Origin of the sequence: Streptomyces sp. NPDC050610, from assembly GCF_040654875.1 — a bacterium.
GTDB lineage: Bacteria > Actinomycetota > Actinomycetes > Streptomycetales > Streptomycetaceae > Streptomyces.
Genome location: NZ_JBFAIV010000010.1, coordinates 1 through 115343, shown reverse-complemented (window position 1 = coordinate 115343; position 115343 = coordinate 1). Strand labels below are relative to the sequence as shown.

The window sequence follows — 115343 nt, the reverse complement described above, 5'->3', positions numbered from 1 at the left end:
ACCGTGGAAGGCCGCGCCTACCGGGTGCACGACCTGGACGGCTTCGACTTCTCCGCCGTAGACGTGGCCTTCTTCTCCGCCGGCGGCTCCGTCTCCACCACCTGGGTGCCCAAGGCCGTCGCCCAGGGAGCGCTGGTCATCGACAACACCAGCGCCTTCCGGATGGACCCGGACACGCCCCTGGTCGTCCCCCAGGTCAACGCGCACGAACTGGAGCGGCGCCCGGTCAGCGGCATCATCGCCAACCCCAACTGCTCCACCATCCCGCTGGTCCGCCTGCTGCGCCCGGTGGAGGACCGCTGGGGCATCCGGCAGGCCGTCGTGTCCACGTACCAGGCCGCCTCCGGCGCCGGTTACTCCGGCATCGACGAACTCCGCGAGGGCGCCCGCGCCGTCCTGGCGGACGCCGACAGCCCGGGCGTCTCGAAGACCTTCAGCCCCTCGCTGGCCTTCGACGTCATCCCCAGCATCGACCGAAGACTGGACGACGGATTCACTTTCGAAGAACAGAAGATGCTCCAGGAATCCCGCAAGATCCTCGGCCTGCCGCATCTGGACGTCACCGCCACCTGCGTCCGCGTCCCCGTCGTCAACAGCCACTCGGAGGCCGCCTGGATCGAGTGCGACACCCCGGTCGACCGCGACGAGCTGATACGGGCCCTGGCCGCGCTCGACGAAGTCACCGTCCACGACCGGGAGGAGCTCGGCGCCTTCCCCACCCCGCGCACCGCGGGCGACCCCAACCGCGTCCACGTCGGACGCGTCCGCATCACCCCCAACAACCCCCGCGCCTTCTGGCTCTGGGCGGTGGCCGACAACGTGCGCATCGGGGCGGCGCTCAACGCCCTCCAGATCGCCGAGGCACTCGTCGAACGAGGTGTGCTGTGACCCGTGTGACCGCCGAAACCGCGGCGTCCGCTGAGACCGCTACAACTGCCGCAACCGCTACAACCGCCGAAACCGCCGCGCCCGCCACCCCCGTCGCCCTGAAGTTCGGCGGCTCCACCTTCGCCACCCACCGCTCGTACGCGGAGCTCGCCCAGGCGCTGGCCGCGCGCCAGGCGAGCGAGCGGCGGCCGCTGGCCGTCGTCGTCAGCGCCATGCCGGGCGAGACGGAGCGGCTGCGCGAACGGCTCCACCAGGTCGACGAGCACCCGCAGGACGCGAGCGTCGCCGGACTGCTGACCCTCGCCGACACCGTCAGCGCCCACCTCCTGACCACCGCGCTCCACCAGCAGGGCCTGAAAGCCACCGTGCTGGCGGGCCATCAGCTGGGCCTGACCACCGACAGCACCTACATGTGGGCGAAGGTCCGCGAGCTGGACCCGCGCCCCCTGCGGCGGGCGCTGGAGGACCACGACATCGTGGTCGTACCCGGCGGCCAGGCCGCCGACAGCGAGGGCCGGCCGACCTGGCTCGGCAAGAACAGCTCGGACCTCTCGGCGGTCCTCGTCGCCGCGGCCGTCGGCGCCGACCGGTGCGAGATCCACTCGGACGTGGACGGCGTCTACAGCGCCGACCCCAACCTGGTCACCGGCGTCCGGCTGCTGCGGCAGGTCGCCTACGACGCCGCCTCGCTGATGTCGCTGCACGGCGCCAAGGTGCTGCACCGCCGCGCGGTGCGGACCGCCAAGAAGCACGGCATCACGCTGGTCTGCCGGCGCAACCGGGCCCCCTTCGACGAGGGCACCGTCATCAGCTCGGACGGCGCGCCCGCCGCCGCGGTGATCCTCAACCGGCGCTCGCGCGTACTGGCCTACGCCGACGCGGCGGACGCCGACCGGGCGCACAGCGTCTTCCACGCCCAGGGTGTGGACACCGTACGGCTGGAGGACGGCCCGCACCTGGCCCTGATCGGCGGGTATCTCGACCTCGAACACTTCCAGCGGCGGCACGGCCTGCCCGAGTCGCGGCTCGTGGGCATCCCGGTGGCCGAGATCACCGGCAGCCGCGTGACCACGCACATCGCCGCCGACGACGTCGAGGCGCAGGAACTCGCCCAGAAGCTGCACGACTCCCTGCCCGTACAGCGCGACGGCATCCGGCCCCTCTGAGCACGTCCCACCGAGCGCTTCCCCTACCGCATCTCCCACACCGAACTCCCCGCACCTCCCACCCCGAAGGAGTACAGCCATGAGCACGCCCGTCGTCGACAACCGCCCGACCACCGAGAACAAGCGCGAGCCGAGCGGCCGGCCGGCCCCCGCCGCGCCGCAGCCGGTCCGGACCCTCGGGCACATGGTGCTGCCGGACGCGGTGCGCGATGCCATCGGCCGGCAGCTGGCGGCCGAACCCGATCCGAACGACCGCATCGATTACGCGATGGCCCGCTACCACCAGATCTCCGCCACCCTGCCGACCGACCTGCTCCAGGAGATCCTCGACTTCGGCCGGCACACCGACACCCCGGGCGTCGGCTATATCCGCAACCTCCCCGTCGACGAGTACCTCCCGAAGACGCCCGGCGACGGCGGCCCCTCCCGCGCCAAGCCGAGCTTCGTGGCCGAGGGCGTGCTGCTGGCGCTGTCGGGGCTGCTGGGGGAGCCGGTCGGCTTCCTCACCGAGAAGAACGGGCAGCTCGTCCACGACGTCATCCCCGTCCCCGGCGGCGCCATGACCCAGACCAACCAGGGCTCCACCGTCTTCCTCAACTTCCACAACGACATCGTTCACGACCTCATCGGCCGCTATGACGTCAGCAACCCCGATTTCCTCGTCCTCAGCTGCCTGCGCGCCGATCACGAGGGGATCGCCGCCACTCATTACGCGGACGCCCGCGACATTTCCCGGGTCCTGGACGACCGCACGCTCGAACTGCTGCGGAGTCCGCTGTTCCGGCTGAACGCGCCGGGCAGTTACGTACGCGACGTGGCCGGCGACGCCGAGGTGCTCTCCGATCCGGTGGCGATCATCAGCGGCCCCGAGGACGCCCCGGAGATCTCCTTGTCGGCCAACGGGGTGCGCGCCATGACCAGTGCGGCGCAGGCGGCGCTCGACCGGGTGCAGTCGGCCTGCCGCGAGGTGGCCCACGAGGTCTTCCTCCGGCCCGGCGAGGCGCTGCTGATCAACAACCGCAAGGGGCTGCACGCCCGTACCCAGTTCACCGCCCGCTACGACGGCGCGGACCGCTGGCTCCAGCGCACTTACGTCCGCCGCAACCAGTGGAGCATCCGCTACCGCCAGACCCCGGAGAACCGCCGCGTCCACTACTGATTCCCCCGCACGCTTCCTTGTCTCTCTTGCCCGCCTTGCCACCTTGCTGACAGCACTCGGCCGAGGGGCCCTGACACGGTCGGTCATGACCGGTCAGGGCCCCTCGCTCGTACGGGCGCCCGGCGTGCGCACGCCGGGCGTCGTCTCCCACGTCAGCAGGCCGTCGCGGAGGGTTCTTCCTTGATGAGGCGGGCCGTCTGGTCGATGAACAGCTTCATCTCGCGCGACAGCCGCTTCCCCCGCCGCCAGGCAAGCTGGGTGAAGACCTTGAACGGGGGCTGCCAGGGCAGCACCGTCATCTCCCCGCGCGCGAGTTCGCCGGCCACCGTGATCTTCGGGAGCAGGGAGACCCCGAGCCCGGCCATCACGCCGCGCTTGATCGCCTCGATGGTCCCGAACTCCAGGAACGAGGCCGTCTCGGCGCCCTTCAACTCCTGCTCGAACTGGTCGCGGTAGGCGCAGCCGGCCTCCGTCGCCACCACCGAGGCGCCTCGCAGGTCGTCCAGGGACAGTTCGCGCATCGCCGTCATCGGATGGCTGGGGGCGGCCACCAGCACCAGCGGCTCCTCCGCCAGCATCATCGTCTCCAGGCCCGGCCGTTCGGTCTCGGCCTCCATGAGGAAGCCGACGTCGAAGGTGCCCTGGCGCAGCGCGTGGCAGGTCTCCGCGCAGAGGCTGGGCCGCAGCGAGAGCTGGAGCCGGGGGTAGCGGTGGTGGAAGAGCTCCAGCAGCGGCGGCATGCGGTAGGAGGTGATGCTCTCCATCGTGCCGATCACCAGCGTGCCCGCCGGCCCGTCGCGGCCCGCGACGTCCGAGCGGGCCTCGTCGGCGAGGGCGAGGATCTGCTCCGCGTACTCCAGCAGCCGCTCACCCGCCTCCGTCAGCCTGATCCGGCCGCCCAGCCGGTCGAACAGCTCGACGTCCAACGACGTCTCCAGCGCGCGGATCTGGCTCGTCACGCTCGACTGGGCGTAGCTCAACTCCTCGGCAGCGCGCGTGAAGCTCATTAACGACGCCACTCGTTGAAACGTGATCAGCTGACGGAATTCCATCGCACCCCCTGGCCCGAAACCTTCACCGGGATCATGCACACGGCATGTCTTGAAGTGAACTACTGCAACCCCGACAATTCGCCCACGGGGTGGCGAGTTGCCTCGAAGCGATATGTGATACGCATCACTTTTTCGGGAAGCGGGGGTGTTCGGGCGGACGTACGACCCGACCGGGCCGTACCGGGCGCGGGCATCACGACCGGCCGTACCGGGCGCGGGAATCGCGGCCGGGCCGCGTCGGACGCGGGCATCACGGCCGGGCCGTACCAGGCGCGGGCGTCAACTGGCGTGCAGCATCAGCCCGATGCCCACCACCATCAGCCCCGCCGCCGCGATCCGGGGCGCGCCGAACCGCTCCTTGAAGAACAGCGCCCCGATGGCCGCGCCCACGATGATCGACGACTCCCGCAGCGCGGCGATCGGCGCCAGTTCGGCCCGCGTCTGGGCCCACAGCACCAGCCCGTACGCGAAGACCGACAGCAGCCCGCCGGCCAGCCCGCGCACCGCGTACGGACGCAGCTGCGCCCCCAGTCGGCCGCGCCGGGACGCGAGGGCGTACGCGGGGATGGCGATCCCCTCCAGGATCATCAGCCAGGCGATATAGCCGAGCGGGGTGCCCGAGGCCCGTACGCCGACGCCGTCGACGACCGTGTACGAGGCGATGGCCAGGCCCGTGGCGACGGCGGCGACGATCGCCGCCCAGTGCGGGCGCGAGCCGCGGATGCCCCACAGCGCGACGCCCACCAGGCCGGCCGAGGCCACCACGACCCCCGTCGTCTGCCAGCCGTCCGGCAGCTCGCCGACGAAGACCGCCGCGAGCACGGTGACCACCAGCGGTGCGGTGCCGCGCGCGATCGGATACATCTGGCCGAAGTCGCCGAGCGAGAACGAGCGCATCAGCAGAGCCTGGTAGACGACGTGCAGCACCGCGGAGCCGAGCAGATACGGCCAGGCCCCCGACGCGGGCAGCGACGTGAAGAAGGCCAGCGCGATGCCGATGACCGCCCCGCCGCCGCCCACCAGCGTGAAGGCGATCAGCTGGTCCTTGATGCCGTGGGCTATGGCATTCCAACTGGCGTGCGTGATGGCGGCGATGAGCACCGCCGTCGCGATCAGCGGCGTCACGCGGCGCGCTCGCGCACGTCCACGAGGTCGCCGCCCGCGTGCTCGCACAGCGACTCGGGGCCGAGCGGGAAGACGGTGTGCGGGGTGCCGGCCGCGGCCCACACCACCTCGTGCCCGAGCAGCCCGCGGTCGACGAGCACCCGGGTGCGGGTGCGGTGGCCGAAGGGGGGCACGCCGCCGATCGCGTACCCGGTGGTCTCCCGTACCAGCGCGGCACTGGCGCGCCGGACCCGCTCCGCGCCCAGCTCCGCCCGTACCAGCTCGACATCGACCCGCGAGGAGCCGTCCATGAGCACCAGCACCGGCTGCCCGTCCGCCTCGAAGACGAGGGACTTGACGATCTGGCCGAGCTCGCAGCCGACCGCGGCGGCGGCCTCGACGGCGGTGCGGGTGGCGTCGGGGAAGCGCCGGACCTCGACGTCGAGCCCCAGCTCACGCAGGGCCTCGGCGAACCGGGGATGGGCGGTGTCAGGTGTGCTCATGCCCCGACGCTAGCGCTGGTCGTACGGGCCACGCGAGGTCGTTTACGTCACCTGGAGGGCGCTCGGAGGACCGCCGCGGTTCATCTCCCGCGCGCCTTCGGAGCGCCCTCCCCGCGTCACTTGGCGCGCAGTACGGCCGCGACGATCGGCCCGGCCGAGTCCCCGCCGTGCCCGCCCTGGGGGACGACGGCGGCGGCCGCCACATCGCCCCGGTAGGCGGTGAACCACCCGTTGGACCGGGACTGGTTGTCGACCTCGGCGGAGCCGGTCTTGGCCCCGACGTCCGAGCCGAGCCCCGCCATCGCGCCCTGCCCCGTGCCCTGGGTGGCGGTCAGCTTCATCATCGCCCGCAGGTCCTTCGCGACCGGGCCGGGCAGCGACCGGGCGGCCTTGGCGAGCTCGCGGTCGTCGACCGAGGGCGCGACGACGTACGGCTGGTGGAAGGAGCCGGTACGGGCGGTGGCGGCGACGGAGGCCATGTTGAGCGGGTTCATCTGCACCCGGCCCTGGCCGATCATCGCGGCGGCCTTGCCCGCGCCGGTGTCGCTCGGCACGCTGCCGTCGAAGGTCGACAGCCCGGTCTTCCAGTCCAGCCCGATGCCGAAGACGTCCTTCGCGACGCCCGGCACCGCGCCGTCCGGGATGTCCTTGGCGAGCGAGATGAAGGCGGTGTTGCAGGAGGCGGCGAAGTCCTGGGCGAAGGTCGCGCCGGGGTTCGCGGCGCCCTCCACGTTGTGGAACTTCATCCCGTACGTCTCGAACTTCGGACAGGGCAGCGCCTTGCCCGGCGACGCCTTGCCCTGCTCCAGCAGGGCCGCCGCCGTGATGACCTTCATCGTCGAGCCGGGCGCGGTCTGGCCCATCAGCGCCGGGTTGAACGCGGTCTTCTTGGAGTTGGCGATCGCCAGGATTCCGCCGGTGCTCGGCTGCACCGCGACCACCGAGGCGTCCTTCTGCTTCTTCACCGCCTTCTCGGCGGCCCGCTGGGCGGCGGCGTCGAGGGTGGTCTGGAGCTTGCCGGGCTTGCCCTTGGAGACGGTGAAGAGGGTGGGCCCGGGGGTGTGCTGGCCGTCCGGCTCGATCGCCACCTCCACGCCGGCCTCGCCGCCCGCCTTGTCCCCGAACTTCTGGCGCAGCTGCGGCAGCACGGCGACGAGCGACGGGAAGTCCTTGTCGGTCAGCTCCTTGCCGTGCCGGTCGAGGGCGGTGATCTGCGGGTGGGAGCCGCCGGCCGTCAGGTGCTGGCCGAGCTGCAGCTTCGGGTGGAGCACGGCGGGCTTCCAGTCGACGAGCGCCCGCCCGCTGTTCTTCCCGCGGTGCACGGTGAGGGCGGAGTCGTACGTCCACGTGGCGTGGTGCTCCCCGGAGGAGACCTCGGCGGTCACCGCGAACGGCACCTTCGAGCCGACGGCCGTGCCCGGCTTGAAGGACACCTTCTTCACATGGGCGTCCTCGCGGTACCCGGTGAGCGCGGTCACGGCCGCCCCCGCGTTGTCCGTGAAGTCCGCCGCCTTCTCCGGGTCGCCGGCCGCCCACGCGTCGAGGAAGCCCTTGGCCGTCTCGTGGATCTCGTCCGCGCTGGGCGGCCCCGTACGGTCGGCCGCCGGCTCGCTGTGCGCGGCCGTCTGGCTGTCCGAAGCCCCCTCGATCAGGTTGTAGGCGCCGTACCCGGCCACCCCGACGACCGCGGCGATCGTCCCGCCGACCGCGATCTTGACGCCAGTGCGCATGTCCCAGCCCCCCTCAGGCCCCCAGCAGTTTTAATCATGTGATTAAAACCTGACGCGCGCACTCTACGCGACGCGAGAGGCGCGTGGGGTGAGCCGGTTCCACCGGCTTCGGGGCCTCAGATCCAGCTGTCGAACCACATCCGGTTCCGCCACGCGTCCAGCGGAAGCGCCTGCCCCGTATAGATCGGGAAGAAATAGGCGAAGTTCCACACGATCAGCAGGACCAGCGCCCCCGCGCCCACCGCGCCCGCCACCCGACGTCTCTCCGACGACCCCGCCGGCCCCAGCATCGCCCCGATCATCATCGCCAGCGCCAGACACAGGAAGGGCAGGAAGACCACCGCGTAGAACAGGAAGATGGTCCGTTCCTGGTAGTTGAACCACGGCAGGTAGCCCGCCGCGACCGCGCACAGGATCGCGCCCGCCCGCCAGTCCCGCTTGAAGGCCCAGCGGTAGAGCAGATACAGCAGCGCGAAGCACGCCGCCCACCACAGCAGCGGAGTGCCCAGGGCCAGCACCTCGCGGGCGCACTTGCCCACCGCGTCCTTGGGACAGCCGTCCTGGCCGGGCTTGGGGGACTCGTAGAAGTACGAGACCGGGCGGCCCTGGATCAGCCAGCTCCACGGATTCGACTGATACGTGTGGGGCGACGTGAGGCCCGTGTTGAACCGCCAGACCTCCACCTCGTAGTGCCACAGACTCCGCAGCGGGTTGAGCACCCCGGCCAGGAAGCCGTCCGCGCTGTAGCCGCCCTCCGTCTCCGCCCAGTGCCTGAAATAGCCGCTGTGCTGCCAGCCCGCCGCCTTGCTGTACGTACCGCTCTTCGCGAACCAGCCGGTCCACGACGCCAGGTAGACGCAGACCGAGACGACCACCGTGGACAGGAACGCCCACGGCACGTCCCGCCGGAGCACCGAGCGGTACGGGCGGTAGGCCCCCGCCAGCCGGCGCGAGCCCACGTCCCACACGACCACCATCAGGCCGAACGCCGCCAGATAGATCGCGCCGTTCCACTTCGTCGCGCACGCCAGGCCCAGGCAGAGCCCCGCCGCCAGCCGCCACGGCCGCCACCCCAGCTTCAGCCCGTCGCCGACCTCGGCGTCCGGACGGGTCAGCCCGTCCGGGCCGGCCGGCAGCGCCGCCGCGATCCGCGCGCGGGTCCGGTCCCGGTCGACCAGCACGCAGCCGAAGGCCGCCAGCACGAAGAAGACCAGCACCGAGTCGAGCAGCGACGTGCGGCTCATCACGAAGGCCAGCCCGTCCACCGCCATCAGCGTGCCCGCCAGGCATCCCAGGAACGTGGAGCGCAGCAGCCGCCGCCCGATCCGGCACAGCATCAGCACGCACGCCGTCCCCAGCAGCGCCACCATGCACCGCCAGCCGAACGGCGTCAGCCCGAAGAGCTGCTCGCCGAGGCCGATGACCCACTTGCCGACCGGCGGATGCACCACATACGCCGCCGCCTCGCTGACCGGGATGTGCTGCGGCGTGTGGAGAAGCTGGTCGTTGGCGTCCTTCGACCAGGACGCCTCGAACCCGTACTTCCACAGCGACCAGGCGTCCTTCGCGTAGTACGTCTCGTCGAATATCACCGCGCGCGGCGACCCCAGGTGCCAGAAGCGCAGCAGCCCCGCGAAGAGCGTGACGAGCAGCGGGCCGCCCCAGCCCGTGTACCGCGCCAGCCGCCGCGCGGCCCCGGGACCGGCGCCCAGCGCGGCCCACAGCCGCACCCCGGGCTCGGGGAACGGCGGTACGAGCCGCTCCCGCAGGTCCGTCCGCGGCCGGCCCGCGTAGCCGAACCGGCGCAGCCCCCGCCGCCAGTTCCGCTGCTGATCGTCGGCGGCCTGGCCCTGCTGGGCTCGCGTCGCGGTGTCACTGGTCACCGCGCCATCGTAGGGAACTCATCTGTGCGAGTCGCGGGGCGGCGCACGGCTCGGCGTGGGACGGGGCGCACGCACCGCGCCGAGCGGTCCGCACGGGCCCCGGGACGCACGCTCCGGGCGACCCGCCGGCCCCGAGACGCACGTTCCGCGAGACGCACGTTCCGCGAGACGCACGTTCCGCGATACGTACGGGCCCCGAGCCGTCCGCGCCCCGGGACGCACGGGCCCCGGGACGCACAGGCCCCGGCCGCCGCGCCGCGGGCCCACCGCCCCGCCCGCCGTACCGGGCCGGCCGGCCGCCCCTGCGAGGATGGGGCGGTGACTGCCGCATCTCCCGAAACCTCCGCCCCCGCCGTGCTCGTCCTCGCCGGCACCCCCATCGGCGACGTCGCCGACGCCCCGCCCCGCCTCGCCGCCGAACTGGCCGCCGCCGACGTGATCGCCGCCGAGGACACCCGGCGGCTGCGCCGCCTCACCCAGGCGCTCGGCGTGCACACCACCGGCCGCGTCGTCTCCTACTTCGAGGGCAACGAGTCGGCCCGTACGCCCGAACTCGTCGAGGCGCTGGCCGGCGGCGCGCGGGTGCTGCTGGTCACCGACGCGGGGATGCCGTCCGTCTCGGACCCCGGCTACCGCCTCGTCGCCGCCGCCGTCGAGCGCGGCGTCAAGGTCACCGCGGTCCCCGGCCCGTCCGCCGTGCTGACCGCGCTCGCCGTCTCCGGGCTGCCCGTCGACCGGTTCTGCTTCGAGGGGTTCCTGCCCCGCAAGGCGGGCGAGCGCCTCGGCCGGCTCCGCGAGGCCGCCGACGAGCGCCGCACCCTCGTCTACTTCGAGGCCCCGCACCGGCTCGACGACACCCTCGCCGCCATGGCCGAGGCCTTCGGCGCGGACCGCCGCGCCGCCGTCTGCCGCGAGCTGACCAAGACGTACGAGGAGGTCAGGCGCGGCCCGCTGGGAGAGCTGGCCGAGTGGGCCGCCGAGGGCGTGCGCGGCGAGATCACCGTCGTCGTGGAGGGCGCCCCGGCCGCCGGACCGAAGGACCTGGACCCCGCCGAACTGGTCGAGCGGGTGCGCGTACGGGAAGAGGCGGGGGAGCGGCGCAAGGAGGCCATCGCCGCCGTGGCGGCCGCGGCGGGGCTGCCGAAGCGGGAGGTGTTCGACGCGGTCGTCGCGGCGAAGAACGCCGCTCGGCAGGGACCACCGGCGGGCAAAGGACTATCGTGAAAACTTAAAGCTCAGGCATGGCAGCCCGGTGATTGCGATATCAAGTCGCCAAATTTCTCCCAATACGGCGAAGGGCTGTCGCGCCGGCGGCGGGAAAGGCGTTCTCTGGAGGTGGGACGTCCGTTCCCGGAGAGACTTGTCTACGGACAAGAGGAGCTGCCATGAGCGAGATCGCAGGAACCTCAAGTGGTGTCCACCCGATAGCCCACCCGAGGCACGCAGCCGATCAGAACGCACACGAGGCGTACGCCTTCGCGTGCATGCGGTGCGGGCACGGCTGGGAGCAGAGCTACGAGATAGAGCACCACGTGGACTCCCACGGGCGGGCCTTCGTCGTCTACTACGCCGACGGCACCCGGGTCCCGTCCCCGCTGACCACCCCGACCTGCGCGAACTGCGGCGCACACGTCGTGCGCATCATGCGTTCCGGCCGGGTCACCATGGTCGCCGAGGCCCTGCACAGCCCCCCGCACGCCGCACCGGCCGCCACCGTCCCCGCCGCCGCGGGCACCGAGCCGACGCCCCGCCGCGGAGCCGACGCGCTCGACGGGCGCCGCGAGCCGGCCGCCGAGCCGCCGCACACCGGGGACCACCACTGGCACCTCGCCGACCTGCTGAAGCCCTTCCACCACCGGAAGTGAGCCGCGCACCGGCCGGCCCGTGAGGGCTCATAGAATCGCGGCCATGGCGGCAACAGCATCGAAGAACGGCAAGCAGAGCGGCGACCGCAAGGATCAGGACGTCCCACCGCCGCTCCCGGCCCCGCTCGACGTGCCCGTCGCCGACTCGCACACCCATCTGGACATGCAGCGGGGCACCGTCGAGGAGGCCCTGGCCAAGGCCGCGTCCGTCGGCGTGCGGACCGTCGTCCAGGTGGGGTGCGACCTCGCCGGGTCCCGCTGGGCCGCCGAGACGGCCGCCGCCCACGAGAACGTCCACGCGACCGTGGCGCTGCACCCGAACGAAGCGCCCCGCATCGTCCTCGGCGACCCCGACGGCTGGTCCCGCCAGGGCGCCCGGGCGGCCGGCGGCGACGCGGCCCTGGACGACGCCCTCGCCGAGATCGACCGGCTGGCCGCCCTCCCGCACGTGCGCGGCGTCGGCGAGACCGGCCTCGACCACTTCCGCACCGGCCCCGACGGCATGGCGGCCCAGGAACGTTCCTTCCGCCGCCACATCGACATCGCCAAGCGCCACGGCAAGGCCCTCGTCATCCACGACCGCGACGCGCACGACGACGTCCTGCGCGTCCTCGAAGAAGAGGGCGCCCCCGAGACGGTCGTCTTCCACTGCTACTCCGGCGACGCCGAGATGGCCAAGGTCTGCGCCGACGCCGGGTACTACATGTCCTTCGCCGGGAACGTCACCTTCAAGAACGCCCAGCCGCTGCGCGACGCCCTCGCCGTCGCCCCGCGCGAGCTGATCCTGGTCGAGACGGACGCGCCGTTCCTCACCCCGATGCCCTACCGGGGCCGCCCGAACGCGCCCTACCTCATCCCCGTCACGCTCCGCGCCATGGCGGACGTCAAGGGCCTCGCCGAGGACGACCTGGCCGCCGCCGTCGCGGCGAACACCGCCCGCGCCTTCGGCTACCCGGAACCGCGCCACACTGTGTGACCGGCCGACTTTGGAGAGTGACGCGGTGCTCCGCTAGATTCCCGGCCAGAGCCGGGCCGCCGGGCCTGGAGCCGGACCAGCGGTCGGACCCAGTGGAGCGTCGCGTGAGTCAAGCACAGGGCAGCCACCGAGCCGCGTACCGCGGCGCCGAAGCCCCCGCCGGCCCGGCCGGGCCGTTCCTGCCCCGGCAGTCGGCGGGCCCGGCCGTATACGAATACGAGCCGGAGTGGCGCGACGGGGCGTACGGGTACGCCGACCCCGGCGCCCCCGCCGACCCGGGGGCGCACGAGGGGGCCGCGTGCCAGGCCCGCGCCCAGGGAGCGCAGGAAGGCCCGTACACCGGCGGCCCGTATGCCGACCCATGGGAAAGCCCGCACACCGCCCCGTACACGGCCCCGTACGCGAGCCCGCACACCGTCCCGTACGCGGGCCCGTACGAGCCGGCCGCCGCCGATCCCGCCCTCCCCGCGCCGGGCGGCGGCCGGGCCGCCAAGCGCCGCGCCGCCCGCCGCAAGCGCCCGGCCGAACGCCCCGAAGGGCTGCTGCGCCTCGTGCCCCGCGCCCTCGTCGTCGCCTTCCTCGCGGGCGGCACCTCCGCCTTCGTCGCCACCGACAAGGCCGTACGGCTCGACGTCGACGGCGCCCCCCGCACCCTGCACACCTTCGCCGACGACGTCGACGAACTCCTCGCCGAGGAAGGCGTGCCCCTCGGCGCCCACGACGTCGTCGCGCCCGGCCGCGGCCATGGACTCGCCACCGGCGACGAGGTCACCATCCGCTACGGCCGGCCGCTGACTCTCGACCTCGACGGCGAGCGCCGCCGCGTCTGGACCACCGCCCGCACCGTCGCCGGGGCGCTGCGCCAGCTCGGCGTGCGCGCCGAGGGCGCCCACCTCTCCGTCGCCGGTTCGCGGCCCATCGCCCGCGGCGGCCTCGACCTGGCCGTACGCACCGAACGCACCGTCACCTTCATGGCCGACGGCCGCGAGCACACCGTCGCCACCAACGCGGCGACCGTCCGCGAGGCCCTCGCCGCCGCCGGCCTCACCCTGCACGGCCAGGACTCCACCTCCGTGGCCCCCGACAGCTTCCCGCGCGAGGGCCAGACCATCTCCGTCATGCGCATCACCGGCGGCGAGGAGGCACGCGAGGAGCCGATCCCCTTCCACACCGTGCGCCTGGACGACCCGGCGCTCTTCAAGGGCACCGAGGCCGTCGAGGCGGCCGGGCTCCAGGGCGTCCGGCGCGTCACGTACGAACTGCGGACCGTCAACGGCGTCAAGCGGAAGCCGAAGAAGCTCCGCACGGAGACCGTCCGGGCGCCCCGCGCCCAGATCCTGCGCGTCGGCACCAGGCCCAAGCCCACCGGCGCCGACGGCCTCGACTGGGCGGGGCTCGCCCAGTGCGAGGCGGGCGGGCGGCCCGACGCCGTGGACGCCTCCGGCACGTACGGCGGGCTCTACCAGTTCGACACCCGGACCTGGCACTCGCTCGGCGGCAGCGGCCGGCCCCAGGACGCACCGGCCGCGGAGCAGACCTCCCGGGCCAAGAAGCTGTACATCAGCCGGGGGGCGAGTCCGTGGCCCGTCTGCGGCCGTAAACTCCAGGGGTGAGCTCCAGCCCCACCACAGACGACCCCGGCCCCCTCCTGGGCCCCGCCGACATCCGCGAACTAGCTGCCGCACTGGGAGTACGCCCGACGAAGCAGCGCGGACAGAACTTCGTCATCGACGCCAACACCGTCCGCCGGATCGTCCGGACCGCCGGCGTCCGGCCCGACGACGTCGTCGTCGAGGTCGGCCCCGGGCTCGGGTCGCTGACCCTGGCCCTGCTGGAGGCCGCCGACCGGGTCACCGCCGTCGAGATCGACGACGTGCTGGCCGAGGCCCTGCCCGCCACCGTCGCCGCCCGGCTGCCCGAGCGCGCCGACCGCTTCGAGCTGGTCCACTCCGACGCGATGCGCGTCGCCGAACTGCCCGGACCCGCGCCGACCGCGCTGGTCGCCAACCTCCCGTACAACGTCGCCGTACCGGTGCTGCTGCACATGCTCGCGGCGTTCCCGACCATCGAGCGGTCCCTCGTCATGGTCCAGGCCGAGGTCGCCGACCGGCTCGCCGCGCAGCCCGGCTCCAAGGTGTACGGCGTGCCGTCCGTGAAGGCCGCCTGGTACGCCGACGTCAAGCGCGCCGGCTCCATCGGCCGCAACGTCTTCTGGCCCGCCCCCAACGTCGACTCCGGCCTCGTCTCCCTGGTCCGCCGTGCCGAGCCGATCAGGACCACCGCCGCCAAGCGCGACGTCTTCGCCGTCGTCGACGCCGCCTTCGCCCAGCGCCGCAAGACCCTGCGCGCCGCCCTCTCCGGCTGGGCCGGCTCCGCCGCCGCGGCCGAGGCGGCCCTGCGCGCCGCGGGCGTCTCCCCGCAGGCCCGCGGCGAGTCCCTCACCATCGAGGAATTCATCGCCATCGCCGAACACAAGGCCCCCGGCGGGGGCGGCGACGGGTGGACGGGCAGCCGGACGTACGAACCCGCGCCCGACGCCGACCCGGAGGGCGACCGATGAGCACCCCCGATCTCCCCGGCCTCCCTGACCTCCCCGCCGTCGGAGTCGGCACCGGCGGCGTCACCGTCCGCGTCCCCGCCAAGGTCAACGTGCAGCTCGCCGTCGGCGGGCGCAGGCCCGACGGGTTCCACGGGCTGGCCAACGTCTTCCTGGCCGTCGGCCTCTACGACGAGATCACCGTGACGCCCGCCGACGCCCTGCGCGTCACCTGCTCCGGCCCCGACACCCACCACGTGCCCCTGGACGCCACCAACCTCGCCGCGCGCGCCGCGATCGCCCTCGCCCAGAGGTACGGGCGCGAGCCCGACGTCCACATCCACATCGCCAAGGACATCCCCGTCGCCGGCGGCATGGCCGGCGGCAGCGCCGACGCCGCGGGGGCCCTCGCCGCCTGCGACGCCCTATGGGGCACGGGCGCCAGTCGCACCGAACTCCTCGACATCTGTGCCGAGTTGGGCAGCGACGTGCCGTTCAGCCTCGTCGGCGGCGCGGCCCTCGGCCGGGGCCGGGGCGAGCTCCTCACCCCCCTCGACGTCGGCGGCGCCTTCCACTGGGTCTTCGCCGTCGCGGACGGCGGCCTCTCCACCCCGGCCGTCTACGGCGAGTGCGACCGGCTCCGTGAAGCCGCCGGTACGGGCGCCACCACGGCGGACGTCCCCGCCGACCCCGAGCCGTCCCCCGCCCTCCTCGAAGCCCTCCGCGACGGCGACCCCGCAGCCCTCGCGGCGGCCGTGAGCAACGACCTCCAGCCCGCCGCCGTCTCCCTGCGCCCCTCCCTCGCCGCCGCCCTCGCGGCGGGCACGGCCGCCGGCGCCCTGGCCGCGCTGGTCTCCGGCTCCGGGCCGACCACCGCGTTCCTGACCGAGGACGCGGCCTCGGCCCGTACCGTCGCCGACGCCCTCCTCGCCTCCGGCACCTGCCGCACGGCGCGCATCGCCACCGGCCCGGCGCCGGGCGCGACCGTGCTGCCCACCGGGTGACCCGCGGCGCGCGATGAGTACCGGTACTCACAATCTCCTAGGGGGATTTGAGTACCGGCGCTGAACCGTACGGGCCGCCCGCCGGGCGATCGTGCCCGTATGAGACCACGACGACCGGCATCGGAAACGGAACGTACGGGCGTACGCGAACTCGCCGAGGCCACGCCCAGCGGCCGCGACCGCTACATCGACCTGCTGCGCGTCGCCTCGCTCGGCACGGTCGTGCTCGGCCACTGGCTGATGGCCGCCGTCACCGCCGACCAGCACGGCGAGGCGAGCGTGGGCAACCTCCTCGCCGTCGAACCGGCCCTCCAGCCCCTGACCTGGCTCCTCCAGATCATGCCCGTCTTCTTCTTCGTCGGCGGCTTCTCGCACGCCCTGTCCTACCGCTCCCAGGCCCGCCGCGGTGAACCCGGCGCCTCCCTCTACGCCGCCTTCCTACGGGCCCGGCTCCAGCGGCTGCTGCGCCCCACCATGGTCTTCATCGGCGTCTGGGGAGCGGGCGCGCTGAGCGTCCAACTCCTGGGCGCGGACGGCTCGCTGACGGGCGTGGCCGCCCGGCTCGTCGCGCAGCCCCTCTGGTTCATCGGCATCTACCTGGCGATGGTCGCCTTCACCCCGCCCCTGCTGCGCCTGCACGAACGCTACGGCTGGGGCGCGTTCGCCGCCCTCGTCGCGGCGGCCGCCGCCGTCGACGTGCTGCGCTTCGCCCTCGGCGTGCCGTACGTGGAGTTCCTCAACTTCGCCTTCGTCTGGCTCGCCGTCCACCAGCTCGGCTTCCTGCGCGCCGACGGCCGCCTCGCGGCGGGCGGGCTGCGCGTACCGGCGGCGCTGGCCGTCACCGGCCTCGCGGGCGCCGTCGCGCTCGTCACCGCCGGCCCGTACCCCCTGTCCATGGTCGGAATGCCCGGCGAGAAGATCAGCAACATGTCCCCGCCGACGCTGGCGCTCCTCTGCCACGGACTGTGGCTCGTCGGCGCGGTCGAGCTGCTGCGCGCCCCGGCCGCGCGGCTGCTGGCCCGCCCCCGCGTATGGCGCGGCGTGGTCGCCGCCAACGGCGTCGCGATGACCGCGTTCCTGTGGCACCTCACCGCGATGCTCGGCGTGTACGGGGCCATGCTCGCCCTGCGCGTACCGCTGCCGGAGCCCGCGAGCGGGACGTGGTGGGCGCAGGTCCCGCTGCGGATCGCGGCGGCCGCCGCCGTCACCGCGCTGCTCGTCGCGGCCTTCCGGCGCTTCGAACGGCCGGCCGCCGCCCGCGGCCCCGCCGAGCCCCGCACCGCGTCCGGCCCGGTGGCGGCCCTCGGCGTCACACTGTGCCTGTTCGGCGTCCTGGGCCTGTCCACGGTCGGCTTCGGCGGACTCCTGGAAGGCCGCACCGCCATGCTCGTCGCCGTCCGCGTCTCCGCGCCGGTGGCGGTCCTCGCGGCCGTCGTGGGCTGGTTCCTGGTCGAGGCGGTCAGCGGCCCGGCGCGCACGCGACGCCGCTGACGGGCGACCGGCGGGCGCGGTCCGCACCAAGGGCGGTCGGGGACCGCCGGCGCGGGCGATTACGCTGGAAGACCGGTCGATTCGAGCAGCAGGAGTGAGATGGCAGTGGCAGCCAACCTGGTCAATCTGGAAGCCGTCGGCAAGGTGTACGGCACGCGTGCGCTGCTCGACGGCGTCTCCCTCGGCGTCAGCGAGGGCGACCGGATCGGCGTGGTCGGCCGCAACGGCGACGGCAAGACCACCCTCATCCGCATCCTCGCCAAGCTGGAGACCCCCGACACCGGCCGCGTCACGCAGACCGGCGACCTGCGTCTCGGCGTGCTCACCCAGCACGACTCCCTCGACCCGGCCGCCACGGTCCGGCACGAGGTGATCGGCGACCTCGCCGACCACGAGTGGGCCGGCAACGCCAAGATCCGCGACGTGCTCACCGGCCTGTTCGGCGGGCTGGACCTGCCCGGCTTCGGCCAGGGCCTGGACACCGTCATCGGTCCGCTGTCCGGCGGCGAGCGCCGCCGCATCGCGCTCGCCAAGCTGCTCATCGCCGAACAGGACCTCATCGTCCTGGACGAGCCCACCAACCACCTCGACGTCGAGGGCATCTCCTGGCTGGCGGACCACCTGCGGACGCGGCGCTCCGCGCTCGTCGTCGTCACCCACGACCGCTGGTTCCTCGACCAGGTCGCCACCCGGATGTGGGACGTGCAGCGCGGCGACGTGTACGAGTACGAAGGCGGCTACTCCGACTACGTCTTCGCCCGCGCCGAGCGCGAGCGGATCGCCGCGACGGAGGAGGTCAAGCGGCAGAACCTGATGCGCAAGGAGCTGGCCTGGCTGCGCCGCGGCGCCCCCGCCCGCACCAGCAAGCCGCGCTTCCGCATCGAGGCGGCCAACGAACTGATCGCCGACGTGCCGCCGCCGCGCGACAACGCCGAGCTGATGAAGTTCGCGGGCACCCGGCTCGGCAAGACCGTCTTCGACCTGGAGGACGTGACCGTACAGGCCGGGCCCAAGATGCTGATCAAGCACCTCACCTGGCAGCTCGGCCCCGGCGACCGGGTCGGCCTGGTCGGCGTCAACGGCGCCGGCAAGACCTCCCTGCTCCGCGCCCTCGAACAGGCCGCCCGCACGGACGGCGATGCCCAGCCCGCCGCCGGCAAGATCGTGGTCGGCAAGACGGTGAAACTCGCCTACCTCTCCCAGGAAGTCGCGGAACTCGACCCCGCGAAGCGGGTGCTGGAAGCCGTGCAGCAGGTACGCGACCGCGTCGACCTCGGCAAGGGCCGGGAGATGACGGCGGGCCAGCTGTGCGAGAAGTTCGGCTTCACGAAGGAGAAGCAGTGGACGCCCGTCGGCGACCTCTCCGGCGGTGAACGCCGCCGCCTCCAGATCCTGCGGCTCCTGATGGACGAGCCCAACGTCCTCTTCCTCGACGAGCCGACCAACGACCTCGACATCGAGACCCTCACCCAGCTGGAGGACCTCCTCGACGGCTGGCCCGGCTCGATGATCGTCATCAGCCACGACCGGTACTTCATCGAGCGCACCACCGACCGCGTCTTCGCCCTCCTCGGCGACGCCACGCTGCGCATGCTGCCGCGCGGCCTCGACGAATACCTGGAGCGGCGCCGCCGCGTCATCGAAGCCACGGCCCCCGCCGTCGCCCCGGCCCCCGCCAAGCAGAAGCCCGCCGGCGACGCCCGCGCCGCCAAGAAGGAACTCCAGAAGATCGAACGCCGCCTCGACCGCATCAGCGACTCCGAGGCCAAACTGCACACCCAGATCGCCGACAACGCCACCGACTTCGAGAAGGTCGCCAAACTCGACGCCGAACTGCGCGAACTCGCCGCGGAACGCGACGACCTGGAAATGCGCTGGCTGGAGCTGGCCGAGGACGCGTAGCGGGGAGCGCGGCCCTTACGGGCCGTCGCGCCGCCTTGTCGCAAAACAATCGGTGGGAACCGGCCGAGGGATGGGCCCCCGGGGGCCGGGCGGTGGCGCAACGGTCCTGTCACGGGCCGGTCTCAGGTGGTGGAGGGGGCCTTTGCCGGGCGGTGGGATGTCGGTGACGGGTGGTAGAAAGAATGTCCGCTTGTCTGTCATCGACTGGCGGGTTTCGCGCCCGATTCGCTCCTTCCCGGTGGATATTCAGTCGATATCCGGCCACCGGGAGTGCGGGGGAGACGGATCGGTGCTGCGGGCCCGCGTAAAGAGGAACGCTGATGTCCCAGCCGCCCCAGCCGCCGAACGAGCCGCCGAAGGGCGGCTTCGGCGCGCCGCAGGACCCCTCGTACGGCTATCCGCCCGCCCAGCCGCCGCAGCCGCCGCAGGGGCAGCCCGGCTACGGCTACCCGCAGGCGCCGCCGCCTCCGCCGCCCCCGCCGGGCAACCCGCCCGGGGCTCCGCGGACGCCGCCTCCGCCGCCCCCGCCGCCGGGCAATCCGCCCGGCGCCCCCCAGTCGCCGCCGCCCCCGCCGCCCGGCGGTTACGGCTACCCGGCGCAGCCGGGGCCGCAGGACTTCCCGACCCAGCCGTTCGGCGCGGCGCCGCCGCAGGGGCAGCCCGGACCGTACGGGCAGCCGGGGCCGTACGGACAGCAGCAGTACGGCGCGTACCCGCCGCCCGCCCAGTTCCCCGGCGGGACGCCCGGCGGCGGCGGTAAGTCCAAGCAGCGCATGACCGTCATCGTCAGCGCGGTCGTGGTGCTCGCCCTCGCCGTCGGCGGCGGAGTCTGGTTCGCCACGAAGGGCGACGACGGCAAGAAGGACGAGAAGAGCCTGGCCAAGTCCGGTGACAAGGGCGGCGGCAAGGAAGGCGACAAGGACGGCGGCGCGAAGCCCGCGGCCGTCGACGGCAAGCTGCTCTTCGGCAAGGAGCAGGAGCACGTCCCCGACCTCGTCACGACCAAGGGCCTCTGGGCGACCGACAAGTACGTCGTCAAGTCCGACGTCTACAAGCTGGTCGGGTACGGGCTCTCGGGCGGCCAGAAGTGGGAGGTCGCGCTCGACGGGGAGATCTGCTGGGCGTCCCAGCGGACCACCGCCGACGGCAAGACCGCGGTGCTCTTCAAGAACGCCAAGCCGACCGCCGGGAACAAGTACCCCAGCTGCAACCAGGTCGCCGCGATCGACCTCAACGCCGGCAAGAAGCTCTGGCAGCACACCGCCAAGCTGGGCGACGAGGACATCCGCTTCGACGAGGTCACCGTCGGCGGCGGCACCGTCGCCGCGGGCGGCACGGCCGGCGGCGCCGCCTGGGCGCTGGACGGCGGCAAGGAGCTGTGGAAGCCCAAGGGCGGCGACTCCTGCAAGGACAGCGGTTACGCGGGCGGCGGCAAGCTGGTCGCGGTGCGGCGCTGCGGCGCGTACAACCGGCCGTCCCTGGAGATCCAGACGCTGAACCCGGCGACGGGCGCGGTGAAGTCGGTCTTCAAGGTGCCCGCCGGCATCAGCTGGGCGCACATCGCCTCCACCGACCCGCTGGTCGTCGGCCTCGACGCGGCCGGCTCCGCGGGCAACGGCGTCTCCGACTTCATGGCCGTCGACGACAGCGCCAAGACCGGCCGGCTGCGCAGCAAGATCTCGACGCAGGGCGGTGTGTACACGCCGAAGTGCGACGCGACGAACGTCGAGGGCTGCGTCAAGCTCGCGGTCTCCAAGGACACCCTGTACCTGCCGACCAAGGAGCACCAGAGCGGCAAGTCCACCGTCTCGGGCGAGGTCAACGAGGTCGTCGGCTTCGACCTGGCCAGCGGGCGGTCCACCGGCAAGGCCGAGGGCACGGCCGGCTCCGTGCTGCTGCCGCTGTCGATGGACAAGGACGGCTACGTCATCGCCTACCAGCTCCCGACGTACAAGGCGGGCGGCACGGTGGTGCGCGTCGACCCCAAGACGTACAAGAAGGACGTGCTCCTGCGGAACCCGGTCTCCTCGCACGAGGCGGAGAACGCGCTCTCGCCGGACTACCAGGAAGGTCTGTACGCTCAGGGGCGGCTCTTCCTCGGCAATCACTATGCCGACAAGCCCCGTTCCTCGCTCGGCGGCAAGAAGTACACGCTGCTGATCTTCGGCGGCAGCTGAACCGGCGGCCGGAGACCGGCCGTTCCTGCCCCTCCCGGCCCCGCTCGTACGCCCGTACGGTCGGGGTCGCGGACGTGCTGGAACGTTTCGCGCCGAGCGCGAACTACGCGTGATTAGGCGGGATTTCGGCATTCCGGGGGACTTCTCGCCGGTAAGGGGCGCGCGATGGCGGACGAGCGTGTAGCTTCCGGGGGCAAGGGGCTCAGGGAGACGTACGCAAACGACCAGGGGAGGGAGCCGGGCAGGCCGTTAGGGCCGGTACGTAGGTCTCTGGGGGGACAGGGGGGTAGGTCATGGGCGTGCGGCTCATGGTGGTCGACGACCACCGTCTGCTGGCCGAGGCGCTCGCTTCGGCGTTGAAATTGCGCGGGCACAGGGTGCTGGCCGCGGCGGCTCCGAGCGCCGGGGCGGCCGAGCTGGTGGTGAGCAGGGCGCCGGAGGTATGTCTGCTGGGCACGGCGACGCCTGCCGAGCCAGGGGTGTTCGAGCCGATCGTACGGATCAAGCGCGAGCGGCCGCAGGTCGCGGTGGTGGTGCTCGGTCCGGTGCCCAGCCCGCACGGGATCGCGGCGGCCTTCGCGGCCGGCGCCTCCGGCTATGTGCGGCACAACGAGCGCATCGAGGGCGTCGAGCGGGCCATGGTGAAGGCGCGTGCCGGGGAGGCGGCGATCGATCCGCAGCTGCTCCAGAACGCCTTCGCCGAGCTGCTCAATCCGGCGGCGCAGCCGGACGACGAGGGCGCGCGGCTGCTGCACATGCTGACGCCGCGCGAGGTGGAGGTGCTGATGCGGGTGGCGGAGGGGGAGGACACCCGGCTGATCGCGGCGGGGATGGGCATCGCCCCGAGCACGGCCCGTACGCACGTACAGCGGGTGCTGATGAAGCTGGGCGTGACGTCCCGGCTGGAGGCGGCGGCGCTGGCGGCCCGTACGGGGCTGCTGGACCGCGCCGCCGTCAGCGCGTCGAACCACGCGGCGGAGCCGGGCGCGGTGCGGCCGTCCTGACTCCGCTCTCCGGGCGGCGGCCCCGGGCCCCGGCCGGCTGTCGTCGCGAGAGGCTCCGGGCCCCGGCCGGCCGTCGTCGCGCGAGGCCCCGGGCCCCGGTCAGCTGTCGCCGTCCGCGGGCTCGTCCGGCGTGGGCGGCACGGGCGGCACGGTCGGCCGCAGCTTGAGCCAGAGGAGGAAGAGGAGGCCGAGGACGAGCATGCCCAGGCCCGTCCAGAGGTTGATGTTGATGTCCTGGGCCTTCTTGATGTCGGCGTCGGAGGCGGTGATCCCGGCGATGGTGACGATGACGCCGTAGACCACGAAGAGGCCGCCGATGATGCGCCGTACGTCGAAGAGGCGCGCGGCGGTGGTGGACTCGCGCTCCAGTTCTTCGACTTCGCGCTGGTAGTCGCTCATGGTGCGTGCTTCTTTCCCTCGGTTCGTCGGGGTTGACGGTAGTTGCCGGCGCCGCGGCTAGAAGGAGAACGGGATGTAGCAGGCGGCCGCGAGCACGACCGCGCCCCAGCCGAGCAGCGCGGGCTTGCGGTACCACGCGTCGTCGCCCTCGGCGGGCAGCTCCGTCATGCCGGGGGACCGGGTGCCGTAGACCAGGCCGGCCAGCGACTCGGCGGACTTGGACTTGGTGAACAGTGTGACGACCACCATCACCGCGGAGCCGACGACGAACGCGACGATCGAGGAGACGAAGTTGGCGCCCTGGTCGGACGGGATCGTGATGACGCCCTGCTTGTAGAACCAGAAGTAGTTGACCATCGCGGCCACGGTGCCCGACAGCAGCCCCCAGAACCCGGCCGCCGCCGTGGTGCGCTTCCAGAACATGCCGATGATGAAGACGACGAACAGCGGCACGTTGAAGAAGGAGAACAGGGTCTGGAGGTAGTTCATGATGTTGCTGAAGGACGAGGCGATGAACGCGGTGCCCATGCCGATCAGCACGCCGACGGCCGTGACCCAGCGGCCGGTCTTGAGGTAGTACGCGTCCTCGCGGCCCTTCTTCAGGTACGCGCCCCAGATGTCGTTGGTGAAGACCGTGTTGAAGGACGACACGTTGGCGGCCATGCCCGCCATGAACGCGGCGAGCAGTCCGGTGACCGCGATGCCGAGCACGCCGTTGGGCAGCAGGTCGCGCATCAGGACCGGGATGGCGTCGTTGTACTGGAGCCCGTCCTTGCCCGCCTTGCCCAGTGAGGGCTCCATGACCAGGGCGATCAGGCCGGGGATGACGACGACCAGCGGGATGAAGATCTTGGGGAAGGCGGCGATGAGCGGGGTGCGCTTGGCCGCGCTGAGGTTCTTCGCGGACAGCGCGCGCTGCACCTCGGCGAAGTTGGTGGTCCAGTAGCCGAAGCTCATGACGAAGCCGAGGCCCAGGACGATGGTCAGCCAGTTGGCGCCCAGCGGGTTGGACTCGCCGATGCCGGTGCCCTTCCACGCGGTCAGGAACGCGTCGCCGTGCGAGCCGGAGAGCGAGTCGGTGAGCCCGTGCCAGCCGCCGACCCGCTTGAGGCCCACGATGGTCAGCGGGATCAGGGCGGCGAGGATCACGAAGAACTGGAGCACCTCGTTGTAGATCGCCGAGGAGAGCCCGCCGAGGGTGATGTAGGCGAGGACGAAGAACCCGGCGACGACGATGGCGACCCACTGCGGCCAGCCGAGCAGCGCCTGGAGCACGATCGCCATCGCGTACAGGTTGACGCCCGCGATCAGCACGGACGACACGGCGAAGATGATCGAGGAGAGCAGGTGCGAGGACGGTCCGAAGCGGTGCAGCAGGAATTCCGGTACGGAGCGCACCTTCGAGCCGTAGTAGAACGGCATCATCACCAGGCCCAGGAAGACCATGGCGGGGATCGCGCCGATCCAGTACCAGTGCACGGTGTACGCGCCGTACTGCGCGCCGTTGGCCGCCATGCCCAGGATCTCGGTGGCGCCGAGGTTGGCGGCGACGAAGGCGAGGCCGGTGACCCAGGCGGGCAGCGAGCGGCCCGAGAGGAAGAAGTCGAGGCTGGTCTTCACGGAGCGCCGGGCCGCGAATCCGATGCCGAGGACGACGGCGAAGTAGATCCCGAGGATGGCGTAGTCGAGCCCGTTGGTGGGGAGCCGAAGCCCTTCGGCCAGATTCTGCATGGGGTGCTCTTTTCGGATGGCACGGGGGTTGGGGTGACACGGCGGTGGGCTGCGCTGATGGCACAGCAACGTACGCGCAGCCGGTCCGAAAATGAACACTTCTGTTGGGAGTCTTTGTTGGATTGTGATGTTGACGATGGTGTTGACCCGTGGTTCATTATGTTTGGTTATGTTTGGTAGGCCGCGGGCAGCGGCCGACGCGCACGGACAGGGCGAGGAGCAGCCAGGTGAAGAAGACGGCGACCCGACTCGCGGACGGCAGGGAACTCATCTACTACGACGCGCGTGACGACGCGGTCCGCGACGCCGTCGACCAGCGGCCGCTCGACGCGATCTCCACCACCTCCGAGATCCGCCGCGACCGGCTCCTCGGCGACGCCGTCGCCGTCGCCTCCCACCGCCAGGGCCGCACCTACCACCCGCCGGCCGACGACTGCCCGCTCTGCCCCTCCCGCGACGGGCGGCACACCGAGATCCCCGCCGCCGACTACGACGTCGCCGTCTTCGAGAACCGCTTCCCCTCCCTGGCCGGCGACTCCGGCCGCTGCGAGGTCGTCTGCTTCACCTCCGACCACGGCGCGTCCTTCGCCGACCTCACCGAGGAACAGGCCGCCCTCGTCCTCGACGCCTGGACCGACCGCACCGCCGAACTCTCCCAACTCCCCGGCGTAGAGCAGGTCTTCTGCTTCGAGAACCGCGGCGCGGAGATCGGCGTCACCCTCGGTCACCCGCACGGCCAGATCTACGCCTACCCCTTCACCACCCCCCGCACCGAGCGGATGCTCGCCTCCCTCGCCGAACACCGCGAGCGCACCGGCGGCCGCAACCTCTTCGACGACGTCCTCGCCGACGAACGCGCCGACGGCCGCCGCGTCGTCCTGGACGCCGAGCACTGGACCGCCTTCGTCCCGTACGCCGCCCACTGGCCGTACGAGGTCCACCTCTACCCCAAGCGGCGCGTACCCGACCTGCTCGCCCTCGACGACGACGCGCGCACAGAGTTCCCACAGGTCTATCTGGAAGTCTTGCGGCGCTTCGACCGGATCTTCGGCGAGGCGGAGCCGCCCACGCCGTACATCGCGGCCTGGCACCAAGCTCCCCTCACCGCGCCCGCGCGCGGCGACTTCGCCCTCCACCTAGAGCTTTTCACCATCCGCCGCACTTCCGGCAAGCTGAAGTTCCTCGCGGGTTCCGAATCCGGCATGAATGTGTTCATCAACGATGTGCCGCCGGAACGCGCGGCCGAGCGACTGCGGGAGGTAGCGGGTAAGTGAGCAGCAAATACCTGGTCACAGGCGGTGCGGGCTATGTCGGGAGCGTCGTCGCGGCCCATCTGCTGGAGGCCGGGCACCGGGTGACCGTACTCGACGACCTCTCCACCGGACACCGCGAAGGCGTCCCCCAAGGCGCCGAGTTCATTGAGGGCCGCATCCAGGACGCCGCCCGATGGCTGGACGCCTCCTACGACGCGGTCCTGCACTTCGCGGCGTTCTCCCAGGTCGGCGAGTCCGTCACCGACCCCGACAAGTACTGGCGCAACAACGTCGGCGGCACCACGGAACTCCTCGCCGCCATGCGCGACGCGGGCGTCCGGACCCTCGTCTTCTCCTCCACCGCCGCCACCTACGGCGAACCCGCCGCCGTCCCCATCACCGAGGACGCCCCCACCGCCCCCACCAACCCCTACGGCGCCACCAAACTCGCCGTCGACCACATGATCAGCGGCGAATGCGCCGCCCACGGACTCGCCGCCGTCTCCCTGCGCTACTTCAACGTCGCCGGCGCCTACGGAGCCCAGGGCGAACGCCACGACCCCGAATCGCACCTCATCCCCCTCGTACTCCAAGTCGCCCAGGGCAGGCGCGAGTCGATCTCCGTATACGGCGACGACTACCCCACCCCCGACGGCACCTGCGTCCGCGACTACATCCACGTCGCCGACCTCGCCGACGCCCACCTCCTGGCCCTCGACGCGGCCAGGAACGGCGAACACCTCGTGTGCAACCTCGGCAACGGCAACGGCTTCTCCGTCCACGACGTCATCGAGACCGTCCGCGAGGTCACCGGCCACCCCATCCCGCAGCACACCGCCCCGCGGCGCGCGGGCGACCCCGCCGTCCTGGTCGCCTCCGCCGAACGCGCCAAGCAGCGCCTCGGCTGGCGCCCCGCCCGTGCCGCCCTCGAAGACATCGTCGCGGACGCCTGGGACTTCGCCCAGCGGACCGCCCCACAGCAGGAGGAACGAGCGTAGATGAGTGCCGAGCGCGCGGCCGAGGCTTTCGCCGAGGTGTACGGAAAGCGGCCCACCGGCGTCTGGGCCGCCCCCGGCCGGGTCAACCTGATCGGCGAGTACACCGACTTCAACGACGGCTTCGTGATGCCGCTCGCGCTCCCGCACACCACCCACGCGGCCGCCTCCGCCCGCACCGACGGCGTACTGCGCCTGCACTCCGCCGACGGCGGCGGAAAAGTCGTCGAACTGCGCACCGACGACCTCGCACCGGCCCGCACCCGCGGCGGGGACGGCGGCGGCTGGGCCGCCTACCCCGCCGGCGTCGTCTGGGCCCTGCGCGAGGCGGGCCACCCCCTCCCCGGCGCGGACCTGCACTACGAGTCCACCGTGCCGACCGGCGCCGGCCTCTCCTCCTCCGCCGCCCTCGAAGTCGCCACCGCACTCGCCCTGAACGACCTGTACGGACTGGACCTGCCCCCGCAGCGGCTCGCCCGCATCGCCCAGCACGCCGAGAACGACTTCGTCGGCGTCCCCTGCGGAATCATGGACCAGATGGCCGCCGCCTGCTGCGCCGACGGCCACGCCCTGTACCTCGACACCCGCGACCTCTCCCAGCGCCACGTGCCGTTCGATTTGGCGGCCCACGGACTGGCCCTCCTCGTCGTGGACACCCGTGTGAAACACGAACTGGGAGACGGCGCGTACGCCGAGCGGCGCGCCGGCTGCGAGGCGGGCGCGCGGGCGCTCGGCGTACGCGCGCTGCGCGATGTGCCCTACGAGCAACTATCCGAGGCACTCGACCAGTTGGACGACGACAAGGTGCGCCGGTACGTACGCCACGTCGTCACCGAGGACCACCGCGTCGAGCAGGTCATCGCCCTCCTGGACGCCGGGTACGCCCGCGCCGTCGGCCCCGTCCTGAGCGCCGGCCACGCCTCGCTCCGCGACGATCTCCGCGTCTCCTGCGCCGAGTTGGACCAGGTCGTCGAGGCGGCCAACGCGGCGGGCGCGCTCGGCGCCCGGATGACCGGCGGCGGCTTCGGCGGCTCGGCCGTCGTGCTGGTGGCGGAGGACGACGCGGACCCGGTCACGGAGGCGGTGCGCGACGCGTTCGCGGCGGCTGGCCGCCGCGCGCCGCGCGTCTTCCCCGCGGTGCCGAGCGGCGGCGCGCGGCGGATCGTGTGACAGCGCGCCCGCTGTACGGGTGAAGGCTCAACTGGCCCTGACCGAGCACCTTTTGGTCTCGGCTACGGATCAATTCCCGTCGTTCTGTGTCGCAGACCGCCCCAAGACCGAACATTGAACACACCCTGAACACGAGGAGCGGCCAGTTTTGTGAATCGCCTTCCGTTGTCGTACCCCAGCCGTACTCTGAAGCACAGCGTCGGTGGGGGCCGACGCCGATCAGGGGGCGAGACAGGCAGGTACGACGCCCGGGGGCGGGTAGACGTCACAGCACGGCGGCGGCCGTGCGGCAGTGGCGACCCCTGAACCGGGCGCCGTACCCGCACTGGTTTCTCCGCGATCCACCGACATCTGACATGGGGGTGGCTGTGGCACGTATTCGGGTACTGGTGGTCGACGACCACCGCATCTTCGCCGAGTCCCTCGCCGCAGCACTCGCGGCGGAGCAGGACGTGGAGGTCGCGGCCGCGGGCAGCGGACCGGCGGCGCTGCGCTCACTGGAGCGCGCCGCCGCTGAGGGCCGCCGCTTCGACGTACTGCTGGTCGACGCCGACCTCGGCGCCGCGACCAGCGACGTCGCGCGCGTACCGGGCCCCGCGCACCTCCAGGGCCGGGAGGCCGCGGACAGCGCGGTGGACGGCATCTCGCTGGTGGCGGGCGTACGGTCCGGGCAGCCGAGCGTACGGACCGTGGTGCTCGCCGAGCGCGACGACGCGCGCCGGGCGGCGGCGGCGCTCCAGGCCGGGGCCTCCGGCTGGGTCGCCAAGGACTGCTCCCTGTCCCGGCTGCTCGCCGTCATCCGCGGCGTGCTGCGGGACGAGACGCATCTGCCGCCCGCGCTGCTGACGGGCGTGCTGCGGGAGCTGACGGCGGCCCGCAAGCACCGCACGGAGAGCGAGCGGCTCGTCGAGTCGCTGACCCCGCGCGAGCGCGAGGTGCTGCGCTGCATGGTCGCGGGGCTGGGCCGCAAGGCGGTGGCCGAGCGGCTCTACCTCTCGCCGCACACGGTCCGCACGCACATGCAGAACGTGCTGGGCAAGCTCGGCGTGCACTCCACGCTCGCCGCCGTGGCGCTGGCCCGCCGCGCCGGGGTGGGCCCGGTGGACCTAGCCGGGGATATTGTCGAACGGGGCGGTCAGCTGGCGTAGCAGGTCGGCCAGTTCACGGCGCTGCGGCCGGGACAGCTCGACGAGGATCGCGCGCTCCTGCGCGAGCAGCCCGGCGAGCGCCTGGTCGGCGCGGTCGCGCCCCTCGGGGGTGAGCCGGACCAGCACGCCGCGCCGGTCGCTGGGGTCGGGCAGCCGCTCGACGAGGCCCTTCTTGGCGAGCCGGTCGATGCGGTTGGTCATCGTGCCCGAGGTGACCAGCGTCTGGGTCAGCAGCTGCCCGGGCGAGAGCTGGTACGGGGCCCCGGCGCGCCGCAGCGAGGTCAGGACGTCGAACTCCCAGGGCTCCAGCTGATGCTCGGCGAAGGCGATCCTGCGGGCCCGGTCGAGGTGGCGTGCGAGTCTGGAGACGCGGCTCAGCACCTCCAGCGGTTCCACGTCGAGGTCCGGGCGCTCGCGGCGCCATGCTGCGACCAGTCGATCGACCTCGTCCTCCATGGCGATCAGTGTAAAGGGTCTGTCGACATGAAGTCTCTTGACGTCAAGATATATTTGCGGGGATGCTGGGCATCGTTCGCGGGAAGCGCCGTCCCGCTTCGGAAAGTCCGTACCTGCAAGGGGGCTCGAACATGCACCGCGCACCAACCTGGGATCCGCAGCAGTACCTCCGCCACGCAAGCCACCGGACCCGCCCCTTCCACGATCTCCTCGCCCGCATACCCGACCTGCCCGCCGCGGGCCGCCCCGCCCGCATCGCCGACCTCGGCTGCGGCCCCGGCAACGTCACCGCCCTGATCGCCGACCGCTGGCCCGACGCCCACATCACCGGCCTCGACAGCTCCGCCGAAATGCTCGCCGAAGCCGCCTCCCGCGAAGGCCCCACCGCCGGCGGCGGACACCTCGACTTCGCCCCCGCCGACGCCCACGACTGGACCCCCGACGAGCCCTACGACCTGATCGTCTCCAACGCCGCCCTCCAATGGGTGCCCAACCACCCCGACTCCTTCGAGACCTGGGTGGACGCCCTGCACCCCGGCGGCACCCTCGCCTTCCAGGTCCCCGGCAACTTCACCTCGCCCAGCCACGCCATACTCGGCGAACTCTGCGACGCCCCCCAATGGCGCGAACGCCTCGACGGCCACGGCCGCCGCTTCGTCCACATCCTCGACCCCGCCGACTACCTGGAACGGCTCACCGGCCTCGGCTGCGACGTCGACGCCTGGGAGACCAGCTACGTCCAGCTCCTGGCCGGCGCCGACCCCGTACTCGACTGGGTCAAGGGCACCGCGCTGCGGCCCGTACTGACCGCTCTCGAAGGCGACGACGAAGCCACCGAGGAATTCCTCGCCGAATACCGCGACCTGCTCCGCAAGGCCTACCCGACAGGCCCGCACGGCACCGTCTTCCCCTTCCGGCGCATCTTCGTCGTCGCCCGCACCCGGCCCGGGAACCCGAGGTGATCACCGCACTCGACCACATCCAGCTCGCCGCGCCGCCCGGCCGCGAGGACCGGCTCCGCGCGTTCTACGTGGACACCCTGGGCATGACGGAGATCCCCAAACCGCCGGAACTCGCACCGCGCGGCGGATGCTGGTTCGCCTCCGGCGACGCCCAGCTGCACATAGGCGTCGAGACGGACTTCACCCCCGCCCGCAAGGCCCACCCGGGCCTGCGCGTACGGGACATCGAGGCCTACGCCGCCCGCCTCGCGGAACGCGGCGCGCGGATCGTCAGGGACGAGAACCTGCCGGGGCACAAGCGCTTCCACACCGAGGACCCGGTCGGCAACCGGCTGGAATTCCTGGAGCCGCTGGACGGCTGACAGCGAGGATGCGAGGTGGTGACGCCGCGGACGGGTCCGACTCGTCGACCGACACCGTCCACAGGCGGGGGAGGGGCGCGCCGGACAGGGCGCTCCTCCCGGCTCAGGGCGCACCCGCGCCCGTAGAAGACCCGCGGCGGGCCAGGGCTTACCCCCTCGGCCCCGCGCGCTCTCAGGCCCTCCTGTGACCTATCAGGCGCGGCTTCGGCTCCAGGCCGTCCAGACCGTGCCACGCCAGATTCACCAGATGCGCCGCCACCTCGGCCTTCTTCGGCTTGCGCACATCCAGCCACCACTGGCCCGTCAGCGCCACCATGCCCACCAGCGCCTGCGCGTACAGCGGCGCCAGCTTCGCGTCGAAACCGCGCGCCTTGAACTCCAGCCCGAGAATGTCCTCGACCTGCGTGGCGATATCGCTGATCAGCGACGCGAAGGTGCCCGTCGACTGCGCCACCGGCGAATCCCGCACCAGAATGCGGAAACCGTCCGTATACGTCTCGATGTAATCCAGCAGCGCGAACGCCGCCTGCTCCAGCAGCTCACGCGGATGGCCCGCGGTCAGCGCCCCCGTCACCATGTCCAGGAGCTGCCGCATCTCCCGGTCCACCACCACCGCGTACAGCCCCTCCTTGCCGCCGAAGTGCTCGTACACCACCGGCTTGGAGACCCCCGCCTTCGCCGCGATCTCCTCCACCGACGTGCCCTCGAACCCCCGCTCGGCGAAGAGCGTGCGGCCGATGTCCAGCAGCTGCTCGCGCCGCTCCTTGCCGGTCATACGGACGCGGCGGGCGCGGCGGGCCCCCGGCGCGGGGGTCCGGCCTTTGCCATTGCTCGTGCTGCTGTCGATCGCCACGCCTCAATCATGCCGCCTGTGCGGCATTGTCCTTCCCTGATTTACCGCCCGACCCGTCGCCGCCGCCGTCGCCGCCCTCACGGGACGGTTCACCGGCGGCCCCGGCAGCGGCCCCACCGCCCGCGGCCGGCCGGCGCCGCGACGCGATACGGGCCGCGTCCGGCCAGCGCACGTCGTACGCCCACCCCGCCCGCTCGAACCAGCGGATCAGCCGGGCACTGGAATCCAGCTGCCCCCGCAGCACCCCGTGCCGCGCGCTCGTCGGATCCGCGTGATGCAGGTTGTGCCACGACTCACCACAGGAGAGCACCGCCAGCCACCACACATTGCCCGACCGGTCCCGCGACTTGAACGGCCGCTTCCCGACCGCGTGACAGATCGAGTTGATCGACCACGTCACATGGTGCAGCAGCGCCACCCGCACCAGCGAACCCCAGAAGAACGCCGTCGCGGCGCCCTGCCACGACCACGTCACCAGACCGCCGACCAGCGGCGGAATCATCAGCGAGACCACCGTCCACAGCGCGAACTGGCGCGAGATCCGACGGATCGCACCGTCCTTGATCAGATCCGGCGCGTACTTGTGCTGCGGCGTCTGCTCCTCATCGAACATCCAGCCGATATGGGCCCACCACAGCCCCTTCATCAACGCCGGCACCGTCTCACCGAACCGCCACGGCGAATGCGGGTCCCCCTCCGCGTCCGAGAACCGGTGATGCCTGCGGTGATCCGCCACCCAGCGCACCAGCGGCCCCTCGACCGCCAGCGACCCCATCACCGCCAGCACGATCCGCAACGGCCGCTTCGCCTTGAAAGCACCATGCGTGAAATACCGGTGGAAACCGATCGTGATGCCATGGCAGCCGATGTAATACATCGCCACCATCAGCCCCAGATCCAGCCAGGAGACACCCCACCCCCAGGCCAACGGCACCGCGGCGACCAACGCCACAAACGGCACGGTGATGAACAGCAACAGCGCGATCTGCTCGATCGACCGCTTGTCGTCACCACCGAGAGTGGCGGAGGCGGGCGTGGGGTCCTGGGCCTTCGGCGCTTCTTCGATCACGTCGGGGCTTGCAGTCATGGCATCCCTCATGGGGGGTCGACACACGGCTACGGTTCCGTAACCTACGGCTACGTAAGTATGGCAGGGCACGCGTATCGGGCAATAGGGCTGTGGATGACAGCGCGTCGCGGCCACCTATCCTGGGTCGCGGTCGGACAGCGCGGTCCGCAACCTCTCCAGACGTGCTCAGAACACTGCAAGGAGCCGCCCCCGTGAGCAGTGCCGACAACACCCGTACAGCCGCCGACGGCGCCGTCACCGACACGACTGACGACACCGGCACCACCAACGGCGAAGCGACCAACGCCGCCCTGCGCGCCGACATCCGCCGCCTCGGCGACCTCCTCGGCGAAACCCTCGTCCGCCAGGAAGGCCCCGACCTCCTCGACCTCGTCGAACGCGTACGAGCCCTCACCCGCACCGACGGCGAAGCCGCAGCCGACCTCCTCGGCGCCACCGACCTCGCCACCGCCGCCAAGCTCGTACGGGCCTTCTCCACCTACTTCCACCTCGCCAACGTCACCGAACAGGTCCACCGCGGCCGCGAGCTCCGCACCCGCCGCGCCGCCGAAGGATCGATCCTCACCCGCACCGCCGACCAGCTGAAGGACGCCGACCCCGAACACCTCAGGCAGACCGTCCAGAACCTCGGCGTCCGCCCCGTCTTCACCGCACACCCCACCGAAGCGGCCCGCCGCTCCGTACTCAACAAACTCCGCCGCATCGCGGAACTCCTCGACGCCCTCGCCACCGACGACAAGCGCCGCACCGACCTGCGCCTCGCCGAGAACATCGACCTGCTCTGGCAGACCGACGAACTCCGCGTCGTCCGTCCCGAGCCCGCCGACGAAGCCCGCAACGCCATCTACTACCTCGACGAACTCCACACCAACGCCGTCGGCGACGTCCTCGAAGACCTCGCCGCCGAACTCGCCCGCGTCGGCGCCCCCCTCCCCGCCACCACCCGCCCCCTCACCTTCGGCACCTGGATCGGCGGCGACCGCGACGGCAACCCCAACGTCACCCCCCAGGTCACCTGGGACGTCCTGATCCTCCAGCACGAACACGGCATCACCGACGCCCTAGAGGTCATCGACACCCTCCGCGCCGCCCTCTCCAACTCCATCCGCAACTGCGGCGCCACCGAGGAACTCCTCACCTCACTCCAGCACGACCTCGAACGCCTCCCCGAGATCAGCCCCCGCTACAAGCGCCTCAACTCCGAAGAGCCCTACCGCCTCAAGGCCACCTGCATCCGGCAGAAGCTCGTCAACACCCGCGAACGCCTCGCCGCCGGAGCAGCCCACCAGAGCGGCCGCGACTACCTCGGCACCCCCGAGCTCCTCGCCGACCTCCAGCTCCTCCAGGACTCCCTGCGCGCCCACCGCGGCGAACTCATCGCCGACGGCCGGCTGGAGCGCACCATCCGCACGCTCGCCGCCTTCGGCCTCCAGCTCGCCACCATGGACGTACGCGAACACGCCGACGCCCACCACCACGCGCTCGGCCAGCTCTTCGACCGCCTCGGCGAGGAATCCTGGCGCTACGCCGACATGCCCCGGGACTACCGGCGCAAGCTCCTCGCCAAGGAACTCCGCTCCCGCCGCCCCCTCGCCCCCAGCCCCGCACCCCTCGACGCCGCCGGCGCCAAGACCCTCGGCGTCTTCCAGACCGTCCACCAGGCCATGGAAAGCTTCGGACCCGACGTCATCGAGTCCTACATCATCTCCATGTGCCAGGGCTCCGACGACGTCTTCGCCGCCGCCGTACTCGCCCGCGAAGCCGGCCTCCTCGACCTCCACGCCGGCTGGGCCAAGATCGGCATCGTGCCGCTCCTGGAAACCACCGACGAACTCAAGGAAGCCGACCGCATCCTCGACGAGATGCTCGCCGACCCCTCCTACCGACGCCTCGTAGCGCTCCGCGGCGACGTCCAGGAAGTCATGCTCGGCTACTCCGACTCCTCCAAGTTCGGCGGCATCACCACCTCCCAGTGGGAGATCCACCGCGCACAGCGCCGACTGCGCGACGTCGCCCACCGCTACGGCGTACGGCTCCGCCTCTTCCACGGCCGCGGCGGCACCGTCGGCCGCGGCGGCGGCCCCACCCACGACGCGATCCTCGCCCAGCCCTGGGGCACCCTCGAAGGCGAAATCAAGGTCACCGAACAGGGCGAGGTCATCTCCGACAAATACCTCGTCCCCTCACTCGCCCGCGAAAACCTCGAACTCACCGTCGCCGCCACCCTCCAGGCATCCGCCCTGCACACCGCGCCCCGCCAGTCCGACGAGGCGCTCGCCCGCTGGGACGCGGCCATGGACACCGTCTCCGACGCCGCCCACGACTCCTACCGCAAGCTCGTCGAAGACCCCGACCTGCCCGCCTACTTCTTCGCCTCCACCCCCGTCGACCAACTCGCCGAACTCCACCTCGGCTCCCGCCCCTCCCGCCGCCCCGACAGCGGCGCCGGCCTCGACGGACTCCGCGCCATCCCCTGGGTCTTCGGCTGGACCCAGTCCCGCCAGATCGTCCCCGGCTGGTACGGCGTCGGTTCCGGCCTCAAGGCCGCCCGCGAAGCCGGCCTCGACACCGTCATCGACGAAATGCACGAACACTGGCACTTCTTCCAGAACTTCCTGTCCAACGTCGAAATGACCCTCGCCAAGACCGACCTGCGCATCGCCCGGCACTACGTCGACACCCTCGTGCCCGACGACCTCAAGCACGTCTTCGCCACCATCGAAGCCGAACACGAACTCACCGTCCGCGAAGTCCTGCGCATCACCGGCGAACGCGAACTCCTCGACGCCAACCCCGAACTGCGCCAGACCTTCCGCGTCCGCGACGCCTACCTCGACCCGATCTCCTACCTCCAGGTCACCCTCCTGCACCGCCAGCGCGAAGCCGCCGGCCGCGGCGAGGAACCCGACCCCGTACTCGGCCGGGCCCTCCTCCTCACCGTCAACGGCGTCGCCGCCGGCCTCCGCAACACCGGCTGACCCACCCCGCACCCAACACGACGGCGGCCCTTCACCCCGGACAGAGGTGAAGGGCCGCCGCCACGCGCGGGCTCAGGAGTTGTACGTACTCTGCGCCCGCTCCAAACCGTCCACGGCCAGCGACTCGACCGCGTCCGCCGCCCGGTCCACCAAGAAGTCCAGCTCCTTGCGCTCGACCGACGAGAAATCCTTCAACACGAAATCCGCCACCTGCATACGACCCGGCGGACGCCCGATCCCGAACCGCACCCGGTGATAATCCGGCCCCAACGACTTCGTCATCGACTTCAGACCGTTGTGCCCGTTGTCACCGCCGCCCAGCTTCAGCCGCAGCGACCCGTAATCGACGTCCAGCTCGTCATGGACCGCCACGATCCGCTCCACCGGCACCTTGTAGAAATCCCGCAGCGCGGTCACCGGACCGCCCGACAGGTTCATGAAGGACATCGGCTTCGCGACGATCACCCGCCGGTTCGAGGGACCCGGCGCACCGATCCGCCCCTCGACCACCTGCGCCCGCGCCTTGTGCGCCTTGAACTTCGAACGCATCCGGTCCGCGAGCAGGTCGGCGACCATGAAACCCACGTTATGGCGATTGGCCGCGTACTCCGGGCCGGGATTGCCCAGCCCCACGACCAGCCAGGGCCCCACCGCATCCGTCATCTGCATGTCTCCTTGAAGCCACTCAGCCGCCGTCCCGACGCCTGCGGCGCGGAACAGCGGCTGGAGAAGAGGTTACCGATGCGAGGAGCGCCCGGCCCGCAGACCGGAACACCCCCCGGAGGGAACCGCTCAGGCCTCGGCGCCCTCGGCGTCCTCGGCCGACTCCTCGGCGGACTCGGCCTGGGCCGAGACGACCTGGAGCACGACAGCGTCGTCCTCGACGGCCAGCGTGCTGCCGGCCGGCAGGGTGATGTCCTTGGCGAGCACCGAGTGACCGGCGTCCAGACCCGCGATGGAGACGGTGACCGACTCGGGGATGTGAGTGGCCTCGGCCTCGACCGGAAGCGTGTTGAGGATGTGCTCCAGCAGGTTGCTGCCCGGAGCCAGGTCGCCCTCGGTGTGGATCGGGATCTCGACGGTGACCTTCTCGCCCTTCTTCACCGACAGGTAGTCCACGTGGACCAGGAAGCCACGGATGGCCTCACGCTGCACGGCCTTCGGAATGACCAGCTCGCTCTTGCCGTCGACGTCCAGGTTGAGCAGGGCGTTCGGGGTCTTCAGCGCCATCATCAGCGCGTGGCTGTCGATCGCGACGTGCTTCGGGTCACCGCCGTGACCGTAGATGACGCCGGGAACCTTGTCCTCGCGGCGGATGCGGCGGGCAGCGCCCTTGCCGAACTCGGTACGGACCTCGGCGGTGAGCTTGACCTCAGCCATGGTGACTCCTCGTAGTAGACGGATCCTGCGGGCGTCACCCGGCCCACGACAGACCTGCTACGAAGAGCGCGTCGATAACGGACCTCCGCACCTCATGGATGCGGCCTCCCTCGCCGAGCAACTCCATGAGTCTACCCGGCGGGGGAGGCCGCCCAGAAATCGATCAAGCGATCCGGTCAAGCGATCCGGTCAAGCGATCCGATCAGGAGAGCCGACCGCGAGGACCGCTCAGGGGAAAGGACCGCTCCTGCTCAGGAGAGCAGACCAGGCGATGTCACGCCTGCTCCTCGAAGAGGCTCGTCACCGAACCGTCCTCGAACACCTCACGCACGGCCCGCGCGATCGTCGGCGCCATCGACAGCACCGTGATCTTGTCGAGCTCCAGCTCACTCGGCGTCGGCAGGGTGTTGGTGAACACGAACTCGCTCACCTTCGAGTTCTTCAGCCGGTCCGCCGCCGGACCCGACAGCACACCGTGCGTAGCCGTCACGATGACGTCCTCCGCACCGTTCGCGAACAGCGCGTCCGCCGCCGCGCAGATCGTGCCGCCCGTGTCGATCATGTCGTCGACCAGGACGCAGACCCGGCCCTTCACATCACCGACGACCTCGTGCACCGTGACCTGATTGGCCACGTCCTTGTCCCGCCGCTTGTGCACGATCGCCAGCGGCGCGCCCAGCCGGTCGCACCAGCGGTCCGCGACCCGCACCCGGCCGGCGTCCGGGGAGACGATCGTCAGCTTCGAACGGTCGACCTTCGCGCCCACGTAGTCCGCGAGGACCGGCAGCGCGAACAGGTGGTCCACCGGCCCGTCGAAGAAGCCCACGATCTGGTCCGTGTGCAGGTCGACCGTCACGATCCGGTCCGCGCCCGCCGTCTTCAGCAGATCGGCGATCAGCCGCGCCGAGATCGGCTCGCGGCCGCGGTGCTTCTTGTCCTGCCGGGCATAGCCGTAGAACGGCAGAATCACGGTGATGCTCTCGGCGGAGGCCCGCTTCAGCGCATCGACCATGATCAACTGTTCCATGATCCACTTATTGATGGGAGCCGTATGGCTCTGCATCACAAAGCAATCGGCGCCACGCGCCGACTCCTGGAAACGGACGTAGATCTCGCCATTGGCGAAGTCGAATGCCTTGGACGGGACCAGGTGCGCCCCCAGCTGATGAGCGACCTCCTCGGCAAGCTCGGGGTGGGCGCGGCCGGAGAAGAGCATCAGCTTCTTCTCGCCGGTCGTCTTGATCCCGGTCACAGCACGGTCTCCTTGCCAGCTCAAATGGATGGTGGGCACTTTGTGCGCGCCTATCACGGTACGCCCCGCACGGCGCACCCCTTCGCGGTCACTGCTCGCCGTCAGACTCCGGACGAGCCACGGAAGCAGCCTGAGCGGCGGCGCTTCCCGGGCGCTTACGAGCCACCCAACCCTCGATATTCCTTTGCTGGCCGCGCGCGACCGCAAGCGAACCCGGGGGCACATCCTTGGTGATGACCGAGCCCGCCGCCGTGTAAGCGCCGTCCCCGACCGTGACAGGAGCCACAAACATATTGTCCGAACCGGTACGGCAATGAGCCCCGACCGTTGTGTGGTGCTTCGCCTGCCCGTCGTAATTCACAAAGACACTCGCCGCGCCGATATTGGTGAACTCACCGATCGTCGCGTCACCCACATACGAGAGATGCGGCACCTTCGTGCCCTCGCCGATCACGGCATTCTTCATCTCCACATACGTACCGGCCTTCGACTTCACACCCAGCCGCGTACCCGGACGCAGATACGCGTACGGACCCACACTCGCACCCGAACCGATCACCGCACCGTCCGAGACCGTGTTCGTCACCACCGCGCCCGCACCCACCGACGTGTCCTTCAGCCGAGAATTCGGCCCCACCTCGCAACCGGCGGCCAACCGCGTCGAACCCAGCAACTGCGTACCCGGATGCACCAGAGCGTCCGGCTCGAACGCCACCGACACATCCACCCACGTCGTCGCCGGATCCACGACCGTCACACCGCTCAGCATTGCCTCGTGCAACAGCCGCTCATTGAGCAGCCGACGCGCCTCGGCCAGCTGCACCCGGTTGTTGATCCCCAGAATCTCCCGGTGATCACCACCCACGGCCGCACCCACCCGGTGACCCGCCTCCCGCAGGATGCCGAGCACATCCGTGAGGTACTCCTCACCCTGGCTGTTGTCCGTACGGACCTTGCCGAGCGCGTCCGTCAGCAACTGCGCGTCGAAGGCGAAGACACCGGAGTTGATCTCCTTGATCGCGCGCTGCGCCTCCGTGGCGTCCTTGTGCTCGACGATCGCGGTCACGGCGCCGTTCGCGCCGTCGCGCACGATCCGCCCGTACCCGGTCGAGTCCGGGACCTCGGCCGAGAGCACGGTGACGGCGTTGCGGTCGGCGGCGTGGACCTCGGTGAGCTGCCGCAGCGTCGCGCCGGTCAGCAGCGGGGTGTCGCCGCAGACGACGACGACCGTGCCGTCGAGCGCGACGCCGCCGTCGCTCAGCGTCTCCAGCCCGATGCGCACGGCGTGACCCGTGCCGTTCTGCTCGTGCTGCACGGCGGTGTGGACGGCGGGATCGATCTCGGCGAGATGCGCGGAGACCTCCTCGCGGGCATGCCCGACCACCACGACGAGGTGCTCGGGATCAAGCTCACGGGAGGCTGCGACGACATGTCCGACGAGAGAGCGTCCGCAGATCGCGTGCAGGACCTTGGGGGTAGCCGACTTCATGCGGGTGCCCTCACCCGCTGCGAGGACGACGACGGCTGCCGGGCGGTTGGCGCTCACGGGTGTGCCCTTCGGCTTCGGGTGGTGGACAACCGAAGGATACCGGTGCGTAAGTGGCCTGAAACGAGGAAGGGTCCTGACCTGGGGGTCAGGACCCGAACTCAGCTTGCTCCCCTGCCAGGACTCGAACCTGGAACAAATCATCCAAAGTGACCCGTGTTGCCTATTACACCACAGGGGATGGCAAGCCACCTTAAAACGGACAAACCGTCAAGCGGCTGGCTTGGCTCCCAACACTATGCCGTACCACCAGCCTTCGATGCGACGGTAAAGGTCGGCGCCCTGTCGTACGCGGACCACCAGGCAGCCTCGGTAGGTCTCGCCCACGTTCTTTCGCACGGTCTTGGGGTTGTGCTTCTTCAACGTGGTTTTGCCGAACATGGTGGCGTCGCCTCCCGTCAGATCGGCCCAGAACCGCTCGGCCCCCTCGACATCGGCGGACTCGTGAATCATGACGTAGAACCGGAGGCGCTGCCGGTCGACGCCGAGCAGGGCGAGCCATGAGAGGTAGACCTCGATCATGTTCGGGTCGCTGTTGACGAACGTGACCTGCTCGTCACGCCGGTACGGCTTGCTCTTGGTCCCCTCGGACCAGTAGAGCCCCACTCCGATCAGGAACAATTCGCGGTCGCTCAGCTCGCCGATCTCGCGCGTGGCCTCCAGCTTGGTCTCCTGTCGCGCTGCCTCCCGTCGCGCCAGCGTCGCCTCCCACCCGCGGCGGGCGATGGCCGATGCCTCCTCCTTCGTGCGCGGGGGCGGCTTCGGGAGGTCTCGGACCCAGAGGGAGATGGAGCTCTTCGAGCAGCCCAGTTCGAGCTGGATCTGGTCGTAGGTCAGGCCCTGTGTCCGCAGTTCGCGGGCTGTCGCGCGTAGGTCGTCCTTGGCGTTCGGGCGCTTGGTCCACTCCGGTGGGGGTTCGCCTTCCAGGAGGCGGTTGAGGAGGTCGTTGTTGTTGACCTTGAGGCGGTCGCGTATCCGCCGGCGGCTGAAGCCCTCCTTGCGGAGGGTGAGGGCCTGTTCTCGCAGTTCGTCGAAGGAGGCCGAGCCGTCTCGCAGGCCGCCCACTCCGTCGCCTTCCCGGCGTCGTACGTCAGTCATGGCGGCAGCCTCGCCGTTCGTGCGGGCAAAGGGGGGCGAAAATGTGGTCGATTCAATAGTTCGGATGAAGATGGTGCATTTCGTGCGCGTTCGAGTCTGCCGCGTGCTGCCGCAGGCAACGGATAACCCGTGGCGTCCCCCTTTACGCTGGAAGGCATGACCGCAACGGGGGAAGCCGCAGGAATGGGCGTGCGAGGTGCGCCGACGGGGCCGTGGTGGTGGGCGCGGCGTCGGAGTCTGGTGCTGGATGTCTGCTTGGCGCTGGCCTCGGTGCTGGAGTGCGTGGCGGAGGGGGCCCGCTTTTCGCATGAGGCGTCGCTGCCGTTGGCGTTCGGCGTGCTGGTGGGGGTGCTGGCCGGGTCGGTGATGCTGCTGCGCAGGCGGTGGCCGGCGGCGGCGGTGCTGGTGTCGATCGCTGTGACGCCGGCGCAGATGGGTTTTCTGTTGGGCGTGGTGGCGCTGTACACGCTCGCGGCGTCCGATGTGCCGCGCCGGATCATCGCGGTGCTGGCGGGGATGTCCGTGGTGGGGTCGCTGATCGTGGTGTTCGTGCGGTTCGACCGGGATATGGCGCAGGACGGCTATACGCCGGGTACGTGGCTCATTGTGGCGCTGTCGGTGCTGGTGGCGCTGGGGTTGACGGCGCCGCCGGTGTTGCTGGGGATGTATGTCGGGGCGCGGCGGCGGTTGGTGGAGAGTCTGCGGGAGCGGGCGGATGGTCTGGAGCGGGAGTTGTCGCTGCTGGCCGATCGTGCGGAGGAGCGGGCGGAGTGGGCGCGGAGCGAGGAGCGGACGCGGATCGCGCGTGAGATGCACGATGTGGTGGCGCATCGGGTGTCGTTGATGGTGGTGCATGCGGCGGCGTTGCAGGCGGTCGCGGTGAAGGATCCGGAGAAGGCGTCGAAGAACGCGGCTCTGGTGGGGGATATGGGGCGGCAGGCGCTGACCGAGTTGCGGGAGATGCTCGGGGTGCTGCGGAGGACGCCTGAGGGGCAGGTGGCGGAGAAGCCGTCGGCTGCCGGGCCGACGCGGTTGGCGGCGGCGGTCGCGGTGGCTTCGGGGGGTCCGGTGGAGGCGGAGGCGTCGGCCGGGGCTGTGGCGGGTGTGACGTTGGTTACGGCTGAGGGTGCGGACGGTCCGGGCCTGGCCGATCTGGAGGTTCTGGTCGGGCAGTCGCGGGCGGCGGGGATGGTCGTGGAGCTGCTGGCCGAGGGGGCGGAGCGGCCGTATGCGGGGCCGGTGGAGCAGACCGCGTACCGGGTCGTTCAGGAGGCGCTGACCAATGTGCACAAGCACGCGCCGGGGGCGAAGACTCGGGTGCGGCTGGCGCATCGGGAGGCGGAGGTCGCGTTGCAGGTGGAGAACGGGCCGTCGGACGGTGCGGATGTGCGGCTGCCGAGTGGGGGCAATGGGCTGGTCGGCATGCGGGAGCGGGTGTCGGCGCTGGGCGGGGTGTTCGTGTCGGGGCCGACGGACGCGGGTGGTTTCCGGGTGTCCGCGGTGATTCCGGACGCTGCGCCGTGAGTGTGGGGCGTGCGCGTACGGGCGGGTAGGCGTCCGTGCGGTGCCGCGGGTGCGGGTGTCCGTACGGTGCCGCGGGTGGCCGGTGTCGGTCGTTCGGCTCTTCTTGAGTTTTTTGGCGCGTTCCGGTTTTCGTAAATTTCTGTCGTTCGCTGTCAACCGGCGGTGGGGTCTCGTGCGTATGGGGTGTGAGACCGAACGGATTTGGAGCCCGGTTTGACCGTCGAGGAGTTCGAGGAGTTCTACGAGCACGCGGTCAGACGGCTCACGGGCCAGCTCTACGTCATGCTCGGCGATCTGCACGAGGCTCAGGACGTGGTGCAGGAGGCGTTCGTCCGGGGCTGGAGCCGGCGGCGGCAGCTGGCTCGGGACGGGGCTCCGGAGGCGTGGATCCGCAAGGTCGCGTGGCGGCTCGCGGTGAGCCGGTGGCGTGGGCTGCGGCGGGCGGAGGACGCCTGGCTGCGGCATGGCGGGCCGCCGGAGGTGGCGGGTCCGGACACGGGGCCGGTGGAGCTGGTGGAGGCTCTGCGCGGGCTGTCGCCGCAGCAGCGCCGGACCGTGACGCTGCACTACGTGTGCGATCTGTCCGTCGAGCAGATCGCCGCCGAGACGGGGCTGTCCGGCGGAACGGTCAAGACCCATCTGTCGCGGGGCCGGGCGGCGCTCGCCGGTCGGTTGCGCGACCCGTACTCCGAGGAGGCTCGCGGTGTCTGACGGTTCTGACGGTTTTGGTGGCTCCGACAGCGGCTCCGACGGCGGCTCCGGCGGTTTCGACCGGCTGGCCGCCGGGTTGAAGGGGCTGGCGGCCGCCGGGCGGAGCGGCGCGGCGCCGCTGCCGATGGCGGTGGTGGCGGCGCGCGGCCGGCGGCTGCGGCAGCGCCGGGTGGCGGCGTTCGCTGTGGTGGCGTGTCTGGTGGTGGGCGGGGGGAGCGGGACGCTGGCGGCTGTGCTGTCGCGGGCCGGCGGGGACGGGGGCGGTGGTACGGGGCCGGCCAGGGTGCCGTCGGGTGTGCCCGCGCCGTCGTCCACGGACCGTTCGTACGAGGGTGAGACGGGGCCTCCGGACGGGGGCGCGGGGTCGTCGAGTCCGTCCTATCCGCCCTCGTCCACGCCCAGCTCGACGTCGTCGTCCGATCTGTCTCATCTATCCCATCCGTCCGGTGGGCGGGCTGCTCTGGGCTCTTCCACTGCTGACGTCAGTGACGTCGCTGACGTCACTGGTGGCTCTGTCGACGCTGCCGCTTCGTTTCCTGCCCCATCGTTTCTGCGGACCGGCGAGCCGCCGTAGCCCTGGTCCGGCCTTTGGTCCTGTTCTCGCCCTTGCCTGTTTCTCCCGTTCGCTCTTTTGTCCTTATGTTCTTTGTCCGTATCCCGGTGGCGGTCTTCCGCCAGGTGGTTCCCGCGCCCTTCGGGCGCCGCGTCAGGAGTCGTTCACCCATGGTCACTGCACCGTCGTTGGAGGCGCTGCGGCCCGCCGGCCCGCACGAGTCCGGGGCCGGCGCCTGGCGCCGCCTGTGGCGCCGGCTGACCCCGGCCGACTGGTCGGTGCTGCGCATATACCTGTTGAGCCGGATCGGTGTCTGGGTCGTCGTGTACAGCGCGGCGTGGATCTTTCCCAACGATCCGGGGGCGAAGCAGCCGACTCCGTGGGTTTCTCGCTGGGACCAGTGGGACTGGGGGCATTTCAAGCGAATAGCGGAGTTCGGCTATTTCACCGGGCAGGGGGCGGTGGGCAGTGCGCAGCCGGACAATCGGGAGGCGTTCTTCCCGGGGTTTCCGTGGTTGGTGCGGCTGCTGCATTCGCTGGGGGTGGGGTGGACGCTCTCCGGGCTGGTGATCTCGTTCGTGGCGGGGGCCGTCGCGGTGGTGGCGCTGGCCCGTATCGCGCGGCTGTATCTGAACGGCGGCGGGGACGGCGGCGGGACCGGTGGGGATAAGGCCGGGGAGAAGGCCGGGGAGGGCGGTGTGGACGTCGGTCGGCGGGCCGCGCTCTTCCTGCTGCTCTCGCCGTGTGCGGTGTTCCTGGCGGCGGGCTATACGGAGGCGATCTTCCTGGCCTTCGCGCTGCCGGCCTGGCTGGCGGCGAAGCGGGGCCGGTGGCCGCTGGCGTCGCTGCTGGCGATGGGGGCCATGGCGACCCGGATAAGCGGTCTGTTCCTGGTGGCGGCGCTGGTGGCGGAGTTCTTCCTGGGCAGCGGCGGGTTGCGGGACCGGCTGCGGTCGCTGCCGTGGCTGGCGCTGCCCGCGCTGCCTCTGGTCGGCTATTTCGGCTACCTCTACGCGCGTACCGGCGACTTGATGGCGTGGAAGCACGCCGAGGAGCGGGGCTGGAACCGTGAGTTCCATGTGCCGTGGGAGGCGTGGCACAACACGTGGGTCTCGGCGTTCGGCCATGTGCAGTCCACGGGGTTCGCGGTGATGTTCCAGGCGGAGCTGCTCGCGATGCTGGTGGGGGTGGCGTTGCTGGGTGTGCTGGCGTGGCGGCGGCGCTGGTCGGAGACGGTCTATATGGCGCTCAGTCTCTGGGCGTTGGGGACTTCGTACTGGTACGTGTCGGTGCCGCGCGCGACGTTGCTGTGGTGGCCGCTGTGGATCGGGCTGGCGGTGCTGAGCCTGCGGTGGCGCTGGGTGAAGGAGGCGTATGTGTGCGTGGCGGGGCCGTTGATGGCGGTGTTGGTGGTGGCGTTCACGACGGGGAGGTGGGCGGGCTGAGCGTCCGCCCGTTTCCGGTCCTGTCGTCGGGTTCCGTCCTTGTGGTCAGGCGCGGCTGAGGCGGGCGGGGTGAGCGCCCGCCCGTTTCCCGTTCCTGTCGTCAGGCGCGGCTGAGGCGGGCGGGCTGGGCTCCGCTGAGGAGGGCGCCGATGGCGTGGTCGATGTCGGGGCCGAGGTACCAGTCGCCGGTGTGGTCGAGGCTGTAGACGCGGCCTTCGGCGTCGACGGCGAGGAGTGCCTGGGTGTGCGGTTCCTCGCCGAGGGGGCTGACCTCGACGCCGAGGGCGCGGCCGAGGTCGGCGAGGGTGCGGGCGAGGTGGAGGCCGTGCAGGGGGTCGATGTGGAAGGGCGTGGGGGCGATCTGCCGGCCCTGTCCGGCGGCGGCGATGTGCAGGCCGCCGAATTCGGCCCAGGCCTCGACGGCGGCGGGGAAGACGGAGTGCCGGTGGCCGGCGGGGGAGACGTGGGCGCGGAGGGCGTCGGCCCACTGTTCGGCCTGTTTTATGTCCCAGCGGCCGGGCTGCCAGCCCGCTTCGCGGAGGGCGGCGTCGACGGCGGCGGGGAAGCGGGTGGCGGCGGTGCGCTCGAAGGCGCGCATGTCCGACATGTCGGCGGTCAGCCCCTGGTGTGGTCGTTGGTCGGGGCGGCGAGGTCGACGGCCCGTACGCCGAAGTGGGCGAGGAGCGCGTCGCAGGAGCGGCAGGGCGCGGCGTAGCTGCCGTGCCGGGGGTCGCCGTCCTCGCGGATGTGGCGCGCGGTGAGGCGGGCGTGTTTGAGGGCCCGGCGGGCCTCGCCCTGGGAGAAGGGTTTGCGGGAGGCGCGTTTGCTGCGGCCCGAGTCCACGCCGGTGAGGAAGCGGGAGACGAGTACGGCTTCGGGGCAGCGGCCGGTGAAGCGTTCGCGCTGGGCGCTGGTGAGGGTGTCGAGGTAGTCCTGCACCAGGGGGTGGAGCGTGGGCGGCTGCTCCCCTCTGCCCGCGGTGCAGGTGAGGGTCTTTCCGCGAACGGAGAGTGCCGCCGCGACGGCGGGCAGGATGCCGTCGCGGCGGTGCAGCAGCGGGGGCGCCTGTGCCGAGTCGTCGGTGGCGCTCCAGCTGAGCCGGGGGTCGCCCGGCGTGGGCGCGGCATCGGGGCCGCGGTCTTGCGTCGTGTGCATGTGGTGCTCTTCCCTCCCGTGCAATCCCCCTGTTGCGGGGATCAGATTGCCAAATGGGATGCCGGGTGCGGAAGTCAGGTGTGCGTTGTGCGCGAGTTGTGTGGCGGGCGGTCACCATGAGGTAACGGGTCGTCGTGATGGGTGGGGTAGGTGGGACGGTGGTGACGGCTCTGTCGCGGCCGTTCGCGCCTGCGTACACATTTTCCGCGGGTGCCACGGGCGGCTTCCGAGTTTTTCGGCCTCGGAGGCGTTCGGCGATGCGTTCGGAGTGCCCGGGACCGTTGGGACCGCTGCGTTCAGACCAGTTCAGTTCAGTCGGTTCAGTTCAGTCGGTTCAGTTCCATTGCGTTGCGTCGAGTCCGCCGCGCCTTCCCGTCGCGCGCGGGCCGGGCGCGGTGCGTAGGGGCGTGCGGTGCGTGGGGCGGACGGGCCGGGCGTCGCGGCCGGGCGGCGGCCGGAGGCGGTCGTCGCCGCTCAAGGCGTGCTCGGAGGGCGTACGGCGCGGGCGGAGCCCCGGTCCGGGCAGCGCTTAGGCTGTTGGCAACACCCATACGCAGCAGGGGGCATCCGCCATGACGACAGGTCGGCTCGGGCAGCAGGCCGCGCCACCGAACACGGCCTATGCCGGGCAGGTCGTGCACTTCCCGGACCCGGTCCGGGCCGCGCGCTACGCCAAGGGCGTGTGGGTGGACGGGGACGGCTTCCCGGACTTCTCGCCGTACGCGCGGGCCGCCGCGGAGATCGCGGAGCCGCCGGAGGGGTTCGGCGTCGACGAGCTGCGGCTCACCGACTACGTGTCCGCGAACGCCGCGCTGCACGCCGACGGCCACGAGCTGTGGGCGAGCCTGCCGTCCGTCGCGACGCCGCACGGCTGGACCTGGCACCACGCGGTGGGCACGCGCCGGCTGGAGCTGGTGCCGGTCGAGGTCAAGGCGCTGCTGCGGCACCACGGTGGGCTGGCGACGGCCGCCGTCGACCAGGCCAAGCGCGGTACGCGGCCGCTCCAGGAGACCCGGCCGGTGCACTTCGCGCTGCCGCAGCGGGATCTCGCGGTGGCGGAGGACGAGGTGCTGGGCGTCGAGGAGGACCTGGGCTACCGGCTGCCGGGCGCCTACCGTTCGTTCCTGAAGGCGGCGGGCGGCTGCGCGCCGGTCGGCGCGGCGCTCGATCCGGAGCTGGGGCTCCTGGTGGACCAGCCGTTCTTCACGGTGCGCGGCGAGGCGGCGGTCAACGACCTCGTGTACATCAACAAGTGTCTGCGCGACCACTTCACCAAGGACTACCTGGGCGTGGGCTTCGTGCAGGGCGGTGTGCTGGCCGTGAAGGTGAAAGGCGATGCCATCGGCTCGGTGTGGTTCTGCGCGTACGACGACGCGCGGGACCAGGACGGCTGGACGGTCCAGGACCGCGTCGAGCGGCTGCTGCTGCCCTGCGGGGAGGACTTCGACGCCTTCCTGCTGCGCCTGGCGGGCGGCCCGCCGGAGCTGGAGACCGTGGCGAACCTGATGGTGGACGGCGGCTTCGCGTCCGCCGTCCCGGTGGAGGGGTGAGCGCGATGGTGACGTTCGCGCAGGCGCAGGAGCGCGCGGAGGGCTGGGTCAACGCCGATGTGCCGGCGTACCAGCACCGCGAGGTGCGGGTACGCGAGTTCGACCTGGGCTTCGTCGCCTGGGCCGAGGACCGCGAGGACGGCCCGGTCGTGGACGGCGGCGGCGCCCGGCTGGTGATCGCGCGCGACAGCGGCGAGACGACGCTGTGGCCGGGGCTGCCGGTGGGCGAGGTGATCCGGCGGTACGAGGAGGAGTACGGGACCGCTCCGGACCCGGCGGCGGACGCGCCTCCGCAGCGCATCGACCTTGAGGCCACGTCGTTCCTGCTGAGCCCGCCGGAGTGGCTGCAACAAGCGGCCGACGAGCGGGGGATTCCGGACCGGCGGTCTTCGGGCGCGGTGGGTGCGGCGTCGTCGGGTGCGGCGGTGGGTACGGGTACGAGTGCGGGTGCGGGCAGTCGGGGGGCGGCTGGGGCCGGTTCGTCTTCGTCCGCTGCTGCTGCTGCTGCGGCTGACGGTGCGGCTGCCGGTGGTGCTGGTGGGGCTTGGCCCCCGCCCGTTTCGCCGGTCCCTACGGACGCGCCTGCCGGTCCCGCGGCCCCCGGCCCCGTGCCGCCGACCGCGCCGCCCGCGCCCGTCGCGGCCGCTCCATGGGCCGGGGCCGACACCAACGGCGGGGGCGACGGCGGCGAGGACCGCTCCGTCGACCTTCCCGCCACGGTCTTCGCCCCGCCGCTCAGCGGCTCTGACGGCGACGAGACTCCGCCGTCGGGCGTCGGTACCGAGGCCAAGACCGAGCTGCTGACCAGGGGCAGCGTGCTGCCGCCGACGGCGGTCGCCCCGGTCCTCGACGCCAGTGCCTCCGGCGGTTCGCCGGGCGCGGGGCCGCAGCCTCCCGCGTCGGGCCCCGCGCCCGCGCCCGGGCCCGCGCCTGCGCCAGGCCCTGCTTCGGGTCCCGGCCCTGCTTCGGGTCCCGGCGCGCCGGGTGCCCCGGCGGGTGGGTACGTACCGACGCAACTGGTCTCCCAGGCCGACGCCGACGGCCCCGGTGCGGGCGCCCCGGGCGCCGGGCCACAGCCTCCGGTGTCGGGCCCTGTGCCCGGCGCCCCCGGCTCTCCGCCCGTCGGCGCTCCCAACCATCCTGTTCCGCCCGGCACTTCGGGGCAGCCCGGCGCAGGGGGGCCTCAGCCGCCGGCCGCGCCCGGTACGCCGCCCGGCGTTCCGGGCGGTGTGCCGCACGCCGCCACGATGCTCGCCGACCCCGGAACGCCCAGCGCTCCGCCGTACCCCGGCCCGCCGGGACAGGCGGGGCACCCGGGCCAGCAGCCGGTGCAGCCCCCGGCGGGCCCCACGCCTCCCGGTCCCCCCGGCCGGCCCGCTCCGGCGGGCCCCATGCCGCCTGGCGCGCCCGGCTCCGGCGGCCCCGGCTACCCGGGCCCGCCCGGCGCTCCGGGCCAGCCCGGTGCGTCTGCTCCCGGCGGTCCCAACTACCCCGGTCCGCCCGGCCAGCCCGGTGCGCCGGGCCCCGGCGCCCCCGGCCACCCGGCCCCGCCGGGAGCCCCTGGCGTCCCCGGAACGCCCGGCACTCCGCCGCCCTCCAACCCCGGCGTGCACGCCGCCGCCACCATGCTCGCCGGGCCGGGCGCCGGTCCGGGCAGCGGCGGGGCCGGGGTCGCGGCTCCGGGGGCGGTTCCGCAAGGGCCGCCGCCGCAGGGGCCGCCGGTGGCGGGGGTGGCGCCGCCGCCCGGTGCGTACGGTTATCCGCCGCAGCCGCCCACGGGGCAGCCGACCGTGGGGCCGGGCTATATGGCGGTGCTCCGCTACCGGGCCCAGGACGGTTCCGAGCAGCAGCTCATCCGGCGCAGCGCGCCCGGTACGCCGCACCCGGAGTGGCAGATCCTGCACGAGCTGCGCGCGATGAACGTGCCGCCGCAGCAGGTGCTGGAGCTCCACACCGAGCTGGAGTCCTGCGATCTGCCGGGCGGCTACTGCGCCCGTATGGTCCGGGAGACCTGGCCCCAGGTGCGGGTCAGCCACACCGCCCCGTACGGGCGTGATCACGCGACCCGGCAGCAGGGCGTACGGCACCTCGTCGAGCACCAGGGCGAGCTGCACCAGGTCGCCGACGGCCCGGCGCGACCCGCGCCGAACCGGGCGCCGCTGCCGCTCCCCGGCCAGGTGCAGCCCGCGTCGCCGATTCCGCCGGAGGGGATCGCGCAGGAGCTGACGCAGGCGTTCGGCCCGCAGGGAGTCTTCCGGTTCGAGCAGCGGGCGGTGTCGCGGCAGGGCGTTCCGGACATCGTCGCGCAGACGCTCGTACGGGCGGGGCTGCCGCTCGACTTCGGCCCGTTCTTCTGGGCGCAGGCGCAGCCGGGCCGGCCGGTGCCGACGCTGGCGGAGCTGGCGGCGGAGCGCGGGGTGCGCTCCGCGCCGGACTCGGGTTCGTACCTGGTGATGGGCAGCGACTTCGGGCGGCAGCTGTGCGTGCAGTACGGCACGGCGCATATCGTCGCGGTGCCGGTCGAGGCGGGCCCGGACGGGCAGGCGGTGGCGCCGCAGTTCGTGAACAGCGGGCTGCCGGAGTTCGCGCGCTGCATGGGTTTGCTGGGGCGGATGTGGCGGCTGCGGTACGGGCTGACGCCCGAGCAGGCGGGCCGCTGGACGGTGGACTTCCAGGCGCAGCTGGCGTCGCTCGATCCGGCCGCGCTGTCCTCGCCGGAGAACTGGTGGTCGGTGCTGCTGGAACAGATGTGGGACGGACTGTTCTGACGGTCCTGCGGACAGCGGCGGAGGCCGTCTGACGGAGGCCGTCTGATGGAGACTGCCCGACGGAGGCCGTCCGACGGAGACGCGGGTACTTCCCCGGCGGCCCAGGGGACCCCGGTCCCGCCGGCCCCCCGCGCCTCCCCGCTGACTGCCCGTCACCTGATCGAGGCGTTCGACCTGCGGTATCGGTCGGGCGCCTCGATCCTTTCCTTATGGGCACCGTCGAGCCGCCGCAGCCGGGCAGCACCACGCTGTACCGGTCCGGGCGCAAGCGGCGCGGGGGCGGTGGCCGGCGGCGGCTGAGCTGGCCGAAGCGGATTCTGGTGGTGCTGCTGACGCTGGTGGTGCTGTTCGTCGCCTTCGCGGCGGGGCTGTATCTCTGGGCGGGCACCCAGGTGCACACGGTGGGCGCGCTCGCCGGGTACGAGGGCCGCCCGGCGCCCGGCAAGGGCACGGACTGGCTGCTGGTCGGCTCCGACAGCCGTTCGCATCTCACCGCGCGGCAGCGCGAGGAACTGCACGTCGGCAACGACGAGGGCCTCAACACCGACACGATCATGGTGCTGCACCACGGCGACAGCGGCCCGTATCTGGTGAGCCTGCCGAGGGACTCGTACGTGCCGATCCCCGGGCACGGCAAGAACAAGATCAACGCGGCGTACGCGCTGGGCGGGCCGAAGTTGCTGACGCGGACCGTGGAGCAGGCGACGGGGCTGCGGATGGGGCACTACGCCGAGGTGAACTTCCTCGGCTTCACCGATCTCGTCAACGCGCTGCACGGCGTGCGCATCTGTCTTCCGGAGCCGCTGCACGACAAGAAGTCCGGCGCCGACTTCGACCGCGGGTGCCGGAACATGAACGGCACGCAGGCGCTCGCCTACGTCCGCGCCCGGTACAGCGATCCCGAGGGTGACCTGGGGCGGGTCAAGCGGCAGCAGCGGTTCCTGGGCGCGGTCGCGGACCGGATGCTCGGCGCGTCCGTACTCCTCAACCCGTTCCGGCTGGTGCCGGTGGTGGACGCGGGGCTGTCGGCGCTCACCGTCGACAAGGGTACGGGCGTGTGGGATCTGGGCAGGATGGGCTGGTCGATGAAGCAGATCGCGGACGGCGGGGGGCGGAGCGTGACAGTGCCGGTCGCCGGCTCCGGTCAGGAGCGGCCCGGCGCCGGTGACGTGCTGGTCTGGGACGAGGCGGGGGCGCGGCGGCTGTTCGACGCGTTGCGCGCCGACAGGCCGATTCCGACTTCTGGCACCAATTGACGCATCCTTGACTGGTGGAGTGGGCGGAGTGTCGCGGTATGGGCACTTCGGCCGATCCACAAGGATGTGCGCCGGACCGCGTTACATGCCGGACAAGAGGGGCTTGAAGGATGAGTGCATCGATGTCTCCCCACGGTTTCGCTGTAGTGCGGGGCCGCGGTTACCGGATCGAACAGGTCGACCGCGCGCTCGGCGACATCTCCCGCGAGCGTGACACGGCCTGGGAGCGGGCCGCCCGGTTGACCGTGCTCGCCAAGGAGATGGAGGCCGAGGCGGAACGCCTGCGCGAGGTCGTCGCCAACCTCGCCCCGCAGACCTACGAGAGCCTCGGCGGCCGGGCCGCGGACCTCCTCGCCATCGCCGACGGTGAGGCCGCCGCGGTGCGCGGGAGCGCCGAGGCCGCGGCCGCCGAGCTGAGCGGCTCCGCGGCCGACCACGCCCGCGCGGTCCGGGACGCGGCGGCCGCGTACTCCGCGTCCGTACGGGCCGAGGCCGAGGACTGGGCCGAGGAGGCCACCGCCGCGGCCCAGCGCATCGCCGACGACCTGCGCGCCGAGGTGCGCCGCGAGGTCGAGGCGCGGCGCGAGGAGTCCCTGGCGATGCTCAAGGACATGCGGCAGCGCACCGCCGAGACCCTCGCAGGGCAGGAGAAGGACCACTCCGAGCGGTGGGACGCGGCGGGCCGGGAGCTCGCCGGGCACGAGGCGGACACGGACGCGCACGTGATGGACCTGGACGAGTACGGGCGGCGGGTGCTGGCCGAGGCGCAGCGCGCGTACGCGGACGTCGAGGAGGCGGCCCGGCACGGCCAGGAGGACGCCGAGGCGCAGGCCGAGTCGCTGGTGTCGCAGGCCCGGGCGCGGGCGGAGCGCGTGGAGCGGGAGACGGAACGGGTGCTGCGGGAGCACGAGGAGGAGCGCGATGAGCTGCGCGCCCACATGGTGCACGTCCGCAGCAGCCTCGCCGCGCTGACCGGGAAGGCGGTCGCGGACCCCGAGCCGGCCGAGGCGGGCGGCCCGCACGACGCCGGCTCGGTCCCGGGGCCCGCGCCGAGCTCGGAGTCCTGACAGGCCCTGCGTGCGGGCCCTGCCTGGGCGGCGGCCTGCCGGCGAGTGGCGGGGCGTACGGGCAGGGGCGCGCGTACGTTCGTACAGGCAGGGGGCGGGTACGTCCGTACGCCCCGGCGCGCCCGCGATGCCCGTACGCCGTCCCTCGCCCGTACGTACTCTCAGCTCTCCTCCTCCGTCCGGATCGGGAAGCGGCGCGGCGCGAGGAGTACGAGCGTGAGCAGCGCGACGACCGCCGCGCAGCCCGCGCCCAGGTAGACGTGGTCGACGGCGGTGGAGACCGCGTGGCGCAGGTAGTCGGCGGCCCGGGCGGTGAGGGTCGCGGGGTGGCTCAGGGCGCGGGCCGCGGAGTCGAGGTCGTCCGGCAGGCCGGGCCGTATCGCGGCGGGGGCGTCGGCGAGCCGGCCGGCGAGCGTGGAGTTGGCGACGGCCCCGAAGAGGGCCGCGCCGACGCTCTGGCCGACCTGGCGGCAGAAGAGGATCGAGGCGGTGGCGGTGCCGCGCTCCGACCAGCCGACCGAGGACTGGACGGCGATGATCAGGGGGAGCTGGAAGAGGCCCAGGGCCGCGCCGAGGGCCAGCATGAGGAGCGCCGGCTGCCAGGCCGCGCCGCGGTAGGGGAGCAGCGGGAACGCGAGGAGGACGAGGGCGGCGCAGCCCATGCCGATGAGGGCGCAGTTGCGGAAGCCGGTGCGGGTGTAGACGCGGCTGCTCAGGGCGGAGGAGATGGGCCAGCTCAGGGTCATGACGGACAGTACGAACCCGGCGGCGATGGGGCCGAGGCCGAGCACTGATTGCGCGTAGGTGGGCAGGAAGACGGTCGGCGCGATCATCAGGAGGCCGAGGGCGCCGAGGGAGAGGTTGACGGCGGAGATGGTGCGGCGGCGCCAGACCCAGCCGGGGATGATCGGTTCCGCGGCGCGGCGTTCGATGGCGACGGTGGCGGCGGCGCACAGGGCGCTGCCGGCGAAGAACGCGGCGGAGGGTGCGGAGAGCCAGGGCCAGGCGACGCCGCCCTGGACGAGCGCGGTGAGCAGCAGCCCGCCGCAGGCGAAGATGGCGAGCGCGCCGGGCCAGTCGACGCGGGGGCGGGCGGTGGCGCGGGTGCGCAGGGGCTCGTGGAAGTAGCGGGCGATGAGCCAGAGGGCGACCGCGCCGACGGGCAGGTTGACGAGGAAGATCCAGCGCCAGTCCGCGTAACCGGCGAGTACGCCGCCGAGGGCGGGGCCCGTGACGGCGGAGACGGCCCAGACGGTGGAGAGCTTGGCCTGGATCTTGGGGCGTTCCTTGAGGGGGTAGAGGTCGGCGGCGACGGTCTGGACGGTGCCTTGGAGGGCGCCGCCGCCGAGCCCTTGGAGCACGCGGAAGGCGATGAGGGCGGCCATGTTCCAGGAGGCGGCGCACAGCAGTGAGCCGCCCAGGAAGATGACCATGCCGACGACGAGGACGGGTTTGCGGCCGAAGGTGTCGGAGAGCTTGCCGTAGACGGGCAGGGTGACGGTGACGGCGAGCAGATAGCCGGAGAACAGCCAGGAGAAGACGGAGAAGCCGCCGAGGTCGCCGACGATCTGCGGGATGGCGGTGGAGACGATGGTGCCGTCGATGGCGGCGAGCGCCATCGCGAGCATCAGGGCGGCGGCCACGGGTCCCCGTCTGGACGGCGGGGCGGTGGCCGCCTCGGGTATCGCCGTCGATTCCGCGCGCCGCTCGGTGCCGCTCACTGTGCCCCCTCCGTCGAACCGTTGGTCCGTGTACGACCCACACTTCCACGTGGGGGCGGGGCGCGGTACCGGGTATCGGAGGCAGTCAGGGCGCAGGAGGCGTACGTTCCGCCGGGCCCGGCCGTCGAAGGTCCCCGAGACCGGGGGCGTCCGCAAGGGCCGTACCCCTAGGGGCAGTTACGCAAATGCGCTGACTCCGCGTTCGTTCCGGCGGATGACGATCCGGGCCGCGGGGCTCCATAGCCTGTTTGACGAGCGGCCCGGCCCGGGCGGCTCCCGTGGCGTCGGCCGCACGGCCGTGGGCGGGGCGGGGTAGCGCGGGCACCACCGGCGAGAGGCGGGCCTGCACCACCGGCGAGAGGCATGCGGGCACCATCGTGCGCCCCCCGTGATACGAGCACGCTGATGTACGTACGCCCGACTTCCGTCTGGGGAACCACGGCGGCACCGAGGGGCCCGAGAGATCCGAGGGACCCGAGGGACCCGAGAGATCCGAGAGATCCGAGGAACTCGGCCACGCCGATGACCGCACCGGCGAAATCGGCGAAATCGACGGGATCGGCGGCATCGGCTTCAGCAATGTCAGCGACGGAACCGGACGCACGCACCGAAACAAGGAGACCGACTGTGACAACGGCTGTATCGATTCCCAAGACCGGGGGCGGCGGAAGGCGTACGGCCGTTGCGGCGAGCGCGCGGCAGGTCACCAAGGCGTACGGCACCGGCGAGACGCGGGTCGTCGCGCTCGACAGCGTGGACGTGGACATCGCCCGGGGGCAGTTCACCGCCATCATGGGCCCCTCCGGCTCCGGCAAGTCGACGCTGATGCACTGTCTGGCCGGGCTCGACACCGTCACCTCCGGGCAGATCTGGCTCGACGAGACGGAGATCACCGGGCTCAAGGACAAGAAGCTGACGCAGCTGCGCCGGGACCGGATCGGCTTCATCTTCCAGGCGTTCAACCTGCTGCCGACGCTCAACGCGATCGAGAACATCACGCTGCCGATGGACATAGCGGGCCGTAAGCCGGACCGCGCGTGGCTGGAGCGCATCGTGGGGACGGTGGGGCTCGCCGAGCGGCTGAAGCACCGGCCGAACCAGCTGTCCGGCGGCCAGCAGCAGCGGGTCGCCGTGGCCCGCGCGCTCGCCGCCCGGCCCGAGATCATCTTCGGTGACGAGCCCACCGGAAACCTGGACTCACGGGCCGGCGCCGAGGTGCTGGGCTTCCTGCGGCGCTCCGTCGACGAGCTGGGACAGACCATCGTGATCGTCACGCACGACCCGGTGGCCGCCTCGTACGCGGACCGCGCGCTGTACCTGGCCGACGGCCTGATCGTGGACGAGATGACGAACCCGACCGCCGAGATGGTGCTGGACCGGATGAAAGAGTTCGACGCGCGAGGACGGGTGTCGTGACCGTTCTCAAGACCTCGATACGCAACTTCCTCGCGCACAAGGGACGCATGGCGCTCTCCGCCGTCGCCGTCCTGCTGTCGGTGGCGTTCGTGAGCGGCACGCTCGTCTTCACCGACACCATGAACTCCACCTTCGACAAGCTCTTCAGCTCCACCGCCTCGGACGTCACCGTTCAGCCGAAGTCCCAGAAGGACGACAAGGACGCGCAGCGCACCGGCCGCCCGGAGACGGTCCCCGCGAGCCTGGTCGGGCAGTTGGCGAAGGTCGAGGGCGTACGGTCGGCGGCCGGCTCGGTCTCCACCGACAAGGTCGCCCTGACCGACGCCAAGGGCGACAGCATCGGCCCGGCCTCCGGAGCCCCCACCATCGCCGGCGACTGGGGCGAGGACGACAAGCGGCAGATGGACATCGTCGAGGGGCACGAGCCGCGCGGCCCCACCGAGTCGCTCATCGACGCCGACACCGCCGAGAAGCACGGGGTGAAGCTCGGCGACCGGATCAAGACCGTCTCCGTGACCGGCACCATCGAGACGACCGTCACCGGCATCGCCGCGTTCAAGACCACCAACCCCGGCGCCGCCATCGTCGCCTTCGACTCCGCCACCGCCCGTACTCAACTGCTCGGATCGGCCGCCGCCTACTCCGAGGTCCAGCTGAGCGCGGCGGACGGCGTGAGCCATGAGCAGCTGAAGAAGGCCGTCGCCGACAGCCTCGGCAGTGCTGCCGGTTCTGCTGGTTCTGTTGGTTCCAGTGGCTCCGGCGACTCCGGCGACTCCGGCGGCTACGAGGTGCGGACGAAGGAGGAGAGCGTCAAGGACGCGGCCGCGCAGGTCGGCTCGTTCCTCGACGTCCTGAAGTACGCGATGCTCGGCTTCGCCGGGATCGCCGTCCTCGTCGGCGTCTTCCTCATCGTCAACACCTTCTCGATGCTGGTCGCCCAGCGCACCCGCGAGATCGGCCTGATGCGGGCGATCGGCTCCAGCCGCAAGCAGGTCAACCGGTCCGTGCTCATCGAGGCGCTGATGCTCGGCGTCGTCGGCTCCGTACTGGGCATCGCGGCCGGCGTCGGCCTCGCGGTGGGGCTCATGAAGGTCATGGGCAGCGTCGGAATGAAGCTCGACACCTCCGAACTGACCGTCAAAGCCACCACCCCCGCCATCGGACTGGCGCTCGGCGTCGTCGTCACCGTCGTCGCCGCCTACATCCCGGCACGCCGGGCGGGCAAGATCTCCCCGATGGCCGCGCTTCGGGACGCCGGAACCCCGGCGGACGGTCGCGCGGGACGGGTACGGGCCGCCGTCGGCCTGGTTCTCACCGCCGTCGGCGCGGCCGGACTCATCGGCGCCTCGCGGGCCGACGAGGCCGCCGCGGGCTCGCTGCTGCTGGGCGTGGGCGTGCTCTGCACGCTCGTGGGGTTCGTGGTCGTCGGGCCGCTGCTGGCCGGGTTCGTGGTGCGGGTGCTGAGCGCCGTCGTACTGCGGGTCTTCGGCCCGGTGGGGCGGATGGCCGAACGCAACGCGCTGCGCAACCCGCGGCGTACGGGCGCCACGGGCGCCGCCCTGATGATCGGGCTCGCGCTGGTGGCCTGCCTGTCGGTCGTCGGCTCCTCGATGGTCGCCTCGGCCACCGACGAGCTGGACAAGACGGTCGGCGCGGACTACATCGTCCAGTCCGACACCGGGCAGCAGATCACCCCGGCGGCGGAGAAGGCGGTCAGGGAGACGCCGGGCCTGGCGCACGTGTCCCGCTACAAGAACATCAACGCGAAGATCACCTCGCCCGACGGGAAGACCGTCGAGGAGGAGCTGGCCGCCGCCGACCCGACGTATGCGCGGGACCTGCGGACCGAGACGGTCCAGGGCGACATGTCGGCCGCGTACCGGCCCGATTCGGTCTCGGTGGGCGACGACTACGCCAAGGACCACGGGATCAAGATCGGCGACAAACTGGGCGTGGCCTTCGCGGGCGGCCGGACCGCGCAGCTCACGGTGCGCGCCATCACATCGAGCGGCACGATGGACGGCGGTACGAAGAACCTGGGCATCGCCACCGCGCAGCGGTACCTGCCGGCCGACAAGATGCCGCTGAGCCAGCTGATGTTCGGCACGGCGAAGGACGGCCAGGAGAAGGCGGCGTACAGCGCGCTCAAGGCCAACCTGCACGACTACCCGCAGTACAAGGTCCGCGACCAGGCCGACTACAAGAAGACCCTTGAGGACCAGATGGGGCAGATGCTGAACCTGGTCTACGGGCTGCTGGCGCTGGCCATCATCGTCGCGGTGCTGGGCGTCGTGAACACCCTGGCCCTGTCGGTCGTCGAGCGCACCCGCGAGATCGGGCTGATGCGGGCCGTCGGCCTCTCCCGCCGCCAGCTGCGGCGCATGATCCGCCTCGAATCGGTGGTCATCGCACTCTTCGGCGCGCTGCTCGGGCTCGGGCTAGGCATGGCCTGGGGCGCGACGGCCCAGAAGCTGCTGGCGCTCCAGGGGCTCGTCGTGCTGGAGATCCCCTGGCCGACGATCGGCGCCGTCTTCGCCGGATCGGCGGTGGTGGGGCTGATCGCGGCCCTGGTACCGGCGTTCCGCGCGGGCCGGATGAACGTGCTGAACGCCATCGCCACGGAGTGAGCGAGGGGGCGGGGCGCGCCCGCCGGTGCTCCGCCAGCGCCCTGGCGGTGCCCCCGCCGACGCCCCGCCGGTGCGGTGGCGGGCGGGCCGCGTGGATGGGGCGGCGGCGGGCGAACTGCGTGGATGGGGCAGCGGCGGGCGCCTCGTGCGCCGATGGTACGACCAGGAGACTCCCCGCGCCGGGCTGACGGCCGGTGCGGGGGAGGCGGGCCCACGGGGGATACGGGCCCGCCGACGGAGAGGGCCCGCGGGGGGCGGGCCGAGGGGGGACGGGCCCTGCGGGGGGGGCAGGGCCCGAGCGGGAACCGGCCCTGCGGGGCGCGGGACCCGAGGGGGACGGGCCTGCCGGGGGATGGGTCCGAAGGGGGACGGGCCTACCGGGGGGCGGGTCCGAGGGGGGACGGGCCTGCCGGGGGATGGGTCCGATGGGGGACGGACCTGCCGGGGGGCGGGTCCGAGGGGGACGGGCCCGCTGGGGGATGGGTCCGATGGGGGACGGGCCTGCCGGGGGGCGGGTCCGAAGGGGGCCGGCCTTGCGGGGTGCGGGGCCCCGAGGGGGGACGTGTGTCCGCCCGGGCTGATCGCAGGTCCGGGCGGACGACTGCCCCGCCTCCTCCCCCCCAGTGCAGGCCGGTCCGGGCGCATCGCGGGGGAGCGCGCCCGGACCGGTCCCGCGTGTGCGTGTCGGTGCCCCGTCGTAGGCTGGAGAACCCCGGCACGTTGGACGTGTCGGGCGGTTCGCGTTGTCCGCCCACCCGACCATTCCTCGATCCCCACTCCTCGATCCCCCTTCCCCTTACCCTCCCTCTTCCTCTTCCTCCGCGCCCCTCTCCCCACCTCTCATTCCCCATCGAGTCCACTCCCCTGGGACGGAAGCCTCCATGAGCCTGCACGGCCTGCTCGACGCAGTCGTCAAAGATCCGGCGCTCGCCGAAGCGGTAAAGGCCGCAGCCGACGGCAACCGGCCCCACCTCGACCTGGTCGGCCCGCCCGCCGCGCGCCCCTTCACCATCGCGGCGCTGGCCCGCGACCCCAGGGGAGGCGGCGGCGCGGGCCGTACCGTGCTGGCGGTCACCGCCACCGGCCGGGAGGCCGAGGACCTGGCCTCCGCCCTGCGCTCGCTGATGCCGGCGGGCCACCAGGACGCGGTGGTGGAATACCCGTCGTGGGAGACCCTGCCGCACGAGCGGCTCTCCCCGCGCTCGGACACGGTCGGCCGCCGCCTCGCGGTGCTGCGCAGGCTGGCGCACCCGAGCCCGGACGACCCGGCGGCCGGCCCCGTGAGCATCGTGGTCGCGCCCGTACGGTCCGTACTCCAGCCGCAGGTCAAGGGGCTCGGCGAGCTGGAGCCGGTCAGCCTGCGGAGCGGGCAGAGCGCCGACCTCGAAGAGGTCGTGGACGGGCTGGCGGCGGCCGCGTACGCGCGGGTGGAACTGGTCGAGAAGCGCGGCGAGTTCGCCGTGCGCGGCGGCATCCTCGATGTGTTCCCGCCGACCGAGGAACACCCGCTGCGGCTGGAGTTCTGGGGCGACGACGTCGAGGAGATCCGTTACTTCAAGGTCGCCGACCAGCGGTCCCTGGAGGTCGCCGAGCACGGGCTGTGGGCTCCGCCCTGCCGGGAACTGCTGCTGACCGAGGACGTACGGGAGCGGGCCGCCGCCCTCGCCGAGGACCACCCGGAGCTCGGCGAACTGCTCGGCAAGATCGCCGAGGGGATCGCCGTCGAGGGCATGGAGTCCCTGGCCCCCGTCCTGGTCGACGACATGGAACTGCTGCTGGACGTGCTGCCCGCCGGGAGCATGACGGTGGTCTGCGACCCGGAGCGGGTCCGTACCCGCGCCGCCGACCTGGTCGCCACCTCGCAGGAGTTCCTCCAGGCGTCCTGGGCGGCCTCCGCCGTCGGCGGCGCGGCCCCCATCGACGTGGGCGCGGCGTCCCTGTGGGGCATCGCGGACGTCCGGGACCACGCCCGCGAACTGGGCATGATGTGGTGGACGGTCAGCCCCTTCGCCGCGGACGAGGAACTGGACGACGGCACCCTGGGGCTGGGCATGCACGCCCCCGAGGTCTACCGAGGTGACACCGCCCGCGCCCTGGCCGACACCAAGGGCTGGCTGGCCGACGGCTGGCGCGCGGTCTTCGTCACCGAGGGCCACGGCCCCGCCGCCCGTACCGTGGAGGTGCTCTCCGGCGAGGGCATCCCCGCCCGGCTGGCCGCTCCCGACAGCGGTACCGCTACCGCTACCGACGCCGGGGCCGCTTCCGGCAGCGGGGCCGCTTCTGGCAGTGGGACTGTTCCCGGCAGCGGTACGGGCGGGCTCGCGCAGCTCACGCCGTCCGTGGTGCACGTGGCCTGCGGCTCCATCGAGCACGGCTTCGTGGACCCCGGCCTGAAGCTGGTGGTGCTGACCGAGACGGACCTGTCGGGGCAGCGGGCCGCGGCCAAGGAACTGGGCCGGATGCCGGCCCGCCGCCGCAAGACCATCGACCCGCTCACCCTCCAGCCCGGCGACTTCATCGTCCACGAACAGCACGGCGTGGGCCGCTACGTGGAGATGGTGCAGCGCACCGTGCAGGGCGCCACCCGCGAATACCTGCTGGTCGAGTACGCGCCCGCGAAGCGCGGCCAGCCCGGCGACCGGCTCTTCGTGCCGACCGACCAACTGGAGCAGATCACCAAGTACGTGGGCGGCGAGGCCCCCACCCTGCACCGGCTCGGCGGCGCCGACTGGACCAAGACCAAGGCGCGCGCGAAGAAGGCCGTCAAGGAGATCGCCGCCGACCTGATCCGGCTCTACTCGGCCCGGATGGCCGCCCCCGGCTACACCTTCGGCCCGGACACGCCCTGGCAGCGCGAACTGGAGGACGCCTTCCCGTACGCGGAGACGCCCGACCAGCTCACGACGATCGCCGAGGTCAAGGAGGACATGGAGAAGTCGGTCCCGATGGACCGGCTGGTCTGCGGCGATGTCGGATACGGCAAGACCGAGATCGCGGTGCGGGCCGCCTTCAAGGCGGTGCAGGACGGCAAGCAGGTCGCCGTGCTGGTGCCGACGACACTGCTGGTGCAGCAGCACTTCGGCACGTTCACCGAGCGCTACGGGCAGTTCCCCGTCAACGTCCGGGCACTGTCCCGCTTCCAGACGGACAGCGAGGCGAAGGCGGTGCTGGAGGGGCTCAAGGACGGCACCGTCGACCTGGTCATCGGCACCCACCGGCTGTTCTCGTCCGAGACGAAGTTCAAGGACCTGGGCCTGGTCATCGTCGACGAGGAGCAGCGGTTCGGCGTCGAGCACAAGGAGCAGCTGAAGAAGCTCCGCGCCAACGTGGACGTGCTGACCATGTCGGCCACCCCCATTCCCCGGACGCTGGAGATGGCGGTCACCGGCATCCGCGAGATGTCCACGATCACCACGCCGCCGGAGGAGCGCCACCCGGTGCTGACCTTCGTCGGCCCGTACGAGCAGAAGCAGATCGGCGCGGCCATCCGCCGCGAACTGCTCCGCGAGGGCCAGGTCTTCTACATCCACAACCGGGTCGAGTCCATCGACCGCGCCGCCGCCCGGCTCCGGGAGATCGTGCCGGAGGCGCGCATCCAGACGGCGCACGGGCAGATGGGCGAGACGCAGCTGGAACAGGTCGTGGTCGACTTCTGGGAGAAGAAGTTCGACGTGCTGGTCTCGACGACCATCGTGGAGTCGGGCATCGACATCTCCAACGCCAACACCCTCATCGTGGAGCGCGGCGACAACTTCGGCCTCTCGCAACTGCACCAGCTGCGCGGCCGCGTCGGCCGCGGCCGCGAGCGCGGCTACGCCTACTTCCTGTACCCGCCGGAGAAGCCGCTCACCGAGACGGCCCACGAACGGCTCGCCACCATCGCCCAGCACACCGAGATGGGCGCGGGCATGTACGTCGCCATGAAGGACCTGGAGATCCGCGGCGCGGGCAACCTGCTGGGCGGCGAGCAGTCCGGGCACATCGCGGGCGTCGGCTTCGACCTGTACATGCGCATGGTCGGCGAGGCCGTCGCGGACTACCGCGCCTCGCTGGACGGCCAGGAGCAGGAGGAGGCGCCGCCGGAGGTGAAGATCGAGCTGCCGGTCGACGCGCACGTGCCGCACGACTACGCGCCGGGCGAGCAGCTGCGCCTCCAGGCGTACCGGGCCATCGCCTCCGCGAGCAGCGAGGAGGACATCAAGGCCGTCCGCGAGGAGCTGACCGACCGTTACGGCAAGCTGCCGGAACCGGTCGAGAACCTGCTGCTCGTCGCCGGCCTGCGGATGCTCGCCCGGGCCTGCGGCGTCGCGGACATCACCCTCCAGGGCTCCAACATCCGCTTCGGACCGGTGGAACTGCGCGAGTCGCAGGAACTCCGCCTCAAGCGGCTCCACCCCCGCACGGTCATGAAGCCGGCCACCCGGCAACTCCTCGTCCCTCGCCCGACAACGGCCCGCATCGGCGGCAAACCGCTGATGGGACGTGAACTGCTGGCGTGGACGGGAGAGTTCCTCACCACCGTCGTGGGCTCGTAGCTCTGAGCTCGCGGCTGTGGGCTCGCGGCTCTGGGTTGGTGGCTACGGGTCCGTGGCTATGGGGTCGTTCGTGACGATGGGTTCGTAGGGGCGGGGCCGTAGCCGCGATCTCGTAGTTGCGGATGCGTAGCTGCGGGTCCGTAGCAATGGGGCCGTAGCCGTGGGTTCGTAGGGGTGGGTTCGTAGGGGTGGGCGCCGGGCAGCCTTTGAAGTGACGGCACCCGCCCCCGCTCGGTCGCAGGGGACGGCGGTCTGTCCGTTTTAGGATCTTGCGGGGCGCGGGGTGCGCCCCGCTTTCAGCCGCCGATCCCAGAGTGGATGTTCCCTGACGTGAAGAGTTTCCCGCTGCCTGCCCGCCTCCGCTCCCGCCGCCGCGTGCTCGCCGGCACCGCCCTCGCCGGTGCCGCCCTGCTGACCGTGACCGTCACCGGGTGCTCGCCGGACAGCGACAACGGCGGCAGCACCCAAGACAAGTCCGCAGACAAGTCCGCCGGGAAGTCCGGCGGCGCCCTGTCCGCCGTCTCCTCACTGAAGGTCAAGGCGAGCGGCACCATGGACGGTTACGCCCGCGACCGCTTCGGCCGCGCCTGGCTCGACACCGACGGCAACCACTGCGACACCCGGGACGACATCCTCAAGCGCGACCTGACGGACGTGAAGTTCACCGACGGCCACTGCAAGGTCGCCTCCGGCACCCTGACCAAGGACCCGTACACCGGCAAGACCGTCCACTACGTACGGGGCCACAGCAAGATAGACATCGACCACGCGGTGGCCCTGTCCGACGCCTGGAAGAAGGGCGCCCGGCAGTGGTCGCCGAGCAAGCGCATAGCGCTCGCGAACGACCCGCTGAACCTCATAGCCTCCGACGCCTCCGCCAACCGCCAGAAGGGCGACGGGGACACGGCGGCCTGGCTGCCCTCCAACACGGCGTACCGCTGCGACTACGTCGCCCACCAGGTCGCCGTGAAGAAGAAGTACGGCCTGTGGGTGACCGCCGCCGAACGCGACGCGATGAAGAAGGTCCTCACCACCTGCCCCTCCGCCAAGCTCCCCACCGGCGGCAACCCCACCGAGGCCCCCGTCCGCTTCAAGGCCAAGTAGCGTCGGGCCGCACCGGCGCCAGCGCGCAGCCGCTTCAAGACCTGAGTCGCCTCACGACGGAGCGGTCCTGAGCCGAATCGGTTTCGAGACGAAGTGGTCTTGAGACGAAGCGGCTCCAGAGCGACGCGACAGTTCCAGAGCGACGCGACAGCTTCAGCGCGACGCGACGGCGGTGGAAGGTGCGGCGGCGGTGGCGGCGGCGGGCGCCGGGGTGGGTGCGGCCCGCCGCAGCACGGCGTAGCCGCCGTCGCCACCGAGGTACGTGTACGTGGTACCTGGGTGCATCCGCTGGGCCTCGTCGAGCAGCTCCGCCGGAGTCTTGGCGGCGTCGTTGCGCAGCGCCACGTAGTCGGGCTGTATCCCGCCGGTTCCTCCTATCCAGAACACTCGGCAGCGGTCCGTGAGCCTGCTTATCGGGCCGACGTTGGCCTCGACGGTCGCGTTGTCGGGGATGCGGTTCAGCAGCCGGTCGATGGCGTTGACCGCCGACGACTTGCGGTAGGTGTCGGCCTCGGTGAGGTCGGCCAGGGGGAGCGATGTGGTGAGCGCGAGTGCCGCGGCGGCCGCGGCCGCGGGTATGTGCTGGGCGTACGAGCGCAGCCATGCGCGAGGGCTCGCGCCCACTCCGGCGAGCGCGTCGACGAGGGCGATGAAGACGACGGGCATGAGCACCGCGCTGTAGTGCCAGTCGATGCCCCAGTAGTGGTCGTCGTGGGACAGGAACCGCCAGGCCAGGGTGGGCAGGGCCACGATCAGCAGCGGGGAGCGCAGCGCGAGCAGCCCGGTGGTGGGCAGCAGGATCCACAGCAGGGTGCGGAGGGCGGTGTCGAAGGGAATGGTGGGTGCCGGCCCGCCGTCGCCGTTGAGCTTGTTCCAGTAGTCGTACGAGCCGCTGTTGTTGAACCCCGGAATGATCACCCCGAAGGTGATGACGGCCGCGGCGAGTCCGAAGGCGACGAGCCCGGCGGCGAGCGCGACCATGCGCGGCTGCTCCTTGCCGCGGAGCCGCACCAGCATGACGGACCCTATCGCTGCGACGGTCAGCCCGAGGTCCTCCTTGACCAGGACGAGGGGGAGCGCCCACCAGAAGGCGGCCTGCCAGCGGTGCCGCACGACCGCTTCCAGGGAGAAGGCGATCAGCGGCATGGCGAAGGCGATCTCATGGAAGTCGAACTCGACGGCGCGCTGGACGCCCCAGGAAAGCCCGAAGGCCAGACCGATGGCGAGGCCACGCTTGCGCCCCAGCAGATGGGCGGCGACGCGCGTCACGGGTATGGCGGAGACCGCGAACAGTGCCGCCTGTGCGACGAGCAGTGTCACGGGGGTGGGGAAGACCCGGTAGAAGGGGGCGAGGAGAGCGGTGACGGGGCTGAAGTGGTCGCCGAGGATGTTGGTGCCGGGCCCCTTGAGATCGGCGACCGGCGCCTGGAAGTGGGCGTAGGCCCGTATGGCCTGCTCGAAGATCCCGAGATCCCACGACATCGTCAGCAAGCGCCGATAGCGGCAGATGGAGAGCGCGGCGAAGGCGATGAACAGCGCTGCTGCGAGCCAGTACGGGTCCAGGCGCGGGTTGCGCAGGGCCGCGGTGCGCGCACCGGCGGCGGGCGCGGCCTCGGCCGTGCTGTGGCCGGGTGCTGCGACTGCTGCGGCCGTGTCCATGGGCGGTCCTTGTCTCGGGGTCTCTTGGGCCTGTTTCGGGGTGTCGATCCGGGTTGTCGGTCCAGGATTTTGATCCAGGACGTCGGCCCGAAATGTCGATCCGGGATGTCGATCCGGGATGTCGAAAAGATACGCGAAGGGAGCCGAGCGGCTCGGACACTATTCGTGGACGGGCCGCCGAGACGCGCGGTCTTCTCTGGTGAGAGTGATGGCGGTCAGGCCGTCATCGGTTGCGCCCTGCGGTCTTCGCGAACGAAGTCGGGGGCCTCTTTCTCTCGTCCTTCTCTCGTCACGTGCCCGAGCCCGTGTCCGTGCCCGCGGACGAGAGCCCTGCTGCTCCCTCCTCCGACCTCTCCCTCCTCCGGCCTCTCCTTCCTCTCATCTCTTCGCGCCTGCGCTCGCGAGCGAGGTTCGGCTCTGTCTTTGTCCTTTCTCCACCTCTCCTCTTCTCGCGAGCTGGGCCTTGCTCGTCGGACCTGCTGCGTGTGAGTCGATGGGTCAATGACAGCAGGTGGCTGTGAACCGAGTCAATCCTGTTCACCGGTTCGAGTGAGTTCACGGTCGTGAAGGCGGTTTCGCGGGTTCGGTGGGTATGATCGGCGTCACAACAGCTACGACAGGTCAGGCAACTCACGAGTGCGAGAGGACGGGAGCGCATGCCGGACAACGCAGCAGAGGTGACAGCGGCCGGGATCGCCCGGCTCGCCGGTGTGGGCCGCGCCGCCGTCAGCAACTGGCGCCGTCGTCACGACGACTTTCCCAAGCCAGTCGGCGGCACGGAGACGAGCCCGACCTTCGCGCTCAGCTCCATCGAGCGATGGCTGCGCGACCAGGGAAAAGTCGGTGAGATTCCGCTGGGCGAGCGGGTCTGGCAGCAGATCGCCGGGCACCCGGCCGGCGCCGTGACCGCTCTTCGCCACGCGGGCTGCGTGCTCGTGCTCGTGCGCGAACGGCCGGCGGACTGGGCGGAGCTCGCCGAGCTCGCCGATCCCGATCTGGCCGAGGCGCTGCCGCCGGCCCTCGGCGCCGCGCTGACCGCCCGGCTCGGCAACCGGCACCCGGTCACCCTGCCCAGTCCGGTCGAGGTGGCCGCGTCCGCTCTTCTCCTGCGCGGGTCAGCCGAACTCGCCACCGGCCTCGGCGCGCGGTCGGCATACGAGTTCCTGCTCGGCCGACACCTCGACGCCAACCCCCGGCAGTACACGCTCACCCCGTCCGCCCCCGCCGAGCTGATGGCAGCCCTCGCCGAATCCGGTCTCGACCGGGACGGCGTACGTACCGTCTTCGATCCGGCATCCGGTACCGGCAGCCTGCTGCGCGCCGCCGATACCAGCGGACCGCTGCACACACGGGCCATCTTCGCCCAGGAAGCCGATCCCGACCTCGCCGCGCTCAGCGCGCTGCGCCTCGCCCTGCACAGCACGGCCCAGGTGCGGGTGCGCGCGGGCGACAGCCTGCGCGCCGACGCGTTCCCCGAGCTGGAGGCGGACTCCGTGCTCTGCCACCCACCGTTCAACGAACGCAACTGGGGCCATGACGAGCTGGCATACGACTCCCGGTGGGAGTACGGCTACCCCGCCCGCACCGAATCCGAGCTCGCCTGGGTCCAGCACGCACTCGCCCGGCTGAGCACCAGAGGCACCGCCGTTCTGCTGATGCCCCCGGCCGCGGCCTCCCGCCGCTCCGGCCGCCGCATCCGCGCGGACCTCCTGCGCCATGGCGCGCTGCGCGCCGTCATCGCGCTGCCCGCGGGGGCCGCGCCGCCTTACGGCATCCCCTTGCACCTGTGGGTGCTGCGCCGCCCCACCGCCCAACCCCTGCCCGCACCACACCTCTTGCTCATCGACACCGCGGACCTGGCCGCCACCAACCGCGACCAACTGCCCTGGCAGGCCGTGCGCACCGCGGTGCTCGACGCCTGGCAGGAATTCGACCGGAACGGCTCCACCGAGGAGAAGCCCGGCGTCTGCCGCTCGCTGCCCGTCATCGACGTCCTCGACGACGACGTCGACCTCGCCCCCGCCCGCCACCTCCCTCCGCCCACGGCGGGCGGCGGAGCCGCGGAACTGGCCGATGTGCACGCCCGGCTCACCACGGCGCTGCGGCGTACCTCCGGGCTCACCCCCGACCCCGCGAGACCGCTCGCCTCCACCTCCGCCGAGACCGCCGTGCCCGGCCGTCGGTCCACCACCGTCGGCGAACTGGCCCGCGCCGGCGCCCTGGTGCTGCGTGCCGGGGGGAGCGGCGCGAGTCCCGACCCGACGGGTGCGCCTCCCGTCCTGACCGAGCACGACGTCATAGTGGGCTCCGAGCCGTCCGGCACGCTCTCCGAAGGCGCAGCCGAGGAGCCCCTCCGAGTCGAGGAGGGCGATGTGGTGGTGCCCGTCCTCGGCGACGTCACCGTGGCCCGGGTCATCGACGAGGCGAGCGCCGGGGCAGCGCTCGGCCGCGGGCTGCACCTCCTGCGGCCCGACCCCGCCACCCTCGATCCGTGGTTCCTCGCCGGATTCCTGCGCGGCACCGCCAATCAGCGCCAGGCCAGCAGCTACGCCTCCACCCCCACCCGACTCGACGTCCGCCGGCTCCAACTGCCCCGCATATCCCTGACCGACCAGCGGCGCTACGGCCGCCGCTTCCGTGCCCTCGCCTCCTTCGAGGAGTCGCTGAGACTCGCCGGGCGGCTCGGCGAGCAGCTCGTACAGGGGCTGTACGACGGACTGACGGACGGCACCGCGCGCCCCGAGTGATCAGGCGCCCGGCCGACCGGGGCCGCTCGGCGGGCGTCGTTCAGATCAGGGGCCGCTCCGGCCGGGAGGCCGGTCACGACGAGAGACGAGGGACGAGGGCCGAGCAAGAGCCGACCAAGGGCCGACCACGGGCCGAGCAAAAGACGAGCAAGGGGTTGGGCGGGGCGCCGTTCGGGCCGGGGGCCGAGCGGGCGTTGGGCGCGGGCGGAGCGGGCCGGGGCCAGAGTGTGGGTTGGGCACGAGTTGTGTGCTGGGGGCCGAGGGAGGGCGGGGCGCGGGTAGAGCAGGCGGCGGCGGCCGAGTGAGGGGTCGGGCACGGGCTGAGCAGGTCGGCAGGCGGGCGCGGGGGTGGGCGCGGGCTGGGTAGGCCGGGGCCCGAGTGAGGATTGGGCGTGGGTTGAGTAGGGGAGGGAGGGAGGCGTCGGCGCAGAAGCCGGGAAGGGGGATCAATCCGCGCGGAACGGCCCATAGCCGGAAGGCTGTTCCCCCTGTCACACCGTCACCAGCGCGCCGCATCTCCGTTCGTTTCCCAACCAGCCCCGAATCGTTGGTCGAATCAGTGGCCTGGACCACGCGGACTCCATAACATCGATCAACGCCAGCTCGATGCGACCGCCCGTCATCCGACCGCCACCCCCTCCAGGAGGGGCTTCGTACGGCCCTCGTTATCAACGATCTTCACCGGGAGGCTCCATGCACCGCCGCAGGACCGCGCTCTCCGTCTCCGCCGCCGCACTGTTGGTCGCGGCCCCCATGCTCACCGCGTGCGGCTCCGCCCCGCATCCCGGCGCGGCAGCCGTCGTGGGCAAGGACCGGATCAGCGTGTCCCAGCTTCAGGCCCAGGTGAAGGACGTTCGGGACGCGCAGCGCGGTTCGCCGCAGGCCGAGCAGCTCGTCGCGGCCAGCCCGCGGCTGGGCCAGGACACCCTCGTCCGCCTCATCCAGTACCGGATCGTGGACAAGGCCGCCGACGACAACGGTGTCGGCGTCACCCGGCGCGAGGTGCAGCGGCAGCGCGCCGCGCTGGAGAACGCCAATGGCGGTGCGGAGGCGGTACGGGCCAGGTTCCTGTCGTTGGGAGTCGCGCCCGACCAGATCGACCAGGCCATCAAGATGGACTACACCCGCGCCAAGCTGGACCAGCGGCTCGGGGCCGCCCGTACCAACCAGGTGCTGATGACGACGTCCAAGTCCATCGGCGTCGACGTCAACCCGCGCTACGGCAGCTGGGACGCCAAGCGCGGCACCGCCCAGGCCGCCAGTGAGCCGTGGCTGCGCGCGGCCACACCGGCGCCCGAGCAGCGGATGTGAGCGGTCGCTTACGCTCGACGGCGTGAACGCTTCCGCGCCAGACAGTTCCAGCCGCCAGGACAGCGCGCCCCCGCACCGCGCCCCTGACCCGCACCGCACCGCCGCCCCGCAGGGCGGCGCCGGGCCCGCGGACGGTGCGGCCGACCCCGGCCGTATCGTCCTGCTGACCACCAGCCACCGGGTCGCCCCCGGTCTGCTGTCGTGGCCCGCCTGGCAGGTGCTGCGCGCCGCCGACCGGGTGCTGTGCGCCGACCCCGGTCACCCGCAGCTGCCGTATCTGGGGGAGGCCGGCGTCGAGGCCGAGGGGGCGGTGGCGGACGCCCGCGAGCTCGTCGGCTACTGCCTGGACGGTGGGCGCACCGCCGTGGTCATCACCTCCGCCGAGGGCGAGTCGGCGCTCACCGCCGGACTCGCCCGGCTCGCGGGTTCCGGGCGGGAGCGGATGCCCGCGCTGGAGCTGCTGCCCGGTTCGTACGACCTGCCGGGCGCGCGCCTGCTCGACCTGGTGCAGGTCATGGACCGGATCCGCCGGGAATGCCCGTGGAGCGGCGTCCGTACGCACGAGGACCTCGCGAAGTACGCGGTGGAGGAGACCTACGAACTGCTCGAAGCCATCGAGGAAGGAGACAAGGAGGCGGTACGCGAGGAACTGGGCGATGTGCTGCTCCAGGTCGTCTTCCACGCGCGCATCGCGCAGGACGACCCGGACGAGCCGTTCGCCATCGACGATGTCGCGGGCACCATCGTCGACAAGCTCATCCACCGGCACCCGCACGTCTTCGGCGCGGAGAGCGCGGAGAGCGCCGAAGACGTGAAGGCGCACTGGCTGCGGACCAAGGCGATCGAGAAGCAGCGCGACTCGGTCACCGAGGGCGTACCGCTCGGCCAGCCCGCCCTCGCGCTCGCCGCCAAGCTCGCCTCCCGGGCCCAGGGGGCCGGGCTCGACGTCGCGGTGCCGGCCGGGCCCGGCGTCGGGTACGAACTGCTGGCGCTCGCCGTACGGGCCGTGGAGGAAGGGACGGAGCCGGAGACGGCGTTGCGTGCGGCCGCCCGTACCTACCGCGATGCGATCCGCGCCGCGGAGTCCGTCCCTGCCCCCGCCCCCGCTGCCGACGCCAGCGACGCCCCCGACCCCACCACCGCCACGGACTGAACCTGCCCCCGATCGGCCGGACGACCGCCCGGCCGACCGGCCGACCGGGCGCGTGGGCACTGCCCCCCACCACCACGCCCCGCGCCCCGACCGGCCCCCGCCACGGTCCGTACGGGCTCAGCCGGGTCCGTCGGTGCGGCTTCAGGCCTACGTCCGTACACCCGTTCGGCCTAGGGGGCGACATGTCTGGGCGATCGGGGGGTACCCCAGTGCCATGCACTCAGAGATCTTCTATCTCGCCGCCGACAACGGGCTGCGCGGCGGGATCGCTCCGTTGGCCGTCGGGATCGTGGTTGTGGCTCTGCTGATCGGGGCCGTCGCCTACGGGCGCAAGCGGCGCGAGCGGGAGCCCGCTCCGCCGCAGGAGCCGCAGGAGCGTGCCGGTTCGTGGCAGACGCCGGACGAGCAGAGCGGGCCCATGCCCGCTGATCACGGTCCGGGGCATGACGGGGAGCGGGACTCGCTCGGTTACGTCAAGGAGGGGCGTGCCACCGACGAGCTGGCTCCGGACGGGCACCGCTATCTGCCGCACGAGCTGACGGACCCGGACAGCCACAGCGATCCGGAGCAGGAGCCGCGCAAGTGGAACGAAGGGGGGAGCGGCGGCTTCGGCAGCGGGGGCGGCGGGCATACGTAGAGGCCGAGAACGCCCCTCGCCCACGGGGGCGGGGGCTCCTATAGCGTCGTGGGGTGCACGACAAGAACGCCGACGCCCCCGTCCCCGCCCTCTTCAGCTGGGAATTCGCCGCCGACCCCTACCCCGCGTACGCCTGGCTGCGCGAGCACGCGCCCGTACGCCGTACCGAGCTGCCCAGCGGGGTCGAGGCCTGGCTGGTGACGCGTTACGCGGATGCCCGGCAGGCGCTCGCCGACGGGCGGCTGTCGAAGAACCCCGTGCACCACTCCGAGGCCGCGCACGGCAAGGGCAAGATCGGCATTCCGGGCGAGCGCAGCGCCAACCTGATGACGCATCTGCTGAACATCGACCCGCCGGACCACACGCGGCTGCGGCGCCTGGTCTCGAAGGCGTTCACACCGCGCCGGGTCGCGGAGTTCGCGCCGCGAGTGCAGGCGCTGACGGACGGCCTCATCGACGGCTTCGCCGCGCGGGGCAGCGCCGACCTCATCCACGAGTTCGCCTTTCCGCTCCCCATCTACGCGATCTGCGATCTGCTGGGCGTGCCCCGCGAGGATCAGGACGACTTCCGCGACTGGGCGGGCATGATGATCCGGCACGGCGGCGGGCCGCGCGGCGGAGTGGCCCGTTCCGTCAAGAAGATGCGTACGTATCTGGCGGAGCTGATCCACCGTAAGCGTTCGGACCTCGGCGATGATCTGATCTCGGGTCTGATCCGGGCCTCCGACCACGGCGAGCACCTCAGCGAGAACGAGGCGGCCGCGATGGCGTTCATCCTGCTCTTCGCGGGGTTCGAGACCACCGTGAACCTCATCGGCAACGGCACGTACGCGCTGCTGCGCAACCCCGGCCAGCGCGAGCGGTTGCAGCGGGCCCTGGACGCGGGCGACGAGAGCCTGCTCGCCACCGGCATCGAGGAACTGCTGCGCTACGACGGACCGGTGGAGCTGGCGACCTGGCGGTTCGCCACCGAGCCGATCACCCTGGGCGGGCAGCGGATCGGCACGGGCGATCCCGTACTCGTCGTGCTGGCGGCGGCGGATCGCGATCCGGAGCGGTTCGCCGAACCGGACACCCTCGATCTCTCGCGCGGTGACAATCAGCACCTCGGATACGGGCACGGCGTCCACTACTGCATCGGCGCGCCGCTCGCCCGGCTGGAGGGCCGGGCCGCCCTCGCGACGCTGCTGCGGCGCCTGCCCGACCTGCGTCTCGCGGCGGAACCGGAGGAGTTGCGGTGGCGCGGCGGCCTCATCATGCGCGGACTGCGCACGCTGCCCGTGGAGTTCACGCCCCGCCAGAAGTGACGAAGCGTCAAGCGACGTGACCTCCGCGTGACCTCGGCTACATCGGCTTGTGACTGACTGAGCGCGTCGCTATCTTCAACCGACAACTCAGCAACCGGCAACTCGGCAACCGACATCTCAGCAACCGACAACTCGGCAACCGAGGAACCGACAACTCAGCCGTCACACGAGAGGCAACCGCATGCGCACCGGGAACGGTCGACACCGCCGCCCCCGTCAGGTCCCGGCCATCGTCGTAGCGGCGGGGGTGACGGGCGCCGGAATCGCCATGCCGCTGCTCGCGGCCACCGGTGCGAACGCCGCGGACGCAGCGACCTGGGACCGCGTCGCTCAATGCGAGAGCGGCGGAACGTGGAGCGCCGACGCCGGGAACGACTTCTACGGCGGGCTCCAGATTTCGCAGTCGACGTGGGATCTGTACGGGGGGAGGGCGTACGCGCCGAGACCCGACCTGGCCAGCCGGGCCCAGCAGATAGCCGTGGCCCAGAAGATCCTGGAGGGCCAGGGCACCAAGCCCTGGTCGGGATGCGCGGTCAGTTCCGGGCTCAACCGCGGCAGTGCGGCCCCGGGCGTCGACCCGGGCAGCACCCAGACGCCGTCCTCGGAGCCCTCCGCCCAGTCGCCCTCGCCCTCCCACAGCTCCGACCCGTCCCAGAAACCCTCAGGCGAGGACAAGGGCGAGGGCAAGGACAAGAGCGAGAGCAAGGACAAGGGCAAGGGCCGTACGGAGCCGGGGAAGGCCGACTCCGGAAAGGGCGGTTCGAGCGCGACGCCGAGCGGGAAGGGCGACGGCGAGAAGGGCTCCGGCGCGACCGGCGCGGACGGCTCCAGCCCGTCCGGGACCCCCGAGCCCGGCGGCAAGCCCTCTCAGACGCCTTCCACGACCCCTTCCGAGCCCACTGAGCCCTCCACCGACCCCACGACCTCCACGACGGGGTCGCCGACGTCCGGCGAGGGCCGGCACCGCGGCGGCACGGATGAAGGGGAGAAGGGGGGCGAAGGGAGCAAGGGGGACGACGGCACGGGCTCCTCCGCGCAGGACGACGCCGGACGGAGCGGCGGCGGCCGGCACGCGTCGCGCGGCGGGGAATCGCGCGGTGGGGAATCGCGCGCCGGGAATTCGTCTCGTACGCCCCAACAGGCCCCTCACGACTACACGGTGCGGTCGGGGGACAGCCTCTCGGTGATCGCGGAGGAGCATTCCGTCGCCGGCGGCTGGACCAGCCTCTACGAGCGCAACCACGGCACCGTAGGAAGCGACCCCGATCTCATTTTCCCTGGTCAGAAACTTGATCTCGGAACGTGAGAGCGACGGTACGGGCGGTATGTCCGTTCCGAGGGAAAGTGAGACATGGGTCTCGTTGACAGCCCCGGGTTCCTCCCCTGCCCGATCTCTCCCTACCGTCTCTCACCTGCGGAAATGTGCTGTTTCTGTGGGTAAGTAGAGGCAACTGCCGTCAGGAGGGGGGGTTTGAACCCTCCTGGGCAGTGTGTTTAACGTCGTCACCGCTCGCCACCGTGAGCACCACGATCGCCACGCCGAATCCTGCCGGCGGTCGCTGGATTCGTCGCGAAAGCGCCGTAGGCAGGAGCGGGGGAACCAGGTAGGCCGCCGGAACGGCCCGTCGACACCGACGGGGACCGGGACGGCTAGGGGTGAAGCCCCGTGTGCTCCGGCACACGAGGCCGGGCAGCTCACAGCCCGAACCCGACAGCTCACCTCGTAGGCGTCGGTGAGGAAACCAACATGCTTATCTCCAAGGGCAAGCACCGCCGTCCGTCCAAGGCCGTCCGTGTCGCCACGCTCGCCGGCGTCGCCGGTGCCGCTGTCGCCGTCCCGCTGATGGGCGCCACCTCGGCCTCCGCCGCCTCCGTCTCCACCTGGGACAAGGTCGCGCAGTGCGAGTCCGGTGGTAACTGGTCGATCAACACCGGCAACGGCTACTACGGCGGCCTGCAGTTCAACCAGTCCAGCTGGGCCGCCGCGGGCGGCACCCAGTACGCCCCGCGTGCCGACCAGGCCACCAAGGGCCAGCAGATCGCCACCGCCGAGAAGCTGCTCGCCATGCAGGGCCCGGGCGCCTGGTCCTGCGCCGGCGCCGGCAACCTGTCCTCCGGTGGCCCCGCCGCCGGCGTCGACACCGGTTCCAGCAGCCGCAGCACGCAGCACGCGGACCGCAGCGAGCGCCAGGCCGCGCCGAAGCAGCAGGCCCCGAAGCACTACGCGCCGAAGCAGCAGGCCCCCAAGCAGGCCGCCCCCAAGCAGGCCGCGCCGAAGCCCGTCGCGCCGAAGTCCATCCAGAAGGGCGACGGCGAGTACAAGGTCAAGTCCGGCGACACCCTCGGCAAGATCGCCAAGGAGCACAGCGTCAAGGGCGGCTGGGAGAAGCTGTACAACCTGAACAAGGGCATCGTCTCCAACGCCAACCTGATCTACCCGGGTCAGCAGCTCCACCTGAGCTGATCCGCTCCTCCGGGACGGCTTCATCACCGTCCCTGTCTCTCCGCTCATGAGAGACCGCCCCGCTGCGGCGCGCCATTCCCCCCGATCGCGCCGTAGCGGGGCACTCGCATGTCCGGGGGTGTCGTGTCGGCTGCCCCTCCGGCGGTGTCCAGTTCCGGCCCCCATTCCCCGTTCGGCGAACAACACCGCCATTCGTCCTCTGATCTGGCCCTTTGGCCCATTTTTCGGCCCGGAGCCCGGGCTGCGCGCGGGCGGATGCCCCCGGCCCGTTAGGCTCGGGGTGCAGAAACCAGTCACCCCATGAAGGAGACACTCGTGCCGTCCATCGACGTCGTCGTAGCTCGCGAGATCCTCGACTCGCGAGGCAACCCCACGGTCGAGGTCGAGGTCGGCCTCGACGACGGCTCCACGGGCCGTGCCGCCGTTCCGTCCGGCGCCTCCACCGGTGCCTTCGAGGCGCTGGAGCTGCGCGACGGCGACCGCAACCGCTACCAGGGCAAGGGCGTCGAGAAGGCCGTCCTCGCCGTCATCGAGCAGATCGGCCCGGAGCTCGTCGGCTACGACGCCACCGAGCAGCGCCTGATCGACCAGGCGATGTTCGACCTGGACGCCACGGCGGACAAGTCCTCGCTCGGCGCCAACGCCATCCTCGGCGTCTCCCTCGCCGTCGCGCACGCCGCCTCCGAGGCGTCCGACCTGCCGCTCTTCCGCTACCTCGGCGGCCCCAACGCGCACCTCCTGCCGGTGCCGATGATGAACATCCTCAACGGCGGCTCGCACGCCGACTCCAACGTGGACATCCAGGAGTTCATGATCGCGCCGATCGGCGCGGAGTCCTTCTCCGAGGCGCTGCGCTGGGGCGCGGAGGTCTACCACACGCTCAAGGGCGTGCTGAAGGAGCGCGGGCTGTCCACCGGCCTCGGCGACGAGGGCGGCTTCGCCCCGAACCTGGGCTCGAACCGCGAGGCGCTCGACCTCATCGTCGAGGCCATCAAGCAGGCCGGTTACGCGCCCGGCCAGGACATCGCGCTCGCGCTCGACGTCGCCGCCTCCGAGTTCTACAAGGACGGCGTCTACGCCTTCGAGGGCCAGGACCGCTCCGCCGCGCAGATGACGGAGTACTACGAGGAGCTCGTCGCCGCGTACCCGCTGGTCTCCATCGAGGACCCGCTGTACGAGGACGACTGGGCGGGCTGGAAGGTCCTCACCGACAAGCTGGGCGAGAAGGTCCAGATCGTCGGCGACGACCTGTTCGTCACCAACCCGGAGCGCCTCGGCCGCGGCATCGAGGAGGGCGCCGCCAACGCCCTGCTGGTCAAGGTCAACCAGATCGGCTCGCTGACCGAGACCCTCGACGCCGTCGAGCTAGCCCAGCGCAACGGCTTCAAGTGCATGATGTCCCACCGCTCCGGCGAGACCGAGGACGTCACCATCGCCGACCTGGCCGTCGCCACCAACTGCGGCCAGATCAAGACCGGCGCCCCGGCCCGCTCCGAGCGCGTCGCCAAGTACAACCAGCTGCTGCGCATCGAGGAGATCCTCGACGACGCCGCGGTCTACGCGGGCCGTTCCGCGTTCCCGCGCTTCAAGGGCTGACCCCACGGCCCGCGAGCACGCGGAACACGGCCGTACGCGGCTGAGCGCGTAAGCGAAGCGTCCCCGGCACCGGTCCCGTACCGTTGCCGGGGACGTGTACGTAGGTGGGTCGCACGGGCGACGAGACAGGGGAGGCGGCTGTGCCGGCGGATCGGTTCTCCACGGCGACCAGGCTCAAGGCGCTCGGCGAGCAGGCCGCCGCCCGCGTGTACCGGACCCGGCCCGTGCGCCGCAACCGCCTCACCGGCCGGGCGGCGCTGCTCGCGCTCGTCGTCTGCTCGCTGGTCGTCGCCCTCGCCTACCCGATGCGGCAGTTCATCACCCAGCGCTCGGACATCGGCGATCAGCTGCGGCAGTCGCGGGAGGCGCGCGAGCAGGTCAAGCGGCTCCGCGAGGAGAAGGCGCGGCTGAAGGACCCGGCCTACATCGAGCAGCAGGCGCGCGAGCACCTGCACTACACGCGACCGGGGGAGACCGGCTACAGCGTGGTGGACGGCGGCGGCGACGCCAAGCGGCCGAAGGACCAGGGCGGCGCCGGCCGCTCCTGGTCCGACAACCTCTGGGACGGGGTGGACAAGGCGGACGGACACGGGAAGGGCTGACGGGGCCCTCCCGGCCGGGGGCGGGCGCCCGGATGCGGCTGCACGGACCTTGGCTGCATGGCTGTACGGCTGCATGGCTGTACGGCTGTACGGGCCGCTCGGCCCGGTCCCGGTCCCGATCACCCCGGCCCGTACGATCCGGCCCGTACGATCCGCCCCGACGACCCGGCCCGCGCGACACCGGCCCGTACGCCTGCCGCACCGGCCCGTACGACTGCGACTGTGGCCCGTACGGCCCCGGCGCGTACGATCCGGCCCACCGACCGAGAAGACACGAGAAGACCGAGTACGAGCGAGCCCATGGACACCCCTCCTCCGAAGACCGAGCCCACGACCCCGACGGACGCGGACATCGCCGCGTTCAAGGAGCAGCTGGGCCGCCCCCCGCGCGGTCTGCGCTCCATCGCGCACCGCTGCCCCTGCGGCAACCCCGACGTGGTCGAGACCGCACCGCGCCTGGAGGACGGCACGCCGTTCCCGACGCTCTACTACCTCACCTGCCCCCGCGCGGCCTCCGCGATCGGGACGCTGGAGGCGGACGGCGTGATGAAGACGATGACGGCACGGCTGGGCACCGACCCGGAGCTGGCCGCCGCGTACCGCGCCGCGCACGAGGACTACATCACCCGCCGCGACGCCATCGAGGTGCTCGAAGGGTTCCCGAGCGCGGGCGGCATGCCGGACCGCGTGAAGTGCCTGCACGTGCTCGTCGGCCATTCGCTGGCCGCCGGGCCGGGCGTCAACCCGCTCGGCGACGAGGCCATCGCGATGCTGCCGGAGTGGTGGCGCAAGGGCCCGTGCGTCGCGCCGTGCCAGGCGGCGGACGCCCAGGAGCAGGACGTACAGGCCGAAGGAGACGCCGAATGAAGCGCGTCGCCGCCGTCGACTGCGGTACGAACTCCATCCGGCTGCTGGTCGCGGACGTCGACCCGGCCACCGGCGGGCTGGTCGACCTCGACCGCCGGATGACGATCGTCCGCCTCGGCCAGGGCGTGGACCGTACGGGCAGGCTCGCGCCCGAGGCGCTGGAGCGGACGTTCGCCGCGTGCCGCGAGTACGCGGCGGTCATCGAGGAGCACGGCGCGGAGCGGGTCCGCTTCGTGGCCACCTCCGCCTCGCGGGACGCCGAGAACCGGGACGAGTTCGTCCAGGGCGTCCTGGACATCCTGGGCGTCGAGCCCGAGGTGATCTCCGGCGACCAGGAAGCCGAGTTCTCCTTCACCGGGGCGACGAAGGAGCTGGCCGGGGACGGCGGCGAGTACCTGGTCGTCGACATCGGCGGCGGCTCGACGGAGTTCGTGGTCGGCGGCGAGCGGGTGCGTGCCGCCCGTTCCGTGGACATCGGCTGCGTACGGATGTCCGAGCGGCACGTGCGCCACGACCCGCCGAGCGCCGACGAGATCAGCGCGATACGGGCCGACGTGGACGCCGCGCTCGACCTCGCGGAGGAGAGCGTTCCGCTGCGCGAGCCGCGCACCCTCGTGGGCCTCGCCGGGTCCGTGACGACGATCGCCGCCATCGAACTCGGCCTGGAGCGCTACGACTCCGCCGCGATCCACCGCTCCCGGATCTCCTACGAGCGGGTCAAGGAGGTCACCGGCGCCCTGCTGGCGGCCACCCACGACGAGCGGGCCGCGATCCCCTCGATGCACCCCGGCCGGGTGGACGTCATCGGGGCCGGAGCGCTCGTACTCCAGTCGGTCATGGAGCGGACCGGCGCCGCCGAGGTCGTCGTCAGCGAGCACGACATCCTGGACGGCATCGCCTTCGCGCTGGCCGCACTCGACGACGAGTAGGCCTCGGACCGAGAGGCCTCGGATCGAGTAGGCCTCAGATGTCGCGGCAGACGTCGCGCCGGTCGCCGGCCTTGACGACGAGGATGACGAGTTCGCCGTCTTCGACCTGGTAGGCGACCCGGTAATCGCCGACGCGGAGCAGGTAGAGGCCCGAGGGGCCGGTGAGTTTTTTGACGCCCGCGTCCTCGCGGTAAGGGTCGTCGCCGAGCGCGGTCAGCGCGGCCAGGATGCGCATGGCGGCGGGCCGGTCGATGGCTCGGAGCTGTCGCTGGGCCGCCGCGGTGAACCGGAACGCGTACTTCACGCCGCGTCGCCGGTGCGCTCGTCGAACAGGTCCGCCAGGAGCTCGGCCATGCTCACGGTCGGGCCGCCCTGGGCCAGGACCGCTTCGGCCTCGCGCGCCAGCAGCACGTCGGCCGCTTCCTCCAGCGCGTTGAAGTCCGCGATCGGCACCACGGCCGCGACGGGCTCCCCGTTGCGGGTGATCACCGTAGGCGTGCCCTCCTCGGCCCGGTTGATGTGGTCCGCCAGATGCGCGCGGGCTTCCCGTACGGTCACAGTGTTCTCAGCCATGAGGGCAGTGTACGCAGAGGCGTGTACACGTACCGAGGCGGTGGGCGACGCCCCGGGCCGGGGAGGTGCTCGACGGCATCGCCCGCGCTTCGGCCGAGCGGGTGACGGGGCTGTTCCTGTGCACCCCGGGACGGGCCTCTCGCCCGCCCCACGGGCCCCGTGAATCGCCGTCGCGAGAAAGTTCGTGAACTTCTTCACAAGGAAAAAGGGTCTGTCGGCCGAGGTTCTGGGTTCTATGACCTGGTTCCGCGGGTCGGGGGCCCCTGTTGTGCGTGTTACGGGCGGTTTCCCTGTGTGTGTGGTCCGTGTGAAATCCGGCAGTGGTCTATTTGCGGATCGGGCCACAATGCCAGTTCAGTGGGGGTGAACAACGCGTTCCGTCGGACCGTGGTTCCCTGATCGGGCTATGGCGTCGGTCACGGTGGCGGCGGAGTGTAGCAGACAGGGGGGTGATCCTTGTGAAGGGGCTCACGAACCCCCGTCGGGGCGGTGCTGGATACTCGAATCATGAGCACCACGGAGCGTCCCAGGATCCTCGTTGTAGGCGGTGGGTACGTAGGCCTGTACGCGGCACGCCGCATCCTCAAGAAGATGCGGTACGGCGAGGCGACCGTCACGGTCGTCGACCCGCGCTCGTACATGACGTACCAGCCCTTCCTCCCTGAAGCTGCAGCCGGCAGCATCTCTCCCCGCCATGTGGTGGTGCCGCTGCGGCGTGTGCTCCCCAAGGCGGAGGTCCTCACCGGCCGCGTGACCACGATCGACCAGGACCGCAAGGTCGCCACCGTCGCGCCGCTCGTCGGCGAGGCGTACGAGCTGCCCTTCGACTACCTGGTCATCGCGATGGGCGCCGTCTCCCGCACCTTCCCGATCCCCGGCCTGGCCGAGAACGGCATCGGCATGAAGGGCGTCGAGGAGGCCATCGGCCTGCGCAACCACGTCCTGGAGCAGCTCGACAAGGCGGACTCCACGACCGACGAGGAGATCCGGCGCAAGGCGCTGACCTTCGTCTTCATCGGCGGCGGCTTCGCGGGCGCGGAGACCGTCGGCGAGGTCGAGGACATGGCGCGCGACGCCGCCAAGTACTACCCCAACGTGAAGCGCGAGGACATGCGCTTCCTGCTGGTGGACGTGGCCGACAAGATCCTGCCCGAGGTCGGCCCGAAGCTGGGCGGCTGGGGCAAGGAGCACCTGGAGAGCCGCGGCGTCGAGGTCTACCTCAAGACCGGCATGAACTCCTGCGTCGACGGCCACGTCGTGCTCAACAACGACCTTGAGGTCGACGCCAACACGATCGTCTGGACCGCGGGCGTCAAGCCCAACCCGGTCCTGTCCCGCTTCGGCCTGCCGCTCGGCCCGCGCGGTCACGTCGACACCGGCGCCACCCTCCAGGTGCAGGGCACCGACTACATCTGGGCCGCCGGCGACAACGCCCAGGTCCCGGACCTCGTCGGCCGCAAGGCGGGCAACGAGAACGCCTGGTGCCCGCCGAACGCCCAGCACGCGCTGCGTCAGGCGAAGGTCCTCGGCGACAACGTCGTCTCCGGCATGCGGGGCTTCCCGCAGAAGGAGTACAGCCACGCCAACAAGGGTGCGGTGGCCGGTCTCGGCCTGCACAAGGGCGTCGCGATGATCGTCGTGGGCAAGACGAAGATCAAGCTCAAGGGCCGGATCGCCTGGTACATGCACCGCGCGTACCACGGCATGGCGATGCCGACGTTCAACCGCAAGATCCGCGTCTTCGCCGACTGGACGCTCGGCATGTTCCTCAAGCGCGAGGTCGTCTCCCTCGGCGCGATGGAGCACCCCCGCGAGGAGTTCTACGAGGCGGCCAAGCCCGCCCCGCAGGCCGCCCCGCCGGCCGAGAAGACCGACAAGGCCGAGAAGGCCGAGAAGGCCGAGAAGGCCGCCGACAAGGGTGAGAAGGCGAAGGCTTCCTGACCTGACGGGCCTGAGGGCCTGCGAACCTGTGGGCTCTGCGGGCCCGTGGGTCTGCGGGCCCGCAGGTCCGCCGGGGCTTCAGAACCCCCGGGCGGCGGGTCTCCCGGCGAAGGCCGGCGGCCAAGGCCGGTGATGACCGGCCGAGGTCGGCGATGACCGTCCGGGACCGGCGAAGACCGGCCGCCGCACAGTGACCGAAACCGAAGGGCGTCCACCAATCCGTGGGGTGGGCGTCCTTCGGCGTACCGGGTTATTTTGCAGTTTCCAGTCCCGTTTCGGGGATGGGATGGATGCCCGCCGGTGTTTACGTGGTCAGTGAACGTACTTTGTCTCTGATGCTCCACCACGGAGGTGTGCGACATGGCCGACGCCGCTGGACGGCTCACCGCGCTCGCGGAGGAGGTCCTGGGAGCCCCGCTCCCGGTCCGTATCCGCGCCTGGGACCACAGCGAGGCCGGACCGCCAGGGGCACCCGTGCTGGTCATACGCCACCGCAGAGCCCTGCGACGACTGCTCTACAAGCCGGGCGAACTCGGGCTCGCCCGCGGCTGGGTGGCCGGTGACATCGATGTGGAGGGCGACCTCTACCAAGCCCTCGACCTGATGGCCGGCCTCATCTGGGAGCGCGGCACCCCGGCCAAACGCCAGCCGGTGCTGGCCACCGCCCTCGCCACCCTGCGCGACCCCCGGATGCGCGCCGCCGGCCGCGAGCTCCTCGCGCTCGCCGGGGCCGGCCTGCCGCCCGCGCCGCCGCGCGAGGAGGCCCCCAAGAGCCACGGGCCGCTGCACACCCTGCGCCGCGACAAGCAGGCCATCAGCCACCACTACGACGTCGGCAACGACTTCTACGAGCTGGTGCTGGGCCCCTCCATGGTCTACTCCTGCGCCTACTGGGAGTCCCCGGAGGCCACCCTGGAGGAGGCGCAGCACGACAAGCTCGACCTCGTCTGCCGCAAGCTCGGGCTCGAACCCGATCAGCGCCTGCTGGATGTGGGCTGCGGCTGGGGCTCGATGGTGCTGCACGCGGCGCGCGAGTACGGCGTACGCGCCGTGGGGATCACGCTCTCCGAGGAGCAGGCCGCGTACGGGCGCAAGCGCGTCGCCGAGGCCGGGCTGACGGACCGGGTCGAGATCCGGGTGCAGGACTACCGGCGCATCCACGACGGCCCCTATGACGCGATCTCCTCGATCGGCATGGCCGAGCACGTCGGTTCGGCGCTCTACGCGGAGTACGCGGCCGACCTCCACGCACTCCTCAAGCCGGGCGGGCGGCTGCTGAACCACCAGATCGCCCGCCGTCCGCTGCTCGACGAGGAGAACTACCAGGTCGACGAGTTCATCGACCGCTACGTCTTCCCGGACGGCGAGCTGGCCCCGGTCGGCCGGACCGTCGGCCAGTTGGAGGAGGCCGGGTTCGAGGTGCGCGACGTGGAGGCGCTGCGCGAGCACTACGCGCTGACGCTGCGCCAGTGGGTGGCCAACCTGGAGCGCAACTGGAACGAGGCGGTCCGGCTGACCACGCCCGGCCGGGCCCGGGTCTGGCGGCTGTACATGGCGGCCTCCGCGCTCTCCTTCGAGCGCAACCGCATCGGCGTCAACCAGGTGCTGGCGGTCCGTACTCCCGAGAGCGGGGAGTCCGGCGCGCCGCTGCGCATGCGGAGATGGGGCTCGGGCTCCTGACCGAAGGCCGCGAAAAGGGCCGGCCCCGCGGTGGACACCGCGGGGCCGGCCCTTCTGCGTTCCGCTGCTGCGCGCGGTAGCTGTCGTGCGCAGCAGCGGAACGGACTACTCCGCCTTGATCGCCGCCAGCATGTTCAGCCGGGCGGCCCGGCGGGCGGGCCACAGCGCGGCCAACACGCCGACCAGCGCGGACAGCAGCAGGAAGATGCCCATCCGGCCCCACGGCAGTACCAGCTCGTACGTCGCCATGGTGGAGCCGATCAGTTCGCCGGCCGCCCAGCCGAAGAACACGCCGAGCGCGAGGCCGAGGACGCCGCCGAAGAGCGAGATGACCAGCGACTCCAGCCGCACCATCCGCTTGATGCCCTTGCGGTCCAGGCCGATGGCGCGCAGCATCCCGATCTCCTGGGAGCGCTCGAAGACCGACATGGCCAGGGTGTTGACGACGCCGAGCACCGCGACGATCACGGCCATGGCGAGCAGCCCGTAGAGCATGTTCAGCATCAGGTTGACCACGGAGGCGATGCCGTTGACGATGTCGCCCTTGTCCTGGATCTTGATGGCGGGGTTGTCGCCGAGCGTCTTGCGCAGCGCGTCCTTGGAGCTCTCGCCCGCACCGTCCTTGGTCTTGACCAGCACCTGCCGGTCGGTGGCGTCCTTCTGGTGCGGGTCGACGGTGGCGGTGTCGACCAGGATGCCGCGCATCAGCTCGTTGCCCTTGTACACGCCCGAGACCGTCAGCCGGCTCTTCGTGCCGTCCTCGAAGGTCGCGACGTAGGAGGAGCCGGCCTTCAGGCCGCGTTCCTTGGCGGAACTCTCGTCCATGACGGTGTTGTGGCCGCCGACGTTCAGGGAGCCGGAGGTGAGGTCCAGCTTGGTGAGCTTGTCGAGGTCCTTGCCGTTGACGCCCATCATGTAGCCGCTGTCGCCGTTGATGTCGGCGACCGAGTTGCGCATCGGGCTGGACGCGGTGACGTCCGGGTCGGCGGCGATCTGCTTGGCCACCTGCGGGGAGAGCGGGAGCTGGCTCGCCATCGCGACGACGTAGTCGGCCTTGAGGGAGTCCGTGGCCATCTTGCCGACGGCCTTCTGGACGCTGCCGGCGATGACGGTCAGACCGGTGATCAGGGTGAGGCCGATCATCAGCGCGGAGGCCGTCGCGGCGGTGCGGCGAGGGTTGCGGACCGCGTTCTGCCGGGCGAGCTTGCCGGAGATCCCGAAGGCGCGCAGTACGGGCCCGGCGGCGGCGATCAGCGGCCGGGACAGCAGCGGGGTCAGCACGAACACCCCGATCAGCAGCAGCCCGGCGCCCAGGCCCAGCACGCCCTTGCCGTCGCTGCCCATGCCGGTCGCGCCGATCACGGCCGCGATACCCGCGCCGGAGAAGAGCGCGCCGATGGTGTTGCGGACGACCAGGGACCGGGTGGTGGCGACCGCGTGCACGCTGTTCATGGCGGCGATCGGCGGGATCTTCGCGGCGCGGCGGCCCGGCAGCCAGGCGGCGAGCATGGTCACCACGATGCCGACGATCAGCGAGATCACGATGGTGGAGGGCTCGATGACGAGCGGGCCGTCGGGGACGGTGGCGCCGCTGCCGCTCAGCAGGGTGCGCAGCGAGGCGCCGATGCCGATGCCCGCGAGCAGGCCGGTGACGGCGGCGATCGCGCCGACCACGAACGCCTCGATGAGCACGGAGCGGGTCACCTGGCGGCGGCTCGCGCCGACCGCGCGCATCAGCGCCAGTTCCTTGGTGCGCTGGGAGACCAGCATGGTGAAGGTGTTGGCGATGATGAAGATGCCGACGAAGAGCGCGATGCCCGCGAAGACCAGCAGGCCGGTCTTCATGCCGCTCATGCCCTCGGCGATGGACTTGGCCTGGTCGTCGGCGAGCTCCTTGCCGGTGGTGGACTCGGCGGTGTTGGGCAGGATCTTGTCGATCGTGCTCTTGAGCTCGGCCTGGGAGGTGCCCGGCGCGGCCTTCACGTCGATCTCGCTGAACTCGCCGGGCTTGCTGTAGAGCTTCTGCGCGGTGCGGGTGTCGAAGAGCGCGAGGCTGCCGCCGGCCGCGACGTTGCCGTCGTCGGTGGTGAAGACGCCGACGACCTTCTGCTTCATGACGGGTCCGTCGACGGACATCCGGACGGTGTCGCCGACCTTGACGCCCGCGCGGTCGGCCGTCTTGGCGTCGAGCGCGATCTCACTGGCGACGTGCGGCGCGCGGCCGTCCTTGAGCGGGTACCGGATGTCGGCGCCGCCCTTGCCGGGGTAGTAGTTGCCGCCGGTGGACTGGAAGCCGTCGCCGACGAGCTTGCCGTCCTTGCCGGAGACGGCGGCGAAGCCGCTGACACCGGCGGTGACCGAGTCGACGCCGGGCGCCTTGGCGATCTTCGTCAGCAGGCTCTGGCGCAGCTCGTGCCACTCGCCGGGCTTGTCGCTGTCCTTGTTGCTGTTGTTGTCGGGGGAGTCCGAGGGCTTGATGGCGATGTCGGTGTTGGTGAAGCCCTTTTCCGAGCTCTTCTGGAGAGCGCCGGTGATGGTCGAGGTGAAGACCAGGGTGCCTGAGACGAAGGCGACGCCGAGCATGACGGCGAGCACGGTCATCAGCAGCCTGGCCTTGTGCGCGAGCACATTGCGCAAGGCGGTACGGAACATGGTCAGTCCTGGGGGGAGGCTCCGCGCCCATGGGCGGCCGGGCGTGGAGCCGGGCGCGGGGGCTGCGGGGAGAAGTCTGGATGGGTGGGGCGGCGGCTGAGCTCGTACGGGCCGGGGCCGGGACCGGCTCCTACGGACGGGGGCGAGGCCCTTGGCCGGGGCCGGCGCGGCAGTGCCGTGCGACCCGGCCGGTGTGGCCCGCCTGCTCAGCGGCTCCGTCGGCTCAGCTGGTGCGCCCCCGGGCGTCGAAGCGCTTCATCCGGTCGAGCACGGCGTCGGCGGTGGGTTCGCGCAGTTCGTCGACGAGCCGTCCGTCGGCGAGGAAGACGACGCGGTCGGCGTAGGCGGCGGCGACCGGGTCGTGGGTGACCATGACGACGGTCTGGCCGAGCTCGCGCACGGAGTTCCGCAGGAAGCCGAGGACCTCGGCGCCGGAGCGCGAGTCGAGGTTTCCGGTGGGCTCGTCGGCGAACATGATCTCGGGGCGGCCGGCGAGGGCGCGGGCGACGGCGACGCGCTGCTGCTGACCGCCGGAGAGCTGGTTGGGCCGGTGCTTGAGCCGCCCGGAGAGGCCGACGGTGTCGACGACCATGTCCAGCCACTTCTTGTCGGGCTTGCGGCCGGCGATGTCCATCGGCAGCGTGATGTTCTCCAGGGCGTTGAGCGTGGGCAGCAGGTTGAACGCCTGGAAGATGAAGCCGATCTTGTCGCGCCGCAGCTGGGTGAGCTTCTTGTCGCTGAGCGCGGTCAGCTCCACGTCGCCGATCCGGGCCGAGCCGCCGGAGACCGAGTCGAGACCGGCCATGCAGTGCATCAGCGTCGACTTGCCGGAGCCGGAGGGGCCCATGATCGCGGTGAACTCCGCCTGGTGAAAGTCGAGGGAGACGGCGTCCAGCGCGACCACCTGGGTATCACCCTGTCCGTAGACCTTGGTGAGATCCGTGGCGCGGGCGGCCACCGCGGTGGCGCGGGCGGCGGTCTGGGCGCCGAAGGGGGTGGTGGTCACGGCGGGGGACTCCTGTCGGAACGAGCTTTTCGGGGACTGAGTCCATCGTCCGTGCCGAAAGCCGCTCCGGGATCAGACCCTGCTCCCGTTCCCTTGGGAGACCAGGGAGGTACCGCGAAGGAGTCACATCATCCTCTGGTAGGAGCACAACCCTGACCCCGGAACCACGGGCGCGGGCCGATCGGGGCGGCGAGATTGCGACAATTCCGCCTCCGGGCCCTGACGGGAGGGTGACCGGTCGGGAACAGCCCGTGGCATGTGCCAATGGCGTCGGCCGGTGACTGATGCACCCTCAGTTGCCAATAAAATAAGACAACCTCGGGCCAACGTTCCGCTGTTCGGGGGGCCGCTCGGGGCTAGGCTCGTAACGCTCTCCAAAGGGGAGGGCCGTGCGCCTCCCTGTACGCACGGACCGAGAGCCCCTGCCCGGATGGTGGAATGCAGACACGGCGAGCTTAAACCTCGCTGGCCCTCGGGCCGTGCCGGTTCAAGTCCGGCTCCGGGCACCTCCACCCAGACTTCCCCGACCCGCGGCGACAGCGGGTCGGAGGCGCCGCGCCCGCCGCCGTGCGGCAGGGCCGGGAACGCGCGGCCCGCGATCACGTGTATGGCAAGCGTACATCCGAGAGTGAACGGTACCGGGGACGCGCCCGGCGGCCGGGTCGGGCCGGGTGGCGTGCGGGGCGCCGTGTGGGGCCGCTCGGGCGACCAGGAGCGTGCGCGTGCCGTCTGGCTCAAGGTCGGTAGGCCTTCCCTGCCTTCTCCGGGTGCGACATCCGCGGTGCCGAACGGCTCTCCGGCGCCGCGTCCCCTGTGGGTGAGGGGGCTCCCCACGGCCAGGGTGTGCCGGGGACGAGTGCCAATTGACAGCCCCCCGCGCAGGAAGTCGCCGAATCTCCAAGGCAGTTCACCCAGGGACAAGAGGCAGGACCGGCCGCCCGGCGCCGCGTACGGAGCCGGCCCGCGCGAACTCGCCAGGCCCGCACCGCTGTTCACTGGTCCCGATCGACCAGGAGGCGTGCGATGCCGGTGAGGTACTCGACAACCTCGGTCGGCAGGTCTGCGTTCCGCAGCGCCTGTACGGCTTTCTCATGACGGACGTGGATCATGTCTTCGACTTGGGCGCGGGCGCCGGTATCGGATATGACGTCCCTCGCGACCTCTGCCTGGGCTTCGGTGAGGGTGGGGCATCCGAGGAGCGGGCGTACTTCGCTGATCTGGGCGGAGGACGCACGTTGCAGGGCGAGGGCTATCAGGGCGGTGGCTTTGCCGTCCCGCAGATCGTCCAGGGCCGGCTTTCCGGTGGCGGCGGGGTCGCCGTACACACCCAGAAGGTCGTCACGGAGCTGGAAGGCCTCGCCGGCGGGGAGGGCGAAGGCGCTGAGCGCGGACAGCACCGGTGGCTCGGCGCCGGCAAGGACCGCGCCGATGTGAAGCGGCCGCTCGACGGTGTACTTGGCCGTCTTGTACCGGCTGATCGCCAGGGACCGGTCGACATCGGGCGTGGGGTGTCCGGTGGAGGTGAGGTCGAGGTACTGGCCGTGCATCACCTCGGTTCGCATGGCGTCGACCACGGGGAGGACCCGGGCGAGCTCGCCCGCCGTCAGACCCGCGGTATGCAGCAGCTCGTCGGACCAGGCCAGTGCCAGGTCGCCGATGAGCATCGCGGCGTTCGCCCCGAGCCGGTCGGCGGCCTCGGCGGTCCTGCCCGGAAGGTACCGTGCCGACAGCGCCCGGTGGACCGTGGGGCGGCCGCGACGGCTGCTGGAACAGTCCATGAGGTCGTCATGTATGAGGGCGAACGCGTGGAACAACTCCAGGGAGCCGGCAACCCGCAGCACCTTGGACGGCAGTGGACCGCCGCCCCCCGCGCACCAGCCGACGGCACACAGAATGGGCCGCATCCTTTTGCCGCCCCCGCTCAGGAAGGCGTGCAGCGTTTCCGCGCCCTCGTCCGCGATGGCCCGGCCGCCTCCGGCGCCGACGTGAGTCTTGTCTGCCAGGAAACCGTCCAGCACCGCCTCTACATCACTGCGGATCCCTGCGAAATCCAGCGGAGGGCTGTCGGTCCGCGCGGACATAGCCATGAGAATCCCTCGCCATTCCGGGAGTTGAATGCCTGCGGAGCGGCCGACTGGCGCCGTCCCGCGTCTCCCAGTACACGCCCGGACGAGAACTCCGCGGAAGGCCGGTCCGGCTTCGAGTGCGTGCACGCGTTGAATGCTTGTGTGTTTGTGAATTCCGCTCAGTGGAAACCTCCGAACCTGTTCCCACCTGGTCGGGACCGGGCGGGGGCGCTCTGAGTGCGTCGTTCCCGCTTTCGTCGAGGTGGTCTGTCCGTGTACCAGGGATTGCTCAGGCATCCGGGTATGGGTTGGAGGACAGAGGCAGGTGCAAAGGACGCTCAGATCGCATCGGTGGACGGCGCCGGAGGCGGTGCCGGCGGGTGACGTGGTGGTCGCGCGGGCGGTGGTTCATACCGGGCGCGGCCATGTGGAGTGCCGGGGTGCGGAGCTTTTGGCGGGGGAGTTGAGGCGTTCGGGACTGACCGTGCGGTTCGCGGACTCTGTGGCGCAGTCCGGCTCGGAGTGCGGGGGCGAGGCGGCGGGGTCGGTGGGGCAGTCGCTGTCCTACGTAGGGCGGGACGGGCGTGCGGTGGGGCTGGGTGCGGTGTCGGCGCCGGTGTCGGAGCCGGTGGTGGCCCGGGCTCTCGCGGTGTGGACGAGCGTGATGCGTACGCGCCGGGTGGTCGCGGCCGGGACGGATTCGTGGTGCGGAGGTGCGCGTCGGACCCTGACCGCGGAGGACGCGGCGCTGGCGTCCGCGGCCGGCCCCCTCGCCCTGCTCGGCGGCGCGGCGTTGGAACCGGCTCTGGAACGGGACGGCAGGACCGGTCGGGTCCTGTTGACGGCTGTGGACGTGGAGGCCGTACCCGACGGCGCGAGGGTGGTCATCGGACCGGAAGGAGTGCCGCCCGCGACCCGCGCGGGCCTGGCCGCGCGGGGAGTGAGGCCGGTGGATACGGGGTGTCCGCTGATCGCGGCGGCCCAGGACGAAGTACGCAGGTTCGCCGCGACGGGGGAGACGGTGATCGTGGTGGGGCGGCCCGGCGATGCGGTGGCGGCCGGCCTGGTGCGCCAGGCGCCCGGGGCGGTACGCGTGGTGGAGAACGAGGAGGACGCCCGGCGTGTACGGCTGGCGGACGACGCACGGGTGGCGGTGGGGCTTCAGCCGGGCCTGCCGGTGGAAGAGACGGAGCGGGTCGCGGAGGCGGTACGGGCCCGGTTCGGCCATGTGCTGCCGCAGGACCCGGCCACCTACTGCCATGCCGCCGGCGACCGGATCCGTGCGCTGCGCGGGCTGGCGGCCGCGTGCCAGGTCGTGCTGGTGGTAGGGCCCGTGCGGGCCGCCCGGGCGGCGGTGGCGGTCCTGGAGCGTGCGGGCACGGAGGCCTACGTGGTGGGGACGGCCGGTGACGTGCGGCCGCAGTGGCTGTCGGGGGCGGGCGCGGTCGGGGTGACGGCCGTGTCGGGCGTATCGCCGGTTGCGGTGTCCGGGCTGCTGGAGGCGCTCTCGGGGCTCGGGCCGTGCGCGATGAGGCGTCAGGAAACGTCCACCACGACGATGCCTGCGGCCACTGGGAAGTACCTGACGCGGGTTCAGGCGCCGGAGGATTCGGTGTGCCGCGCCTGGTCGAGACGCTCGATCACGACACCGGCCCCACCACCTAGGTCGCTTCCGATGGCTCTTGAGCGGTGTCGCGGAGCCAGCTGACGATCGTTCTCACGGTCAGGGGGCCGTTCCACGGCTGATTCGCTGGATAGCCGTCGAACGGCCTGCATGTGCTACACGGGAAAATTCCGCGGAAACGTCTGAAGGAGTTGCACCATATGAACGCGTTCGCCAATGTGTGGAGTGCCGAATCTTGTGGCCTCGTCGATGTGGGCAGCAAGCGTGTTACTCAGTTGGCTGATATTCGGATGAACTCGGAAGGGAAGGAGAGGGTCCGGGCCCGGTGCGAGGAAGCGTCGAACTCTGGTAGCGAGGCAACCACGTATATGGTTGTGGAGCCGTCGTACACTCCGCACGTGTCAGGGAAAGTGAGTCGGCACCGCCAAGGCGACGATATGGGCTGGAAGGTGATCCGGGCCGCGCATTCAGGTGAGCTTCGGGAATCTATAGAATCAAGCCCTATCGCCGAAACGGTGATGAATGTGGTCTCCTTGGTGAGGCGCGAGCTATGGGTGGCGGAAGGATCGCAGTCCAAGGGGATGGATTTACTCTCCGAAATTAATCCGAAAAAAGGAGGGGAGGTTCGCAGGCTGCTGGACGAGTACGTGGCGCGAAATGCCGAATCGGCCGAATCAGCGGTGCCGATGATTTTGCGTGATTTCTTTGCCAGTATCTATCGTTGGCAAATCCCGCGAGTTCGTGACGGCCGGATGCTCGATCTCTGCGGAGCAACTCGTAACCTCACGATGGCTGTCGACTACCCCGGCGCTCCTGATGATTCAGCCGGAGGCGGTTACGATTCATACGTCGCAGCAGCAAGCGAAGGTCTCGCGTGCCTGGGAGGGAAAGCCGCGACACAGGCTCTGAAGGATTCGGCGGTGACCGACGCAGTCATCCTGATGAAGAATTCCATAACGGAGTCCTGTCTGGATGCTTCAGGCAGTGAAGAGGATTGCCTACCTGCTCCCGAGATCGTCACGCCCGACGAATACCTGGTGGCCCGTTGGTGGGACGGGGACATGGTCGGCTTCTACCGCCTGGCCATGGGGACAGCCGAGTACAGGCACCTCTCGGATGAACTCGGATGCTTTCAAGCGATCCAGGCCTGCGGCCGAATGAAGCGCGCCGTCGAGAATCTCATTCGATACAATGACATCATCGATGTCATCTCCGACTATACAAGCCGAGAGGCGTTCAACGAACTTCATGTGGCCCTATCCGCAAAGGGGAGCGACAGCGTAATCGGCTACGCCAACGCGTTGGCCGCCGTGACGGACCGCGTTATCGATTGCGACTGTCAAGAGGATGGTCACCAAGAAGCGGCAGAAATGGCCATGGGGGCCTGCCTGTGGTATCTGATGGTTCCTCGATATCGTGGAAGGGCTCAGATCGACTGCCTTTCGCGTACGCCGCGAGACGACGTGCGGGCCAGTTTCGACTGGCTTCCCTGCGGCGAGAGGCTGACCGATGTTTCTTCCACCGCTCTGGCATCCGGGAATACGCTGCACTCGCCCGGATGGGAGCCGCTGTGGTTCAAGGAGCCCCAGGGGGACGGTGACAGGGGTGCCGCTTCACGGGCCGCTGTCGAGGACCTCGCAATGCGAACGGCCCGGAGGTTACGACTTCCCCGTGAAGTGGAGATCGATCCCGTGATCGAGACTCTTCAAGCCGAGGCGAGGGAGGTTCTCGAAGGGTGCGAGAGCCTCACCGATACGGCAAGTTTGTGCGCCTTGTCGGAAAAGTGGTGCAAATTATTCGATATTGGAGTTCTCGATCTGGACGGGAAGCCGGTCCATTCTCGCGACACTCAGGAAGAGTTGCGGAGCCTCATTCCTCGAATATGGAGTCACGTCGTCGTCGGCTCTGAAGGAATGGCGACGAGCGACACGGACGAGGGTCTGTTCATGGACGTCGACCGGACAGTCGCCCGCACTTACCTGGAATCTCAAGAGGTCGGCCTGATTCTCCGGCGAGCTTTCTTCGGCGTGACGACAAGCGCCGTGGAACTCAGCGGCCTAAACCCTTACGGCCGCCTGGCGGACGGCGTCGCCAGGTTCTTGAGCCGCTGCAAGTGAAGGTGGGCCCGGACATTTCCCCGCGCGATACCGGTGACGCAGGACGCGGCGTCCGAGCAGAGCCGGACCGCGGCCGCCGCGGCCTCTTCCGGTGTGGCCATCCGGCCGATCGGGGTGCTCGCCTCCTGCGTCGCGATCGTGTCGGCGCCGGCCGCCACCTGCTTGAACCTGGCGCGCCACTGGGGCCGAGGCCCGGCCTTCGCATCCTCCCCCAAGGAGGCGCGGCCGGCCTGCGGGCCCCAGCCGTGGGCGCGTTGGCCCACCACTTGGGCCGGGGCCCGGTCCCCGCCTGTGCGATCTACGGGTCGCCGGGGCCGTGAGGGCCGTGAGGGCCGTGAGGGCCGTGAGGGCCGGGTGGGCCGGGTGGGCCGGGTGGGCCCGGGACGGTCGGCGATCAGCGGGCAGCGCGTCAGCGCTCGGTGGAGGTGCGGCGGCGGGCCGCGAGCATCAGGGCCGCGCCGGTGGTGAGGGCGACGGCGGTTCCGCCGAGGGCCCAGGGGGTGGCGGCTCCGTTGTCGGCAGCGGCTCCATGGTGGCGCGTGCGGATGCTTCCTTGCTTCGCACAGGGGCTTCCGCTTCCTTCTCGCGTCGCAGCGCTCCATCGCGCCGCCTCGCACTGGAATGCACCAGAGACGTGAGTGGCGGTGGGGATGCGAACGCGCGAAACGGCATCCGAGGCCGGAGAGGGATAACCGGCCCAGTGTGCCGCGAGCCCTCCCCTCCGGCCGCAACACCGGCCGCCGGGATCGTTGAGGGCAAACCTGGAGGGAGCCTTCCATACCAAGTCGACCTCAGTCGGGAAGACCGTCCAGAGCGACACGGCGTCCAAGGACACATGGTCCTCTACCCAGGTCGAGGCCGCGCTGTCCGGCAACGAGACCTACTACAAGACCACCTGCTGCCGGTGGTGGCGGCTGAGCGCCAGCTCGGTTTCGTAGGATGAGGGTCCGCCCGCCGGATGTCGAGGAATCGTTTCTTCCTCCCGGTGGGCGTGCCGCTCCCAGCATGTCCAACCTTCTGAGTCGCGCTCCTCGAAGTGCCCTGACCTAGGCGATAGATGCTGCACCGAGGTATCAAGTTCGTTCACGCCGCTGTGCTGGCCTACTCAGCGGTTCTCGCCTTCCTGTTCTTACGGAGCTTCGAAGAGGACTGGGTGCTCGGCCACTCCGCCGTCGTATGGGTGACGGACTCCGACAACTCGGCAAGCGGCTCTCAAGTGGCGCGTGCTGTGGCGGAGTTCGCGGAGGAGCGGCGGACGACCGTCGCGCGTGAAGTCCTCGATCTCAAAGCCCCGTCCAGCAGCAGGCACCTCTATCTCGCGCCGGGCGGTCCCCACTCCGACTGGCTGAAGGAGGGGTACCCCTCCTTCAATCGCGGTTACCACACAGACGTGCGTCCCGTGGCCGACCTCGGGATGCGTGATCCCCGAGGCATCTATTACGTCTTCGGTTCGGACCAGGCCGCCACGTCGCTCACTCGGGACTTCACCGGTCTGGGGCTGACGGCCAAGGTCTATCACCCCGTCTCGCTGACGCAGTTGAGCTTCAACTATGAGGGAAGCGCGCTGTACCGGTCGTTCTTCGTCGTCGCGCTCGCCGTCGTGACGATGACCGGCGCGGGAGTCCTGCTCAACGCGAAGGCGTATGGAGTGCTGCGGCTGCAAGGGAAATCATTCGGGCAGATCCTGCGGCGGGACCTGCGTCAGTTGGCGGCGTTCTGGGGCATCGCGTTTGTCGCCGTGGCCGCCACGACACTGCTGCTCCTCGGGCTCTACAACGGACTGGCCTGGATCGGCGCCTTCACTCTGCTCGCGTTCGGCGTCGCCCTTGTGCTCGGCGCCGTCGCCCTTGTCACGCACGCGGCCATGCTCGGCCTGACGTCCCAGACCGATGTGCTGTCAGCTCTGAAGGGGGAGTTGCCGGCGCGGGCCGCCGCGATCTGCGCCTACTGCGTCAGAGTTCCAGCGCTTCTGCTGGCGCTGAGCATCGCGTCGGCCGTCGTTCTGGCCGGCCAGGATGTACTGGCCCGACAGGAGAGCAGCCGGGCGTACGCGAAGATCGGCAACGCCACCTCGATCGCCTTCAACGGCAGCCTCGCAAGCGAAGCGGGACTGAAAGACCTGAACGTGAAAGTGGGGCCCTGGCTGCACCAGGCGGACAGAGACGGGGACATCGTCTTTGCCGGCCACCGAAGAACCGGGGGACGGGGCCCGGGAGAACTCGTGAATCACGACGTACTGATCGTCAACGAGTCCTTTCTGGCCGCGCAACCCGTTCTCGACTCATCGGGACACCGGATCACCATGAGCGACGCGGACCCTGAGCGGGTACGGCTACTGATCCCCAGGCCCCTCGCGCGGTATGCCGGACGCCTGCGTGAGCAAGTCCCGGGGCTGCTGAACCCCGTCACCCCGGACGTCGTCCCAGCGGCCAAGGTGGAGACGGTGTGGTCGAAGGACAGCCAGCGCGTCTTCACGTACAACCCCGGCGGCCAGCAGCGCAATGGCGAGAAACTCGGCGCGGACGACTCCCTGGTCACCGACCCCGTCATCATCGCTTTCCCCAATGGATCGCCGTTGGTGAGCAACAAGCTCTACACCGACTACGCCTCTCAGAGCAGCATCGTCTTCCCCGATCCGGACGACGTCACAGCCGGCATCAAGAAACACCGCCTTGAGACATACGTGATGTCCATGACCCCTGTCGCGCAGAACGCCGCGAACAAACTGCGCGATCTTGTCGGGGACTTCAGGCTGCAACTGTTCAACCTGGCGGTGGCCGTGACAGTGCTGCTCATCACCGGAGTCGGCGTCTGCATCGTGCACTCCCGGAAAAACGCACAAGCGATCTTCGCACGGCACATCAGCGGATGGACCTTCACCGCGACCCACCGCCCGGTCCTGCTGCTCGAAGGGCTTCTGGCGATGCTCCTGGTGGTATGGCTGCCCTTCAAAGTGTGGCAGCGGAACCAGGGCCTCGACCGGTACGCGGCCCTCGGCATCCCCGCCCCCAGACCGATGGCCGAAGTCACGGGACTCGACCTCGGCGTCACCATCGCGCTCGTCGTCGTCGAGGTCGCGGCGGTGCTGTTGGCCCTTGCCGCTTTCCACCGCCGCATCGTCAAGGAAGGTGCGACCGAGTCGTGACTCCCCACCGCCGTGCAGGAGCTGCCACGTGATCGAGATCGAGAACCTGTCCAAGTCCTTCGGCCCACGCACCCTGTGGTCCGGTCTCGCCTTCACCGTGACGCGTGGGGAGGTCCTCGCGCTGACCGGCCCGAGCGGCTCCGGCAAGTCGACACTGCTCAATTGCCTCGGCCTCCTGGACGAACCGACGTCCGGAGCCATCCGCTATGAGAGCCGGGACATCACCCGCTTCCGTCCACGTGCCGCCCGGCACTACCGGCGCGACGTCTTGGGCTACCTGTTCCAGAACTACGCGTTGATCGACAACGCGACCGTCGCCGCCAACCTCACGGTCGCCATGAAACCGCGCCGGGCCAGGAAGGGCGCCCCGACCATCGTCGAGGCTCTGGAACGCGTCGGTCTGGCAGGACGCGAGAAGGAACAGGTACACCGGCTCAGCGGCGGAGAACAGCAGCGCGTCGCTCTGGCCCGGCTCATCGTCAAGCAACCCGCGCTCGTCCTGGCAGACGAGCCGACCGGTGCTCTCGACCACGACAACGCCGCCATGGTCGTGGACATCCTCCGTTCGATGAGCAAGGACGGCTGCGCCGTCGTCATCGCCACTCACAATGACGCCGTCCGCGACCGCTGCGACACCGTTCTCGCAGTCGGAAGCACCACACAACCCGAACCCGTCAAAGAAAGGCAGCACTCATGAATGCCCGCCTCACCTGGAGCCTTGTTGTCGGCATCCTGGTCCTCGGCGTCGCCGCGGTACTTCTCGTCTATGGAGAACACACCGGGGTCATCCTCGGCCGGATCGGACTGCGTCTGTTCTGATCTCCGTGCCGCACGCGCCCTGCCAGGAACACGGCAGGGCGTTTTCGCGCGTTGGCGCTACGAGAGACGCCCAACGCACCCGAGATCCTCGCGGGGCCGGCCCCCAACCGCTGTCGATCACGAGATGGACCTGCTCCGAGAAGGGAGAAAGACCACGGCCCCTGCTGGTGAGCCACCCGGCGGCAGGATCCCTCAGGGACCCCACCGCCCTGCCCTGCCCGGGGCTTGGGAGCGCTGCTGGGGCCGAAGCCCCGGGGTATGCGGTTACGGGGCCGGTTACGGGGCCGGGGCCGTCAGCGCTCGGTGGAGGTGCGGCGGCGGGCCGCGAGCATCAGGGCCGCGCCGGCGGTGAGTGCGACGGCGGTTCCGCCGAGGGCCCAGGGGGTGGCGGGGCCGGTGCCGGTGGAGGCGAGTTCGGCGCTCGTGACGGTGGTGGCGAAGGGCGTCGCGGAGTTCGAGGCGGTGGCGGCCGCGGCCTTCACGGTGGTGGTGCCGGCGCCCTCCGGGCTGTCGGCTACGGGCTCGGCCGCCTCCTTGGCCTTGGTGGCCACGTTGCCGTCCTTGTCCGCCCCGTTCGCCTGGTGAGCTGCTGTGTCCTTGCTGTCCTTGCCGTCCTTGCCGGGCTCGGCGTCCTTGCCGTTCTTACCGTCCTTGTCGCCGTCGTGGCCCTTGCCCGGATCGGGCTTGTTACGAGCGGCGGCGGCGTTCGCCTCGTCCTTGGCCCGCGCCTCGAACTGGCCCACTTCGAGGAACTCCCGCACGGCTTGCGCGGTATAGGCCATCAGCGCCTTCCGCGCGGCAGCCTTCACCTCCGGGCCCGCGCCGTCCTGGATGCGGGTGACGAGTATCAGGTCATCGGTGAAGCGGGCGTCGTACTGGCCCACTCTGAGGAAGTACCGCAGATCCGCTTCGTCGTTGGAATTCAGCGCCTTCCGCGCGGCGGCCCGCACCGTCGGGCCGCCGGCGTCCTCGATGCGGGTGGCGAGTATCCGGTCGTCGTAGAGGCGCGCCACGTACTGGCCGTGCTCCAGGAAGTTGCGCTTCTTCTGCGCGTCGCCGTCGAGCGCTTCCTGCGCCGCTTCTCGGAGACACGAGCCGATCGACTTGTCGGCGAGCATCTTGTGGATCGCGGCCCGGTCCTCCGCCTCCTGCGACCCCGTCTCGCTCCCTGCCGGATCGGTGTCCGAGGCGGTGCCGGTCACCGGCTTGGCGGGGGACGTGGAGCCGCCCGCCGTGGCGGAGGCCGGAGCGCTGTCCGCGGCGAACGCCGGGGAGGACAGCAGTAACGCCGGAGCGATGGCGGCAGCCGCGACGGCCACCGAGACACGGGTGAGTCTCATGCGCTGAAAACCACTTTCACCTTGGAAGATCTCGAAACTACGTCCATAGGGTAATTCGTCAATGATCTTCCTTGGACAAAGTCACCGTGCCCGCAGGCGAGTTGGCGCCAGGCCGTCGAGGCCCTGCTGGGGCCGGGGACGAGAAGCGGCCCGCCCGGCTTCGGCGGAGGGCGGTACGTACGGCCAAGGGCAGCGCGGCGAGGGCCACCAGGCCCCCGAGCCAGGCCAGGTCGCCCAGGCCGAAGCCGGTTCCCAGGGCCTCGCCGCCGAGCTTGGAGCCGCCCGCTACGCCCAGGTTGAACGCGGAGGCGCCGATCGCGGTGACCAGGGTCGGCGCTCCGGGCGCGGCGGCGAGTGCCTGGTGCTGCAACAGCGGGATGAGAGCGCCGGAGACCGCGCCGAGCAGGAGCACGGTCAGGGCGCCCGCCCACTGGACCCGGCTGGTGAGCGTGAAGAGCGCCAGTACGGCGGCGAGCGCGGCGAGCAGCGCGCACAGAGCTCCCCAAGGGGCACGGTCCGCCAGCCGGCCGCCGAGGATGTTGCCGAACAGCGCGCCGAACCCGAACACGGCCAGCAGCACGGTGACCACCGGAGCCCTGAAGCCGCTCACCTCCCTCAGCAGCGGGGTGATGTAGGTGTAGAGGGTGAACAGTCCGGCCTGCGCCACGATGATGATCGAAAGCACGGTGGCCACCCGGCCATTCAGCAGCGCGCGTACCTCGGCGCGAGGACGAAGCGGCGCGTCCGGCGCGGGCGGACGGACGAGCACCGCCACAGCGGTCAGGATGAGGGCGCTGAGCACGGCGATGCTCCAGAACGTCACACGCCAGCCGTAGCGCTCCCCGACCCACGTCCCCAGCGGCGCGCCGAACACCGTCGCGAGGTTCCAGCCCGCGGCGACCACGGAGATCGCCCGGCCCCGACGGTCCGGGGGCGACATCGACACCGCGATCACCAAGGCCACCGCGAACGACGTGCTGTGGGTCAGGGCCGTCACCATCCTGGCCGCCGCCAGCATCCCGAACGCCCCGGCCGACGCCGCCGCCACGTTGCCGGCCACGAACACCGCGACCAGCACGAGAAGGGCCGTCCGGCGGGGAACCCGCAGCATCAGCACGGTGACCAGCGGCCCGGCCACCGTGACGGTCAGCGCGTACCAGGTCACCAGCGAACCGGCGGTGGGCAGCGGCAGCGACAGATCCGACGAAAGGTCGGGCAGCAGCCCCACCATCACCCACTCCGCCGTGCCCACCATGAACACACACGCCGTGAGAGCCGCCAGGACCGCCCGTTGCCTGGCCGGAGAAGGGGAGTCGCCCATGGGCGAGATCGCAGCGCTCGTTGTCATGCGCCGACGCTAAAGTCCGACACCAGTGTGAGAGTCAAGTCGGTGGGGCGCCGGTCGCCTGCGCATGGGGCGGTGGCCTTACGGGCCGCGGTGGCCCTACGGGCCGCAGTGGCCCTACGGGCCGGAGTCGCCCTACGGGTCGGAGCGAACCGATCCGGACGAACTGATCCGGACGAACTGATCCGGACGAACCGATCCGGACGAACTGACCCGGGCTGGTCAGCGGCAGGCAGGACTGCCTTTCGTCCCTTCCGTCACGCGTATTCGCCACGCGCATTCGTCAGGCGTATTCGTCGGGTTCGCCGCCGTGCTGGTCCTGCTGCCACGCGACTCGGCATCGGAGGCAGGTGAGCCGCCATTGGAGTTCCCCTGTCCCAGGGTGTGGGACCTGGGACAGGATCACCTCGATTCCCTTGCATTTGACGCACTGCACGGGGGGATTCGCTGTCGGGGCCTGCCGGTATGGGTCGTCGTTCCATACGCCGTCGTTCACACGCTCAGTGTGGCGGCGCGACCGCCGGCTTTCCGGTAATCAAGGCCCGTACCTCCTTTGGAGGTTCCAGCGTCACGTAGTCGTCCACGGTCCGGCGGTAGCGGGTGTGGCCGGTGGACTGCGTGTGGCGGCGCATCCACTCCTCGATCCAGTCCGAGCCGCCGGAGCGGATCATCTCCCCGCAGTCCTTCTCCTCGCCCGTGACGCACACGGCGCTGTACTCCGGGTACGTGGTCGCGTCCTGTTCGAACGTCCACGTCATGTACCGGAAGGTGCGCTTCATGGCGTCGCCCCTTCCCGGCCCCCGCCGTTGGCTGCGCCTCTCGCGCCCAGGCGGACCGCCGTGTCCGGCACCCCCGCACCGGCCCGGTGCTGCGGGCATTCGCACCGGGGGAAGGCGATGGAGCCGGGTGGGATTTCCGGCCTGTCCAGCGTGTCGCCGAGCGGCTTGAACAGCAGGAGTACGCCGGTGCCGCCGCTCTCCGCCATCAGCCGGGACAGTTCCGCCCGCGCCGCGCTCTTCATGCGCTCAGCCGCCTCAGGCCGTTCCGTACCCGAACCGTCAACTCCCGTGTGGGTGGGGCGAACTCATGCGGACGAGGAATCCCGTCCGGAATCAGACGCCAAAAGACGCCATTCGAAATGGCTTCAGTCAGGTCGCTCAACTGCTCGAACGGTTCGGCCGGGGAAGGCGTACTCTGCGTGTGGTCGCTGTTGGTTCGCTGTGTTTCTGTGGCTGTGCTGGTCACCCGGAACCTCTGGTCATCGTCTGCGGACTCGACGGAGCGACCGTATGACCGTGCCCGATGCCGAACCAGGCATGTTCCCTAGCGGTTTTCACCGCTAACTGCCGTACGTGATACGGCGCGTAGCAACTAGCCGGTGATACCGAGGTGCGCTGCCATATCGCGCATGTCCTTCGTGAGGGTGCGCTTCCGGTGATGGAGGACGTCGGCCATTACGTAACGCGCCATTGCCTGATGGCGGACCCACTCAGGAGACGTGCGCCGCAGTGAGTTCAGCTCGTGCATGGCGTCCTGATGCGATCCCAGCGTCACATGGGCGCGTGCGACGTCCAGGCGGTGACGGTCCCAGTTGTTCGAACTGGGTTTCCCCGCCGCTTTCACGCCCCTGCGGCTCAGTACGCCGTCGTCGGAACGCCGGAGGACTCCATGGGCGTCGCCGACAAGGGAAAGGTCCTCCACCGCCTTCATCTCCGCGGTGACAGGGCCGAAAGTGGTCCAGTGCGAGCCGAAGTCGAGGTGTTCCACGCCCAGCGCGCTCGCGGCCGTGCTCGCCATCCGGCGCGCTTCTCGGGCCGCATCGGGCCTGTTGTTGCGAATCGCCGCGGAAGCGACGCGGAGAGACAGCTCCCCCCACACCGCGATCTGCCCGGGAGCGGCGGTGGAAACGCGTGGCTCCATCTCATCGGCTGTGGCGGCGGCCAGGCTCTCGCACTCGTCGAATCGGTCCTGCCTCAGGAGGAGCCAGCTCAAGCCGACCACGCCCGTGGCGGCCGTCAGGGTCTCTCCCGCTGCCCGCGCGTCGCGAATAGCCTGCGACAGCGCGTAGTAAGCCAAGTCGTACTGCCGTACTTGAGTGAGGTATTTGCCCGCCAGCAGAAAGGCTTGAGCTCGAACGCTCAGCGCTTGGCGGTGTTCTTCGTCGCCGTCGGCCGCGGTGACTGCCGATTCCGCGGTTCCGACGATCCCCGGAAGCTGCTTCGCCACGGAGTCGTACCGGTCCGTCTGATACAGCGCGTGCACATCGGCGATGTTGCGCCGAATCACCTGTGTGGGTGGCGGCGGTGGCTCTCCGGCTCCCGCCGTGGCTTCCCTCAAGCCCACGGGTGGCATGAGGGCGCGCCGGATCTCCATCAGCCGCAGATGATTCGGCCCGTCATCGCGTACGGGCTCCGGCGCCCCGGTCGCGAAGAGCGCCGAGGTGGTCACTCCAAGGGCGCGAGCGAGCGCGTACAGGGTTTCCACCCTGGGCGTTCCCCCCTGCTCTACCTTGCGGACGAGTGCGGGGGAGACGTCGGCAGCTTCGGCCAGCCGCTCCTGGCTGAAGCCCGCGCGCCGTCGATGGTTCCGTACGTTGTCCGCCAGTTCTGAAGACATCACGTCACCTACCTCTTCATCCAGCGTACGCCCGGGGCGGGTGCGCGAAGGGCGCTGGAATCCGCTCCGATGGGGCCAGCGGGAAGGCAAGTAACGCCGTAGCGGCGATCGTTGCGAGCAGTGTTTGACCAACAGGTGGGCAGTCAGGCGCATATCCGCCCCAGCGGCAGCGGCATAGCATGGCGTGACGCTGTGTGCCTGTGCCGTTACGTCGCGGCGCGGCGTCGGGCGCAGGTGGCGCGGCGGATTATCGAGGTCACTCAGAAGGAGAAACCATGCGCACGTGGACCAAGCGATCCGCCCTGGCCCTCGCCGCTCTCTCCGCCGCCGCGGTGACGCTGACCGGGGCGGGTTCCGCCTCCGCGGCGTCGTTGGAGCCCAGTCACTCCACCGTTGTGCGCGTCACGGACACTCCCCGGCAGAATGTGCCGTTCGGTTCCCTCCGGGAGTGCCAGACCTACGGCAACACCATGGCTCAGATGGGGATGCTGCACAGCTACGCCTGCACCCCGTCGGGCGGCCGGTACATCTTCACCTGGAGCTGACCCTTTTCAAGTTTTCAGCCGCTGAATGCGAAACGCCTCCGGTGCGGACCGTTATCGACCGTGACGGAGGCGTGTTTCATGAGGAATTACTGGCCGTACTTGAGCCACGTCCACAGGGCGAATGACACGGCGCAGGCGGAGAGGATCTGTATCGTTATTCTCCTGGTCGCCGGCTCTGATTCACTGGCCGGAGTACCCAGCGGGTCCTCACCCTGACGTACCGCCACTCGTATGTCTGCGCGACGCCCTATGGCGCTGATAGTGAACGCGAGAAGCACGGTGGAATACGTCGAGAGAAGCGTTGTGAGGTCGTGCCCGCGCAGCTTTGCCATCGTCGACAGGAAGAGCACCCCGAGGAGGGGGATGGCGGAGAACTGGCTCCGGGACTTGGCATTCGGCAGTATGGGCAGCCAGGCGGCGAGGAGGAGGGCCGTCATGATGACGGCGATAATCCACCAGACATTTTCAGATATGTGAGGGGCGTGCAAGACTCTCTCCCTTACCCATGCGGAGCCCGGTCGGCGAAGTCGATGGCTCGCCGACTGCGATGGCCGCTGCCATTATCCCAGATCAGCGCCGTAGTTCGGCCCGGCCGCCGGAGCGGGGGCGGAACGGGAGCCGTATTCTCTCTATTGGATACGCCGGAACTCCCGGTGGTCGCCGCCGTGTTCGCGACCGTCCGTTTCACATCGTGGTGACCTCGCCCCGTTCCTATTCCCGGCCCTGTCTCTCTCCGGTCGTGGTGGACCAGTTGGCCGGCGGTTTCAGGCCGTCCTCGGCCGCGGAATTCGAGGTCGCGCTGTAGAGCCAGGACGCTCGGGCCGTCGCGTTCCAGGTCGCCGACGAGCGAATAGCGGAAGCGCTTCGTCCACTCGCGGAAGACATGGACGTCGTGTGACCTCCACAGCACGCGGAAGACGGCGCTGCGGGTCGACAGTTCACCAATCAGATTCGACAACTCCCGGCCGTACGGGTGCTTTCCCGCAGGAATCCGAAGGGGGCGAGATTCGCCCCGCAGCCCGGGGCTGCGTACAGGGTGCGGTGGGGATCCCGGCCAGTACCCCTCACAGCAAGAGCTCCCCCGTGTCGGCCGACTCCCGTCATCTGTCTCCGTGCCCCGACGCCCGGGGGCCGACCGCCGCCCGGCGGATGCGGCCCGGGCGACCGGCCCGGATGCGGCTGATGGTGCCGAGGGGCACTCGCCGACGCGCTCGGACCGCGAGCGCGCGGCTTCAAGCCAATTCGAAATCGCGGCCACGGCGCGGCACCACGACACCGCAGCATCGTGCCGACACGGCACGACGGCATAGACGACCCAGCCGACCCGGACGATCCAGACGACCCGGCCGACACCGACCGCACCGACGACCCAGCAGTGAAGGGAACTCCATGACCACCACCTGGTTCATCACCGGCACCTCCTCCGGCTTCGGGCGGCTGCTCACCGAACGCCTCCTGGCCCGCGGCGACCGCGTCGCCGCCACGCTCCGCCGCCCCGAGGCCCTGGACGGCCTCCGCGCGACGTACGGCGACCGGCTCTGGACCGCCGGGCTCGACGTCACGGACGCGGGGCGAGTGCGGAGCGTCGTGGACGAGGCGTTCGACGCCCTCGGCACGATCGACGTCGTCGTGAACAACGCCGGCTACGGGCTCCTCGCGTCCGTGGAGGAGGCGTCCGACGAGCAGATACGGCGCGTCATCGACACCAACCTGCTCGGCTCCGTCCATGTCATCCGCGCCGCCCTCCCGCATCTGCGCGCCCAGGGCCGGGGGCGGGTCCTCCAGGTGTCCACGGCGGGCGGGCAGACGACCTATCCGGGCATGGGCTACTACCACGCCTCCAAGTGGGGCATTGAGGGCTTCTGCGAGACGGTGGCCCGCGAGATCGCGCCGCTCGGCGTGGCCCTGACGATCGTCGAGCCGGGCGCGACGCCCACCGGGTTCGGCACCTCGCTCGACACCGCGCCCGCCCTGCCCGCGTACGAGCACACGCCCGCCGCCGAGACCCGGCGGTCGTTCGCGGACGGGACCTTCCCGGTGCCCAACAGCGGGGAGAAGATCGCGGACGCGATGATCGGCCTCGTCGACTCCGACGCGGCCCCGCTCCGCCTCCCGCTCGGCCCCGATACGTACGACGACGTCCATGCCGCCCTCACCGCCCGGCTCGCCGAGCACGAGGCCCATCGCGACGTCGCCCGTTCGGTGGCGGCGGACGCGACCGCCGGCTGACCGGTCCGCTTTCGTGTTCCGCGCGGCCGGTTCCGTGTTCCGCGCGGCCGGTGCCGGTGGGCGGCGCCGGTCCGTGCGCGGTTGGGCGTACGCGGTCGGGGGTACGTAGCAGACCGGCCCGGCGCCGTACCGGTGACGGGGGCCTGACCAGCGGGGGTGACGGGCGGGCCGCGGGAACTCAGTGGCCGTCGGCCGCGTTTTCCCGTACAGATGTCGACAGGGACGAAAAGATCGTCCCCAAGCAGTAGAACTATTTCTTTGCCCACCTATTACCCTTGACCGCGAGGCCGCGCAGGGTGGCCACGGAGGAGTGAGATGAGGAGCAGCAACCCGGTCTTCTCGCGACGGGGGTTCAGCCGCGACAGTGGCGGCTACGCCGGTTTCAACGCGGCGCCGCAGGCCGGGGCCCCCACCGCGAACCCGTACGCCGGCGGCAACCCGTACGCGAACAACCCGTACGCCGCAGGGCAGCAGGACCTCCAGACCGGCGCCCCGCAGACGCCGGCGCAGACCGGCCGGATGACGATGGACGACGTCGTCACGCGCACCGGCATCACGCTCGGCGTGGTCGTCGTCGCCGCGGTCGCGGCCTGGACCATGAACCTGCCCTGGGGCGCCGGTGCGGCCGCCGGGCTCGTCGCGATGGTCCTGGGCTTCATCCAGGCGTTCAAGGCGAAGCCGGTGCCCGCGCTGATCATCGGGTACGCGCTCTTCGAGGGCCTGTTCCTCGGCGTGATCAGCAAGGCGTTCAACTACCTCGCCGACGGCGCCCCCGTACAGGCGGTCCTCGGCACCATGGCCGTCTTCGTCGGCGTGCTCATCGCGTACAAGACCCGGCTCATCCGGGTCGACCGGCGGTTCTACCGCTTCGTGATGGCCGCGGCGATCGGCTTCGTCCTGCTGATGGCCGTGAACCTGCTGTTCAGCGTCTTCGGCGGCGGCGACGGCCTCGGCATCCGCACCGGCGGCCTGGGCATCGTGGTCGGCATCATCGGCGTGCTGCTGGGCGCCGCCTTCCTGGCGCTGGACTTCAAGCAGATCGAGGACGGCATCCGGTACGGCGCTCCGCGCGAGGAGTCCTGGCTGGCGGCCTTCGGCCTGACGCTGTCCCTCGTGTGGATCTACACCGAGATGCTGCGACTGATCGCGATCTTGAACGACAACTAGGCAACCGGTGCCGTGACCGGCGGCGTCCGCCGGGAGAGGCGCCTGCGGCGGCCACCCCGCCCGAAGCCGGAAGGGTCCGTGAAGGCACTGCCTTCACGGACCCTTCGGCGTTGTCGGGGGAGGTGGCCGCCGCTAGAGCAGCTTCCGAGCGGCCCGTCGGAGGTCGTACTCATGAATGATCGCTTTGGCGTGGCCGTACGCGAGGTTGTGCTCGCCGCGCAGCCAACTGACCTTCTCCTCGAAGCGGAAGAGAGCGGGGCCTTCGTCTACCGTGCGCAGCCAGTCGGCGACTTCACGGCCCGTGCAATGGGGGATGTGGGAGAGCAGGTTCCGGTGAGTCTCGTCGGAGAAGACGTGGGACATCGGCGCCTCCGGACGCGTCGAATGCTGGTCCTTCATGTCACCGTGCCTGAGTGTTCAGGCGTTGGCAACAGTCGGCGGGCGGCGCATAGGCTCACGCCGTGGATGATCTGACGTCTCTGCTGACAGCCGTGGACTCCTTCGCCGACCGGCTGCGCGCCCTGCCGCAGTCCCGGCTGAGCAGGGGAGCCGCCGCCGAGGGGCTGGAGCTCGCGCGCGAACTCGCCGAACGCGCCAGGAGATTGGAGGAACCCGACTCCCCGGGCCCGCGCGACATGCCGGACGCGGGCCTCTTCGCCGCCGCCGACCAGGTGGCTGTCGCCGGACACGACGCCGTGGAGGCGCTCCGCGGCGCCCCTGCCGCCGAGGTGGAGGACGCCCTCGCCAGCGTCGAGGCCGCAGCCAAACGGTGCGGCCTCTGAGGCCGCACCTGCGGTGGGGGCCGTGCCTGCGGAGGGGGCCGCGGCTGCGGCCTGCGGTGGGGCTGCGCCTGCGGTGGGGGCCTCGCACGCCCCCTGGTGGGGCTGCACGCCCTGATGGGGGCTGTACGCCCCGTGAGTGGGGCCCTGCCCCTTGAGTTGGGCTGCGCCCTCTGGTTGGGGCTGTGCCCTTGATCGGGGTCGCACCGCTTGGTTGGGCCCCCGCCCTCTGGTCGGGCTGCACCTCGCGGTCGGGTTGCGCCCCTGATCGGGCTGCGCCCGTGATCGGGGCGTGCCTCTGATCGGGGGTGCGTCTCCGATGAGGGCGGGTTGAGATGGAGAGGCGCTCGGCCTGCTGGATCTCCGGGCTCTGTGAGCCGGGGCGGCCGGGGCGGTTGCGCCAGTCGCGTTTTCAAGGGGCTGCCTGTTACCGGGGCTGCCGCCTACCGCCGGGGGCTCGCCGGGGGCGTACGTACAGACCGGGCGCTCGGCCCTGCCGGGTGGGCGGGGCTCCTGCCGGTCGGCGGTGGTCCTGAGAGCGGCTCCTGGCTGCGGACAGCGGCGCTGAGGACCGTTGCTGTCGCGGATCGAGGACTGCGGGCCGCTGATGCCGATCGCGGGCCGCTGACGCGGATCGTGGGCCGCAGAGGGCGTTCAGGCGGGCGCCGCCCCGTCGGCGCTCGGCGTCAGAGGGACGCGATGACCCGGTCCGCCAGGACGTAGACGCTCTCCCCGCCGCAGCCGAAGGTCAGGGCGTACGCGCCGGAGACGCCGGAGCCGCCGAGCAGGACCGGGGTGTCGCCCGAGCGGAGGGCGTCGGCCAGGCGCTCGGCGGTCTCTCGGTGGCCGGGGGTCATGCAGACGGTGGTGCCGTCGGTGAAGACGTACACGTCGAGGGTGCCCAGCGGGCCGGGGCGTACGTCGGCGAGGGGGACGCGCGCGTCGGCGAGTTCGGCGAGGCGGCCCACGGTGCGGTCGTGGTCGCCGATGGCCGGAACGGGGCTGAAGTCCGGGTGCGAGGGGTGCCGGCGGCGCGCGGCGGCCAGTTCCGGGGAGTCGGCGGCCTCCGATTCGGCGGCCGCGGCGTCGAGCGCCTCGGCCTCGATCAGTTCGGCGTCGACCAGCGGTTCCAGGCCGGCGAAGTCGGTCTGGCGGGGCACGTACAGCGTGTTCTCCGGCTGGGGGTCGTCGCCGAGCCCGGCGAGGCCGAGCATCGTCGGCGCGTCGGCGGCGTCGCGTGCCTCCTGGGCGGCCCAGAAGGCGCGGGCCTCGGCGAGTTCGCGTTCGCGCTCCTCGGCGAGCGCCTCGGTCACGGCGGCGCGTATCTCGGCGGTGGGCGTGGCGCGGGCGGCGGGCACCGCGGCGGCGGCGCTCCGGTCGGCGGCGGTGGCCGCCAATTCGTCGCGCAGGGCGGCGATCTGGCGGCGCAGCCCGCGGGTGGTGTGCAGGGCGGCGGCGCCGGCGGCCGTCGCGGTGGCCGCTGCCAGCAGCAGGGCAAGGGACATGGCGCTCACTGACGACTCCCGGTTGCTATAGATCCCCCGAATTCCTACCTCAGCTTTGCGGGGTCTGCCCCTCGTCGTCAGTGCATAACGTCACGAACCGGACAGGCCGTAGGTCCGGGACGTTCGCCTTTCAACCACGCTGACCTGCGTAGATAGAAATCCCCCAGGAGATTGGTCACATCCTGGGGGAGATTCGCGCGCACTCCGGGGCGCGCGCCGGGCGCTCGGACCGATGGTCGCGCTGCGTGGCGGTCCGGTCCCGCGCGGGCACCGGAGCGGCCCGCGTCCGCGGGCCGCTCGCGCCTCGCCGTCGGCCGGTGTTGTCGTCGCAGCTCAGCTGAGGCGTTCGAGGACCATGGCCATGCCCTGGCCGCCGCCTACGCACATGGTTTCCAGGCCGAACTGCTTGTCGTGGAACTGGAGGGAGTTGACGAGCGTGCCGGTGATGCGGGCTCCGGTCATCCCGAAGGGATGACCCACGGCGATGGCCCCGCCGTTGACGTTGAGGCGGTCGAGGTCGATGCCGAGGTCACGGTAGGAGGGGATGACCTGGGCGGCGAAGGCTTCGTTGATCTCGACGAGGTCGATGTCGCCGATGGACAGGCCGGCCCGGCGCAGCGCCTGCTTGCTGGCCTCGACCGGCCCGTAGCCCATGATCTCGGGGGAGAGGGCGGAGACGCCGGTCGAGACGATGCGGGCGAGCGGGGTGAGGCCGAGCTCGCGGGCCTTGGCGTCGGACATGATGACGAGGGCGGCGGCGCCGTCGTTGAGGGGGCAGCAGTTGCCCGCGGTGATCATCCCGTCGGGGCGGAAGACGGGCTTCAGGCCCTGCACGCCCTCCAGGGTGACGCCCGCGCGGGGCCCGTCGTCCTTGCTGACGACCGTGCCGTCGGGGGTGGTGACGGGCGTGATCTCCCGCTCCCAGAAGCCGTTCTCGATGGCCTTCTCGGCGAGGTTCTGGGAACGGACGCCGAACTCGTCCATGTCCTGGCGGGTGACGCCCTTGAGGCGGGCCAGGTTCTCGGCGGTCTGGCCCATCGCGATGTAGGCGTCGGGGACGAGGCCGTCCTCGCGGGGGTCGTGCCAGTCCTCGCCGCCCTTCTCGGCGCGGGTGGCGGTGCGGGCCTCGGCGTCGGCGAAGAGCGGGTTGTGGGTGCCGGGCATGCCGTCGGAGGAGCCGTTGGCGAAACGGGAGACCGTCTCGACGCCGGCCGAGATGAAGACATCGCCCTCGCCCGCCTTGATGGCGTGCAGCGCCATCCGGGAGGTCTGGAGGGAGGACGAGCAGTAGCGGGTGACGGTGCAGCCGGGGAGGTGGTCCATGCCCATCTGCACGGCGACGATGCGGCCGAGGTTGTGGCCCTGTTCCCCGCCGGGGAGGCCGCAGCCGAGCATGAGGTCGTCGATGTCGCGGGGATCGAGTTCGGGGACCTTGGCGAGGGCGGCGCCGATGATGGTGGCGGTGAGGTCGTCGGGGCGCAGTTCCTTGAGGGAGCCCTTGGCGGCGCGGCCGATGGGGGAGCGGGCGGTCGAGACGATCACGGCTTCGGGCATCACGGCTCCAGCGGCGAGAAGGTATGCCGGCGCGTAGCGCCTCGTGCGGCGCGGCGGCCTGGCGACGGACGGGCCTCTGGGGAAGTTACCCGTCCGTACCGCCGGGGTCACTGCCCGCGCACTGTGATGCGGGCCTCTTTTCTAAGCGCTTGCTCAGTCCTCTTCCTTTCGCGGGCGGCGCTTCTTCTGTTCGTCCTCTCGGCGGCGGCGTCCCCTCGCTCGTCCTCTCGGCGGCGGTGCCCGGGGAGCCACGGCGGTCTCGGGCGCCGACCTCGCCATGGGGTGCCGAGCTTGGATCGTCCCGCCGTCGGTCAGTCGCCTCGGGGCCGCCACGCTGCGGCCTGCCGGGCAGCGACATTCGCGCCCCACCCCCAGGCCAGCAGGCCCATCACCGATACGCCCAGTGCGCAGGCGGCGAGGAAGGACCCCGAGATGAAGGAGGAGCCGTCGGCCGTCTTGGGGAAGGCCAGCCATGTTCCGACCAGGCAGCCGGCGCTGCCGGCCAGGACGAAGGGGACGAGGAGGCTCCAGGCGGCGGTGCTCCAGTAGACGCGCCGGTTGCCCGACAGGACGCTGATGGGCGCGAGGGCGCGGCCGTTGCGCAGAAACTCGGCGGTGCCGCTGATGACGGACGCGCCCGCCAGGACGAGGATGCCGATGAACCCGAAGAAGGTGATCCACAGTCCCTGGGACCGCTTGAGCTGACCGGCCACGAGCCACTCCCCGCCTGCCGTGTTGATGGCGGCCCCCTTGGGGAACACCTGGTAGGCCAGTTGCTTCAGTGCGGAAACGGGAAGATCGTGGCCGTCCACGGAGACCAGAATGGTGGGTGGGATTCCCTCTGCGTCTGACGTCGCCGGGGCGGCGGCCCGGGTGAGTTCGCGCACGACCACGGTGGTGCTGCCGGATGCACTCCAGTCGATGATCTCGCGGACCCGCGGGTCCTTGGGCACGCCGCTGAGCGTGACGGGCCGTCGGCTGCACGGGAGCCGGAGCGCGGTCAGGCCCTGGCACGTGCCCTGAAGGGTGGTGGTGGGCTGCCCGCCGGAGCTGATGAGCTGTACCGCCTGCTCCGTGGAGGGCAGCCGGCGTACGAAGGCTTCCATCTGCTGGGGCGTGGCGGCGCCTGGTTGCATGTAGAGAGCGCTGCTGCCGATCCGGTCGACGGTTGCCTGCGCGGCCCGGGCGGTCTCGCCGAACAGACCCTGCCATGCGACGACTTGGATGAGCAGTCCGAGGGAGACGACCACCGCTGCCGTCATACGGGCCGTGGGGCCCGGGTGGGCCGCCACGCGGTGGCCGGCCACCAGGAGGCCGGGGCGGCCGAACCGGCGGCCCGCGGTGCTCATCAAGCGCCCGAGCCGGGCGATGAGGACGGCGATGGCGGCCGGGAGAGTGATCAGCGTGGCCGCTGCGCCCACCCAGTTGATCAGGACGTTGGCGGGCGTTCCCGCGGCGAAGAGGTCCGGGCCGCGGACGGCGATCAGCAGGAAGACCGGGCACAGGACCGCCCAGCGAGTCGGCGACCGGCGGGTGCCCGTGGGTCGGTTTCCCCCGGCGGTGCGGGAGCTTCCTCCGGCGGTGCGCGAGTTTCCCCCGGCGGTGCGGGAGCTTCCCCCGGCGGTGCGCGAGCTTCCCCCGGTGGCGCGCGAGAGGCGGCTCGCGGCGACGGACGCCGCGACGACCACTGCGGCGGAGGCCGCCACGCCCAACAGCAGCTCCCACCACCATGCGCGCACATCGACGGCGGAGACGACGAAACCGGTCCCGGGCAGTCGCACATCGGTCGTGCAGAACGCGCCCACTACCGCTGCCGCGATCAAAGATCCGGCCAGGACCGGCAGGCTGACCTCGCCCAGGACGATCAGGGCGCGTGCGCGCGGCGTGCCGCCGAGGGCGCTCACCAACGCGGTCCGGCGGTCACGGCTGTGGGAGCCGGAGCGTGCGGCGACCACCAGAAGAACCGCGACGGGCAGCAGTACCAGCACGCCCGGCATGATCTGGAAGGTCCACTCCGGCTTGGCGTAGGCGAGCTGACCCAAGCGGACTGGCGAGGCGTGCGCGGGACGGCCATATCCCACGATGTTCGTCGCCTTGCCCGCGGGCAGGGCGACTCGCGGACGGATGTAGGCCAGCAGCTCGTCAGGCGACTGGAGGCCTGCGTCGCCTATCTCCGCGGTGGCACGCCCGTACCGTGTGGCGATGCCGTCTTCGGCCCCCAACCGGCGCAACCGGGGAGAGAGCACGGCTTCTCCCGGGGCGGGCCAGGCGGAGAGCCCGGGAGGCAGCGGCGCCTCTGCCGTCAGCGGCGTGATGAACACGATGGAGAAGAACCCACTGCCGGGTACGGAGTCGGTGGACTTTGCCCAGAGGGCTGTGCCGGGCAGATCCGGGCGGTCCTCCTGGGCGATCGGATTACGTGCGATTCCCCTCCCGGCCTGGCCCTGGTAGCCCGCGTGGGCGGTCAGCATGGCGGCGATCCCCAGCGCGAGGAGGGCGGTGGCCGCCAGGAGCGCGATGAACCGGACACGCCCCGCCTCGGCCCTGCGGTCGGCGGCCCGGCCTACCCGCATCAGTTGTCCGCTGACTCCACGTTCTTTCACCGGACGCCCGTTCCACTGCCGTTCGTCGCCGACAGGGCGCCGTCGCCCAGGGCGAGGGTCCTGTCGGCGCGCTGGGCGATGGTCCCGTCGTGGGTGACGACCAGGAGCCCGCACCGGTGGCGGGCGGGCATGCTGAACAGGAGGTCCGCCACCCGGTCCCGGGTCCCGGTGTCCAGGGCGCCCGTCGGCTCGTCCGCGAGCAGCAGCGCCGGGGAGTTGATGAGGGCCCGGGCCACTGCGGTGCGCTGGCGCTCTCCTCCCGACATGTGCTCACTCGACGACGCCGCCGGGACGTCCAACTCGTCCAGAAGCGCGGCTGCTTGACGGTAGGCAGCCGACCGCGGGACGCCGGCCAGGAGGGCGGCCAGCGCGACGTTGTCGAGGGGCGACAGTTCGGGCAGCAACTCACCGAACTGGAAAACCATGCCGATGTGCCGACTGCGGTGCCGGGCCAGGGCCGAACCGCGCAAGGCCGTCACGTCCGTGCCGGCGACCTCGACCGCACCGGTGCCGGGGCGGATCAGACCCAGGACGCAGGAAAGCAGAGTGCTCTTCCCGGATCCGCTCGGCCCCGTGATCGCCACCGATTCGCCGGCCTGCACTTCCAGGCCCAGCGACTCGAAAAGCCGCCGCTCTCCCACAGCGTGGCTGAGCCCTCTCACCCGCAGCACAGGTTCATTCATGTTCCGCGAAGCCCCGGTCTCCATAGTGCGCATCCCACCGCAGTTGCCGGTGGGCCGAGCGGGGGCGGTGCTTGGGACCGCCCCCGCCGTGTCAGGTCAGCTGCCGTGCCGCATCAGATGCCGTGTCGGGTCAGCTGGGGTCAGCGGTCGCTCCACCAGACGGTGCAGTCGTCCGGCTGGAAGTTGATCGCCACGCACGCCTGGATGTTTGGGGCGGGCGCTGGACAGCGTGACGTGTTCTGTGGGTTCACTCGGCGAGCAGTCGGTGCCCGCCCCGCTACGTTGAGGTGATCATTGCCTGCCGCCGGACGGGCGGCAACGGAGTTGAAAACGGTTGGCCAAACATCATCGACGAACCGAACACCTGAACGTCTCGGTCTGTTTGACCTGCGGCAACCCATAAACGGACTGTCATCGGAAAGTCGTCATGACAGGTGAGTGCGGCGCGCCTTGCGAAATCGGAACCTTGGCCTGACCGCGACTACCTGATGGGTGCCTACGGCATACCCTGCCCCCTACGCCCTGCGTGCACCGTTCAGGATTTGGCTGATCGTCGTCCGTGCCCGGACGGCATGAGGGCTGATGCGGAGTGTTGCGGAGAGGCGCGCCGGTTCGGCGGGGAAAACTCCACCGGCCGGATCATCCGGAGGGTCGCTGCCGGGCGTACTCGCGCAGTTCGGTCATCGGCTGTTCGGGTCGGTGGTCCAGGCGGCGGATGAGTGTGGAGTCGAGGCCGATGCAGCACGTGGCCCCGGTGTCGAGAGCGGTGTCGGCACGATGGGGCGCCGAGTTCGAGCCAGCAGCGTCCGGCATCGGCGTTGACGTGGGCCTTCGACCGTCCGCCCTGCTCACACCGCTGTCGGCAGGAGGCTGCCGCCGGCGGAAGAACAGCAGCGGCAGGGATGATGGTCACTATGGATACGACGACGACGTCGGGCCGGGCTCGGGGCGAAACGGGATGGCAGCAGGTCCGCGACGACGAGCGGGTCTGTCCGGAACTGCCCGAAGCCGCCTACGCCGGCCCAAACTGGTCAGGTTCTGGAGACAGAAGAGCCGTCGAGCACATTCTTGGCCGCCCCTTGAGCGACGAGTGGCCGCCAGGCTCCATGCCCCCCGGCACTCGCGTAACGGTCATTCGCGATTCCTCGTGGAACGGACCGTGGCAGAAGGAGTTCCAGGGGACGATTGACGATCTCGGCGCCCCCGAGCCGGCTCAGCAGGCCAACGCGCGGGAAGGCGAGCTGGTGTACTGGGTCACCTTCGACGAGCCTCAGCACGAAAGCAGTGGGGATGGCCCTTACCGGAAGGCCCAGATTTGGGAGCGATACCTAAGGCGGGAGCCTCAGGGCTAGGCCGTTTCTGGTGGCTCTTGTCGGGGTCGGTGGGCCAGGGTCGGCTTTGAGAAGGCGAGTCGTATGGCGCGGCGACATGGACTGGCGGGCGTCAGAAGTTGTAGGGCTTCTTGGTGTTCCAGTTCAGGACGTCGGCTTCGTTCCAGTTGAACTGGGGGTTGTCGCCCTTGGTGTCGACGGAGTAG

Annotated in this window: 91 protein-coding genes, 2 tRNA genes, 1 pseudogene and 1 riboswitch (1 of these 95 running past the window's edge); of the genes and pseudogenes, 55 read left to right on the top strand and 39 right to left on the bottom strand. The window is 71.1% G+C overall.

Annotated elements, in window-relative coordinates:
• The 3 genes from AB0I22_RS15270 to AB0I22_RS15260 form a co-directional block, all read left to right on the top strand.
• Positions 1 to 888, top strand: partial view of an aspartate-semialdehyde dehydrogenase gene (locus AB0I22_RS15270; protein ID WP_363131221.1) — the 3' portion only. 156 nt of this gene lie to the left of the window's left edge; only the last 888 of its 1044 coding nucleotides appear in the window; the start codon falls outside the window, past its left edge; the stop codon is at positions 886 to 888.
• A gap of 5 nt (positions 889 to 893) precedes the next feature.
• Complete coding sequence (locus tag AB0I22_RS15265; RefSeq protein ID WP_363131220.1) at positions 894 to 2054, top strand: aspartate kinase; 1161 nt, start codon at positions 894 to 896, stop codon at positions 2052 to 2054.
• A 79-nt stretch (positions 2055 to 2133) separates the two neighbouring features.
• The gene (locus AB0I22_RS15260; protein ID WP_363131219.1) at positions 2134 to 3213 is read left to right on the top strand and encodes a TauD/TfdA family dioxygenase; all 1080 of its coding nucleotides are present in this window, start codon (positions 2134 to 2136) and stop codon (positions 3211 to 3213) included.
• A gap of 152 nt (positions 3214 to 3365) precedes the next feature.
• Here the strand turns inward: AB0I22_RS15260 and AB0I22_RS15255 are convergent, their stop codons facing one another.
• The 5 genes from AB0I22_RS15255 to AB0I22_RS15235 form a co-directional block, all read right to left on the bottom strand.
• On the bottom strand, positions 3366 to 4265 hold the full coding sequence (locus AB0I22_RS15255; protein WP_363131218.1) for a LysR family transcriptional regulator: 900 nt from the start codon (positions 4263 to 4265) through the stop codon (positions 3366 to 3368).
• Positions 4266 to 4544: 279 nt separating this feature from the next.
• Positions 4545 to 5390 (bottom strand): DMT family transporter, encoded by an 846-nt coding sequence (locus AB0I22_RS15250; protein ID WP_363131217.1) that lies wholly within the window; start codon positions 5388 to 5390, stop codon positions 4545 to 4547.
• The gene (locus tag AB0I22_RS15245; protein ID WP_363131216.1) at positions 5387 to 5872 is read right to left on the bottom strand and encodes a YbaK/EbsC family protein; all 486 of its coding nucleotides are present in this window, start codon (positions 5870 to 5872) and stop codon (positions 5387 to 5389) included. The genes AB0I22_RS15250 and AB0I22_RS15245 overlap by 4 nt, the downstream gene beginning before the upstream one ends.
• A 116-nt stretch (positions 5873 to 5988) precedes the next feature.
• Positions 5989 to 7602, bottom strand: coding sequence for a penicillin-binding transpeptidase domain-containing protein (locus AB0I22_RS15240; RefSeq protein ID WP_363131215.1), 1614 nt, complete (start codon positions 7600 to 7602; stop codon positions 5989 to 5991).
• Between the two features lie 116 nt (positions 7603 to 7718).
• Positions 7719 to 9485: a phospholipid carrier-dependent glycosyltransferase gene (locus tag AB0I22_RS15235; RefSeq protein WP_363131214.1), complete on the bottom strand. Its 1767-nt coding sequence runs from the start codon at positions 9483 to 9485 to the stop codon at positions 7719 to 7721.
• A 318-nt stretch (positions 9486 to 9803) separates the two neighbouring features.
• On the opposite strand from AB0I22_RS15235, the gene rsmI reads away from it, so the two are divergent.
• The 10 genes from rsmI (at position 9804) to AB0I22_RS15185 (ending at position 22440) form a co-directional block, all read left to right on the top strand.
• Positions 9804 to 10709, top strand: a complete 906-nt coding sequence (gene rsmI / locus AB0I22_RS15230; RefSeq protein WP_363131213.1) for a 16S rRNA (cytidine(1402)-2'-O)-methyltransferase — start codon at positions 9804 to 9806, stop codon at positions 10707 to 10709.
• A gap of 161 nt (positions 10710 to 10870) precedes the next feature.
• Positions 10871 to 11350, top strand: coding sequence for a hypothetical protein (locus tag AB0I22_RS15225; RefSeq protein WP_363131212.1), 480 nt, complete (start codon positions 10871 to 10873; stop codon positions 11348 to 11350).
• A gap of 43 nt (positions 11351 to 11393) precedes the next feature.
• Positions 11394 to 12326 carry a TatD family hydrolase gene (locus AB0I22_RS15220; RefSeq protein ID WP_363131211.1) on the top strand — a complete coding sequence of 311 codons (933 nt, stop codon included), beginning with the start codon at positions 11394 to 11396 and terminating at the stop codon, positions 12324 to 12326.
• A 104-nt stretch (positions 12327 to 12430) separates the two neighbouring features.
• Complete coding sequence (locus AB0I22_RS15215; protein ID WP_363131210.1) at positions 12431 to 13939, top strand: ubiquitin-like domain-containing protein; 1509 nt, start codon at positions 12431 to 12433, stop codon at positions 13937 to 13939.
• Entirely contained in the window at positions 13936 to 14886 is a 951-nt protein-coding gene (rsmA, locus tag AB0I22_RS15210) for a 16S rRNA (adenine(1518)-N(6)/adenine(1519)-N(6))-dimethyltransferase RsmA (RefSeq protein ID WP_363131209.1), read from the top strand. The genes AB0I22_RS15215 and rsmA overlap by 4 nt, the downstream gene beginning before the upstream one ends.
• A complete protein-coding gene (locus AB0I22_RS15205) occupies positions 14883 to 15866 on the top strand; it encodes a 4-(cytidine 5'-diphospho)-2-C-methyl-D-erythritol kinase (RefSeq protein WP_363131208.1) in 984 nt (327 codons plus the stop codon). The genes rsmA and AB0I22_RS15205 overlap by 4 nt, the downstream gene beginning before the upstream one ends.
• 99 nt (positions 15867 to 15965) lie before the next feature.
• Entirely contained in the window at positions 15966 to 17357 is a 1392-nt protein-coding gene (locus AB0I22_RS15200) for an acyltransferase (protein WP_363131207.1), read from the top strand.
• A 105-nt stretch (positions 17358 to 17462) separates the two neighbouring features.
• Positions 17463 to 19259, top strand: coding sequence for an ABC-F family ATP-binding cassette domain-containing protein (locus AB0I22_RS15195; RefSeq protein ID WP_363131322.1), 1797 nt, complete (start codon positions 17463 to 17465; stop codon positions 19257 to 19259).
• A 320-nt stretch (positions 19260 to 19579) separates the two neighbouring features.
• Positions 19580 to 21436, top strand: a complete 1857-nt coding sequence (locus AB0I22_RS15190) for a hypothetical protein (protein WP_363131206.1) — start codon at positions 19580 to 19582, stop codon at positions 21434 to 21436.
• A 293-nt stretch (positions 21437 to 21729) separates the two neighbouring features.
• Positions 21730 to 22440 carry a LuxR C-terminal-related transcriptional regulator gene (locus AB0I22_RS15185; RefSeq protein WP_363131205.1) on the top strand — a complete coding sequence of 237 codons (711 nt, stop codon included), beginning with the start codon at positions 21730 to 21732 and terminating at the stop codon, positions 22438 to 22440.
• A 99-nt stretch (positions 22441 to 22539) separates the two neighbouring features.
• Here AB0I22_RS15185 and AB0I22_RS15180 read toward each other — a convergent pair whose 3' ends face one another.
• Both AB0I22_RS15180 and AB0I22_RS15175 read right to left on the bottom strand, forming a co-directional pair.
• On the bottom strand, positions 22540 to 22839 hold the full coding sequence (locus AB0I22_RS15180) for a hypothetical protein (protein WP_363131204.1): 300 nt from the start codon (positions 22837 to 22839) through the stop codon (positions 22540 to 22542).
• Positions 22840 to 22896: 57 nt separating this feature from the next.
• Positions 22897 to 24570: a sodium:solute symporter family protein gene (locus tag AB0I22_RS15175; protein WP_363131203.1), complete on the bottom strand. Its 1674-nt coding sequence runs from the start codon at positions 24568 to 24570 to the stop codon at positions 22897 to 22899.
• 227 nt (positions 24571 to 24797) lie between these two features.
• On the opposite strand from AB0I22_RS15175, the gene galT reads away from it, so the two are divergent.
• The 4 genes from galT to AB0I22_RS15155 all read left to right on the top strand — a co-directional run bounded on the left by galT (position 24798) and on the right by AB0I22_RS15155 (position 29136).
• Entirely contained in the window at positions 24798 to 25844 is a 1047-nt protein-coding gene (gene galT / locus AB0I22_RS15170) for a galactose-1-phosphate uridylyltransferase (RefSeq protein ID WP_363131202.1), read from the top strand.
• On the top strand, positions 25841 to 26821 hold the full coding sequence (gene galE / locus AB0I22_RS15165; RefSeq protein WP_363131201.1) for a UDP-glucose 4-epimerase GalE: 981 nt from the start codon (positions 25841 to 25843) through the stop codon (positions 26819 to 26821). Before galT ends, galE begins: the two co-directional genes overlap by 4 nt.
• The gene (gene galK / locus AB0I22_RS15160; protein WP_363131200.1) at positions 26822 to 27988 is read left to right on the top strand and encodes a galactokinase; all 1167 of its coding nucleotides are present in this window, start codon (positions 26822 to 26824) and stop codon (positions 27986 to 27988) included.
• Between the two features lie 368 nt (positions 27989 to 28356).
• Positions 28357 to 29136 carry a response regulator transcription factor gene (locus AB0I22_RS15155; RefSeq protein ID WP_363131199.1) on the top strand — a complete coding sequence of 260 codons (780 nt, stop codon included), beginning with the start codon at positions 28357 to 28359 and terminating at the stop codon, positions 29134 to 29136.
• On the opposite strand, the gene AB0I22_RS15150 is transcribed toward AB0I22_RS15155, so the two are convergent.
• Entirely contained in the window at positions 29095 to 29592 is a 498-nt protein-coding gene (locus tag AB0I22_RS15150) for a MarR family transcriptional regulator (RefSeq protein WP_363131198.1), read from the bottom strand. The genes AB0I22_RS15155 and AB0I22_RS15150 overlap by 42 nt on opposite strands.
• Before the next feature lie 131 nt (positions 29593 to 29723).
• On the opposite strand from AB0I22_RS15150, the gene AB0I22_RS15145 reads away from it, so the two are divergent.
• Both AB0I22_RS15145 and AB0I22_RS15140 read left to right on the top strand, forming a co-directional pair.
• Positions 29724 to 30554, top strand: a complete 831-nt coding sequence (locus AB0I22_RS15145) for a trans-aconitate 2-methyltransferase (RefSeq protein ID WP_363131197.1) — start codon at positions 29724 to 29726, stop codon at positions 30552 to 30554.
• The gene (locus AB0I22_RS15140) at positions 30551 to 30916 is read left to right on the top strand and encodes a VOC family protein (protein ID WP_363131196.1); all 366 of its coding nucleotides are present in this window, start codon (positions 30551 to 30553) and stop codon (positions 30914 to 30916) included. Before AB0I22_RS15145 ends, AB0I22_RS15140 begins: the two co-directional genes overlap by 4 nt.
• Positions 30917 to 31088: 172 nt before the next feature.
• Here AB0I22_RS15140 and AB0I22_RS15135 read toward each other — a convergent pair whose 3' ends face one another.
• A complete protein-coding gene (locus AB0I22_RS15135) occupies positions 31089 to 31769 on the bottom strand; it encodes a TetR/AcrR family transcriptional regulator (RefSeq protein WP_363131195.1) in 681 nt (226 codons plus the stop codon).
• Positions 31770 to 31776: 7 nt separating this feature from the next.
• Positions 31777 to 32856, bottom strand: a complete 1080-nt coding sequence (locus AB0I22_RS15130; protein WP_363131194.1) for a fatty acid desaturase — start codon at positions 32854 to 32856, stop codon at positions 31777 to 31779.
• 293 nt (positions 32857 to 33149) lie between these two features.
• Here AB0I22_RS15130 and ppc point away from each other — a divergent pair, with 293 nt between their 5' ends.
• Entirely contained in the window at positions 33150 to 35837 is a 2688-nt protein-coding gene (gene ppc, locus AB0I22_RS15125; protein ID WP_363131321.1) for a phosphoenolpyruvate carboxylase, read from the top strand.
• 72 nt (positions 35838 to 35909) lie between these two features.
• Here the strand turns inward: ppc and pth are convergent, their stop codons facing one another.
• The 6 genes from pth to AB0I22_RS15095 form a co-directional block, all read right to left on the bottom strand.
• A complete protein-coding gene (gene pth, locus AB0I22_RS15120; RefSeq protein WP_363131320.1) occupies positions 35910 to 36500 on the bottom strand; it encodes an aminoacyl-tRNA hydrolase in 591 nt (196 codons plus the stop codon).
• Positions 36501 to 36629: 129 nt separating this feature from the next.
• Entirely contained in the window at positions 36630 to 37217 is a 588-nt protein-coding gene (locus tag AB0I22_RS15115) for a 50S ribosomal protein L25/general stress protein Ctc (protein WP_363131193.1), read from the bottom strand.
• 274 nt (positions 37218 to 37491) lie between these two features.
• Complete coding sequence (locus tag AB0I22_RS15110) at positions 37492 to 38469, bottom strand: ribose-phosphate diphosphokinase (RefSeq protein WP_363131192.1); 978 nt, start codon at positions 38467 to 38469, stop codon at positions 37492 to 37494.
• Positions 38470 to 38557: 88 nt separating this feature from the next.
• Positions 38558 to 40015 (bottom strand): bifunctional UDP-N-acetylglucosamine diphosphorylase/glucosamine-1-phosphate N-acetyltransferase GlmU, encoded by a 1458-nt coding sequence (gene glmU, locus AB0I22_RS15105; RefSeq protein ID WP_363131191.1) that lies wholly within the window; start codon positions 40013 to 40015, stop codon positions 38558 to 38560.
• A 109-nt stretch (positions 40016 to 40124) separates the two neighbouring features.
• Positions 40125 to 40196: transfer RNA gene (locus tag AB0I22_RS15100), tRNA-Gln, on the bottom strand.
• Between the two features lie 29 nt (positions 40197 to 40225).
• Positions 40226 to 41113 carry a hypothetical protein gene (locus tag AB0I22_RS15095; protein ID WP_363131190.1) on the bottom strand — a complete coding sequence of 296 codons (888 nt, stop codon included), beginning with the start codon at positions 41111 to 41113 and terminating at the stop codon, positions 40226 to 40228.
• A 156-nt stretch (positions 41114 to 41269) separates the two neighbouring features.
• On the opposite strand from AB0I22_RS15095, the gene AB0I22_RS15090 reads away from it, so the two are divergent.
• The 3 genes from AB0I22_RS15090 to AB0I22_RS15080 all read left to right on the top strand — a co-directional run bounded on the left by AB0I22_RS15090 (position 41270) and on the right by AB0I22_RS15080 (position 45346).
• Positions 41270 to 42637 carry a histidine kinase gene (locus AB0I22_RS15090; RefSeq protein WP_363131189.1) on the top strand — a complete coding sequence of 456 codons (1368 nt, stop codon included), beginning with the start codon at positions 41270 to 41272 and terminating at the stop codon, positions 42635 to 42637.
• Positions 42638 to 42850: 213 nt separating this feature from the next.
• On the top strand, positions 42851 to 43348 hold the full coding sequence (locus AB0I22_RS15085; protein WP_363131188.1) for a SigE family RNA polymerase sigma factor: 498 nt from the start codon (positions 42851 to 42853) through the stop codon (positions 43346 to 43348).
• A 723-nt stretch (positions 43349 to 44071) separates the two neighbouring features.
• On the top strand, positions 44072 to 45346 hold the full coding sequence (locus AB0I22_RS15080) for a hypothetical protein (protein ID WP_363131187.1): 1275 nt from the start codon (positions 44072 to 44074) through the stop codon (positions 45344 to 45346).
• Between the two features lie 100 nt (positions 45347 to 45446).
• Here AB0I22_RS15080 and AB0I22_RS15075 read toward each other — a convergent pair whose 3' ends face one another.
• On the bottom strand, positions 45447 to 45944 hold the full coding sequence (locus AB0I22_RS15075; protein ID WP_363131319.1) for an SUKH-3 domain-containing protein: 498 nt from the start codon (positions 45942 to 45944) through the stop codon (positions 45447 to 45449).
• A 17-nt stretch (positions 45945 to 45961) separates the two neighbouring features.
• Positions 45962 to 46501: a YwqJ-related putative deaminase gene (locus tag AB0I22_RS15070; protein ID WP_363131186.1), complete on the bottom strand. Its 540-nt coding sequence runs from the start codon at positions 46499 to 46501 to the stop codon at positions 45962 to 45964.
• Between the two features lie 572 nt (positions 46502 to 47073).
• Here AB0I22_RS15070 and AB0I22_RS15065 point away from each other — a divergent pair.
• The 4 genes from AB0I22_RS15065 (at position 47074) to AB0I22_RS15050 (ending at position 53142) form a co-directional block, all read left to right on the top strand.
• Positions 47074 to 48051 carry an HNH endonuclease gene (locus AB0I22_RS15065; protein WP_363131185.1) on the top strand — a complete coding sequence of 326 codons (978 nt, stop codon included), beginning with the start codon at positions 47074 to 47076 and terminating at the stop codon, positions 48049 to 48051.
• Between the two features lie 5 nt (positions 48052 to 48056).
• Positions 48057 to 50819: an SUKH-4 family immunity protein gene (locus tag AB0I22_RS15060; RefSeq protein ID WP_363131318.1), complete on the top strand. Its 2763-nt coding sequence runs from the start codon at positions 48057 to 48059 to the stop codon at positions 50817 to 50819.
• A 209-nt stretch (positions 50820 to 51028) separates the two neighbouring features.
• Positions 51029 to 52075: an LCP family protein gene (locus tag AB0I22_RS15055; protein ID WP_363131184.1), complete on the top strand. Its 1047-nt coding sequence runs from the start codon at positions 51029 to 51031 to the stop codon at positions 52073 to 52075.
• Between the two features lie 122 nt (positions 52076 to 52197).
• Positions 52198 to 53142: a cellulose-binding protein gene (locus AB0I22_RS15050; protein ID WP_363131183.1), complete on the top strand. Its 945-nt coding sequence runs from the start codon at positions 52198 to 52200 to the stop codon at positions 53140 to 53142.
• Positions 53143 to 53303: 161 nt separating this feature from the next.
• Here the strand turns inward: AB0I22_RS15050 and AB0I22_RS15045 are convergent, their stop codons facing one another.
• Positions 53304 to 54770: an MFS transporter gene (locus AB0I22_RS15045; protein ID WP_363131317.1), complete on the bottom strand. Its 1467-nt coding sequence runs from the start codon at positions 54768 to 54770 to the stop codon at positions 53304 to 53306.
• Positions 54771 to 55490: 720 nt separating this feature from the next.
• Here AB0I22_RS15045 and AB0I22_RS15040 point away from each other — a divergent pair.
• From AB0I22_RS15040 to AB0I22_RS15025, 4 genes are all read left to right on the top strand, one after another.
• The gene (locus tag AB0I22_RS15040; RefSeq protein WP_363131182.1) at positions 55491 to 56279 is read left to right on the top strand and encodes an ABC transporter ATP-binding protein; all 789 of its coding nucleotides are present in this window, start codon (positions 55491 to 55493) and stop codon (positions 56277 to 56279) included.
• Complete coding sequence (locus AB0I22_RS15035; protein WP_363131181.1) at positions 56276 to 58906, top strand: FtsX-like permease family protein; 2631 nt, start codon at positions 56276 to 56278, stop codon at positions 58904 to 58906. The genes AB0I22_RS15040 and AB0I22_RS15035 overlap by 4 nt, the downstream gene beginning before the upstream one ends.
• 881 nt (positions 58907 to 59787) lie before the next feature.
• Positions 59788 to 63441 carry a transcription-repair coupling factor gene (gene mfd, locus AB0I22_RS15030; RefSeq protein ID WP_363131180.1) on the top strand — a complete coding sequence of 1218 codons (3654 nt, stop codon included), beginning with the start codon at positions 59788 to 59790 and terminating at the stop codon, positions 63439 to 63441.
• 330 nt (positions 63442 to 63771) lie between these two features.
• The gene (locus AB0I22_RS15025; protein ID WP_363131179.1) at positions 63772 to 64545 is read left to right on the top strand and encodes an HNH endonuclease family protein; all 774 of its coding nucleotides are present in this window, start codon (positions 63772 to 63774) and stop codon (positions 64543 to 64545) included.
• A gap of 153 nt (positions 64546 to 64698) precedes the next feature.
• Here the strand turns inward: AB0I22_RS15025 and AB0I22_RS15020 are convergent, their stop codons facing one another.
• Positions 64699 to 66204, bottom strand: coding sequence for a DUF2079 domain-containing protein (locus AB0I22_RS15020; RefSeq protein ID WP_363131178.1), 1506 nt, complete (start codon positions 66202 to 66204; stop codon positions 64699 to 64701).
• A 656-nt stretch (positions 66205 to 66860) separates the two neighbouring features.
• Here AB0I22_RS15020 and AB0I22_RS15015 point away from each other — a divergent pair.
• The 11 genes from AB0I22_RS15015 (at position 66861) to AB0I22_RS14965 (ending at position 79817) form a co-directional block, all read left to right on the top strand.
• Complete coding sequence (locus tag AB0I22_RS15015; RefSeq protein WP_363131177.1) at positions 66861 to 68951, top strand: N-6 DNA methylase; 2091 nt, start codon at positions 66861 to 66863, stop codon at positions 68949 to 68951.
• A gap of 693 nt (positions 68952 to 69644) precedes the next feature.
• Positions 69645 to 70262 carry a SurA N-terminal domain-containing protein gene (locus AB0I22_RS15010; protein WP_363131176.1) on the top strand — a complete coding sequence of 206 codons (618 nt, stop codon included), beginning with the start codon at positions 69645 to 69647 and terminating at the stop codon, positions 70260 to 70262.
• A 22-nt stretch (positions 70263 to 70284) separates the two neighbouring features.
• Complete coding sequence (locus tag AB0I22_RS15005; protein ID WP_363131175.1) at positions 70285 to 71415, top strand: nucleoside triphosphate pyrophosphohydrolase; 1131 nt, start codon at positions 70285 to 70287, stop codon at positions 71413 to 71415.
• Positions 71416 to 71629: 214 nt separating this feature from the next.
• Positions 71630 to 72052 carry a DUF6479 family protein gene (locus AB0I22_RS15000; RefSeq protein WP_363131174.1) on the top strand — a complete coding sequence of 141 codons (423 nt, stop codon included), beginning with the start codon at positions 71630 to 71632 and terminating at the stop codon, positions 72050 to 72052.
• 53 nt (positions 72053 to 72105) lie between these two features.
• The gene (locus tag AB0I22_RS14995) at positions 72106 to 73359 is read left to right on the top strand and encodes a cytochrome P450 (RefSeq protein WP_363131173.1); all 1254 of its coding nucleotides are present in this window, start codon (positions 72106 to 72108) and stop codon (positions 73357 to 73359) included.
• Positions 73360 to 73540: 181 nt separating this feature from the next.
• Positions 73541 to 74665 carry a transglycosylase family protein gene (locus AB0I22_RS14990; protein ID WP_363131172.1) on the top strand — a complete coding sequence of 375 codons (1125 nt, stop codon included), beginning with the start codon at positions 73541 to 73543 and terminating at the stop codon, positions 74663 to 74665.
• A gap of 294 nt (positions 74666 to 74959) precedes the next feature.
• Positions 74960 to 75104: riboswitch (cyclic di-AMP (ydaO/yuaA leader) on the top strand.
• A gap of 2 nt (positions 75105 to 75106) precedes the next feature.
• Complete coding sequence (locus AB0I22_RS14985; RefSeq protein WP_363131171.1) at positions 75107 to 75823, top strand: transglycosylase family protein; 717 nt, start codon at positions 75107 to 75109, stop codon at positions 75821 to 75823.
• Positions 75824 to 76138: 315 nt separating this feature from the next.
• Positions 76139 to 77419, top strand: a complete 1281-nt coding sequence (gene eno, locus AB0I22_RS14980; protein ID WP_363131316.1) for a phosphopyruvate hydratase — start codon at positions 76139 to 76141, stop codon at positions 77417 to 77419.
• 140 nt (positions 77420 to 77559) lie between these two features.
• Positions 77560 to 78021: a septum formation initiator family protein gene (locus AB0I22_RS14975; protein ID WP_363131170.1), complete on the top strand. Its 462-nt coding sequence runs from the start codon at positions 77560 to 77562 to the stop codon at positions 78019 to 78021.
• 300 nt (positions 78022 to 78321) lie between these two features.
• Positions 78322 to 78888: a DUF501 domain-containing protein gene (locus AB0I22_RS14970; RefSeq protein ID WP_363131169.1), complete on the top strand. Its 567-nt coding sequence runs from the start codon at positions 78322 to 78324 to the stop codon at positions 78886 to 78888.
• Positions 78885 to 79817, top strand: a complete 933-nt coding sequence (locus AB0I22_RS14965) for a Ppx/GppA phosphatase family protein (protein ID WP_363131168.1) — start codon at positions 78885 to 78887, stop codon at positions 79815 to 79817. Before AB0I22_RS14970 ends, AB0I22_RS14965 begins: the two co-directional genes overlap by 4 nt.
• A 34-nt stretch (positions 79818 to 79851) precedes the next feature.
• On the opposite strand, the gene AB0I22_RS14960 is transcribed toward AB0I22_RS14965, so the two are convergent.
• Positions 79852 to 80121, bottom strand: coding sequence for a type II toxin-antitoxin system RelE/ParE family toxin (locus tag AB0I22_RS14960; protein ID WP_363131167.1), 270 nt, complete (start codon positions 80119 to 80121; stop codon positions 79852 to 79854).
• Positions 80118 to 80390, bottom strand: a complete 273-nt coding sequence (locus tag AB0I22_RS14955) for a type II toxin-antitoxin system Phd/YefM family antitoxin (protein WP_363131166.1) — start codon at positions 80388 to 80390, stop codon at positions 80118 to 80120. Before AB0I22_RS14955 ends, AB0I22_RS14960 begins: the two co-directional genes overlap by 4 nt.
• A 507-nt stretch (positions 80391 to 80897) precedes the next feature.
• Between AB0I22_RS14955 and AB0I22_RS14950 the strand changes: the two genes are divergently transcribed.
• Together AB0I22_RS14950 and AB0I22_RS14945 are read left to right on the top strand one after the other, a co-directional pair.
• A complete protein-coding gene (locus tag AB0I22_RS14950) occupies positions 80898 to 82331 on the top strand; it encodes an NAD(P)/FAD-dependent oxidoreductase (RefSeq protein ID WP_363131165.1) in 1434 nt (477 codons plus the stop codon).
• Positions 82332 to 82691: 360 nt separating this feature from the next.
• Positions 82692 to 84011, top strand: a complete 1320-nt coding sequence (locus AB0I22_RS14945; RefSeq protein ID WP_363131164.1) for a cyclopropane-fatty-acyl-phospholipid synthase family protein — start codon at positions 82692 to 82694, stop codon at positions 84009 to 84011.
• A gap of 105 nt (positions 84012 to 84116) precedes the next feature.
• Here the strand turns inward: AB0I22_RS14945 and AB0I22_RS14940 are convergent, their stop codons facing one another.
• Both AB0I22_RS14940 and AB0I22_RS14935 read right to left on the bottom strand, forming a co-directional pair.
• Positions 84117 to 86663: an FtsX-like permease family protein gene (locus tag AB0I22_RS14940; RefSeq protein WP_363131163.1), complete on the bottom strand. Its 2547-nt coding sequence runs from the start codon at positions 86661 to 86663 to the stop codon at positions 84117 to 84119.
• A 223-nt stretch (positions 86664 to 86886) separates the two neighbouring features.
• Positions 86887 to 87669: an ABC transporter ATP-binding protein gene (locus tag AB0I22_RS14935; RefSeq protein WP_363131162.1), complete on the bottom strand. Its 783-nt coding sequence runs from the start codon at positions 87667 to 87669 to the stop codon at positions 86887 to 86889.
• 424 nt (positions 87670 to 88093) lie between these two features.
• On the opposite strand from AB0I22_RS14935, the gene AB0I22_RS14930 reads away from it, so the two are divergent.
• Positions 88094 to 88175 (top strand) — tRNA-Leu (locus AB0I22_RS14930).
• A gap of 486 nt (positions 88176 to 88661) precedes the next feature.
• Here AB0I22_RS14930 and AB0I22_RS14925 read toward each other — a convergent pair.
• On the bottom strand, positions 88662 to 89750 hold the full coding sequence (locus AB0I22_RS14925) for a polyprenyl synthetase family protein (protein WP_363131161.1): 1089 nt from the start codon (positions 89748 to 89750) through the stop codon (positions 88662 to 88664).
• A 448-nt stretch (positions 89751 to 90198) separates the two neighbouring features.
• Between AB0I22_RS14925 and AB0I22_RS14920 the strand changes: the two genes are divergently transcribed.
• Positions 90199 to 91443: a hypothetical protein gene (locus AB0I22_RS14920; RefSeq protein WP_363131160.1), complete on the top strand. Its 1245-nt coding sequence runs from the start codon at positions 90199 to 90201 to the stop codon at positions 91441 to 91443.
• A gap of 116 nt (positions 91444 to 91559) precedes the next feature.
• Entirely contained in the window at positions 91560 to 93476 is a 1917-nt protein-coding gene (locus tag AB0I22_RS14915; RefSeq protein ID WP_363131159.1) for a hypothetical protein, read from the top strand.
• On the opposite strand, the pseudogene AB0I22_RS14910 reads toward AB0I22_RS14915, so the two are convergent.
• Positions 93425 to 93643 (bottom strand): annotated as a pseudogene (locus tag AB0I22_RS14910) (SDR family oxidoreductase); the annotation flags it as partial. The gene AB0I22_RS14915 and the pseudogene AB0I22_RS14910 overlap by 52 nt on opposite strands.
• A 986-nt stretch (positions 93644 to 94629) precedes the next feature.
• Here AB0I22_RS14910 and AB0I22_RS14905 point away from each other — a divergent pair.
• The 3 genes from AB0I22_RS14905 to AB0I22_RS14895 are packed head-to-tail and all read left to right on the top strand — an operon-like array spanning position 94630 to position 97440.
• Positions 94630 to 96621, top strand: a complete 1992-nt coding sequence (locus AB0I22_RS14905; RefSeq protein WP_363131158.1) for a hypothetical protein — start codon at positions 94630 to 94632, stop codon at positions 96619 to 96621.
• A 28-nt stretch (positions 96622 to 96649) separates the two neighbouring features.
• Positions 96650 to 97318 carry an ATP-binding cassette domain-containing protein gene (locus AB0I22_RS14900; protein WP_363131157.1) on the top strand — a complete coding sequence of 223 codons (669 nt, stop codon included), beginning with the start codon at positions 96650 to 96652 and terminating at the stop codon, positions 97316 to 97318.
• Positions 97315 to 97440 carry a hypothetical protein gene (locus tag AB0I22_RS14895; RefSeq protein ID WP_363131156.1) on the top strand — a complete coding sequence of 42 codons (126 nt, stop codon included), beginning with the start codon at positions 97315 to 97317 and terminating at the stop codon, positions 97438 to 97440. Before AB0I22_RS14900 ends, AB0I22_RS14895 begins: the two co-directional genes overlap by 4 nt.
• 293 nt (positions 97441 to 97733) lie before the next feature.
• On the opposite strand, the gene AB0I22_RS14890 is transcribed toward AB0I22_RS14895, so the two are convergent.
• The 5 genes from AB0I22_RS14890 to AB0I22_RS14870 all read right to left on the bottom strand — a co-directional run bounded on the left by AB0I22_RS14890 (position 97734) and on the right by AB0I22_RS14870 (position 102741).
• Complete coding sequence (locus AB0I22_RS14890) at positions 97734 to 98780, bottom strand: hypothetical protein (protein ID WP_363131155.1); 1047 nt, start codon at positions 98778 to 98780, stop codon at positions 97734 to 97736.
• A 58-nt stretch (positions 98781 to 98838) separates the two neighbouring features.
• Positions 98839 to 100128 carry an MFS transporter gene (locus AB0I22_RS14885; RefSeq protein WP_363131154.1) on the bottom strand — a complete coding sequence of 430 codons (1290 nt, stop codon included), beginning with the start codon at positions 100126 to 100128 and terminating at the stop codon, positions 98839 to 98841.
• Between the two features lie 497 nt (positions 100129 to 100625).
• The gene (locus AB0I22_RS14880) at positions 100626 to 100904 is read right to left on the bottom strand and encodes a hypothetical protein (RefSeq protein WP_363131153.1); all 279 of its coding nucleotides are present in this window, start codon (positions 100902 to 100904) and stop codon (positions 100626 to 100628) included.
• A complete protein-coding gene (locus AB0I22_RS14875; RefSeq protein ID WP_363131152.1) occupies positions 100901 to 101146 on the bottom strand; it encodes a hypothetical protein in 246 nt (81 codons plus the stop codon). Before AB0I22_RS14875 ends, AB0I22_RS14880 begins: the two co-directional genes overlap by 4 nt.
• 350 nt (positions 101147 to 101496) lie before the next feature.
• Entirely contained in the window at positions 101497 to 102741 is a 1245-nt protein-coding gene (locus AB0I22_RS14870) for a helix-turn-helix transcriptional regulator (protein WP_363131151.1), read from the bottom strand.
• 275 nt (positions 102742 to 103016) lie between these two features.
• On the opposite strand from AB0I22_RS14870, the gene AB0I22_RS14865 reads away from it, so the two are divergent.
• On the top strand, positions 103017 to 103286 hold the full coding sequence (locus AB0I22_RS14865) for a hypothetical protein (protein WP_363131150.1): 270 nt from the start codon (positions 103017 to 103019) through the stop codon (positions 103284 to 103286).
• Positions 103287 to 103372: 86 nt separating this feature from the next.
• Here AB0I22_RS14865 and AB0I22_RS14860 read toward each other — a convergent pair whose 3' ends face one another.
• Positions 103373 to 103774, bottom strand: a complete 402-nt coding sequence (locus AB0I22_RS14860; RefSeq protein ID WP_363131149.1) for a hypothetical protein — start codon at positions 103772 to 103774, stop codon at positions 103373 to 103375.
• An 11-nt stretch (positions 103775 to 103785) separates the two neighbouring features.
• The gene (locus tag AB0I22_RS14855) at positions 103786 to 104544 is read right to left on the bottom strand and encodes a hypothetical protein (RefSeq protein ID WP_363131148.1); all 759 of its coding nucleotides are present in this window, start codon (positions 104542 to 104544) and stop codon (positions 103786 to 103788) included.
• A gap of 131 nt (positions 104545 to 104675) precedes the next feature.
• Between AB0I22_RS14855 and AB0I22_RS14850 the strand changes: the two genes are divergently transcribed.
• Together AB0I22_RS14850 and AB0I22_RS14845 are read left to right on the top strand one after the other, a co-directional pair.
• Positions 104676 to 105515 carry an SDR family oxidoreductase gene (locus tag AB0I22_RS14850; protein ID WP_363131147.1) on the top strand — a complete coding sequence of 280 codons (840 nt, stop codon included), beginning with the start codon at positions 104676 to 104678 and terminating at the stop codon, positions 105513 to 105515.
• Positions 105516 to 105830: 315 nt separating this feature from the next.
• Positions 105831 to 106682, top strand: coding sequence for a Bax inhibitor-1/YccA family protein (locus tag AB0I22_RS14845; RefSeq protein WP_363131146.1), 852 nt, complete (start codon positions 105831 to 105833; stop codon positions 106680 to 106682).
• Between the two features lie 132 nt (positions 106683 to 106814).
• Here AB0I22_RS14845 and AB0I22_RS14840 read toward each other — a convergent pair whose 3' ends face one another.
• Positions 106815 to 107045, bottom strand: a complete 231-nt coding sequence (locus tag AB0I22_RS14840; protein ID WP_030890833.1) for a DUF4287 domain-containing protein — start codon at positions 107043 to 107045, stop codon at positions 106815 to 106817.
• 107 nt (positions 107046 to 107152) lie between these two features.
• On the opposite strand from AB0I22_RS14840, the gene AB0I22_RS14835 reads away from it, so the two are divergent.
• The gene (locus AB0I22_RS14835; protein WP_363131315.1) at positions 107153 to 107464 is read left to right on the top strand and encodes a hypothetical protein; all 312 of its coding nucleotides are present in this window, start codon (positions 107153 to 107155) and stop codon (positions 107462 to 107464) included.
• Positions 107465 to 108147: 683 nt separating this feature from the next.
• Here AB0I22_RS14835 and AB0I22_RS14830 read toward each other — a convergent pair.
• From AB0I22_RS14830 to AB0I22_RS14810, 5 genes are all read right to left on the bottom strand, one after another.
• Positions 108148 to 108975 (bottom strand): hypothetical protein, encoded by an 828-nt coding sequence (locus tag AB0I22_RS14830; protein ID WP_363131145.1) that lies wholly within the window; start codon positions 108973 to 108975, stop codon positions 108148 to 108150.
• 324 nt (positions 108976 to 109299) lie between these two features.
• Positions 109300 to 110520 (bottom strand): acetyl-CoA C-acetyltransferase, encoded by a 1221-nt coding sequence (locus AB0I22_RS14825; RefSeq protein WP_363131144.1) that lies wholly within the window; start codon positions 110518 to 110520, stop codon positions 109300 to 109302.
• A gap of 311 nt (positions 110521 to 110831) precedes the next feature.
• Complete coding sequence (locus AB0I22_RS14820; RefSeq protein ID WP_363131143.1) at positions 110832 to 113123, bottom strand: ABC transporter permease; 2292 nt, start codon at positions 113121 to 113123, stop codon at positions 110832 to 110834.
• Complete coding sequence (locus AB0I22_RS14815) at positions 113120 to 113806, bottom strand: ABC transporter ATP-binding protein (protein WP_363131142.1); 687 nt, start codon at positions 113804 to 113806, stop codon at positions 113120 to 113122. Before AB0I22_RS14815 ends, AB0I22_RS14820 begins: the two co-directional genes overlap by 4 nt.
• Positions 113807 to 114445: 639 nt before the next feature.
• On the bottom strand, positions 114446 to 114619 hold the full coding sequence (locus tag AB0I22_RS14810) for a hypothetical protein (RefSeq protein ID WP_363131141.1): 174 nt from the start codon (positions 114617 to 114619) through the stop codon (positions 114446 to 114448).
• Between the two features lie 101 nt (positions 114620 to 114720).
• Here AB0I22_RS14810 and AB0I22_RS14805 point away from each other — a divergent pair, with 101 nt between their 5' ends.
• Positions 114721 to 115158, top strand: coding sequence for a ferrous iron transport protein A (locus AB0I22_RS14805; protein ID WP_363131140.1), 438 nt, complete (start codon positions 114721 to 114723; stop codon positions 115156 to 115158).
• The last annotated feature ends 185 nt before the right edge of the window (positions 115159 to 115343 follow it).

What these genes read in the sequence shown, in the direction of transcription:
- AB0I22_RS14945 (WP_363131164.1), top strand. Translation starts at nt 82,692, where the DNA reads ATGGCCGACGCCGCTGGACGGCTCACCGCGCTCGCGGAGGAGGTCCTG.
- AB0I22_RS14895 (WP_363131156.1), top strand. Translation starts at nt 97,315, where the DNA reads ATGAATGCCCGCCTCACCTGGAGCCTTGTTGTCGGCATCCTGGTCCTC.
- AB0I22_RS15080 (WP_363131187.1), top strand. Translation starts at nt 44,072, where the DNA reads ATGGTCACTGCACCGTCGTTGGAGGCGCTGCGGCCCGCCGGCCCGCAC.
- AB0I22_RS14825 (WP_363131144.1), bottom strand. Translation starts at nt 110,520, where the DNA reads ATGCCCGAAGCCGTGATCGTCTCGACCGCCCGCTCCCCCATCGGCCGC.
- AB0I22_RS14870 (WP_363131151.1), bottom strand. Translation starts at nt 102,741, where the DNA reads ATGTCTTCAGAACTGGCGGACAACGTACGGAACCATCGACGGCGCGCG.
- AB0I22_RS15070 (WP_363131186.1), bottom strand. Translation starts at nt 46,501, where the DNA reads ATGCACACGACGCAAGACCGCGGCCCCGATGCCGCGCCCACGCCGGGC.
- galK (WP_363131200.1), top strand. Translation starts at nt 26,822, where the DNA reads ATGAGTGCCGAGCGCGCGGCCGAGGCTTTCGCCGAGGTGTACGGAAAG.
- AB0I22_RS15050 (WP_363131183.1), top strand. Translation starts at nt 52,198, where the DNA reads ATGTCTCCCCACGGTTTCGCTGTAGTGCGGGGCCGCGGTTACCGGATC.
- AB0I22_RS15260 (WP_363131219.1), top strand. Translation starts at nt 2,134, where the DNA reads ATGAGCACGCCCGTCGTCGACAACCGCCCGACCACCGAGAACAAGCGC.
- AB0I22_RS14845 (WP_363131146.1), top strand. Translation starts at nt 105,831, where the DNA reads ATGAGGAGCAGCAACCCGGTCTTCTCGCGACGGGGGTTCAGCCGCGAC.
- AB0I22_RS15205 (WP_363131208.1), top strand. Translation starts at nt 14,883, where the DNA reads ATGAGCACCCCCGATCTCCCCGGCCTCCCTGACCTCCCCGCCGTCGGA.
- AB0I22_RS15255 (WP_363131218.1), bottom strand. Translation starts at nt 4,265, where the DNA reads ATGGAATTCCGTCAGCTGATCACGTTTCAACGAGTGGCGTCGTTAATG.
- AB0I22_RS15150 (WP_363131198.1), bottom strand. Translation starts at nt 29,592, where the DNA reads ATGGAGGACGAGGTCGATCGACTGGTCGCAGCATGGCGCCGCGAGCGC.
- AB0I22_RS15045 (WP_363131317.1), bottom strand. Translation starts at nt 54,770, where the DNA reads ATGCTCGCGATGGCGCTCGCCGCCATCGACGGCACCATCGTCTCCACC.
- AB0I22_RS14950 (WP_363131165.1), top strand. Translation starts at nt 80,898, where the DNA reads ATGAGCACCACGGAGCGTCCCAGGATCCTCGTTGTAGGCGGTGGGTAC.
- AB0I22_RS14815 (WP_363131142.1), bottom strand. Translation starts at nt 113,806, where the DNA reads ATGAATGAACCTGTGCTGCGGGTGAGAGGGCTCAGCCACGCTGTGGGA.
- AB0I22_RS15095 (WP_363131190.1), bottom strand. Translation starts at nt 41,113, where the DNA reads ATGACTGACGTACGACGCCGGGAAGGCGACGGAGTGGGCGGCCTGCGA.
- AB0I22_RS14970 (WP_363131169.1), top strand. Translation starts at nt 78,322, where the DNA reads ATGGACACCCCTCCTCCGAAGACCGAGCCCACGACCCCGACGGACGCG.
- AB0I22_RS15010 (WP_363131176.1), top strand. Translation starts at nt 69,645, where the DNA reads ATGCACCGCCGCAGGACCGCGCTCTCCGTCTCCGCCGCCGCACTGTTG.
- AB0I22_RS15220 (WP_363131211.1), top strand. Translation starts at nt 11,394, where the DNA reads ATGGCGGCAACAGCATCGAAGAACGGCAAGCAGAGCGGCGACCGCAAG.
- AB0I22_RS14865 (WP_363131150.1), top strand. Translation starts at nt 103,017, where the DNA reads ATGCGCACGTGGACCAAGCGATCCGCCCTGGCCCTCGCCGCTCTCTCC.
- AB0I22_RS14885 (WP_363131154.1), bottom strand. Translation starts at nt 100,128, where the DNA reads ATGACAACGAGCGCTGCGATCTCGCCCATGGGCGACTCCCCTTCTCCG.
- AB0I22_RS14810 (WP_363131141.1), bottom strand. Translation starts at nt 114,619, where the DNA reads ATGCCGGACGCTGCTGGCTCGAACTCGGCGCCCCATCGTGCCGACACC.
- AB0I22_RS15190 (WP_363131206.1), top strand. Translation starts at nt 19,580, where the DNA reads ATGTCCCAGCCGCCCCAGCCGCCGAACGAGCCGCCGAAGGGCGGCTTC.
- AB0I22_RS15130 (WP_363131194.1), bottom strand. Translation starts at nt 32,856, where the DNA reads ATGACTGCAAGCCCCGACGTGATCGAAGAAGCGCCGAAGGCCCAGGAC.
- AB0I22_RS15245 (WP_363131216.1), bottom strand. Translation starts at nt 5,872, where the DNA reads ATGAGCACACCTGACACCGCCCATCCCCGGTTCGCCGAGGCCCTGCGT.
- AB0I22_RS15145 (WP_363131197.1), top strand. Translation starts at nt 29,724, where the DNA reads ATGCACCGCGCACCAACCTGGGATCCGCAGCAGTACCTCCGCCACGCA.
- AB0I22_RS14850 (WP_363131147.1), top strand. Translation starts at nt 104,676, where the DNA reads ATGACCACCACCTGGTTCATCACCGGCACCTCCTCCGGCTTCGGGCGG.
- AB0I22_RS14925 (WP_363131161.1), bottom strand. Translation starts at nt 89,750, where the DNA reads ATGTCCGCGCGGACCGACAGCCCTCCGCTGGATTTCGCAGGGATCCGC.
- pth (WP_363131320.1), bottom strand. Translation starts at nt 36,500, where the DNA reads ATGACGGATGCGGTGGGGCCCTGGCTGGTCGTGGGGCTGGGCAATCCC.
- AB0I22_RS14915 (WP_363131159.1), top strand. Translation starts at nt 91,560, where the DNA reads ATGAACGCGTTCGCCAATGTGTGGAGTGCCGAATCTTGTGGCCTCGTC.
- AB0I22_RS14985 (WP_363131171.1), top strand. Translation starts at nt 75,107, where the DNA reads ATGCTTATCTCCAAGGGCAAGCACCGCCGTCCGTCCAAGGCCGTCCGT.
- AB0I22_RS14840 (WP_030890833.1), bottom strand. Translation starts at nt 107,045, where the DNA reads ATGTCCCACGTCTTCTCCGACGAGACTCACCGGAACCTGCTCTCCCAC.
- AB0I22_RS14880 (WP_363131153.1), bottom strand. Translation starts at nt 100,904, where the DNA reads ATGAAGCGCACCTTCCGGTACATGACGTGGACGTTCGAACAGGACGCG.
- AB0I22_RS15065 (WP_363131185.1), top strand. Translation starts at nt 47,074, where the DNA reads ATGACGACAGGTCGGCTCGGGCAGCAGGCCGCGCCACCGAACACGGCC.
- AB0I22_RS15115 (WP_363131193.1), bottom strand. Translation starts at nt 37,217, where the DNA reads ATGGCTGAGGTCAAGCTCACCGCCGAGGTCCGTACCGAGTTCGGCAAG.
- AB0I22_RS15015 (WP_363131177.1), top strand. Translation starts at nt 66,861, where the DNA reads ATGCCGGACAACGCAGCAGAGGTGACAGCGGCCGGGATCGCCCGGCTC.
- AB0I22_RS15060 (WP_363131318.1), top strand. Translation starts at nt 48,057, where the DNA reads ATGGTGACGTTCGCGCAGGCGCAGGAGCGCGCGGAGGGCTGGGTCAAC.
- mfd (WP_363131180.1), top strand. Translation starts at nt 59,788, where the DNA reads ATGAGCCTGCACGGCCTGCTCGACGCAGTCGTCAAAGATCCGGCGCTC.
- AB0I22_RS15175 (WP_363131203.1), bottom strand. Translation starts at nt 24,570, where the DNA reads ATGCAGAATCTGGCCGAAGGGCTTCGGCTCCCCACCAACGGGCTCGAC.
- AB0I22_RS15075 (WP_363131319.1), bottom strand. Translation starts at nt 45,944, where the DNA reads ATGCGCGCCTTCGAGCGCACCGCCGCCACCCGCTTCCCCGCCGCCGTC.
- AB0I22_RS15000 (WP_363131174.1), top strand. Translation starts at nt 71,630, where the DNA reads ATGCACTCAGAGATCTTCTATCTCGCCGCCGACAACGGGCTGCGCGGC.
- AB0I22_RS14805 (WP_363131140.1), top strand. Translation starts at nt 114,721, where the DNA reads ATGGATACGACGACGACGTCGGGCCGGGCTCGGGGCGAAACGGGATGG.
- AB0I22_RS14940 (WP_363131163.1), bottom strand. Translation starts at nt 86,663, where the DNA reads ATGTTCCGTACCGCCTTGCGCAATGTGCTCGCGCACAAGGCCAGGCTG.
- AB0I22_RS14955 (WP_363131166.1), bottom strand. Translation starts at nt 80,390, where the DNA reads ATGGCTGAGAACACTGTGACCGTACGGGAAGCCCGCGCGCATCTGGCG.
- AB0I22_RS15180 (WP_363131204.1), bottom strand. Translation starts at nt 22,839, where the DNA reads ATGAGCGACTACCAGCGCGAAGTCGAAGAACTGGAGCGCGAGTCCACC.
- AB0I22_RS15225 (WP_363131212.1), top strand. Translation starts at nt 10,871, where the DNA reads ATGAGCGAGATCGCAGGAACCTCAAGTGGTGTCCACCCGATAGCCCAC.
- AB0I22_RS14890 (WP_363131155.1), bottom strand. Translation starts at nt 98,780, where the DNA reads ATGAGACTCACCCGTGTCTCGGTGGCCGTCGCGGCTGCCGCCATCGCT.
- AB0I22_RS15200 (WP_363131207.1), top strand. Translation starts at nt 15,966, where the DNA reads ATGAGACCACGACGACCGGCATCGGAAACGGAACGTACGGGCGTACGC.
- AB0I22_RS15090 (WP_363131189.1), top strand. Translation starts at nt 41,270, where the DNA reads ATGACCGCAACGGGGGAAGCCGCAGGAATGGGCGTGCGAGGTGCGCCG.
- AB0I22_RS15240 (WP_363131215.1), bottom strand. Translation starts at nt 7,602, where the DNA reads ATGCGCACTGGCGTCAAGATCGCGGTCGGCGGGACGATCGCCGCGGTC.
- AB0I22_RS15185 (WP_363131205.1), top strand. Translation starts at nt 21,730, where the DNA reads ATGGGCGTGCGGCTCATGGTGGTCGACGACCACCGTCTGCTGGCCGAG.
- AB0I22_RS15055 (WP_363131184.1), top strand. Translation starts at nt 51,029, where the DNA reads ATGGGCACCGTCGAGCCGCCGCAGCCGGGCAGCACCACGCTGTACCGG.
- AB0I22_RS14990 (WP_363131172.1), top strand. Translation starts at nt 73,541, where the DNA reads ATGCGCACCGGGAACGGTCGACACCGCCGCCCCCGTCAGGTCCCGGCC.
- AB0I22_RS14875 (WP_363131152.1), bottom strand. Translation starts at nt 101,146, where the DNA reads ATGAAGAGCGCGGCGCGGGCGGAACTGTCCCGGCTGATGGCGGAGAGC.
- AB0I22_RS14965 (WP_363131168.1), top strand. Translation starts at nt 78,885, where the DNA reads ATGAAGCGCGTCGCCGCCGTCGACTGCGGTACGAACTCCATCCGGCTG.
- AB0I22_RS15020 (WP_363131178.1), bottom strand. Translation starts at nt 66,204, where the DNA reads ATGGACACGGCCGCAGCAGTCGCAGCACCCGGCCACAGCACGGCCGAG.